The sequence below is a fragment of the Sandarakinorhabdus sp. genome, assembly GCF_040398665.1.
Lineage (GTDB): Bacteria > Pseudomonadota > Alphaproteobacteria > Sphingomonadales > Sphingomonadaceae > Sandarakinorhabdus.
The window spans coordinates 1-93616 of the sequence record NZ_JBBATQ010000006.1; the positions used below are offsets into that span (position 1 = coordinate 1).

General features: G+C 66.4%; 68 protein-coding genes and 1 tRNA gene. 42 read left to right on the forward strand and 27 right to left on the reverse strand.

What is annotated here, in order from left to right; all coding sequences use genetic code 11:
• Positions 1-60: 60 nt before the first annotated feature.
• The 5 genes from egtD to gluQRS are packed head-to-tail and all read right to left on the reverse strand — an operon-like array spanning position 61 to position 3996.
• The gene (egtD, locus tag ABWP22_RS09355; protein ID WP_353199704.1) at positions 61-1041 is read right to left on the reverse strand and encodes an L-histidine N(alpha)-methyltransferase; all 981 of its coding nucleotides are present in this window, start codon (positions 1039-1041) and stop codon (positions 61-63) included.
• 1 nt (position 1042) lies between these two features.
• Complete coding sequence (egtB, locus tag ABWP22_RS09360) at positions 1043-2272, reverse strand: ergothioneine biosynthesis protein EgtB (protein ID WP_353199705.1); 1230 nt, start codon at positions 2270-2272, stop codon at positions 1043-1045.
• Positions 2273-2294: 22 nt separating this feature from the next.
• Complete coding sequence (locus ABWP22_RS09365; RefSeq protein ID WP_353199706.1) at positions 2295-2840, reverse strand: cob(I)yrinic acid a,c-diamide adenosyltransferase; 546 nt, start codon at positions 2838-2840, stop codon at positions 2295-2297.
• Positions 2841-2851: 11 nt separating this feature from the next.
• On the reverse strand, positions 2852-3052 hold the full coding sequence (locus ABWP22_RS09370) for a twin transmembrane helix small protein (protein ID WP_353199707.1): 201 nt from the start codon (positions 3050-3052) through the stop codon (positions 2852-2854).
• Positions 3053-3105: 53 nt separating this feature from the next.
• Positions 3106-3996, reverse strand: coding sequence for a tRNA glutamyl-Q(34) synthetase GluQRS (gluQRS, locus tag ABWP22_RS09375; RefSeq protein ID WP_353199708.1), 891 nt, complete (start codon positions 3994-3996; stop codon positions 3106-3108).
• Positions 3997-4131: 135 nt separating this feature from the next.
• On the opposite strand from gluQRS, the gene ABWP22_RS09380 reads away from it, so the two are divergent.
• Positions 4132-4731 (forward strand): HNH endonuclease, encoded by a 600-nt coding sequence (locus ABWP22_RS09380; RefSeq protein WP_353199709.1) that lies wholly within the window; start codon positions 4132-4134, stop codon positions 4729-4731.
• A 12-nt stretch (positions 4732-4743) separates the two neighbouring features.
• Here ABWP22_RS09380 and ABWP22_RS09385 read toward each other — a convergent pair whose 3' ends face one another.
• On the reverse strand, positions 4744-5748 hold the full coding sequence (locus ABWP22_RS09385; RefSeq protein ID WP_353199710.1) for a fumarylacetoacetate hydrolase family protein: 1005 nt from the start codon (positions 5746-5748) through the stop codon (positions 4744-4746).
• 91 nt (positions 5749-5839) lie between these two features.
• Between ABWP22_RS09385 and ABWP22_RS09390 the strand changes: the two genes are divergently transcribed.
• Both ABWP22_RS09390 and ABWP22_RS09395 read left to right on the forward strand, forming a co-directional pair.
• Positions 5840-7054, forward strand: a complete 1215-nt coding sequence (locus ABWP22_RS09390) for an acyl-CoA dehydrogenase (RefSeq protein WP_353199844.1) — start codon at positions 5840-5842, stop codon at positions 7052-7054.
• A gap of 57 nt (positions 7055-7111) precedes the next feature.
• Complete coding sequence (locus ABWP22_RS09395; protein WP_353199711.1) at positions 7112-9049, forward strand: hypothetical protein; 1938 nt, start codon at positions 7112-7114, stop codon at positions 9047-9049.
• 455 nt (positions 9050-9504) lie between these two features.
• On the opposite strand, the gene ABWP22_RS09400 is transcribed toward ABWP22_RS09395, so the two are convergent.
• From ABWP22_RS09400 to ABWP22_RS09410, 3 genes are read right to left on the reverse strand one after another with little or no spacing between them, the layout of a single operon-like run.
• On the reverse strand, positions 9505-10638 hold the full coding sequence (locus tag ABWP22_RS09400) for a serine hydrolase domain-containing protein (RefSeq protein WP_353199712.1): 1134 nt from the start codon (positions 10636-10638) through the stop codon (positions 9505-9507).
• The gene (locus ABWP22_RS09405) at positions 10635-11801 is read right to left on the reverse strand and encodes a deoxyguanosinetriphosphate triphosphohydrolase (protein WP_353199713.1); all 1167 of its coding nucleotides are present in this window, start codon (positions 11799-11801) and stop codon (positions 10635-10637) included. The genes ABWP22_RS09400 and ABWP22_RS09405 overlap by 4 nt, the downstream gene beginning before the upstream one ends.
• Positions 11798-12922 carry a CaiB/BaiF CoA transferase family protein gene (locus tag ABWP22_RS09410; protein WP_353199714.1) on the reverse strand — a complete coding sequence of 375 codons (1125 nt, stop codon included), beginning with the start codon at positions 12920-12922 and terminating at the stop codon, positions 11798-11800. Before ABWP22_RS09410 ends, ABWP22_RS09405 begins: the two co-directional genes overlap by 4 nt.
• A 142-nt stretch (positions 12923-13064) precedes the next feature.
• On the opposite strand from ABWP22_RS09410, the gene cobT reads away from it, so the two are divergent.
• The 6 genes from cobT to ABWP22_RS09440 all read left to right on the forward strand — a co-directional run bounded on the left by cobT (position 13065) and on the right by ABWP22_RS09440 (position 40864).
• Positions 13065-14918 (forward strand): cobaltochelatase subunit CobT, encoded by a 1854-nt coding sequence (gene cobT, locus ABWP22_RS09415; protein ID WP_353199715.1) that lies wholly within the window; start codon positions 13065-13067, stop codon positions 14916-14918.
• Positions 14919-15230: 312 nt separating this feature from the next.
• Positions 15231-17012 (forward strand): ShlB/FhaC/HecB family hemolysin secretion/activation protein, encoded by a 1782-nt coding sequence (locus tag ABWP22_RS09420; RefSeq protein WP_353199716.1) that lies wholly within the window; start codon positions 15231-15233, stop codon positions 17010-17012.
• A complete protein-coding gene (locus tag ABWP22_RS09425) occupies positions 17012-34993 on the forward strand; it encodes a hypothetical protein (RefSeq protein WP_353199717.1) in 17982 nt (5993 codons plus the stop codon). The genes ABWP22_RS09420 and ABWP22_RS09425 overlap by 1 nt, the downstream gene beginning before the upstream one ends.
• On the forward strand, positions 34990-38193 hold the full coding sequence (locus ABWP22_RS09430; protein ID WP_353199718.1) for a CHAT domain-containing protein: 3204 nt from the start codon (positions 34990-34992) through the stop codon (positions 38191-38193). Before ABWP22_RS09425 ends, ABWP22_RS09430 begins: the two co-directional genes overlap by 4 nt.
• A gap of 9 nt (positions 38194-38202) precedes the next feature.
• Positions 38203-40179 (forward strand): CHASE2 domain-containing protein, encoded by a 1977-nt coding sequence (locus tag ABWP22_RS09435; protein WP_353199719.1) that lies wholly within the window; start codon positions 38203-38205, stop codon positions 40177-40179.
• Entirely contained in the window at positions 40166-40864 is a 699-nt protein-coding gene (locus tag ABWP22_RS09440; RefSeq protein WP_353199720.1) for a hypothetical protein, read from the forward strand. The genes ABWP22_RS09435 and ABWP22_RS09440 overlap by 14 nt, the downstream gene beginning before the upstream one ends.
• 64 nt (positions 40865-40928) lie before the next feature.
• Here ABWP22_RS09440 and ABWP22_RS09445 read toward each other — a convergent pair whose 3' ends face one another.
• The gene (locus tag ABWP22_RS09445) at positions 40929-41879 is read right to left on the reverse strand and encodes an aspartyl protease family protein (RefSeq protein WP_353199721.1); all 951 of its coding nucleotides are present in this window, start codon (positions 41877-41879) and stop codon (positions 40929-40931) included.
• A 62-nt stretch (positions 41880-41941) separates the two neighbouring features.
• Between ABWP22_RS09445 and ABWP22_RS09450 the strand changes: the two genes are divergently transcribed.
• Positions 41942-42526 (forward strand): TMEM165/GDT1 family protein, encoded by a 585-nt coding sequence (locus tag ABWP22_RS09450; RefSeq protein ID WP_353199722.1) that lies wholly within the window; start codon positions 41942-41944, stop codon positions 42524-42526.
• On the opposite strand, the gene ABWP22_RS09455 is transcribed toward ABWP22_RS09450, so the two are convergent.
• From ABWP22_RS09455 to ubiG, 3 genes are all read right to left on the reverse strand, one after another.
• Complete coding sequence (locus tag ABWP22_RS09455; RefSeq protein ID WP_353199723.1) at positions 42513-42818, reverse strand: hypothetical protein; 306 nt, start codon at positions 42816-42818, stop codon at positions 42513-42515. The genes ABWP22_RS09450 and ABWP22_RS09455 overlap by 14 nt on opposite strands.
• 121 nt (positions 42819-42939) lie before the next feature.
• Positions 42940-43146 (reverse strand): hypothetical protein, encoded by a 207-nt coding sequence (locus ABWP22_RS09460; protein WP_353199724.1) that lies wholly within the window; start codon positions 43144-43146, stop codon positions 42940-42942.
• Between the two features lie 288 nt (positions 43147-43434).
• Positions 43435-44169, reverse strand: coding sequence for a bifunctional 2-polyprenyl-6-hydroxyphenol methylase/3-demethylubiquinol 3-O-methyltransferase UbiG (gene ubiG, locus ABWP22_RS09465; protein ID WP_353199725.1), 735 nt, complete (start codon positions 44167-44169; stop codon positions 43435-43437).
• 104 nt (positions 44170-44273) lie between these two features.
• On the opposite strand from ubiG, the gene ABWP22_RS09470 reads away from it, so the two are divergent.
• The 3 genes from ABWP22_RS09470 to ptsP are packed head-to-tail and all read left to right on the forward strand — an operon-like array spanning position 44274 to position 48813.
• On the forward strand, positions 44274-45518 hold the full coding sequence (locus ABWP22_RS09470; protein WP_353199726.1) for an aspartate kinase: 1245 nt from the start codon (positions 44274-44276) through the stop codon (positions 45516-45518).
• Positions 45515-46552, forward strand: a complete 1038-nt coding sequence (locus tag ABWP22_RS09475; RefSeq protein WP_353199727.1) for an NAD(P)H-dependent flavin oxidoreductase — start codon at positions 45515-45517, stop codon at positions 46550-46552. Before ABWP22_RS09470 ends, ABWP22_RS09475 begins: the two co-directional genes overlap by 4 nt.
• Positions 46552-48813 carry a phosphoenolpyruvate--protein phosphotransferase gene (gene ptsP, locus ABWP22_RS09480; protein ID WP_353199728.1) on the forward strand — a complete coding sequence of 754 codons (2262 nt, stop codon included), beginning with the start codon at positions 46552-46554 and terminating at the stop codon, positions 48811-48813. The genes ABWP22_RS09475 and ptsP overlap by 1 nt, the downstream gene beginning before the upstream one ends.
• 167 nt (positions 48814-48980) lie before the next feature.
• Here the strand turns inward: ptsP and ABWP22_RS09485 are convergent, their stop codons facing one another.
• On the reverse strand, positions 48981-49265 hold the full coding sequence (locus ABWP22_RS09485; RefSeq protein ID WP_353199729.1) for a YciI family protein: 285 nt from the start codon (positions 49263-49265) through the stop codon (positions 48981-48983).
• A gap of 172 nt (positions 49266-49437) precedes the next feature.
• On the opposite strand from ABWP22_RS09485, the gene rpmB reads away from it, so the two are divergent.
• A complete protein-coding gene (rpmB, locus tag ABWP22_RS09490) occupies positions 49438-49731 on the forward strand; it encodes a 50S ribosomal protein L28 (RefSeq protein WP_353199730.1) in 294 nt (97 codons plus the stop codon).
• Positions 49732-49753: 22 nt separating this feature from the next.
• Entirely contained in the window at positions 49754-50383 is a 630-nt protein-coding gene (locus tag ABWP22_RS09495; RefSeq protein WP_353199731.1) for a GNAT family N-acetyltransferase, read from the forward strand.
• A gap of 24 nt (positions 50384-50407) precedes the next feature.
• Here ABWP22_RS09495 and ABWP22_RS09500 read toward each other — a convergent pair whose 3' ends face one another.
• Positions 50408-51418 (reverse strand): esterase-like activity of phytase family protein, encoded by a 1011-nt coding sequence (locus ABWP22_RS09500; RefSeq protein ID WP_353199732.1) that lies wholly within the window; start codon positions 51416-51418, stop codon positions 50408-50410.
• A gap of 46 nt (positions 51419-51464) precedes the next feature.
• Between ABWP22_RS09500 and recQ the strand changes: the two genes are divergently transcribed.
• Complete coding sequence (gene recQ, locus ABWP22_RS09505) at positions 51465-53258, forward strand: DNA helicase RecQ (RefSeq protein ID WP_353199733.1); 1794 nt, start codon at positions 51465-51467, stop codon at positions 53256-53258.
• A gap of 400 nt (positions 53259-53658) precedes the next feature.
• Entirely contained in the window at positions 53659-54009 is a 351-nt protein-coding gene (locus ABWP22_RS09510; protein ID WP_353199734.1) for a hypothetical protein, read from the forward strand.
• Positions 54010-54011: 2 nt separating this feature from the next.
• On the opposite strand, the gene ABWP22_RS09515 is transcribed toward ABWP22_RS09510, so the two are convergent.
• Positions 54012-55442 carry an ABC transporter substrate-binding protein gene (locus tag ABWP22_RS09515; protein WP_353199735.1) on the reverse strand — a complete coding sequence of 477 codons (1431 nt, stop codon included), beginning with the start codon at positions 55440-55442 and terminating at the stop codon, positions 54012-54014.
• 121 nt (positions 55443-55563) lie between these two features.
• Between ABWP22_RS09515 and ABWP22_RS09520 the strand changes: the two genes are divergently transcribed.
• The 18 genes from ABWP22_RS09520 to ftsZ all read left to right on the forward strand — a co-directional run bounded on the left by ABWP22_RS09520 (position 55564) and on the right by ftsZ (position 75731).
• A complete protein-coding gene (locus ABWP22_RS09520; RefSeq protein ID WP_353199736.1) occupies positions 55564-56550 on the forward strand; it encodes a cysteine synthase A in 987 nt (328 codons plus the stop codon).
• A 30-nt stretch (positions 56551-56580) separates the two neighbouring features.
• Positions 56581-56868 carry a hypothetical protein gene (locus ABWP22_RS09525; RefSeq protein WP_353199737.1) on the forward strand — a complete coding sequence of 96 codons (288 nt, stop codon included), beginning with the start codon at positions 56581-56583 and terminating at the stop codon, positions 56866-56868.
• A 361-nt stretch (positions 56869-57229) separates the two neighbouring features.
• Positions 57230-57733 (forward strand): division/cell wall cluster transcriptional repressor MraZ, encoded by a 504-nt coding sequence (locus ABWP22_RS09530; RefSeq protein WP_353199738.1) that lies wholly within the window; start codon positions 57230-57232, stop codon positions 57731-57733.
• Positions 57730-58689: a 16S rRNA (cytosine(1402)-N(4))-methyltransferase RsmH gene (rsmH, locus tag ABWP22_RS09535; RefSeq protein ID WP_353199739.1), complete on the forward strand. Its 960-nt coding sequence runs from the start codon at positions 57730-57732 to the stop codon at positions 58687-58689. The genes ABWP22_RS09530 and rsmH overlap by 4 nt, the downstream gene beginning before the upstream one ends.
• A complete protein-coding gene (locus ABWP22_RS09540; RefSeq protein WP_353199740.1) occupies positions 58686-59192 on the forward strand; it encodes a hypothetical protein in 507 nt (168 codons plus the stop codon). Before rsmH ends, ABWP22_RS09540 begins: the two co-directional genes overlap by 4 nt.
• On the forward strand, positions 59192-60937 hold the full coding sequence (locus ABWP22_RS09545) for a peptidoglycan D,D-transpeptidase FtsI family protein (RefSeq protein WP_353199741.1): 1746 nt from the start codon (positions 59192-59194) through the stop codon (positions 60935-60937). Before ABWP22_RS09540 ends, ABWP22_RS09545 begins: the two co-directional genes overlap by 1 nt.
• Before the next feature lie 12 nt (positions 60938-60949).
• A complete protein-coding gene (locus ABWP22_RS09550) occupies positions 60950-62383 on the forward strand; it encodes a UDP-N-acetylmuramoyl-L-alanyl-D-glutamate--2,6-diaminopimelate ligase (protein ID WP_502951111.1) in 1434 nt (477 codons plus the stop codon).
• Positions 62380-63762, forward strand: coding sequence for a UDP-N-acetylmuramoyl-tripeptide--D-alanyl-D-alanine ligase (locus ABWP22_RS09555; protein WP_353199743.1), 1383 nt, complete (start codon positions 62380-62382; stop codon positions 63760-63762). The genes ABWP22_RS09550 and ABWP22_RS09555 overlap by 4 nt, the downstream gene beginning before the upstream one ends.
• Entirely contained in the window at positions 63759-64832 is a 1074-nt protein-coding gene (gene mraY / locus ABWP22_RS09560) for a phospho-N-acetylmuramoyl-pentapeptide-transferase (RefSeq protein ID WP_353199744.1), read from the forward strand. The genes ABWP22_RS09555 and mraY overlap by 4 nt, the downstream gene beginning before the upstream one ends.
• Positions 64829-66103 (forward strand): UDP-N-acetylmuramoyl-L-alanine--D-glutamate ligase, encoded by a 1275-nt coding sequence (gene murD, locus ABWP22_RS09565; RefSeq protein WP_353199745.1) that lies wholly within the window; start codon positions 64829-64831, stop codon positions 66101-66103. Before mraY ends, murD begins: the two co-directional genes overlap by 4 nt.
• An 11-nt stretch (positions 66104-66114) precedes the next feature.
• Positions 66115-67335: an FtsW/RodA/SpoVE family cell cycle protein gene (locus ABWP22_RS09570; protein WP_353199746.1), complete on the forward strand. Its 1221-nt coding sequence runs from the start codon at positions 66115-66117 to the stop codon at positions 67333-67335.
• Positions 67332-68483 (forward strand): undecaprenyldiphospho-muramoylpentapeptide beta-N-acetylglucosaminyltransferase, encoded by a 1152-nt coding sequence (gene murG, locus ABWP22_RS09575; protein WP_353199747.1) that lies wholly within the window; start codon positions 67332-67334, stop codon positions 68481-68483. The genes ABWP22_RS09570 and murG overlap by 4 nt, the downstream gene beginning before the upstream one ends.
• The gene (gene murC, locus ABWP22_RS09580) at positions 68480-69940 is read left to right on the forward strand and encodes a UDP-N-acetylmuramate--L-alanine ligase (protein ID WP_353199748.1); all 1461 of its coding nucleotides are present in this window, start codon (positions 68480-68482) and stop codon (positions 69938-69940) included. Before murG ends, murC begins: the two co-directional genes overlap by 4 nt.
• Before the next feature lie 160 nt (positions 69941-70100).
• A complete protein-coding gene (gene murB / locus ABWP22_RS09585; RefSeq protein ID WP_353199749.1) occupies positions 70101-71057 on the forward strand; it encodes a UDP-N-acetylmuramate dehydrogenase in 957 nt (318 codons plus the stop codon).
• Positions 71054-71983 (forward strand): D-alanine--D-alanine ligase, encoded by a 930-nt coding sequence (locus ABWP22_RS09590; RefSeq protein ID WP_353199750.1) that lies wholly within the window; start codon positions 71054-71056, stop codon positions 71981-71983. The genes murB and ABWP22_RS09590 overlap by 4 nt, the downstream gene beginning before the upstream one ends.
• Positions 71980-72858: a cell division protein FtsQ/DivIB gene (locus ABWP22_RS09595; protein WP_353199751.1), complete on the forward strand. Its 879-nt coding sequence runs from the start codon at positions 71980-71982 to the stop codon at positions 72856-72858. Before ABWP22_RS09590 ends, ABWP22_RS09595 begins: the two co-directional genes overlap by 4 nt.
• Positions 72859-72870: 12 nt before the next feature.
• Positions 72871-74172 carry a cell division protein FtsA gene (gene ftsA / locus ABWP22_RS09600; RefSeq protein WP_353199752.1) on the forward strand — a complete coding sequence of 434 codons (1302 nt, stop codon included), beginning with the start codon at positions 72871-72873 and terminating at the stop codon, positions 74170-74172.
• Positions 74173-74231: 59 nt separating this feature from the next.
• Complete coding sequence (gene ftsZ, locus ABWP22_RS09605; protein ID WP_353199753.1) at positions 74232-75731, forward strand: cell division protein FtsZ; 1500 nt, start codon at positions 74232-74234, stop codon at positions 75729-75731.
• Between the two features lie 56 nt (positions 75732-75787).
• On the opposite strand, the gene ABWP22_RS09610 is transcribed toward ftsZ, so the two are convergent.
• Entirely contained in the window at positions 75788-76390 is a 603-nt protein-coding gene (locus tag ABWP22_RS09610) for a TIGR02466 family protein (protein WP_353199754.1), read from the reverse strand.
• Positions 76391-76540: 150 nt separating this feature from the next.
• Between ABWP22_RS09610 and ABWP22_RS09615 the strand changes: the two genes are divergently transcribed.
• A complete protein-coding gene (locus ABWP22_RS09615; protein WP_353199755.1) occupies positions 76541-77872 on the forward strand; it encodes a right-handed parallel beta-helix repeat-containing protein in 1332 nt (443 codons plus the stop codon).
• Here ABWP22_RS09615 and ABWP22_RS09620 read toward each other — a convergent pair whose 3' ends face one another.
• From ABWP22_RS09620 to ABWP22_RS09635, 4 genes are all read right to left on the reverse strand, one after another.
• Positions 77873-78367 carry a GNAT family N-acetyltransferase gene (locus ABWP22_RS09620; RefSeq protein WP_353199756.1) on the reverse strand — a complete coding sequence of 165 codons (495 nt, stop codon included), beginning with the start codon at positions 78365-78367 and terminating at the stop codon, positions 77873-77875.
• 146 nt (positions 78368-78513) lie between these two features.
• On the reverse strand, positions 78514-78762 hold the full coding sequence (locus ABWP22_RS09625) for a DUF3291 domain-containing protein (protein WP_353199757.1): 249 nt from the start codon (positions 78760-78762) through the stop codon (positions 78514-78516).
• A 67-nt stretch (positions 78763-78829) separates the two neighbouring features.
• Positions 78830-79792, reverse strand: a complete 963-nt coding sequence (gene cobS / locus ABWP22_RS09630; RefSeq protein WP_353199845.1) for a cobaltochelatase subunit CobS — start codon at positions 79790-79792, stop codon at positions 78830-78832.
• A 29-nt stretch (positions 79793-79821) separates the two neighbouring features.
• Positions 79822-80334, reverse strand: coding sequence for a J domain-containing protein (locus ABWP22_RS09635; protein ID WP_353199758.1), 513 nt, complete (start codon positions 80332-80334; stop codon positions 79822-79824).
• A gap of 148 nt (positions 80335-80482) precedes the next feature.
• Between ABWP22_RS09635 and ABWP22_RS09640 the strand changes: the two genes are divergently transcribed.
• The 6 genes from ABWP22_RS09640 (at position 80483) to ABWP22_RS09665 (ending at position 86397) form a co-directional block, all read left to right on the forward strand.
• Complete coding sequence (locus ABWP22_RS09640) at positions 80483-80761, forward strand: BolA family protein (protein ID WP_353199759.1); 279 nt, start codon at positions 80483-80485, stop codon at positions 80759-80761.
• On the forward strand, positions 80761-81831 hold the full coding sequence (locus tag ABWP22_RS09645; RefSeq protein WP_353199760.1) for a succinylglutamate desuccinylase/aspartoacylase family protein: 1071 nt from the start codon (positions 80761-80763) through the stop codon (positions 81829-81831). The genes ABWP22_RS09640 and ABWP22_RS09645 overlap by 1 nt, the downstream gene beginning before the upstream one ends.
• Before the next feature lie 43 nt (positions 81832-81874).
• A tRNA-Thr gene (locus ABWP22_RS09650) sits at positions 81875-81949 on the forward strand.
• Between the two features lie 614 nt (positions 81950-82563).
• Positions 82564-83832 (forward strand): hypothetical protein, encoded by a 1269-nt coding sequence (locus ABWP22_RS09655; protein ID WP_353199761.1) that lies wholly within the window; start codon positions 82564-82566, stop codon positions 83830-83832.
• A 468-nt stretch (positions 83833-84300) separates the two neighbouring features.
• Entirely contained in the window at positions 84301-85560 is a 1260-nt protein-coding gene (locus tag ABWP22_RS09660) for a hypothetical protein (RefSeq protein WP_353199762.1), read from the forward strand.
• A 522-nt stretch (positions 85561-86082) separates the two neighbouring features.
• Entirely contained in the window at positions 86083-86397 is a 315-nt protein-coding gene (locus ABWP22_RS09665) for a hypothetical protein (RefSeq protein ID WP_353199763.1), read from the forward strand.
• A gap of 273 nt (positions 86398-86670) precedes the next feature.
• On the opposite strand, the gene ABWP22_RS09670 is transcribed toward ABWP22_RS09665, so the two are convergent.
• From ABWP22_RS09670 to ABWP22_RS09695, 6 genes are all read right to left on the reverse strand, one after another.
• Positions 86671-87825 carry a mechanosensitive ion channel family protein gene (locus ABWP22_RS09670; RefSeq protein ID WP_353199764.1) on the reverse strand — a complete coding sequence of 385 codons (1155 nt, stop codon included), beginning with the start codon at positions 87823-87825 and terminating at the stop codon, positions 86671-86673.
• 517 nt (positions 87826-88342) lie between these two features.
• Positions 88343-90418, reverse strand: a complete 2076-nt coding sequence (locus ABWP22_RS09675; protein ID WP_353199765.1) for a secretin GspD/PilQ domain-containing protein — start codon at positions 90416-90418, stop codon at positions 88343-88345.
• Positions 90419-90641: 223 nt separating this feature from the next.
• Complete coding sequence (locus tag ABWP22_RS09680; protein ID WP_353199766.1) at positions 90642-90914, reverse strand: hypothetical protein; 273 nt, start codon at positions 90912-90914, stop codon at positions 90642-90644.
• A gap of 24 nt (positions 90915-90938) precedes the next feature.
• Positions 90939-91772 carry a response regulator transcription factor gene (locus tag ABWP22_RS09685; RefSeq protein ID WP_353199767.1) on the reverse strand — a complete coding sequence of 278 codons (834 nt, stop codon included), beginning with the start codon at positions 91770-91772 and terminating at the stop codon, positions 90939-90941.
• 330 nt (positions 91773-92102) lie between these two features.
• Positions 92103-92570, reverse strand: a complete 468-nt coding sequence (locus ABWP22_RS09690; RefSeq protein WP_353199768.1) for a hypothetical protein — start codon at positions 92568-92570, stop codon at positions 92103-92105.
• A gap of 142 nt (positions 92571-92712) precedes the next feature.
• Positions 92713-93616: hypothetical protein (locus ABWP22_RS09695; protein ID WP_353199769.1), on the reverse strand; the 904-nt coding region annotated here is incomplete at its 5' end.

Here is a 93616-nt window from a genome sequence, read left to right on the forward strand (position 1 = left end):
AGGCGCGCGCCAGTCAACCTGCCGGCTTGTTTGGACTGCCAAAGGCCGCAGTTTATTGGCTCAGGGCTGCATCGCCCCCGCATCATGCTGCCACAGATGCACGGCAAAGCGCTGATCGGAATCGGTCCATGCGGTGGTGGGCACCCAGCCACTGGCGCGGGCCATCAGCCGGCTTTCGGGCAGAGTCCATTTGTAGCTGTTTTCGGTGTGGATGGTTTCGCCGGCCACCAGGCTGAACGTCTCGCCAGCGGCGGTGAACGCGGTGTCCTGCACCGCCACCAGATGCATTTCGATGCGGCCCAGCGCGGCGTTCCACACGGCGCGGTGGGCGAAATCCGCGATGCGCACCGTGCCACCCAGCTCGCGGTTGATGCGGGTGAGCTGATTGAGATTGAAGGCCGCTGTCACGCCGGCCGCGTCATCATAGGCAGCCTCCAGCGTGGCCACCGATTTCCCGGAACCCGGCGCCAGATCGAGGCCGATCACCAGCCAGCTGCCCGGCCCCAGCAGCGCCGCAAAGCCGCGCAGCAGATCGATGGCCGCCATCGGCGCCAGATTGCCGAGCGTCGAGCCGGGGAAAAAGCCCAGGCGCGGCAACCCGGCCACGCCGGCAGGCAAGCGGAAGCGCTGCGTGAAATCGGCAACCACCGGCAGGATCGGCAGGGCGGGGAACAATGCGCCCAGCGCGGCGGCCGACTGGCCGAGAAATTCGCCGGAGATGTCGACCGGCACATAGGCCGCCGCCTGCAAGGGCGTCAGCAGCAGCGGCGTCTTGGCCGATGATCCCGAACCATATTCGATCACCGCCCGCCCCGGCCCCACCAGGGCGGCGATGGCGCCGGCGTGTTCGGTCAGGATCGCGGTTTCGGTGCGCGTGGGATAATATTCGGGCAACCTTGTGATGGATTCGAACAATATCGATCCGGCCTCGTCATAGAAATAGCGCGCCGGGATGATCTTTTGCGGTTGGGACAGGCCAGCGCGCACGGCGTCAGCGAAATCGGAGGAGACATCCTCGCACGCGCCGGCGGCTTCGTACATGTCAGTTATCCCCAAAGCCGTCGCGGGCCAGACGCAGCCCGCTGAACTGCCAACGCTGTTGTGGCTGAAAGAAATTGCGCACACTGGCCCGCGCGCTGCCGCGCGGCGTGGCGCAACTGGCACCTTTCAGCACCATCTGCCCGTTCATGAACTTGCCATTATACTCGCCGACCGCGCCAGGCGCCGGGCGAAACCCCGGATAGGGCAGGAAGGCCGAGGCCGTCCATTGCCAGCAATCGCCGAACAGGCCGGGGCTGCCGCCGTTGGGCTGCACCGGGGCAGCCCCATCGAGTTGCGTGCCGGCGCATGGGTCTTCGCGGCGCGCGGCCTGTTCCCATTCGGCTTCGGTGGGCAGGCGCGCACCGGCCCAGGCCGCAAAGGCATCGGCTTCATAGAAGCTGATATGGGTGACGGGCGCGTGCGGGGCGCGGGGTTGCCGGCCGGCGAGCGTCATGCAACTGCCGTCCGCCTGCCAGCGCAGCGGCGCATTGATGCCCTCGCGCTGAAGCCAGGCCCAACCGTCCGACAGCCACAGCCGCGAATCGGCATAGCCGCCATCCGCCATGAATGCCTGAAATTCCGCATTGGTCACCAGCGTGCTCGCCAGTTGAAAGGGCCGCAGCAGCACATCATGCGCCGGCCCTTCGCAATCGAAGGCAAAGCCGGCACCGGCATGGCCGATGCGCACGATACCGCCATCATGGCCGATCCACGTCCGCGCGCGGGCCGGCGGCGCGATCGCAGCAGCCGGCAGATAGGCGGGTTCCAACGGATTGGCAGCAAACAGGTCGAGAATGTCGGTGAGCAGCAATTCCTGATGCTGTTGTTCGTGATTGATGCCCAGTTCGACCAGCGCCAGCGCTGCTGCATCCAGCCCCGGCAGTGCCGCAGTCAGCGCGGCATCGACATGAGCCCGCCAATCAAGCACCTGCGCCAGCGACGGCCGCGTCAGCAGGCCGCGCCGTGCCCGCGGATGGCGCGGGCCGGCCGCTTCGTAATAGCTGTTGAACAGAAAGGCGAAGCGCGGATCAAAGGCGCGATAGGCGGGCAAATCCGCCAGCACAAAGGCTTCGAAAAACCAGGCGGTGTGCGCCAGATGCCATTTCGCCGGCGAGGCATCGGGCATGGATTGCGCGCTCGCATCGGCATCCGACAGGGGCGCCGCCAGCGCCGCTGTCAACGCGCGGGTGCGGTGAAACGCGGCCAGCAAATCCGTGACGTCGGTGGCCATGGCGCAGGCCTCCTGCAAAAGATCAACGATTGGCGCCGGGCACCCAGAGCACATCGCCGGTTATGGCATTTTCGACCCGCGACAGCACAAACAGCAAATCCGACAAGCGGTTCAGATAATGCCGCGCATCGGGCGAAATTTCCTCGCCAGCGGCCACGGCATCGCGCTCCGCGCGGCGGACGATGGTACGCGCCAGGTGCAGATGCGTCGCGGCCGGGGTGCCGGCGGGCAGGATGAAGCTGGTCAGCGGCGCCAGCGATCCGTTGGCGGCGTCGATCTGACCCTCCAGCCAATCGACCTGCGCCGCGACGATGCGCAGCGCGCCGTCGATGCCGGGCGGGGTGGCAACATCGGCACCCAGATCGAACAGATCATTCTGGATGCGCGACAGGATCGCATCGGTGGCCGGCGTGGCCGACAGGCGGGCCAGACCGATGGCGGCATTGGCTTCATCCACACTGCCCATCACCACCGGGCGGTGGCTGGCCTTCGAGACGCGGCTGCCATCGACCAGGCCGGTCGAGCCGTCGTCGCCGGTGCGGGTGTAGATCCGGTTGAGCTTGACCATGGCGGCCGGGATTAGCCGGGCCGGTTGATCAGGAACAGGATGACAATGAACAGGATCGCCAGCGCCTGCAGCGCCACACGCAGGCTCATCATCCGATTCGATCGCTCACCGGTGATATCCTTGCCGCGCGCCATGATGACGATGCCGCGCGCCAACACCCCCAGCGTGGCGACAGCAGAGAGGATCATGAAGATGACGAGCGTGGTTTGCATGCCCAAGGTCTATCACCCTTTGACGGCCTGCACAGGGGGTGCGACGTTGGCCCTCAGTCAGGCGGCCACAAGGCATCATTGGCCAGCAAATTCAGGCTGGCAATCAGGTCTGCCGGGCTTTGCCCTGCGACACGCCAGGCCGACAGCGTTTCCTGGGGCAGGCGCTTGGCCAGGCGCTTGCCGTCGCTGCCCCGAATCAGCCGATGATGGTGATAGCGCGGGGTCGGCAGGCCAAGCAGCGCCTGCAACAGGCGTTGCGCGTGGGTGGCGTCGAACAGATCCTCCCCGCGCACGACATCGGTGATGCCCTGCGCCGCATCATCGACCACCACGGCGAGCGCGTAGGCGGTGCCGACATCACGGCGGGCAATGACGATATCGCCCAACCGCTGCGGATCGGCGGGCTGCCAGCCTTGCGCGCGATCCTGCCAGCGCAAGGGCCCGGTGCGGGCCAGCGCCGCGCCGACATCCAGCCGCCACGCCGGCGCTTCGCGCGCCAGCCGCGCGGCGCGGGTCGCCGCATCCAGATTGCGGCAGGTGCCGGGGTAGAGCGGGCCGTCCGGGCCATGCGGGGCGCTCGCCGCCGCCGCGATGTCGGCGCGCGTGCAGAAACAGGGGTAAGCCACCCCCATGACGATCAACCGCTCCAGGGCTTGCGCATAGGCGGTGCTGCGCTCGCTTTGCCGCCACACCGGGCCATCCCAATCCAGCCCCAGCCAGGCCAGATCGTCGAAAATTGCCGCTTCATGTTCCGGCCGGCAGCGCGCCGTGTCGATATCCTCGATCCGCAGCACAAAGCGGCCGCCACTGGCGCGCGCCAACCGCCACCCCATCATCGCCGAAAAGGCGTGGCCCCGGTGCAGCAGCCCGGTCGGCGACGGCGCAAAGCGCGTGGTGACAGGTGGGTTATCCACATTATCCACAACGAAATCCGGGCCTGTCATTGGCCTGACACACTATTCGTTGTAAAGCCCATCCCATCACGGCGCGGCCGCTGCGTGCGCGGCCCTGGGGGTTCCCGCCCCGGTGCGACTGGGCCCGTGAACATTTGGCCGCTCCCATGCGTGGGAGGACGATGCATGTTGACGAGCGACCTCATCGAGGAAAAATTCGCCTCGATCCCGCATCTTGTGTCACCAGAGGCCTGCCCGGCGCTGGTGCTCAACGCCGATTACACGCCGCTGTCTTATTATCCGCTGTCGCTGTGGCCGTGGCAGACCGCGATCAAGGCGGCGTTTCTGGAGCGCGTCGACATCATCGCCGAATATGATCGCGAGATCCGGTCGCCATCGTTGCGCATGAAATTGCCCAGCGTGATCGCGCTCCGGCAATATGTGCGTCCGGCCTGCACCCCCGCGTTCACGCGCTTCAACCTGTTTTTGCGCGATCGCTTCACCTGCCAATATTGCACGATGCCCGGCGGCGAACTGACCTTCGATCACGTGATCCCGCGCGCCTATGGCGGGCGCACGACGTGGGAGAATGTCACCACCGCCTGCGCGCCGTGCAATCTGAAAAAGGGCGGCCGCACCCCGGCGGAAGCGCATATGCAGTTGCTCACAAGGCCGCAGCAACCGTCCACCCACGAACTGCAAGCCAACGGCCGCGCCTTCCCGCCGCATTACTGCCATTCAAGCTGGCGCGATTATCTTTACTGGGATGTCGAACTGCTGGCGTGAGGCGCGATCGCGTCAAGCGGTGACCGTCTGCTCGATCGTGCCGAAGATGCTGTGATGGCGATCATCGTGCAAATCGATGCGCACCACATCACCGGGGCTGAGCCAGGGCGTGGCCGGCGCGCCCGACAGGATGGTTTCCACCATGCGCTGTTCGGCGATGCAGGCATAGCCGCGGCCGCCTTGCGCGCACGGCCGCCCGGGGCCGCCATCCGCGTCGCGGTTGGAAACCGTGCCCGATCCGATGATGCTGCCGGCCCCGATGCTGCGCGTCTTGGCGAGATGCGCGATCAACGTGCCGAAATCGAAGGTCATGTCGGTATGGGTCTCGACCCGGCCGAACGCCTGGCCATTGATGTCGATCTGCAGCGTGCCGATCAGCTTGCCCTCCACCCAGCGGTCGCCCAGCGCCGCCGGCGTCACCAGCACGGGCGACAGCGCCGAGGCCGGCTTGGACTGCACGAAGCCAAAGCCCTTGGCGAGTTCATCGGGGATCAGGCCGCGCAGCGACACATCATTCACCAGGCCAACGAGGCGGATGGCGGCCAGCGCTTCCGCGCGGCTGGCCCCCTGGCGCACATCGCCGGTCACCACCACCACTTCGGCCTCCAGATCGAGGCCCCAGGCCGGATCGGGGCAGGCGATTGGCGCGCGCGGGGGCAGGAAATGATCGCTGCCGCCCTGATAAATCAGCGGATCGTGCCAGAAACTGGCCGGCAGTTCGGCACCGCGGGCACGGCGCACCAGATCGACATGGTTCACATAGGCGCTGCCATCGGCCCATTGATAGGCGCGCGGCAAGGGCGCGGCCGCATCGCGTTCATGGAAGCGGGCGTGGGGCACGCTGTCGTGCGCCAGCGACAGCGCGACGCCTTCCAGCACCAGCGCCGCATGATCCCAATCATCGAGCACGGATTGCAGCGAGGGATACATAGGCGGTGGCGCGGCGCACCACGCCAGATCATCGGAGACCACAACCAACCGGCCATCTCGACCGGACTTCAGCGACGCGAGTTTCATGGCGCACAGGCTGGACCGGTTTTTTGCGCGGCGCAAGCCTTGGCGCGGGCGACTGACCCGCCTAAAAGCCATAGGGAGCAGGAGCACGATGATGGCCACAGCCGCGATTTCCGACGTCCAGCATTTCGCGCCCAAATGGCCGCGCTTCGACTGGGAAGACCCGTTGCTGCTGGCGAGCCAGCTCAGCGAGGAAGAGACGATGATCCGCGATGCGTCGCGGGCCTTTTGCGATGCGGAACTGGCGCCGGGCGTGAAGCTGGCCAATCGCCACGAGACGTTCGATCCCGATCTGATGAAGAAATTCGGTGCCGCCGGCCTGCTGGGGCCGACCATCAAGGGCTATGGCTGCGCCGGGGCCTCCTATGTCGCCTATGGCCTGATCGCCCGCGAAGTGGAGCGGGTGGATTCGGCCTATCGCTCGGCGATGAGCGTGCAGTCGTCACTGGTGATGCACCCGATCCATGCCTATGGCTCCGAAGCGCAGCGGGAACGCTATCTGCCCGGCCTGGCCAGCGGCGAGCTGATCGGCTGCTTTGGCCTGACCGAGCCCGACGCCGGATCGGACCCGTCGTCCATGAAGACCCGCGCCAAGGCGGTGCAGGGCGGCTGGCTGCTCAATGGCGCCAAGATGTGGATCACCAATTCGCCGCTGGCCGATGTCGCGGTGGTGTGGGCCAAATGCGATGACGAAAAGATCCGCGGTTTCGTGGTGGAGCGCGGCGATGCCGGCTTTGCCACCCCCAAGATCGAAGGCAAATTCAGTTTGCGTGCCGGCATCACCGGCGAGATCGTGCTGGCCGATGTGCATCTGCCCGAAGATCGCCTGCTGAAGGGTGTCGAGGGCCTCGCCGGGCCGTTCGGCTGCCTGAACAATGCGCGATACGGCATTGCCTGGGGCGCGATGGGCGCGGCGGAATTTTGCTGGCATGCGGCGCGGCAATATACGCTGGATCGCCAGCAATTCGGCCGGCCGCTGGCCGCCACCCAGTTGATCCAGAAGAAGCTGGCCGACATGCAGACCGAGATCACCCTGGGCCTGTGCGCGGCGCTGGCCGGTGGTCGCCTGCTGGATGCCAAGCGCCTGGCCCCCGAAGCCATTTCCCTGCTGAAGCGCAACAACTGCGGCAAGGCGCTGGCGATTGCGCGGGAAGCCCGCGACATGCACGGCGGCAACGGCATTTCCGACGAATATGGCGTCATCCGCCACGTGATGAACCTGGAAGCGGTCAACACCTACGAAGGCACCCACGATGTCCACGCGCTGATCCTGGGCCGGGCGCAGACGGGATTGCAGGCGTTCTTCTGAGGCGACCCGCGCGAATTGCCCGTGTTTTTGGCCGCAAAGCCCTGAAGGTTGGTGACGATGGCCGGTTCTGCCCCTGGTGCGCTGGCACCGCCGCTTCCGGTCCCGATCCTGTCGCTGGCCATCACCGGCCACCGCGCCAGCAACGGCGATTATGCCGCCAACCACCAACGCATCGCCGCGGTGATCGCGCAGATTTTCGATGCCATCGCCGCCACGTCGGCCGGCGCGCCGGTGCGGCTGCACAGCCTGCTCGCTGATGGTGCCGATCATCTTGCGGCGAATGCGGCGCTGGCGCGGGGCTGGGCCATCGCCGCGCCGCTGCCGTTCGGGCGCGCGCTCAACCGCGCCATCAATGCCCATCCGGGCACCGCCGACGATGCCCGCCGCCTGCTGGCCGGCGAGGTCGCGCACGATGCCGGCACGGCCGCCCGCGCCGATGCGATCACGGCGCTGCTCTCCCAAGCCCATGTGTTCGAACTGGCCGACGCGGATGAGGACGTGGCGCAGAGCTTGCTGGCCACGCTGGCGGCGCCCGGCGATGTGGCCGCGGCGCAACTCCATGCCGCGCTGGTATCCCGCCGGGCGGCGCTGGCCGGGCGCGTGATGATCGAGCAGGCCGATCTGCTGCTGGCGGTGTGGGACGGCGCCGCGCGCGATGCACCCGGCGGCACCGGCCATACGCTGGCCAATGCACTGGCTGCCGGCGTGCCGGTCGTGCTGATCGACGCGCGCCAGCCCGAAACCTGGCACATGCTGGACGCCGTGGAGGCGCTGGACCAGCCGGGCGACACGGCCAGTCGGGAGGCCAGGCTGGCCGCGCTGGTGCACGCCGCGCTGCATGCCACCGGCCATGCCGCCGAAGCGCTGGCCAGCAGCGCCTGGCGGCCGCGCAGCAGCATTTTCTTTCACGGATATCGCCGCATCGAGGCCTTGTTCAGCGGCGATGGCCGGCCATGGCGGCCGTTGACCCTGGTGCACGAAGTGCCGGGCGCGATTGCGACCGGCAGCGGCGCGCCCCTGCTGGCGGCGATCGCCGCGCTGCCCGGCGCTGATCCGGCCTGGCCGGGGCGAATCGGCACGGCGGTGCTGGCGCGCTTTGCCTGGGCCGATGGCATCGCGGCGCGTTATTCCGATCAGTATCGCGGCGGCATGGTGACCAATTTCCTGGCGTCCTTGGCGGCGATCACGGCCGGCGTCGCCTATCTGCCGCTGTCGCTGCCCGATGCAAAATGGGTGTTCGCGTTGGCGGAGTTCCTGGCGCTTGGCTTCATCGTGCTGCTCACCGCACAGGCGCATCGCGGCCATTGGCACGATCGCTGGTTCGAAACCCGCCGCGCCGCCGAATATCTGCGCCACGCGCCGCTGTCGCTGGCGCTGGGCGTCGGCCGCGCACGCTGGCCGCGCGGATCAGGCGCGGACTGGCCCGAACATCACGCCCGCCATGCCCTGCGCGAAATCGGCCTGCCACCCGGCGCGCTGACCCGGCCGTGGCTGCATGCCGTGCTGTCGGGCTTGCTGTTGCCGCACCTGGCCGGCCAGCGCGATTATCACCGGATCAAGGCGCGGCGGCTGGCGCATGTCCACCACCGGCTCGATGCCGTATCGGAAACCGCCTTCAAGCTGGCGCTGGTTTCGGTGACGGTCTGGCTGCTGATATGGGCCGGCGGTGAGGCCGGCGTCTCGCCGCCGGCGCTGTCGGAAAAGCTCGGCAAGCTCTTCACCTTCCTCGGCATCCTGTTCCCATCCTTGGGCGGCGCCGTGGCCGGCATCCGCTATTTCGGCGATTTCGATCGCTTTGCCGCCATCTCGCGCGTGTCGGCCGAAAAGCTCGACACGCTGCACCGCCGCGCCAGCCTGCTCGTCGCTGCGCCCGAATCCGCACTGGATTATGGCAGCGTCGCCGATCTGGCCCATGCCGCCGACGATGTGGTGATTTCCGAAATCGAAGGCTGGCAGGCGGTGTTTGCCGGCAAGCATTTCGCCGTTCCGGTCTGATCGGCGCCCCTATTTCCCCATCGCCGCCATCACATCGGCGGCAAAGCGCGGCATGTCGAAACCCGCGCCGCCATGATCGAAGCCGCCCAACAGAGAAGCACAATATGGGGCATAGTGTCCCCCGAATTCCGTGCCCTCAAGCTCCCGACAGGCCCACCATCTTGCGCGGTTGGCGCAGGCCGCACAACCGCCCATTCCTACCCGTCACCCTGCACGCGATTCAGGGCTTGGCTTCTGACACCGCGCAAGAAAAGCGGCGTCACCGCACACATCCGGGAACTGTCATGAACGAGGCCCTCTGGGTGGGCCTAATGCGTATTAGTTGTGGCCATGGGGAAGCCTCCGGCGGGCAGGGACTCGTCCCTGCACCCGATTGTTTTCGGGCGGCCCCTTCCCCCAATCGTCTCCCCGGACTTCGAATTCCAGGCGAATTGCAGGGACACTATATCCAACCCTCACCCCAGCAACGCCCCCCACACCCCGGCCATCAGCATCCCCGCGCGCATGTCGCCCACCGTGGTGCCGGCCATCTTGTTCATCACGTAACTCATGCACAGCCGGGCATCCATGTCGCACACCACCAGGCTGCCGCCGTAACCGCCCCAGAACACGCTGTTCGGATTGGGGAAGGGCCGCGCCGGGCCGGGGAGGCCGTAGCCCAGGCCGTAGGTGACGGGCATGTTCAGGATCAGATCATGGCCTTCGATCTGCAGCTCCTGCGCGCGGCGGACGCCGGCTTCAGAGAGGAGGCGCTTGCCGCCCGATACGCCGCCATTGGCCATCAGCGTCTGCACGGCCACCACGGAGCGCGCATTGCCCTGGCCGCCCGCGGCGGGGATTTCGGCGCCGCGCCAGGCGCGGGTGCGGGTGTCGAGCGGGTCGATGCGCGGATTGGACTGCATGTTCTTCGTCAGTTCGGACGGCTCGCCGGGGCTGATCGCGGCGCCGCCGGGCGGGGGCACCAGATCGGCGACACGGGCATCTTCGCTGGCCGGCAGGCCGATGTGGAAATCGGCGCCCAGCGGCTGCGCGAGATTTTCGGCAAACACCGTGCCCAGCGATTTGCCGGTGATGCGGCGCACGACTTCGCCGACCAGATAGCCTTGCGTGACCGCGTGGTAACCGGGCGCAGTGCCCGGTGCCCAATAGGGCGCCTGTGCCGCCAGCCGGGTGCACACCAGATCCCAATCATAAAGATCTTCGGGCTGCATCGGTTCGGCAAAGCCCGACAGGCCGGCGCTGTGGCTCATCAGCATCGCCACGGTCACGTCCTGTTTGCCGGCGGCGGCGAATTCCGGCCAGTAATGCGCGACGCGTTCTTCGAATTTCAGCTCACCCTGGTCGGCCAGCCACAATGCGGTCAGCGCGGTCATCGTCTTGGTGGTGCTGTAGACATTGACGATGGTGTCGCGTTCCCATGGCCGGGTTTGCGCTTCGTCGGCCCAGCCGCCCCACAGATCGATCACCGGCTCGCCATCGATGGTGGCGGCGAAACTGGCGCCGATATCCTGGCCGCTGGCCAGCATGGCCGCCAATGTCGTGCGCACGCCTTCGAAGCGCGGATCAACGAAACCATTCATGTCGCTCATGTCACCATCTCCTGCGGCAGGGGCGAAGGCCCCACCAGTTGCTCATAGAGTTTCAGCGCATAACGGTCTGTCATGCCAGCCACGAAATCACCGACATGGCGCGCGCGGCCCGGTTCATCGGCCGGGCACAGCGCGCTCCAGTCGCCGGGCAGGCGGGCGGGATCGGCGTGCAGCGTGGCAAACAGGGCGGCAACCACGGCTTCGGAGGGATCGCGCAGCCGGGCAACGGCGGGCGCGCGATACATATGGTCGCGCAGGAAATTCTTCAGCACGCGCACATCGGCAGACAAGGGCGCGGAGAGGCCGGCGATCATGTGGCCGGCCTGGCGGATATCGGTCACGTTGCCGGCGTTGATGGCGCTCAACCGGCTGCGCGTCGTTGCCAGCACATCCGCCACCATGCGGCCGATCATTTCGCGCACCAGTTCGGGCACCAGCCGCCGCCGGGCGGTGACAGTCGGCCAGCGTTTGGTAACCGTCTGCCAGCAATCGGCGACGAACGGCACCGCTTCGGCCACCTGCTCCACCGCAAACAGGCCAGCGCGGATGCCATCGTCCAGATCATGATTGTCGTAGGCGATATCGTCGGCGATCGCCGCGAGCTGCGCCTCCAGGCCGGCATGGCTGGCCAGATCGAGCGGCCAGGCGGCATCGACGCCGGCCAGCGCCCAGCCGGGTTCGAACACCGGGCCGTTGTGCTTGGCGAGGCCCTCCAGCGTTTCCCACGTGAGGTTCAGGCCATCGAAACCGGGGTAGCGGCTTTCCAATTGGGTCACGATCCGCAGCGCATGGCCGTTGTGATCAAAGCCGCCCCACGGCGCCATGGCGCGTTCCAGCGCATCCTCGCCCGAATGACCGAACGGCGGGTGGCCCAGATCATGCGCCAGCGCCAGCGCCTCGGTCAGGTCTTCGTCCACGCCGAGCGCGCGGGCGAGGCTGCGGGCGATTTGTGCCACCTCCAGGCTGTGGGTCAGCCGCACGCGGAAATGATCGCCGTCGGGCGCAACAAATACTTGTGTTTTATAGCGCAATCGGCGGAAGGCCCCGCTGTGGATGATGCGATCCCGATCCCGCGCAAACGGGCTGCGGGTGGCCGACGTCGCCTCCGGGTGGAGGCGATCGCGCGACGCCTGCCAGTGGGTGGCGAAGGGCGAAAGGCTCAACGGACCGTCCCGGCCGCCTTCAAACTGTCAATCCGTGCCGCATCATAGCCCAAATCGGCCAATATGGCATCGGTATCGGCCGCCTTCGTCATGCGCGGCGCATCGGACATGGTCGCGGAATAGCGCGGCGCCGGGGCAGGCTGCATGACGCCATCGGCCTCCACGAACGTCTGGCGCGCGACATTGTGCGGGTGGTGCGGGGCTTCGGCCATGGACAGCACCGGCGCAAAGCAGATGTCGGTCATTTCCATGATCTCGCACCATTCGTCGCGCGACTTGGTGGCGAACAGCGAAGTCAGCCGATCCTTCAGCTGCGGCCAGCGGCCCGAATCCATCTGGGCGGCGAAATCCGGATCATCGACCAAGCCGGTCTTGTGCAGCAGCAGCGCATAGAATTGCGGCTCCAGGCTGCCGATGCTGATATATTTGCCATCGGCGCAGGCATAAGTGTCATACATGTGCGCGCCGGTATCGAGCAGGTTGACGCCACGCTCGTCCTTCCAGATGCCGTTGGCGCGGAAACCCCAGATCATCGCCATCAGCGCGGCGGCCCCATCGGTCATGGCGCAATCGATCACCTGGCCTTGCCCGGTGGTCTTGGCGTGCAGCAGCGCCGATACCATGCCGAACGCCAGCATCATGCCGCCGCCGCCGAAATCGCCGACCATGTTGATCGGCGGGGTCGGCTTGTCGCCGGCGCGGCCATAGCCATGCAGCGCGCCGGCGAGGGCGATATAGTTGATGTCGTGACCCGCGGCCTGGGCATAGGGCCCGAACTGGCCCCAACCGGTCATGCGGCCATAGACCAAAGCCGGGTTGACCGCATGGCACTGCGCCGGCCCCAGCCCCAGCCGCTCGGTCACACCGGGGCGAAAGCCTTCGAACAGCGCATCGGCGCCCTTCACCAGATCGAGCACGAGCGCCTGACCCTGCGGCGATTTCAGATCCACGCCGATCACCCGGCGGCCGCGCAACAGCGGGTCGCGGGCGTCGATGCGCGCGCCGGGCCGATCAACCCGGATCACTTCGGCGCCATGATCGGACAGCATCATGCCGGCGAATGGCCCCGGCCCGATGCCGGCCAACTCGATCACCCTGATGCCCTGCAGTGGCCCTGCCATGTGCTTCGCTCCCCGTTTGTGTGTCCCCTCCCCTGCCATGCGGGCCTGAAAGGTCAAGCTGTTGCCGGTGTGAGGTGCAGCGGCAGCGAACCCGGACATTTTGGGCATTTGACAGGCAACCACGGCCGGCACAAATGGGTTCATGGCCGACAATAGCCCGATCGAAGATTTCCGCCAGGCGGTGGCCGCCAGCATGCGGGCGCTTGGCCATGCGCCGGGCATGGACCTGGCCTATACGGCTGACAAACCGGCCTGTTTCGGTGAGCAGGCCCGCGTGCCGCAACCGGCCCGCGCGTTGCCGGCCGAACAGGTGGCGGAAGTGCGCGGCTGGGCCGACAGTTTCGCGCTGAAGCGCCGCCACCATGATGCCAAGCTGCATGGGCAGGATCTGCCCGATGCCGGCCCGGCCCGCGAGATCTGGAACGCGCTGGAACAGACACGCTGTGAAGCGCTCGGCGCGCTCGATATGGCCGGGGTGGCGCGCAATCTGGATCGCATGGTGGAGGCGCGGGTGCGCACCGATCCGATCGTGCGGGCCCGCACGCCGGAAGAAGTGCCGCTGGCCAGTGCGCTGGCGCTGATCGTGCGCGAGCGCCTGACCGGCGCTGCCGTGCCGCGCGCCGCCGAAGCGGCGGTGGACATGGTGCGCGCCGATATCGAGGCACGTGCCGCCGGGCATCTTGATGATCTGGCGAACACGCTGGAGGATCAGGCCGGCTTTGCGCAGGCGCTGCGCCGGGTGCTCAACGATCTCGGGCTGGGTGCCGATCCGGACGAAGCCGCCGAAGAAGCCGAGGAGAGCGACGGGCAGGACGAAGAGGAACAGCCCGGCGAGGACAGCGACGATTCTGAGCAGGACGACGGCGGCGGCCAGGAGCAATCCACCGAAACCCGCGCCGAGGAATCGGCCGATGCGCCCGAGGAATCGGACAGCCGCGAAGTCGAGATGGACACCGACATGGTGTCCGACGCGGAGATGGGCGAGGACGGCGACGAGGGCAAGATGCCGTGGCGGCCCAACCAGCCGCTGTCTGACCTGCCGCCGGATTTCGAATATCGCGCCCACACCACGAAGTTCGACGAAGTCGTCGGCGCGGCTGACCTGTGCGACGATGAGGAACTGACCAGGCTGCGGGCCTATCTCGATCAGCAATTGATCCCGTTGCAATCGGCCGTGACCAAATTGGCGAACCGGTTGCAACGCCGGCTGATGGCGCAGCAGAACCGCAGTTGGGATTTCGATCAGGATGAAGGCCTGCTCGATGCCGGGCGGCTGGTGCGGATCGTCACCAACCCCACCCATGCCCTGTCGTACAAGGTGGAGCGTGACACCGAATTCCGCGATACGGTGGTGACCCTGCTGATCGACAATTCGGGGTCGATGCGCGGCCGGCCGATCTCCATCGCGGCGATCTGTGCCGACATCTTGGCGCGCACGCTGGAACGCTGCGCGGTGAAAACCGAAATCCTCGGCTTCACCACGCGCGCCTGGAAGGGCGGGCAAAGCCGTGAGGCCTGGTTGGCCGCCGGCCGGCCGGCCAAGCCCGGCCGCCTCAACGATCTGCGCCACATCATCTACAAGCAGGCCGATGCGCCGTGGCGGCGGGCGCGCAAGAATCTGGGCCTGATGATGCGCGAAGGCCTGTTGAAGGAAAATATCGACGGCGAAGCTTTGCTGTGGGCGCATGATCGCCTGCTGGCCCGGCGCGAAGACCGGCGTATCCTGATGGTGATTTCCGATGGCGCGCCGGTGGACGATTCCACCCTGAGCGTGAACAGCGGCAATTATCTGGAGCGCCACCTGCGCGCCGCCATCCGTCAGATCGAAACCAGAAGCCCGGTGGAGCTGATCGCCATCGGGATCGGCCATGATGTGACGCGTTATTACGCCCGTGCCGTCACCATCATGGATGCCGAACAATTGGGCGGCACCATCATCGACAGTCTGGCAGACCTGTTTGAACACGGCGGCGACCAGCGCAAGCGTCGGCGCTGAACCCGGACGGCCGGACGGCCGAACGCTTGGCATCCGGACCAGGCGTCACCTTTCTTCCCCCCACTGCATGATTCCCGGCATCGCTGCGCCTGCGCAGCCTGCATCGCTGCGCCTGCGCAGCCTGCATCGCGGCGCCAACGCAGCCTGCATCGCCATGCCCGCGCAGAACGTAATTGATCTACAGAACGTAACCAATTTACAATATGCTGGTGCTAGATCCCGAATTTGGGCTAGGATGCGACAAATCAGGGGTCGCAACGCAAAGTTGCGGGGGGATGTGGGATGGACGACGGGGGCTGTTGGGCTGGGCGCATGCCGCGGCGGCCCGATCTTGCCCGGCGCAGATCCGCCTTTCTGATCGGCACGGCGCTGCTTGGCGCGATTGCGCATCCGGCGGCGGCGCAGGTGGGCGTGACCGGCGCGCCGACACGCGAAGAAATCGACCCCAGCCGGCGCCCGACCATCACGGCACCCACGCGGCTGATCGTTGACGGCGATATCGAACGCAGCCCGTGCGCGTTGTCCGATCCGGCCTATGCCGCCATCAAATTGACGCTGACGCGGGCTGAATTCAACAATCTCGCGCCGGTTGCGGCTGGCGATCTGGAAGCCTTGTGGCGTCCGCTGGCGGGGCGCGAATTGCCGGTGTCGGTGCTTTGTGAAATTCGCGATGCCGTGGCCACCAAATTGCGCCGCATGGGATATCTGGCGGCGGTGCAGGTGCCGGCGCAGCGCATCGAATCCGGCGTTGTCCGGTTCGAAGTGCTCTATGCCCGATTGACGGCGATCCGCGTGCGCGGCGATGCTGGCCGCAACGAAGCGCAGGTGGCGCGTTATCTGAACAAATTGGCCACCGGCCAGGTGTTCAACCGCATCGCCGCCGAACGTTATCTCTTGCTGGCGCGGGACATCCCGGGGATGGACGTGCGGCTGACCCTGAAGCCCGCCGGCACGACCGTTGGCGACATGGTGGGCGAAGTCAGCGTGCAGCGTCGCCCGATCGCTGCGGATGCTGTGGTGACCAATCTGGGCCCCAGCCAAACCGGGCCGTGGGGCGGGCAGTTGCGGCTGCAGGCCCATGGCCTGACCGGCCTGGGCGATCACAGCTTCGTTTCCTATTATGCCACCAGCCAACTGCGCGAGCAGCAGGTGTTGCAGGCCGGGCATGATTTCGCCATCGGCGGTGAAGGCCTGCGGCTGGGTGGTCGTGTCACCCAGGCCTGGACCCGGCCGGCGCTGGGCGCCGCAGTGCCGCCGGTGCGCGCCCGCACGTTTTTTGCCAATATCGAAGCCGCCTACCCGTTCCGGCGCAGCCAGGCGGCCAGCATTGAGGGCAAGGCCGGGCTTGATCTGCTCAATCAGCAGGTGGAGTTCAACGCAGCGCCGCTGTCGCGTGATCGGCTTCGCGTGGCCTATGCCCGGATCGACGGGGATTGGCTGGATTTGCGCGGTCGCGGCCCCGGTGGCACCTCGGCCTGGCGCTTCGCGCTCGGCGTGGAAGTGCGGCAGGGGCTTTCGATCCTTGGCGCCAGCCCGGACTGTCTCGAATCGCCGGCCGTATGCACCGCGGCCGGGGCCGTGCCGCCGGGCCTGGTCAACGGCAGCCCGACCGCAACGGTGGCGCGCTTCACCGGCCTTGGCGAAGCCCGGCTGTCGCGCCGGCTCAGCCTGGTGGTGCAGCCGCGTGCCCAATATGCCAGCGGCAATCTGTTCGGCTTCGAACGTTTTGCCCTGGGCAATTTCACCGTGGGCCGCGGCTATGAGCCCGGCGCGCTGACCGGTGACGACGGGTTGGCCGTGACTGCGGAGCTGCGCCATGATGCGATCATCCTGAATTCGGCCCTCAAGCTGGCGGCACAGCCCTATGTGTTCGTCGATGCCGGCTGGGCCTGGACGCGCAATCTGGGCGCGGCGGCGAACAACCCGGCCAGTCTGGTTTCGGCCGGCGGCGGCGCGCGGCTGGTGCTGTCGGATCGGGCACGCGTTGATGTTGGCGGCGCCGTGGCGCTGAAAGGTGTCGGGCCGGTGAATGCCGGCGACGTTCGACTGCTGGTCACGCTCACCACCCGCCTGCTGCCGTGGAGGACCAACTGATGCGCCTGTTCGACGAGCAAGCGCCGGCGCGCAGCACGCCCGATCAGGGTTTCAACCCGCGCACAAGGCTGGCGCTGGCCGCCTCGCCAGCGGTTCTGGCCAGCATGCTGGCGCTGCAACCGCAGATCGTGCGCGCGCAGGCCTTCCAGGGCACCGCCACCCCGGTGCTGGGCAATTTCCAACGCTTCGGGCAAGGCCCGTCCGAAACGATCCTGATCAACAGCGATCAGGTGACGATCAACTGGACGCCCACCGACACCGCAACCAGCGCCAACGCGATCAATTTCCTGCCGGCCGGCAATATCGTCAATTTCACGGGCGGCTCCGGTCTCCAGAGCGGGACCTACACGGTGCTCAACCGTGTCATCGCGGCCGATCCCACGCGCACCATCGTGTTCAACGGCACGGTGAACAGCGATTCCGGTGGCCGCATCTGGTTCTACGCGCCCGGCGGATTGCTGCTGTCGAACACGGCGCGCTTCAACGTGGGCAGCCTGCTGCTCACCGCCAATGATCCGGTGGGCGCGGCGGCGGGCCAGCGGTTCCTGTCGAACACCAACCAGTTCCGCCTGGCGGCCGCCGCCGGCAGCACCGCCCGGGTCGACATCGTCCCCGGTGGCGCGGTTGTTGCCAACAATGGCAGCCGGGATGCCTATGTCATCGCCGTCGCGCCGCGCATCTCGATGAGCGGCGCGATCACCGTCGACGGTTCGGCGGCGCTGGTGGCGGCCCAGGATGCCAGTTTCACCCTGAACGGCGGCCTGTTCGACATCACCACCAACGTCGCCACCGATGCGACTGGCTTCGCAATCCAGGTCGCCGGCAACATCACCGGTGCGGCCGGGGACAGCACCGAGGGCATTTATCATCGCATCTACATGGTGGCGATGCCGAAGAACGATTCGATCAGCTTGCTGATCACCGGCGGCAGCGGCAATTTGGGTTTCGACGTGGCCGGCGCGGCTGATGTGGATGGCAATGCCATCGTGTTGTCCGCCGGTTACAACATCACCGGCACCACCAGCGGCCGCGGGCTGCAGCAGGTTGCCACGCCTTCGACGGGCACCGGCTCCGGCGTTGCGCTGGTCCGGGTGGACAGCAAGAACATCACGTCGGAACTGACGATCCGGTCAACCGGCAATATCGAAGCCGTGGCCCAATCCGGCAATCTCAGCCTGGCCGGCGGCATTTCGGCCTATGGCGACCGGGTTGCGACGGTCAACGCCAGCAGCAACCGCTTGCTGACCGTGGGCGGCGATGTGCTGGTCGATGCCTCGGCCTATAATCCGGTGCGGGCTGGCGCGGCCGGGGTCGCCACGCTCACGTCGGGCAATGCCAGCTTCCGGATCAACGGTTCCGCCACCGTCTTGGCCAATGGCTTCGGCCTGCCCGGCACCGGCGCGGCACCGGGCGGCACCGGCTCCGGCGGCCAGGCGCTGATCCATGTCTTTGCCGGCGGAACGCTGGAAGCATCCTCGCTGATGGCAGAGGCCAATGGCACCGGCGGCGCGGCCTTGGGCGGCCGCGGTGGCGCAGGCTTGGGCGGCTTTGCCAACGTGCAATTGGCGACTGGCGGCAGCATCGGCATCGACGACGACGGCACCGGCGACGTGACGTTGCGCGCCCAGGGCATCGGCGACACGGGCGAGAACGGCCAGCAATCCGGCAATGCCACCGGCGGCACCGCCCGGCTCACCCTGAATGCCGACACCATGTTGTCGGCAAACGGGCTGATTGTCGACGCCGGCGCCCTGTCCGGTTCCCAGGCTGGCGGTCGCAGTGTGGGGCAAGGGCCAACCCCCACACCCAACAGCGGCGGCGGCGTGATCCAGGCCGGCAGCGCACAGGTGATCGTGCAGGGCGGCGGCAACCTTGCGACAGGCGAATTGTTCATCACGGCCGATGCCACCGGGCTTGCCGGCACCGGCGGCAATGATTTCCGCGGCGGCTCGGCGCTGCTGGAGGTCAACGACGGCACCGGACTGACCCGGGTCGAATCCTTTGGTGAAACGTTCATCAGTGCCAGTGCCCAAGGCCCGGCCGGTGTCGCGAATATCAACAGCCGGGGCGGCAGTGCCACCGGCGGCACGATGCAGATCCTGGCCAGCGGCCGGCCCACCCTGGCCCTGGGCGGGCAGATCGTGTTTCTGGCGGCCGATGCCATTGCCGGCAATGGCGTGGCCGGCGGCAATGGCGGCGTGGCCGTTGGCGGCCGCGCCGAAGTGAATTTCAACAATGGCGGCTCCCTGCTGCTGTCCGGCCAGCTCAGCGTTTCGGCCAATGCCTTGGGCGGCAACGGCGTGGTGGGCGGCAATGCGACGGCGCGCGACAATGGCGACAATGAACTGCCGGCCGTGCTTCTGCGCTATGGAACGGGCGGCACCGCGGCTGATACCGGCATCGACGCACCGGGCGGTATCAGCCTGTCGGCCACGGCATCGGGCGGCAACGGCACCGGCGGCACCGGCGGCGCTGCCCGGGGCGGCTTCACGCGGGCCCAGCTTGGATCGAAAGCAACCACGGCGGCCTCGTTCACGCTGGACGGGTCGGCCCTTGGCGGGGCTGGCAGTGTCGGCGGGAACGCACAGAGCGGCCGCGCCCAGGTCAACGTCAACGAAGCGACGTTGAATGTCGGCAGCTTCCTGCTGGAAGCCGACGCCACGGGCGGCAACGCCCTGGCCGGCAGCGGCGGTGCCGGCGGCAATGCCATCGTGGGCGGAGCCTTCGCGTTCATACAGGGGGCCGAGAACGGCAGCGGTGCGCGAATCGTCGCCGACAGTTTGAGCATCCTGGCCCGTGCGCGCGGCGGAGCCGGCGGCTCTTCCAGTTCAGGCACCGGCGGCCAGGGCGGCAATGCGTCGGGTTCGACCGCGGGCGGGGTCAGTCTGTTTCTGCTCGCGACCGGCGGCTTTTCCGAGCTGCTGGGCGGATCGACCAATGTTGACAACAGCAGCATCGGCGGCAGGGGCGGCGAGAGCGACACTGGCGCCGGCGGCGCGGGCGGCAACGCCCTGGGCGGCGGCATCACCAATGTCGGGGTGAGCAGCGGGCCGATCACGCCGGTCATCAACCGATCACGCGCCGATCTGGGCAGCACGGTCAACCTGAATGCCAGCGCCGTCGGCGGCCAAGGCGGCGCGATCAAGGTTTCAGGCACAGCCGGACGCGGCGGCAATGCCACCGCCGGCAACCAGTATCTCCTTGCGCGCGGTGCGCAGGTGCGGGCCGGCACCATGATCGTGACGGTAACGGCAACGGGCGGCAACGGCGGCACCGGTGCGCAGACCGATGCCGGCGGCGGCAATGCGCTTGGCGGCATGGGCGGCATATTGGCCTCCTCGCATGCCACCGGCGGCAATCCCGTCGACTTGGTTTTGTCGGGCGGTTTTTCCGTCGATGCCTTCGCGATCGGCGGCAGCAGTGCAACAGCGCCGGGCAGCGGCCGCGGCGGCACCGCCGAAGTGAAGCTGGAACAGGGCAGCTCAAACGCTGCCAATGTCGGCAGCCTGACCCTGCAAAGCGGCGGTTTGAATGCGGATGGCTTCGGCGGCGCCGCACTTGCCATTGGCGTGGCAGGCGGCAACGGGTTTGGCGGCACAACGCGCATTCTTGCCAATCAGGGAACACTGACGGCGAAGGATATAGGCCTGTTGGCCAGCGGCGTGGGCGGTTCCCCCAGCCCGATGGGCCAACAGGCGGGCAACGGCAGCGGTGGCCTTGCCGAGCTGCTGGTAAACGGCGGCAGTGCCAGCTTCGCAGGCGTGATTGCCACCGCCAGCGGGCTGCTTGGCACTGCGACAGGCGGCACCGTTCGTGTGGCCGTCCAGTCGCTGGGCGGTTCCCTGGCGATTTCGGGTTCTCCCGCGCTGCTGGCCGAAGGGCTGAGCGGCCAAGGATATGGCCATTCCGGCCGTGGCACGGCCACCGGCGGCACCATCGATATCAGCACGGCGGCCACCGGCACGCTGACCGTCGCGAATGATCCGCAAGGCGGGCTGACCATCAGCGCCAACGCCAACGTGGTCAGCGGCCTGCAGGACAATGGCAGCAACGCCCAGGGCGGCCAGATCCTGATCAGCAATGCCGGCACCACCAGCATCAGCAACAACAGCGGGCAGTTGACCCTGGAAGTCGGGGCATCGGCCGGCAATGGCGGCAGCACATTGGCCGGCGGCACCGCCACCGGCGGCACGCTGGAGATCATCAACACGGCCGGCACGCTGAACCTGTCGTCATCAACCAATGGGTTGCGCATCGGCACCAATGCCATCGGCGGCGCGTCTGGGTTGGCGCCGGGCAATGCCATCGGCGGCACCAGCACGATCACTGCCAGTGGCGGCACCATCAACTTCAATGGCTCTACCGCGTTCATCGATTTCCTGCGCGGCGGCGTCGGCACATCGCTGCCGAACGGCAATGCCACCGGCGGCGCCATCAACCTGAATTATTCCGGTTTCGGCCGGCTGCAGTTCAACGGTGGCGTCGATGTGTTCCATTCCGTCGATGGGCGCATTGCCCAGAGCGGCAGCACCAACATCATCGGCACCGGCACCGGCGCCTTGCAGGTGGACGGCACGCTCACCCTGTTCAACGATGTGTCGATCACGAGCGGTTTCAATAGCGCGCAAGCCGTTGGTGGCACCGTCACGATCAGCAGCAGCAGCGGCACCAGCACGACAGTCGGGGGCAGCCTGGACGTCTATGCCAACGCGAATGTCATCGGCGGCGGCGGCGCCGACACAGCCACCGGCGGGGTCATCAACTGGAGCAGCGGCGGCAACACAACGATTGGCGGCCGTGCGAACACGGGCGTTTCAGCCAACTTCTCGAGCGGTACCGGCGGCACATCGGCGGCCGGATCGATATCCATCAGCGCTGCCAGTGGCACGCTGGCGATCGGCGGAGGCTTGTTCGCGACCGCCAATGCCAGCAACAACAGCGTGCCGTTCGGCACCGCACCGGCAACAACCGCCGGGCAGATCCTGTTGTCCACGCCGGCAGCCGGCGCGCAGTTCAACGTGTCCGGTACAATTGCACTGAACGCCAACGCCAATGGCAGTGACAATCTGGGCGGCGCTGGCGGTGCGGCAACGGGCGGCAATATCCGCATCAGCAACTTCGGCGCCATGCGCTTGAACCTGGCGAGCCAGCCGATCAGCATCCGCGCCACCGGCACCGGCGGCACCGGCAGCAACAGCGCCGGCGGCACAGGTTCCGGCGGCGTCATCCTGATCGACAGCAGCGCGACCAGCAGCCTCAGCAGCCTGTCCACAACCGGCCAGAGCCTGGAACTTGACACGGTTGGCGTCGGCGGCGTCGGCGCGGGCAGTCTTGGCACGGGCGGCAATGGCGTCGGCGGCACGGTGACCATTGCCAATGCCGGCAATTTCACGCTGCCGGGCGGCCTGAACATCCTGGTGAACGCCACCAGCGGCGACGGCCCGGCGACCGGCAATGCCACCGGCGGCACCGCCACGCTGTCGACCAGCGGCGGCACCACGACCATCAATGGCAATGCGACGCTGAACGCCAATGCCAGCGTGTTGCCATTGGCGAACCGCGGCAACGGCACCGGCGGCACCCTGACCGTGCGGGCCGATGCCGGCACACTGGATGTGAATGGCAATCTGTCGCTCACCGCCAACGGCAGCGGCCTGGCGGCCACCGGCGGCATGCTGACGCTTGGCAGCAGCGGCACGCTGGCAGTGGATGGCCTTGTGTCCGGCACGGCATCGGTGAGCAGCAACACGCTGGCGGCAAACGCATCGGCCCAGGCTGGCCAGATCATGGTGACGGTGGGCACGGGCGGGACACTGCGCGCCGATGCCGGCCTGAGCCTGTTTGCCAATGCCGCCGGCGCACAGCCCGCCACGAGCCTGGACTTGCGCGGCGGCAGCATCAGCATCGGCAGCGGCGGCGCCACGACGATCGGTGGGTCCGGTGTCTATCTTGATACCAGTGCCGTCTATTCGTCGGCCAATGGCGTTGGCGGCGCGGCGCGGGCCGGCAACATCGGCCTGAATGTGACCGGCGGCAGCCTTGCATCGCCGGGCGTGATCCTGATCGCCGATGGCCTGGGCGGCAACAATCCGGGCGGCACCGGCAGTGCCGGAACCGGCGCGTCCGCCAGCGTCATGGTATCCGCCGGCGCGACCGCACATGTCACTGGCCCCTGGCAGATTTCCGCCCAGGGCTTTGGCGGCAATGGCGCCGCCGGCGGAGCCGGCGTTGGCGGCACGGCGCGACTGGAATCGGCCGGCACGGCGACCATCAATTCGGCTTCCAGCAATTTCACCATGCGCAGCAGCGGGACGGGCGGCACCGGTGCGGCGGGCGCGGGCGGCGCCGGCACCGGCGGCACCACCACGCTGGCAACGACCGGCACCGGCAGCCTCATCCTGTCGGGCGGCAGCGCCTTTGACGTCATATTGTCGGCCTTCGGGCTCGGCGGCACCGGCAGCACGGCGGGCGGCGTGGGCACCGGCGGCACGGCCCGTGCGCTGAACAGCGGCACCCTGACGGTTCCGGGCACCCTGCGGGCCACCGCCACCGGCACGGGCGGCGGATCGAGCACCAACGGCGGCAATGGCATTGGCGGCACTGCCCTGCTGGCCAGCAGTGGCACTTTGACGGTGCCGGGATCGGCCGAATTGCTGGTGAACGCGGTCGCCGGCGGCGGCGCACAGACCGGCAATGCCACCGCCGGCACCGCAACGGTGACCATCGGCGGCGGCGTGGCCGATATCAACGGCAGCCTGCTGCTGAACGGCAATGGCGGTGTCACCCCCGGCACGTTGCGCGGCAACGGCACCGGCGGCACGCTGAGCGTGGACGTCAATGCCGGCACGCTGGATGTGGCCGGCAATCTGACCTTCACCGCCGAAGGCGGCGGCACCATCGGGCGCGGCGGCGCGCTGGCGCTGGATGTGGATGGCAGCGTGCTGATCGGCGGCAGCCTCAGCATGGCCGCCAATGTCTTCACCGAAACCACGGTGGCGACCACCCAGTCCCAGGCTGGCGACATCGATGTGACGGTGGGCAGCGCGGGCGTGCTGAATGCGGCCGGCGGCTTCTCGGCCAATCTGGTGTCGCTGGTTGGCCAACCCGTCTTCACCATGACAGCGCGCAGTGGCAATTTCGATCTGCTGTCGGCCGGCACTGTCACCATCGGCGGCACCGGCCTGTTTGTGGACGCGCGCGCCCAATATATCGGCTCAGGCTTCCAGGGCGGCGCTGCGGCAACAGGCGCGCTCGTGCTCAACCTCACTGGCGGCAGCTTCACCTCTGCCGGCGTCAGAATGACGGCCAGTGCGGGCGGCGGCGGCAACAGCAATGGCATCGGCGGCAATGCCACGGCGGGCTCGGCGCGCATGCTGGTGGCCGCAGGGGCAAATGCCACCATCAATGGCTCGTTCCAGTTGGACGGCCGTGCCGGCGGCGGCAATGGCATTGCCGGTGGCACCGCCACTGCCGGCACCGTCCAGCTTTCGGTCGCCGGCACGGCGGCGATCAATCTCGGCACGTCGATGCTGAATGTCAGTGCGATCGCTGTTGGCGGCAACGGCACCTCTGGCAGCGGCGGCAGCGCAACCGGCGGCACGGCCATCCTCGAAAGCCTGGGGGCAAGCGGCAGCATCATCTTCACCGGGGCAGGCGCCAGCAGCCTTGCCTTGAGCACGAACGGCACCGGCGGCAATGGCACCACGCTGGGCGGCGCCGGCACCGGCGGCACCAGCCGGGTGGTCAACGATCATGTCCTGACCCTGCCCGGCGCGCTGGCCGTGCGGGCCAGCGGCTTTGGCGGCTTCGCTGGCACCACCGCCGGCCGCGGCACCGGCAACGGCGGCACCGCCACAGTGGCGTTCAACGGCGGCACACTGGATGTGGACAATGGCCGGCTGTTGCTGGCAGCCGACGGTGAAGGCAATCAGGCCTTCGGCGGCACCGCCCGCATTTCGTCGACCGGCGGCACGCTGGATGTGAACGGCATCATCGAAGTGCGCGCCGAGGCCGAGGGCCAGGCGCTGGGCAGCAACATCATTCGCGGTGGAACCGCCGAAATCCTGCTGGCTGCCAGTTCGAATGTGCGCAGCAGCGACACGGTGATCGTGAACGCCAGCGCCATTGCCAGCAACGGCGACACCAACCCCGGCGGCACCGTCACCGGCGGCACGGCCCGGTTCGCCGCGCGCGGCATTGTGGCGGCGACCAATCTGGTGGAGCTGGACGCAACCGCCTATTTCGATGGCGTCGGCGGCGGCAGCATGGGCGGCAGCGCCGAATTGACCATCACCGGGGGCAGCTTCCAGACGGCCGACGTGAATGTGCTGGCGCAGGGCTTTGGCGGCGACAGCGCCACGGGCACGGGCGGCCTGGGCCGGGGCGGCACGGCGACCCTCAGCATGGCGGGCGGTGCCCAGGTCGCGGTCAGCGACCGCTTGTTCCTTTATGGCAGCGGCAGCGGCGGCATGGGCGGCGTGCGCGGTGTGGGGACCGGCGGCACGGCGCGCGTGACATCCACCGGACAGGGCAGCTTGCTGACAGTCAATCGGCTGGACATGGAAGCCGAAGCCTATGGCAATGCCGCGACCGGCGGATTGGCCGAAATCCGCTTCACGCCCGATGCGGGCAACTTTGGCGGCAGCATCACATCGGTGCAGGATGTGCAGTTGTTTGCCCGGGGCGGGCTGAGCACCAATGGCGGCAACGCCACCGGCGGGACGGCGCAGATCGAAAACAGCCGCGGCGTGTTGACGGTGGGCGGCAATCTGAGGCTGCGGGCCAGCGCCACTGCCCAGCAGGCCGACTCCGGCGGCACAGCCACCGGCGGCACAGCCCGCGCGCTGATCGCTGCCGGCCGGATGACGGTGACCGGCGAAGCCCTGTTCGATGCGGCAGCCACGGGTGGCAACGGCCTTGCCGGCACAGGTGGCAGCGCCGCCGGCGGCAACGCCAAGCTGGAAGCCACCGGCGGGACCATTGTCGCCATCAGCGGCGTGACGCGCCTGATCGCCGATGCCGTGGGCGGCAGTGGCGACACGCTGGGGGGTTCGGCAACCGCTGGCAGGATCCTGGTTTCGGCCAACGACGCGCAGGTGAATGCGAACGGCATTGCCACGCTGTCCGCCAACGGCACGGCCGGCAGCAGCAGCAGTGTGGCGGGTGCCGGCACCGGCGGCGAGATCGAACTGATGTTCGACAATGGCGGACGCCTGGCCTTTGGCAGCACGCTCGATCTTGCCGTGCAGGCCAGCGGCACACTGGCCCGCGCCGGCCATGCCGATCTCAGCAGCACCGGCGGCACGTTGAGCACCATCGGCGACATGCAGATCCTGGCCAACATCACCAGTTCCGGCACGTCGCCCGGATCGTCGGCGTTTGGCGGGGATGTTGCGATCACCACGGCGCCGACCAGCACGGTCAGCATCGGCGGATCGCTGTCGATCCGGGCCGACGTCGCGCGGTTCTTCACCAGGCCCGGCGCCGGCATCACCGGCGGCAGCGTGCTCTGGCTGGCCGGCGGCACGACCAGCATCGGCAAGGACAGTCCGGGCAAGGGCCTGTCGATCAACACCGGCGTGACCGCCAACAGCAGCAATGCCGGCGTCGCGATTGCGGGCGATATCCGGCTTGAATCGCTGGGCAATTTTACTGCCCGCAGCCTGACGGCCGATGCCAGCGCCGATGCCGGCTATGCCACCAATGCCAATGGAGCCAATGGTTCGGCCGGCGATATCACCCTGCTGACCAACATCGGCGCCAGCCTGACCATCAATGGCGGGGTCAACCTGCTGGCCGACGGGCGCGGCGCCACCGGCGATGGCAATGACGGCCTGGGCAGCGGCGGCATCGGCGGCACCGGCCGCGGCGGCAGCATCACGCTTGCCAGCCTGGGCAGCACCAGCCTTGCCATTGGCGACCAGTCCTTCACCATCAGCGCCACCGGCAGCGGCGGCACCGGCGCCAACGCCGCCACCGCGGCGGGCGGCACCGGCATCGGCGGCACCATCAGCGTTGATGTTGCGAGCAACAGCAGCCTGATCGTCACCAGCAATAGTTCGAACAATCTGGTGCTCGATGTCCAGGGCCGGGGCGGCAATTCGTCCAACGGTGTCAGCGTCGGCAACGGCACCGGCGGCAACATCACCGTCAACAGCGCCGGCACGTTCACGCTGCCGAGCGGCCTTGAGCTGCAGGCCGGCGCCAGCAGCGGCAATGGCCAGGCCGCAGGCGTGGCCAGCGGCGGCAACGCCAGCCTGACCGTGAGCGGCGGCGAAACCAGCGTCGGCGGCCATCTGATCATCAACACCAATGCCAGCATGCCAACCAACAACGGCGAAGGCACGGCTGCGGGCGGCAATGGCACCGTTGCCGCCGTGGCTGGTACGCTCGACATCGCCGGCGATCTGCGCTGGGATGGCTCCGCCCTGTCCAGCAATCCCAACGGCGGCCAGTTCACTCTTTCGGCCACAGCCGGCGCCATCGACGCCGGCGGCAAGATCCTGCTGGAGGCCGGTGCCGCCTCGTCATCGCAGGAAAGCAGCGGAACCATCCAGGCCGGCGGCATCGCCATCACGACGGCCACAGGCGGCAGCATTGTCGCCGCCGGTGGCCTCGAAGCGGCAGCAAATGCGATCATCAACACCAATGTCGTCAACCAGATCGTCCGCGCCGGCAGCATTGCCGTGCAATCGGCCGGCACGCTTTCATTTGCCGGCACCGGCCTCAATCTGGAGGCCCGGGCGGGCTATCAAGCCATTCAATCGCTGCAGACCCTACCCGGCGCGGCGCTTGGCGGCACAGCGACCGTCACCCTCACGGGTGGCAGCCTGGTCACCACGGCCCTCAACATCGACAGCACCGCGCTTGGCGCCGAACGTCTTTCCGGCCAGGCCGGCAACGCCACGGGCGGCACGGCGGCCGTGCTGGTGGGTGCCGGCGCAAGCGCGACCGTGAATGGGCAATTCCGCCTGAGCGCGGCGGCAACCGGCGGCAAGGGCGGCAGCGGCGGCGCGGCTGTGGGCGGCACCAGCCGGTTTGAAACGGCCGGCACCGCGCGGATCAATCTGGATCTGGCCAGTATCACACTGGCGGCGGCTGCCCAGGGCGGTGAAGGCATCGACGGGGCCGGCGGCACTGCCACGGGGGGCATGGTCAACCTGGCCAGCCTGGGCCGAACCGGCGACCTCGTCATCACCAGCGCCAGCACCGGCGAGATCATCCTTGATGCCACGGCCACCGGCGGCACCGGCCTGGGCCTTGGCGGGCAAGGCACGGGCGGCGCGGCCAGCATCGGCAATGGCAATATCTTGCAGCTTCCGGGGGCGCTGACAGCGACAGCCACGGGCACCGGCGGCCTGGGCGCGACGCGCGGCGATGGCATGGGCGGCTCGGCCCTATTGGCCTTTGCAGGCGGCACGCTCAATGCAAGCCTTGGCGGCCTGTCCCTGATCGCCGACGGCATCGGCAACGCGGCGCAAGGCGGCACGGCGCGCATCACCTCCACCGGCGGCACGCTGATGGTCGGTGGCATTGCCCAGGTGCGGGCCGAAGCCGACGGCACAGCGCGCGCCAACAACGTCGTGCGCGGCGGTCTGGCGCAGGTGCTGCTGGCCGACACGTCCACCCTGCAGATCAACAATCTTCTGTCGGTCGATGCCAGTGCGGTGGCCGGCAATGGCGATGGCAGTCCCGGCGGCACCGCCACCGGCGGCACGGCGCGCTTCACGGCCCGCGGCATCGTGCAGGTGGCAAACGAGGTGGCGGTAGACGCTTCTGGCGTCATGAACGGTTTGAGCGGCGGTGTTGCGACGGGTGGCAGCGCCATCCTGACGGTGGCCAGCGGCACCTTCCAGACCAACTTTGCCTATGTCATCGCCGAGGCGCTGGGCGGCGGCAACAGCAATGGCACTGGCAGCAACGGCATCGGCGGCACGGCCCAGATGGATGTGACGGGCGGCGCCAACGTGACCATGAACAACACGTTGTTCATGACGGCCAAGGCCTGGGGCGGAAATGGCACGACGCGCGGCGACGGCGTGGGTGGCACCGCGCAGTTGACGACAAGCGGGCAAGGCAGCGCGCTGACCGCAAACCATATCGATATGCAGGCGGATGGGTCGGGCCGGAACGGCACCGGGGGCCGTGCCGAAATCCGCCTGACGCCGGATGCCAATGGCAATGCCGGCCGCATCACCACTGCTGGCAGCCTTGGCGACATCCAGTTGTTTGCCCGCGGCATCGCGCAAAATGGCGTTGGCGGCACGGCCACCGGCGGCACGGCGCTGGTTGCCAACAGCGGCGGCGTTCTGAACGTGGGCGACGATCTTGCGCTGTCGGCCGGCGCAACCGGCCTGACCGGCACACAGGGCGATAGCGCCACCGCCGGCACCGCCGCGGTGAACATGTCGTCGGGACAGATTGTCGTCGTCGGCGAGTTGGGGCTGAATGTCGACGCACTTGCCGGCAGTGGCAACAGTGGCCGGGGTGGCAACGCCACCGCCGGCACCATCAATGTCACCGTCGCCGACAATGGCAGCTTGTCCGCCAACGGCGGCCTGACGCTGGCAAGCCGGGGCAACGGCGGGCGCGGCAGCAACGGCATCGGCGGCGCAGCGGCCGGCGGCCAGATCTTCGCCACGGTGAATGGCACGATGAACATCGGCAGCGGCGGCCTGGTGATCAGTGCCCAAAGCACCGGCGGTGCTGGCAACACCGGCGGCAATGCCACCGGGTCCCAGATCGGATTCGACATCGGCGCCGGCACCTTGGATGTCGCCGGCAGCATCAGCATCGCTGCCACCGCGACCGGCGGCACTGGCCAGACCGCGGCGGGCGGCAATGCCAGCGGCGGCGAGGTGCGTTTCCTTGCTGCCGGCGGCGCCGCGCCCAACAATTTGCGGTTGTCCCCATCGGGGGCCATCGCCATCGAAACGGATGCGCGCGGCGGGGCGGGCGGCAGCGGCGGTGTGACCGGCGGCAACGGCGGCACGGCCGCAGGCGGCGCCATCCTGCTGGGCGCCACGGGCAACAGCGGCACATTGGCGATTGGCGCGGTTACCGCCACAGCCAATGGCATTGGCGGCGATGGCGGCAGCGCCAGTGCTGCGGGCGCGGGCGGCAATGCCCGCGGCGGTACCATCCAGATCGGCATGGGCAATGGCACAGCCACCGGTGCGATCGGTACACTCGGTCTGGCGTCGGCAACCTTGACCGCCAGCGGCAGCGGCGGGTCGGCCGGCGCCGGCACGCCGGCCGGGCACGGCAACGGGCGCGGCGGCAGCGTCGAGATGCTGTTCACCAATGCCACTGCCAACGTGAATCTGGGGCTGAACCTGACCGCCAATGGCAACGCCGGCGGTGTCGGCAGCTTGCCCGGCCTTTCGGCCGGCGGCATTGGCGGCAGCATCACGATCGGCAGCACTGGCCAGGCCGGCCAGCCCGCCGTGCGGCTGTCGAGCGGCGGATCGGTGCAGGCGACAGCCAATGGCACCGGTTCGGGCGCCGCTGGCAGCAATGGCGAGCCCGGCGTGATCCGGCTGTTCAGCGCCGGTGGCGCCGAAATCCTGCTGCCAAGCTTCCGGGCCTCTGCCAATGGCACCGTCGATCCCACATCGACCCTGCGCGGCGGGCTGGTGGCCGAAGCCGGATCGACCATCACCGTATCGGGCGACATCCAGTTCGCCTCGCGCGGCAGCCTGGCCCTGAACAACGGCGGTACGATCACCGCCGGCGGCCGGCTGGAGATCAGCGCCGAGGGATCGGTCGTTTCCGGGTTTGCCGCCCCGGCCAGCGGGCCGCGCGGCGTGATCACCGCGCCCGTCGTCATCCTGCGTGGCGGCACCGGCATCAATCTGTTGACCCAGACCACCGGCAGCCAGGATGTGCAGATCCTGGGCGGGCCGACAGCAACGGTGACGTTGCAGGATGTGGTGAGCACCGGCGATATCATCATCACCGGCAGCAACATCGATTTCACCAGCCTGCGTGCCGATCGCAATGGCGTGATCGACGCGGCCACGGCCATCACCGGCACCGGGATCAGCGTCGGTGGCCGGATCAGCCTGTTGTCCAATGGCACCATCAACGTCGGACCGATCGATGCCGGCATGGTCCGGCCCGTGGCTGCTGGCCCCACCGATGTCCATGTGCGCGGCGCTGGCGTCACCGTGGCCAGCGTGACGGCGGCCGGCGATATCGGCCTGCTTTCGTCCGGCCCGCTCGCCAGCGGCGCGCTCTCCAGCGGGCGTGATCTGGTGCTGCTGTCGGGCGGCAACACCACCACGGGCGCCATCGCGACGCCGGCATCCGGCCGGGTCCGCTTTGGTGGCATCGATTCTGCCAACCTGATCAGCGTGGCGGCCGGTGTGCCCAATTACAGCCCGCTGTTCGCGGCCGGCAACACACCGACAGTCGGCGACATTGCGGTGGGCGGCACGCTTGCCACCGGCTTGCTGGAGGCGGCCACGACCGGCACGTTCCAGGCCCGTGGTGGCGTGACCGTCTCGACAGGAGCCCGCGTCAGTGCGCGCAGCATCGATCTGGTCAATGCAGCCAGCGCCGGCTTCATCAACCTCACCGCTGCCACCGATGTGGTGCTCGGCAGTATCACGGCCAATGCCGGGCTGACGCTGGCCACCACCGGCAACATCACCACGGGCAATCTGGCCGTTGGCGGGACGCTGTCGCTCACGGCGTCGCGGCTTGGCGGCGTGGGCGGCGCGCTGGTGACCGGCGCGATCCGGGCCGGCGACGATATCCGGCTGAACGCGGCGACCACATTGGCCACGGGCAGCCTGTCTGCGGCGGATTCCGTCTTCCTCTCCGCTGGCGGCGCGATCACCACCGGCACGATCGATGCCGGCACGGTGAATCCAGCCCCTGCGGCCAGTGGTGTGCTGTTCGTGACGTCGCCGGGCACCATCTCCACCGGCGCGATCAACATATCGGGCAGCGCCACGCTTTCGGGTGTGCAGGGGGTGACGACCGGCAATATCGCTGGGCCGGGCGGCATCGTGCTGCTCGACACCGGCGGCATCGCCACCGGCGCCCTCAGCACATCGGCCACCGGCTTCGTCTATCTCGCCAGCCACCAACTGCTGCCGCAGATCAGCTTCGATGCGGCCGGCAACCCGCAGTTTGCCGCCCTGCTGGCCAGCACACCGCAGCGCCTGGTTGGGGACATCACCATCAATGGCGCGGTCAACACGGGGCGCCTTGTCGCGGCCGCCACCGGCAATTTCAGTGCGCAGGCGATCACCGCGCCGACAGCCATGTCGATCGATGTTGGCGGCGGGGTGCGCATTGCTGGCCTGATCAATGCCGGGCTGACCAGCATCAACAGCGGCGGCAATGTCGCGTTGGACAGCCGCTTTGTCGGGACCGACGACTTGATCGTGGTTGCCGGCGGTGCCGGCAGCTTTGGCTCGATCACCGCTGCCGGTGAAGTCGGCATCACCACCGCGCAGGGCCTGCAACTGACGGCGGTTGCCGCCGGCGATCGCGCCAGTCTGATCGCTGGCGGCGCGCTGGCGGCCACCGGCGCCCTGGCTGCGGCGCAGGCATCACCGCAGGCCGGCGCGCGCGGCGATATCTTCGTGCGCGGCGGCGGCGTCAGCTTGACCAGCGTGACGGCAGCCGGCGATATCGGCCTGCTTTCGTCCGGCTCGCTGGCCAGCGGCGCGCTCTCCAGCGGGCGCGATCTCGTGCTGCTGTCGGGCGGCACCATCACCACCGCAGCCGTCGCGACGCCGACATCGGGCCGGACACGCTTCGGCGGCTTTGAACAGGCCGGCCTGATCAGCTTCGCAGCCGGCGTGCCCAGTTACAGCCCGCTGTTCGCCGCCGCCGTGGCAGCGGTAACGGCCGACATCAGCGTCAATGGCACGCTCGTCACCGGTCTGCTCGAAGCGGCCACGACCGGCACATTCCGGGCCCGCGCCGGCGTGACCGTCTCGAACGGGGCCAGCGTCAGCGCGCGCACCGTTGATCTTGTCGATGCCGCCAGCACCGGCTTCATCAATCTCAACGCCACCAGCGATCTGCTGCTGGGCAATCTTACGGCCACCGGTGCACTCACGCTGGGCACCACCGGCAACCTCACCACCGGCAACCTGAGCGTGGGCGGCACCCTGAGCTTGACGGCCCGGCAGGCCGCCGGCGTGGGCGGCGCGCTGGTGACCGGCACGATCCGCGCCAGCGACGATATCAGGCTGACCGCGGCCACCACATTGACCACGGGCAGCCTGTCTGCGGCGGATTCCATCTTCCTCACCGCTGGCGGCGCGATCACCACCGGCAACATCGATGCCGGCACGGTGAATCCAGCCCCTGCGGCCAGCGGCGTGCTGTTCGTGACGTCGCCGGGCACCATCTCCACCGGCGCGATCAACATATCGGGCAGCGCCACGCTTTCGGGTGTGCAGGGGGTGACGACCGGCAACATCGCTGCGCCAGGCGGCATCGTGCTGCTCGACACCGGCGGCATCAACACCGGTGCGCTCACCACATCGGGCAGCGGCTTCATCTATATCGCCAGCCACGAAATGCTGCCGCGGATCAGTTTCGATACCGCCGGCAACCCGCAGTTTGCCGCCCTGCTGGCCAGCACACCGGTGCGCCTGATCGGCGATGTCACCATCACCGGCGCGGCCAACACCGGCCGCTTCATCGCCGCGGCAACCGGCAATTTCAGTGCCCAGGCCATCACCGCGCCGACGGCCACGCTGATCGATGTGGGCGGCGCTGCCACATTGGCCGGCAATGTCAGCGCCAGCCGGGTGACCATCACGTCGGATGACATCATCATCACCCCCGGCCGCACCATCGGCGGCAATGGCGCCACCGACATCAGCCTGACCGCCAATGGCCGAGTCGGCGATGCCCTGACCAACAACGCGGTCAACACCGCCAGCATCGGCGGCGGCGATGTCACCGGCACCTACAGCCTGTCGAACGCCGAGTTCGCGACCTTGCGTGCCAGCAACATCAGCGTGCGCCTGCCGACCGGCACGATGACGGTGGGTCAGCTCGATCTGCCGGCCAGCGTGCCCGGCCAGAATCAGGGCCAGAATCAGGGCCAGACCCTGCCAACAAGCATCACCCTGTCGAGCGGTGGCCTGCTCAGGATCACCGGCGCCGTCACCATGGCACAGGCGACAGCGGCCAACACGCTGGCCTTGTCGTCCGGCAGCCGCATCGAAGTGGCGACCGGCAATGGCCGCATCCAGTTGGGCAGCAATGCCGACGCGCCGCTGGGCACCTTGTCGTTGACCGCGGGCAGTGTGCGGGTTGGCAGCGACACGCTGCTCGGCCAGATCAGCGGCGGCACCTTGTCCGGCACGGCGCGCGACGATGCGATCAATGCTGCCGCAGCCAACCCGGCGCCCGCCGGACCGTTGAGCGCCGGCGCCATCCGCATCAGCGCGGCACAGGATGTGCTGATCCAGAACAGCGGCGATGCTGCCACCCGCGCCGGGTTCACCGCCGGCAGCGGCGCACTGATCGTGACGGCGACCGGCAGCCAGACGGCGTTGCTCGATCTGGTGATCAATGGCCGCGTGCTCGGGTCTGGCGGCACGTTCCTGACCAACAATGCCACCCGCACGGCCGTGACGGTCCAGCCCGACGTCTCCCGTTTGGCCGCGGCGGCACAGATCAATGGCTGCGCGGTGGTCGCCGGGTGCGCCGTCGCGCCGCCCCCCGGCCCACCGGCCGCAGCCGAACAAAAGATCGAAGCGATCGTGAACAATATCCCCGGTCTGGCAGGCGAGGCGGAAGCAACCGCGCAGCAGGCCGATGAAGCCGAGGAAGCCGAAACCTTGGCGGAAAAACTGCCGATCGTCACCCTGCAGCGCCTGATCGATTTCAGCCAGATGTCGGCCGATCTGGAGACCAATGATCCGGCGACCAGCGGCGGCAATCCGGCGCTGTGGCTGGATCCGATCCCCAGCGGTGTGCGCCGGCCGGGAGGCTTGAAATGAACCGTGTCGGGCTCATGCTGATGGCAGCCGCGCTGCTGCCGATTCCGGCCGTGCCGGCGCAGGCGCAAAGCCTGACGCTGGCCGACAGCTTCCGCATCGGCAACGCTGGCGTGTTGTGCACGGCGCAGGCCCAGGTCGCCGATCCTTTGCTGAAAGGCATGTTCGATCGCGGCTATCGCATTGTGTGCCGGGATGCGGCCGCGCCGGTCGGCAGCCTTTATGCCTTGCGAACCGGCGCACCGCCGCTGATGCCGGGCTGCCCGACGCCCGTGGCGGCATCGCTGCCCGGCCTGCCCGGCGCGATGGCCAGCCGCTGCGCCGTCGATGGCCTCAATCGCCTGCGCCTGTCCGTGCAGCGCGGCCGCACGCTTTATGTTGCCGATGGCTTTGGCGGCTATGGTTCGGCGCTGGAACTGGGCTTGCGCACGCTGGTGGCCGATGCACCGATGGCCGGCACTGTGGAGGTGGCGGCAACCGAGGCGGGCGATCCGGCGGCCTTCGCGCGCATCCAGGCCGGCAGTCTGGAACCAGGGCAGGCGCTTGTCGAAGCCTATGGACGCAACAATGCCTCCAGCTTTGCCGAAGCGGCGGAGTTTTTCGACCTGCTGGTGGAGCGCAATCGGCTGGGCGCCCCCGGCTTCACCCGCAGCGCCGAATATCTTGCCAATCAGGGCCTCCAGCAATCGAATCTCGGCAATTTTGCGGACGCCGAGCGCCTGTTCGGACGGGCGGCCTTGTTGATCGACGTCAATGATCCGGTCGCCAGCCGCCTGCAGCGCAATGCGCTGGCCCAGCATCAGTTGAACCGCCGCCAGAACAGCGCTGCGCTGGAAACACTGGCACGCCGGGTAAGCGGCAATATCGGCACCACCGATACCAGCCGCCTGGCAGCCGGATATATCGACACCGCATTGTCGCAGCGCCTGAACATCGATGGTGCCGCCATTGGTGGCGGCGACGCGGCACTGACGCTGGCAGAACGGGTGCAGATTCTGGACGCGCAGGCGCTGTATCTGCGCGGTGCGGCGCTGGGCGGTTTGGGCGATCTGCCCGCTGCGGCGATCGCGCTGGCACAGGCCCAAGAACAGTTGGCGCAGGTGCGCGGCGGCCGCGTGCTGTCGATCCGCTGGCTGCGGGCAGCGGTCGCCACCGAGCGTGGCCGCGTGACCGAGCAGTTGGGCAATGGCGCAGAGGCCATCGATGCCCTGGCCGAAGCGGTCAACTTGACGGCAGCGCAATATCCGCAATCCGCGGCCCTGCTGGCGGCGCAAGCGCGGCAGGCGGCACTGTTGCAACGACAGGGACGCACGGCAGAGGCCGCGCCGCTGTTCCGCAGCATCGTCAAGGCAGCGCCCGACGTTCCGGGCGCCGGCCAATTGTTGCGGCCGTTGCTGGTACCGTGGTTTGCCGGGCTGGCCGCCCAGGGCGACGCCGCCGCCGCAACCGATCTGTTCGATGCCAGCCAGATCCTGCTGCGACCCGGCGTGGCACAGACCCAGGCCGTGCTGGCGCGTGAATTGTCGGGCGGCAGCGATGCGGCGTCGGCCCTGTTCCGCCAATCGGTCACCCTGTCGCGCGATCTGGTGCGCACCCAGGCCGAAATCAGCCGGATCGACCAGATGGAGGCGCCCACCGTGCTGGACCGCGAGCGCGTCGCCGCCCTGCGGGAGCGCCTGGCGGTGCTGGGCCGTGACCAGACGTCGGTGCTGGCGCGGCTGGCGGACTTCCCGCGCTATCGCAGCATCAGCAACACCACGGTGACCGTTGCGGGCCTGCAGGCCGTGCTGGGCCCGGACGAAGCCTATTACAAGCTGATCCTGCTGGGCGAACAGGCCTATGCACTGGTGCTCGGCCGACAGGCCGCCGCGGTGCACAGCATTGCCGCCACCAGCACGGAACTCGGCGCGCTGGTGAAGGCCATACGTGACACGGTGGTGATCTTCGAAAACGGCAGACCGACCACCTATCCGTTCGATGCCGCTGCGGCACGCCGCCTGTACATGTTGCTGGCCGGGCCGGCCGATGGCGTCGGCGCCAAGCTGATGCTGGCCAGCAAGCATCTGATTGCCGAGCCGGATGGCGCCCTGCTGCAATTGCCGTTCAACCTGCTGATCACGGCCGATGACAATCTGGCCGCCTATCAGGCGCGGCAGACCGACGACAATGCCGATCCGTTCGACGCGCGCGGCCTGGCCTGGTTGGGCCGTGATCGCATGGTGTCCACCGCCACTTCGCCACGGGCCTTCATGGATGTGCGCAGCATCGCCGGCAGCCGGGCCGCCAATGCCTATCTGGGGCTGGGCCAGAACAGCGTGCCGCCCGGTGCGCGCCCGCCGGAATTGCCGGTGGTGGCGGCAGCACCGCCAGCCGAGGCGGCCAGCCGCACCGGCAGCACGCGCGGTGCGGCTGCCCTGGCAGCGGCCCTGCCGGCGGCGGCCACCGCCATTCCGGTGAGCGCGCCGGCAAACGCCAGCCCGGTGCCGCCGCGCAATGACTGTGATTGGCCGCTGCTGGAATGGTCGCGGCCGATTTCCGCCACCGAACTGCGGCTGGCGGCCGATCTGCTGCGCACCAGCGGTTCCACCGTCTCCACCGAAGGCGATTTCACCGACACCGCCATGATGGCGCGCAGCGATCTGAAGAATTATCGCATCATCCATTTCGCCACCCACGGCCTTGTCACCGCGCCGCGCCCGGAATGCCCGGCGCGCCCGGCCCTGCTCACCAGCTTTGGCGGCGCCGGCTCCGATGGCCTGCTCAGCTTCCGCGACATCTTTGATCTGTCGCTGGATGCCGACACCATCATCCTTTCGGCGTGTGACACCGCCGGTGCCGCCACGGCTTCGGCCACGCGCGAAGCCGGCATCACCACCGGCGGCAATTTTGCCCTGGATGGTCTGGTGCGCGCCTTCGTCGGGGCCGGTGCCCGCGCCGTGATCGCCAGCCACTGGCCGGTGCCGGACAGTTTCGATGCCACGCGCACGCTGATCCTCGGCCTGTTCGCCAATGCCGGCAAACAAGCCGTCGGCGAAGCGCTGCGCCAATCGCAGCGGCAGATGATGGATGTGCTGGAAACGTCGCACCCTTACTACTGGTCGGGCTTTGCCATCATCGGCGATGCAGCCAAGCCGCTGATGGGCCGAGGTGCCGCCGCAACAGCCGCTGCCCCATCTGCTGCAACGGCCGGCTCCGGCCACTGAGCGCCCATCGTGTCGAACCGCCTGGCCAATCTGAAACTTGCCATCACCCAGGCCGGGCCGCTGCGTCTGGGCGTGACCTTGCTGGTGCTGATCGGGGCCCTGCTGATCGCGCGTTACAGCTGGAATCTGCCACTTGCCCTGTCCGCCGAGCGCGGCCTTTATGATGTGCGGGTCGATCTGACCGCCGCACGGGTCGATCAGGATGATCGGGTGGTGCTGGTGGTGTTCACCGAGGAAACGCTCACCGCCACCGGCAAGCGCTCGCCGCTCGATCGCACCATGCTGGCCCGCGCCCTCACCAACATCGATGCGCTCGGCCCGCGCGCCATCGGGGTCGACATCCTGATCGACCAGCCGCAGCCCGAAGACCCGGTGCTCAAATCCGCGCTGTTGGCGATGAAGACGCCGACCTTCTTCGGCTTTTCTCCCAATGCCGAAAACGGCGAGTTCGTGATGCCGTGGCAGGAAGCGCATATGCGCGCATTCTTCGGCAGCGTCGCGTCGGCACCGGTGCGCATGGCCAACATCCGGCTGGATGTGGACAGCGACAATGCCTGGCGACAATGGCCCAACCCCACCAGGCAACCGCCGGGGCTGCTGGTCAATCGCATCACCGGTTTGGGCAGCTACACCGATTATCTGGGCTCGGCGATCTTTCGCAAACCGCAGTTTGCCGATCGACCGGTGTTTGCTTCGTTGCCGGTCGATCTGTTCGGCAATGCCGAAACCGCCGCTGCCCTGAAGGATGCGATTGCCGGCAAGATCGTGCTGATCGGCGCCGATCTACCCGAAGCGGACCGTTTCATCACGCCGTTCAGCCGGCTGTCAGGCGCCACCACGCCGGGGGTGGAACTGCACGCGATTCTGATCGCGCAAGCGCTGGACGGCACTCGCCAGACGCCGATACCGGCCGCGGTGCTGTGGGGCCTGGCGCTGCTGGCCGTGTTGCTGGGGGCCGTCACCGGTGGCTTCGATCTGGGCGTGCGGCTGCTGGGCCCGTTGGTGATCGCCGAAGTCGCGCTGCTCGGCGGGCTGCCCTATGCCCTGCAGAACGGCGGCTATGATACGTATGGCCTGCCCTGCGCCGGTCTCGGGGTCGGCTGGCTGCTGGCCCTGATGGCGGCCTCCACCACGGCGCGGCTGGTTGGCGCCGATCAGCGCAAGTTCGCGCAAGGCGCGCTGGGCAAATATCTGCCGCGCGATGTCGCCCAACAGATTTTGCGCAACCCGGAAATGCTGTCGCTGAACGGTGAGCGCCGGCCGGTCTTCGCGCTGTTCAGCGATATCGAGGGCTTCACCTCGATGTGCCAGAGCCAGCCGCCGGAAATCGTCGCGGCCACGCTGAACGAATATCTCGACACGATGAGCGAGGTGGTGCTGAAACATGGCGGCACCCTCGACAAGTTCGTCGCCGATGCCGTCATCGCCTTCTGGGGCGCGCCGATCGCGCGGCCCGACGATGCCGCCCGCGCGCTGGCCTGCGCCGTGGAAATGTCCCAGGCAGGCGAGCGCTTCTGCCATGCCGAAGGCGAACGGCCAAAGATGGGGCGCACCCGCGTGGGCCTGCACTGGGGCGATGTGGTCGTCGGCAATTTCGGCGGCGAAGGCCGCATCCAGTATACGGCGCTGGGCGATTCGATGAATGTTGCCGCCCGGCTGGAAGGCGCCAACAAGTCGTTGAAAACCGCAGCCCTGATCAGCCTGGAAGCCGCGGAGCAAATGGGGCTGGACCGGTTCCGTGCCATGGGCCGGGTGCGGGTGCGCGGCCGGGACAAGCCGATCGAAGTGTTCGAGCCATTGGGTGCCGGCGGTGCCGTGGCTGATCCGGTGTCGGCCGGGCTTTATGCCGCGTTTGATCGCGGCGAGACCGGGGCGCTCGACGGGTTGAAAGCCCGCGCAGCCGCTGCACCGGGAGACAAGGCGCTCGCGTATCTGGTGACGCGATTGGAACAGGTTGGACCCGGAGGCATTTATGATCTCGATTAAAACACTTGGCGTGCTGACAACGCTGCTGGCTGCCACAACGGCCATGGCCGGACCGCTGGTGGTGCGCGCCGCCGGCCCGTCGGCAGCCAGTTACAAGCCGGGGCAGCGCCTGCCCGACGGACCGATCACCCTGAAGGCCGGCGATTCGATCGTCGTGCTCGATGCCAAGGGCACCCGCAGCTTTTCCGGCCCCGGCAGCTTCAGCCTGGCTGCGCCCAGCGCCGTCGCCCAGGACGTGGCGTTCAGTGACCTGCTGGTGCAGAAGCCCGCCCGCCGCGCGCGTATCGGGGCCGTGCGCTCCGCCGGTCAGGATCAGGGCCCGCCGACGCCGCCCGGCGTGTGGGCGCTCGACACACGGACGAGCGACACGGTGTGCGCCATCGATCCGGCCAACATCGCGCTGTGGCGTGCCGAAACCACCGCCGCCCAAAGCTTCACCGTCAGCCGTGAAGACGGCAGCAGTGCGCCGGTCGTGTTCGGCCCCGGCCAGGCGCTGGCCAATCTGCCCGCCACCATCGCCGGCAAGCCGGGTGTGCTGACCATCGACGCCGGCAAGGCGCCGGTGAAATTGACGGTGAAGCAGGTGAGCGCGCCGACCAATGTCGAAGCCCTGGGTGCCACGCTGGCCGATGCCGGCTGCACCAGCCAGTTCCTGCGCCTGGCCGCCAACACGCTGCAGAATTGAGGCACTCGACGCCCTCCCCGCAAGCGGGAGGGCGTTCAACTGCTTTGGCACACCGCAATCCACCCTATCGCAGGGTGAAGCGCACCTTGCGGTTGCGGAAATCCAGGCTGACACGGCGGAAGCTGGCGAGAAGATCGGAGCCAAGGAAGATCGCCGGGCGTTCGGACAGGCCGAACAGCCGGAACGGCGGCGCATCGGCAAAGGCCACCATGACATTGTTGAGAAACAGCCCGCCGATCCGCACATTGTTCAAGGTGATGGCTTCGGCACGCAGCACCTGGCCGGTCACCGACAGCAGTTCGATGTCGCGCATGCCGGCCGGCCGGCGGTTGCCGAACAGGCGTTGACGCAGCGCCGGATTGCCCAGCGTGATCTCGCTGCCGGTGTCGATCACCGCCGACACACCGCGGTTTTCCACGGAGGCCTGGGTGATGATCAACTGACCCTTGCGGCGGCGCGCAGTGACCACGATTTCGCCGCTGCTGCCCTCCGTATAAGGCCGGCGCGAATCCTGGACCGTGATGGTGCGCTTGTCGAAATCGAGCATCAGCCGTTGATCGGCCAGCGCATCGATGCCGATCAGGCCTTCGGCACCCAGATGCCGGGCTGCCAGCGCCGGCGCGGTGATCGGGCCGATGTCTGATTGGCCAAGGCTGAGCGCTGTCACTTCCACGGTCGCCACTTCGCGCACGCCGGCCATGCCCTGCACGCGGACCGGGGCACCGGCCGGCAGGCGCAATTGCAAGGCCAGCCCGTCGCTGACCACGGAACGATCCGCGCCCGAATCCACCAGAAACCGATAGGGGCCGCTGTTGTTCACCTTCACATCGATGAACATTCGCTTTTTCAACTGTTCGGCTTCGAGCGCTTCGCCTTCGATTTCCAGCGAATTGTCGATGGTGGCCGGCGCGATACGGGTTTGGCTGGAAAAGGACTGGTCGGAGGGAGGCGGGATGGTCGCCGCCGCCTGCAGGCCGGCAGTCGTGGCGGCAAGCCACAGGATAAACATACTCATGGGGTAATTGTCCGCCCATTGCTCCGGCAACGCAAGAGGCGGTAGGGGCGGGGATGGAAACCATGCTGCCCATCATTGCAACCTCTGCCGGCGTCGTGGCGCTGGCCGAGATCGGCGACAAGACCATGTTGCTGGCGCTGGTGCTGGCGGCGCGTTATCGCCAGCCTTTCGCGGTATTGGGCGGTATCCTGCTGGCAACATTGGCCAATCACGGCCTCGCCGCCTGGGCCGGGGTGGCATTGGCGGGCCTGCTGGCCGGGCCCTTGTTCCAGATGGCGGTGGCCATCGGCTTCCTGGCGATGGCGGCATGGACCCTGGTGCCCGACAAGCTGGACGACACGCCTGCGGCCACCGGCACCGGCCATGCCCTGATCGGCACGATGGTGGCGTTTTTCGTGGTGGAGATCGGCGACAAGACGCAAGTGGCCACCGTGGCGCTGGCGGCGCGGTTTCAGGATGTGATTGCGGTGACCATCGGCACCACGTTGGGCATGATGCTGGCCAATGCGCCGGCGGTGCTGCTGGGGGAGGCCATCGTGGCGCGCGTGTCGCTGCGCCTTGTGCGCAGGCTCGCGGCGCTGCTGTTTGCCGGGCTGGGCATCGCGATGCTGGCCCGGCTGTGGGTTCCGGACCTTATTCCGGGGTGAGGCCGATGCGGTTGCCATCGGGCAAGCGGCGGAACACATAAGTCTTGCCGTCCGCCAGCGCGAAGCGTTGCGGCAAGACCGGGCCACCGCAGCGGATGTCGATATAATTGTTCATCACCGTCACCAGCTCCATGGGTTCGAGCTGGATGGTCATCGCCGTGTTGTTCGTTTCGGTGGACAGGCGGCAGCGCAGGCCGGCCATGGTCTCGTTGCGGAAGGCATGGCCGGCATCGGCCGCTGCCGGAACCGTCGCCAGCAGGGCCGTCGCCAGCAGGATCAGCTTGGTGCGCATTGGTCCTCTCCCCGGTCTCGTTGATCAGATGATGCCACGCTGGCGCAAATCGGCAAACGCCGACGCGTCCAGCCCCCCAGTGATGCACCATAGACGTAATCCTCTGTCTTGCCCAATCGTTTCAGGGGCATGACGGTGCGTGGAGCCTGACATGCGGCATGGTCACCGTGCCCCGATGCGGGTGCGGCACCGCGGTGATGGCCGTGCGGGCTTGGTCGATCTTGCATGGCGCGACGCCGGGCAGGATCGCGCCGGCGCGATGCCGCACAAGGCCGGACGCGGCATGATTCGGCACCGGGCTTTCCACGACCGGCAACACCAGCCCCATTGTGCAAGCCGTCCCTGGCCGGAGCCGCCACAAGCGCAACGGGGCCCCCTGTGTCCGAGCGGGGGATCGGCGAATCCAAGCAAATATGGCCGTGGTTGAAGCGGTTGTGGGAGGTGCGCGCTTTTGGCCCGGCCCATGCACAGCTTTTGGTGTAGAAACAGACATTAAATTCTGGTAAGCTTTCTTCTTGGTCGCCTCCCCCCCGAGGTGACCATCCTGGCGGCGCAAGCCGCCCGGCCCGTCGCTCCACCCCCACCCAGGAGCGGCGGGCCGCTAGGGGCCGGCGGGTCAGGCCTTGGCCGCGCCAAGGAAATAATTCACCGCGACATCGCTGCCGATGTGAAAGCCCTTGCCCGGCCGCCACGACAGGCCGGTGGGCTGTGCCGGGGTCAGGCCGGCATTCTGCAAGGCTTCGGCGAGTTCATCCGGCGTGAAGAAGCGGTTCCAATCATGGGCGCCGCGCGGGATGCTGCGGGTGATATATTCCGCGCCGGCAATCACCACCGCCCAGCTTGCGGCCGTGCGATTGGGGGTGGAGAAGATCGCCAGCCCGCCGGGTTTCAGCAGCCGGGCCAGGCCGGCGAAAAACGCATCGCGCCCCGCGACATGCTCGACGACTTCCAGGCAGGTGATCAGATCAAATTGTTCGCCGCTGTCGGCCAGATCCTCCACGGCGATGCTGTGGTAGGCGATGGTCAGCCCACCGGCCTTCGCGTGTGCCTGAGCCGCCGCGATATTCTCCGGCGCGGCATCGATGCCCGTCACGTGGGCCCCCATGCGCGCCAGCGGTTCGGCCATCAGGCCGGCACCGCAGCCGACATCGAGTGCCGACAGGCCCGCCAGCGGCCGGCGGCTTCTGGCGTTGAGGCCGAAATGCGCCACCGCCTCGGCCCGTATATGCGCCGTGCGCACCGGCGTGATGCGGTGCAGCATGGCCGACGTGCCGCGCGGGTTCCACCAATCGCCGGCCAGCGCGCCGAAGAACGCCGCTTCGTCCGGGTTGATGCTGGCAGCGCTGGTCATCTTTGCTTCGCCCTTTGAAAGCTGCACCTTGCTTGCCAATGCCCCCCTTGGTTCCTATCAGGCAAGAGCAATCGTGGCGCACGTGACAAGGGAAGCAGCCGGCCATGGCCCGGATCGTGATGAAATTTGGCGGAACATCGATGGCGGGGACAGAGCGGATACGCAATGTCGCCGCCCGGGTGAAACGCGAGGTCGATGCCGGCAACCAGGTCGCCGTGGTGGTTTCCGCCATGGCGGGCGAGACCGATCGGCTGGTCGGCTATTGCCGCGAAGCCTCGCCGCTGGCCGATCCGGCCGAATATGATGTGGTGGTGGCCGCCGGCGAGCAGATCACCGCCGGGCTGCTGGCGATCACGCTGCAATCGGCGGGCGTGAAGGCACGCAGCTGGCTGGGTTGGCAAGTGCCGTTCCGCACCACCGCCGCGCACAGCGTGGCCCGCATCGAGGATGTCGGCACCGACGCCATTTTGGCGGGTATGGCCAGGGGTGAAGTGGCGGTGGTGCCCGGATTCCAGGGGCTGACCGACGACAACCGGGTGACGACTTTGGGCCGCGGCGGATCGGACACATCGGCGGTGGCGCTGGCCGCCGCGCTGAAGGCCGACCGCTGCGACATCTACACCGATGTCGACGGCGTCTATACCACCGATCCGCGCATCGTGCCGCGCGCCCGCAAGCTCAGCCGCATCACCTATGAAGAAATGCTGGAACTGGCCAGCGTGGGCGCCAAGGTGTTGCAGACGCGGTCGGTGGAACTGGCCATGAAGGAAAAAATGGTGGTGCAGGTGCTGTCGAGCTTTTCCGACGCGCCCGGCACGCTGGTGGTGGACGAGGATGATGAAATGGAACGCATGATTGTTGTGGGCGTGGTCGCCGATCGCGGCGAAGCCAAGGTGACGTTGGTGGGCGTGCCCGATGTGCCCGGCGTGGTCGCCGGCATCTTCGGGCCACTGGCGGACGCCAACATCAATGTCGACATGATCGTGCAGAATATCGCCAAGGGCGAAGGCACCACCGACGTGACCTTCACGGTGCCGCGTGCGCAATTGCCGGCCTCGCTGGCGGTGCTGGAAACGGCGCAGGCGGGGATCGGTTTCAAGCAACTGATCTCCGACGATGATGTCGCGAAGATTTCGGTGGTGGGTGTCGGCATGAAGAGCCATGCCGGGGTGGCCGCCACCATGTTCCGCGCGCTGGCCAGCCGCGGCATCAACATCCAGGCGATCACCACTTCGGAGATCAAGGTGAGCGTGCTGATCCCGCAGGATTATGTCGAGCTTGCGGTGCGCGTGCTGCACACCGCCTATGGCCTGGACGGGCCGGCGGCCGATGCGGAGACAGAAGCATGATGACCCCCCATCTCGACGCCGCATCGGCGCGCGGCCGCGCGTTTCTGGGCACGCGCCATGCCATCATGGCCGGCGCGATGACCTGGGTTTCGGAACGCCATCTGGTCTCGGCGATTTCCAATGCCGGCGGGTTCGGCGTGATTGCCTGCGGATCGATGCCGCCGGCCATATTGGAAGCCGAAATCGTCGCGACCCGCGCGCTCACCGACAAGCCGTTCGGGGTCAACCTGATCACCCTGCACCCGATGCTGGATGAATTGATCCAGGTGTGCGCGCGCCAGAATGTCAGCCATGTCGTGCTGGCCGGCGGCCTGCCATCGGGCACGGCGATCGCCGCGATCAAGGCCTTTGGCGCCAAGTTGATGTGCTTTGCCCCCACCGCGGCGCTGGCGAAGAAGCTGGTGCGGTCGGGCGTCGATGCCATCGTCATCGAAGGGTCGGAAGCCGGCGGCCATATCGGCCCGGTCAGCCTCACCGTGCTGGCGCAGGAGATCCTGCCGGTCATCACCGATGTGCCGGTGTTCGTTGCCGGCGGCATCGGGCGCGGCAACGCCATTGCCGCCTATCTGGAAATGGGCGCGTCGGGCGTGCAGTTGGGCACGCGCTTTGCCGCGTCGGCCGAAAGCGTCGCCCATGAAAAGTTCAAGACCGCGTTCGTGCGGGCCAGCGCCCGCGATGCGCTGTCGAGCGTGCAGATCGATCCGCGCCTGCCGGTGATCCCGGTGCGCGCCCTGAAAAATGCCGGCAGCGAGGCCTTCAACGAGCGTCAGCGCGAAGTTGCGGCTGCGGTGGATCGCGGCGAGATGGATCTGGCCGCCGGTCAACTGGCCATCGAACATTATTGGGCCGGTGCGCTGCGCCGGGCGGTGGTGGAAGGCGACATCGAGAATGGCAGCCTGATGGCCGGGCAATCGGTGGGCATGGTCACCAAGGTGCAGCCGGTGGCCGAAATCATCGCGGAATTGACGTCTGATGCCGAAGCCGCGCTCAGCCGGCGCCATGCCCTGCCCGAACCTCGGGAGGCGGCCGCCTGATGCCCCCCGCCAGCGCCGCCCGCATCATCCTGCGCCGTCTGCACGACGTGATGGCCGGGAAAGCTGCGGCGCAGGCCAAATTGAACCAGGTGGTGAAGATCGTTGCCGACGAACTGGGCAGCGAAGTCGCCTCCATCTATCTGCTGCGCGACGGCGTGCTCGAACTTTATGCCACCTTCGGGTTGGCGCAGACCGCCGTGCATGTGACCAGGTTGTCGATGGGTCAGGGCCTGGTTGGCACCATCGCGGCGCGGCGCGAACCGCTGAGCCTGGCCGAAGCCAAGGCGCACCCGGATTTCGCCTATCGGCCGGAAACCGGCGAAGATGATTTCCACAGTTTCTGCGGCGTGCCGATCGTGCGGCGCGAAGCCGCCATCGGCGTGCTCGCCGTGCAGCACCGCGAACCGCGCGATTATGCCGAAATCGAGATCGAAGGCCTGCAAACCGTGGCCATGGTGCTGTCGGAACTGATCCACGGCGCCGGCCTGGTCGATGATGCGCAGGCGATGCGGATGCGCGCCGCGAACAGTGGCCCGGTGCGGATGAACGGGCTGAAGCTGGTCGATGGCCTGGCGCGCGGGCTGGCGGTGTTTCACCAGCCGCGCGTGGTGGTGGAACACACGGTGTCGGACGATGTCGAACTGGAGCGCACGCGGCTGGTCGATGCCTTCCGCCGCATGCGTGATCAGATCGAAAACATGATGGGCCAATCGGAATTCGTCGCCGGCACCGATCACCACGAGATCCTCGAAACCTACAAGATGTTCGCCTATGATGAAGGCTGGGCCCGGCGCATCAACGATGCCATCGAGACGGGCCTGACCGCCGAAGCGGCGGTGGAGCGCGTGCAATCGCGCAACCGCCTGCGCATGCGCAGCATCGATGATCCCTATTTGCGCGAACGGCTGACCGATCTCGATGATCTGTCCAACCGGCTGCTGCGCATTCTTTCGGGGCAATTGGGCACCGCGGCGCAACTGGGCCTGCAGGGCGATGCGATCCTGATCGCGCGCAATCTGGGGCCGGCCGAACTGCTGGAATATGACAAGCGCCACCTGAAGGGCGTGGTGCTGGAAGAAGGCAGCCTGACCGCGCATGTCATCATCGTGGCGCGGGCCATGGGCGTGCCGGTGCTCGGCCGCGTCGAACATCTGTTTGCGCAGGTGAATGATGGCGATGAACTGATCGTCGATGCCGGCAATGGTGCGTTGCTGGTGCGGCCCACGGCGGCGACGATCAAATCATACCAGGCGATGCGGGTGCTGAAGGCCCGCCAGGCCGAACAATGGGCCAAGGTGCGCGATCTGCCGGCGATTTCCAAGGATGGTCGCCATATCGCGCTGTATATGAATGCCGGGATGGTCGATGATGCCGCCGCGATTCCGCTGGCCGGCGCCGATGGCATCGGGCTGTTCCGCACCGAATTCCAGTTTCTGGTTTCCGCCACGCTGCCGCGCCGCGAACGCCAGCAGGCGCTGTACAAGGGCGTGCTCGATGCCGCTGGCGACAAGCCGGTGGTGTTCCGCACCGTCGATATCGGTGGCGACAAATCGGTGCCCTATCTGGCCGGCGACGAGGAGGACGAGAATCCGGCGATGGGCTGGCGGGCATTGCGCCTGGCGCTGGGGCGGACCGGGCTGATGAAGGTGCAGGCCCGCGCGCTGCTGGAGGCCGCTGCCGGGCGCACGTTGAGCGTGATGTTCCCGATGGTATCGGAACCCTGGGAATTCGCCGAAGCCCGCGCGCTTGTGGAGGCGCAGCGCGAACGGTTGCAGGCATCGGGGCGGCCGGTGCCGACCGCGATCGAATATGGCGCGATGATCGAGGTGCCGGCGCTGATCGAGCAACTGGATGTGCTGCTGCCGATGGTCGATTTCGTGTCGATCGGCACCAATGATCTGACGCAATTCCTGTTTGCCGCCGACCGCGCCAATCCGCGGCTGGCGGATCGTTATGACTGGCTGTCACCGGCCATCCTGCGGGTGATCCGTCGCGTGGTGTGCGCTGCCGCCGAACATGATGTGCCGGTCACCGTCTGTGGCGAAATGGGCGGCCGGCCGCTGGAGGCGCTGGCGCTGATGGCGCTGGGAGTGGAACAATTGTCGATCACCCCGGCCGGCATCGGCCCGATCAAGGCGATGGTGCGCGCCGCCACGCTGGAACCGCTGAGCGATGCGATGCTGGGCTGGCTGGCCGCGCCGGGGGTGAACATCAGGGCGGAATTGTTGAGTGCTGCCAAGCGGCAGGGGTTGGTTTTTTGATCGTCCCCTGCAAGGAACATCTGCTCCTCCCCTTTTAGGGGAGGTGGCGCCGAAGGCGACGGAGGGGTGGCGCATGTGGCCGCAGCAGCGCAACTGTTTCGTCGTCCAACACCCCTCCGCCTCGCTGCGCTCGGCACCTCCCCCGGAAGGGGAGGATCAGGCTTTGCTCACCCTGCGGGCAGCACCTTGTGCCAGTTCGTCACCGACCGGCTCTCGAACAGCCCGGCCTGATGATAGGGATCGGCATTGGCAAAGGCGATGGCCGTGTCGCGATCATCGAATTCCATGATCAGCAGCGATCCCATGGTGCGACCATCAGGGCGCAGCAAGGGCCCGGCAACCAGCACCTTGTCCTTGAACAGGTCGATATGGGCCAGATGTGCCGGGCGATTGGCGGCGCGCAGATCGGCCGAATCCGGCTTGTCGATGCAATGAATGGCGAAATAAGGCATGGAACCGTTCTGCACCGGCTGGTGCGGGGCGTCCAGTACCTTGGCAGTCAGTCCCCCAAGGTTGACGCCATGGCATGGCTGGGTTATGCGCCGCCCCCTGTTGTGGCTGTGCCGATTCCGGCAGGGTTGCCTTTACAGATTCGATTTTGTTTTTGATCAAGGACGTTCCGCCATGTCGCGCGTTTGCGAATTGACCGCCAAGGGCCGCCAGGTCGGCAACAACGTGTCCCACGCCAACAACAAGACCAAGCGCACATTTCTGCCCAACCTGCAGAATGTGACGCTGATCTCTGACGCGCTGGGCCGCAGCGTGCGCCTGCGCGTGTCGATGAACGGCCTGCGTTCGGTGGAACATGTCGGCGGGCTGGACAATTGGCTGCTGAAGACCAGCGACGATCTGTTGTCGCCGCGCGCCGCCAAGCTGAAGAAAGAAATCAAGAAGCAGGCAACCGCCGCCGCTGCTTGAATGATGGTTGCAGCCGCTGGCCGTGATCACCTTCCGACGGCATCTGCCCACTGACGTGCGCGCCGCCACGCTGGCGGATCGCCCGGCGCTGATCGCGGCGCTGGCCAGCGCTTTCATCGACGATCCGGCCATGGCGTGGATCTATCCCGATCGCGCCCGCCGCCCGGCGCAGTTGCTGCGGTTCTTCGATCTGATCACTGGCGCCGATGCGCGGCTGGACCTGGCGCATGTCGCTGTTGCCTCCAATGGCGACATCGTCGGCGCGACGCTGTGGCGGCCACCGGGTCATGCGCAAATGCCGACCAGCGCCCTCATCGCCGCCCTGCCCCGCATGGTCACCACCTTCGGCTTTGCCCTGCCTCGCAGCCTGGGCCTGATGGGTGCCATGGATCGGGAGCACGACCAGCGGCCGCATTGGTATCTGCAATTCATCGGCGTGATCCCGCAGGCGCAGGGCCTGGGCCTGGGGGGCGCGCTGCTGAAGGCCGGCATCGACCGCGCCGATCTGGACGGCACCAGCGCCTGCTATCTGGAAACCGCCACACCGGCCAATGTCGGCCTCTATCAATCGCGGGGCTTTGCCGTGCGCAATCAATGGCAGCATGGCGACGGCCCGGCGTTCTGGTCGATGTGGAAGGCGGCAAGCGACTGAGGAAAGCCTGCGGCCTGACACCGATCAGGACAACCGTGCGGCCGCCGCCAAAGCCGTGATATCCAGCCGCAGCAGCAGATTGCGCTGCGCTGCGGAAAAATTGTTGTCCGACACCAGATAGAGCATCGTCTGGCCGGACTCGCGCCTGATGGCCGCGCCTTCCATATTGTCGATCGGCCAGGCCGAATCGCGGTCCCAGCGCAGCAATGGCCGGGCGGTGATGCGGCCGCCGCCGGAGCCGCCGATATCGATCAGGCTGAGCGCCGCCGCCGTCTCCACTCCAGAGAAGCGGCGATGCAGCAGCAGCACACGGGTCGCGTCCAGCGCCACCGCATCGGTGATGGCAAAGCCCGGCAGCCCGACCACGTTGAAGCGCCGGCTGTGACCCGCTGCGTCGATGAAGAGGCCGCGATGCAAACCGGCTTGCGCAATTTCGGGGAGCCACAGCATCGCGCCGCCGGGCAGCAGCGCCAGCGCCTCACCGCCGCCGTTGGGTAGCCAGCGCATCGCATCCGTGTGCCAGCGCGTCGCCACTGGCCGGCGCGGCGGCACGTCATCATAGACCATGATCCGGTGCTGCTGTTCGAAGCTGACCGCCAGGCGGCCATCGGGCGCCACCTGCACGGCTTCGGAATCCATGTCGTACTTCTCTCCGCCCGGCGGGGATGGCAGCCCGCCCATCTCAACATCTGCCACGCCGACCAGCGCGTTTCCGCGCACGATCGGGCGCAACCGCAGCCACATGCCGGCATCGCTGACCGCCAGCAGCCCACCATCGGGCAGCGCCGCCAGCCCCGAAAGCCCGCCGAAACCGGGATCATCGCTGCGAAACGCCAGCGCGCCGGCCAGACGCACGCCCGAAATGCTGACACCACTGCCCGCCAGCGATTCTGCGCTGATGGCGATCCGGTGCGGCGCCACCGGTGGCCCACTGCCGCGGGGCGGCCGCAGTTCGATCCACAGCACCCAGGCGGCGGCCAGCAGCAGCACCGCCAGCAACACATGTTCCCAAATCGCAGTTTGTCGCCGGCGCATCGACAAGCCCATAGCAACGCAGCAACGCCCCGGCTATCGACACGCCATGACCCCACATGACGTGCTTACCCGCGTGTTCGGCCACGCCGAATTTCGCGGGCCGCAGTTGGCCATCATCGCCGACATAATGGCCGGGCGCGACGTGGTGGCGATCATGCCCACCGGCGCCGGCAAATCCTTGTGCTATCAGATTCCGGCGCTGATCCGGCCAGGCACCGCGCTGGTGATCTCGCCGCTGATCGCCTTGATGGAAGATCAGGTGCGCGCGCTGAAAGCGGTTGGCGTGCGCGCCGCCACGCTGAACAGCCAGGCCAGCGACGGCGAAGAAGTGTGGCGGGCGATGCACGACGGCGAACTCGATCTTCTCTATGTCTCCCCGGAACGGGCCTTGAGTGAAGGCTTTGGCCTGCTGGCGCAACGTGTCGAAATCGCGCTGATCGCCATCGATGAAGCGCATTGCGTGTCGCAATGGGGACATGATTTCCGCCCCGAATATCGCCGGCTGCGCCCGTTCTGCGATGCGCTGCCCGGTGTGCCGCGCATCGCGCTGACCGCCACCGCCGATCGCGAGACGCGCGTCGATATCGCGCGGCAACTGGGCATCGGCGATGATCGGGTGGTCTTGTCGGGTTTTGATCGGCCGAACATCCGTTACGATGTGGCCGGGCGCGACAATCTCAAGCAGCAGATATTGGAATTCCTCGCCCGGCACCGCGACCAGGCCGGCATCATCTATGCCCCCACCCGCGCCGCCACCGAGAAAATCTGCGAATGGCTGACGGACGCCGGCATCAACGCCCGGCCCTATCACGCCGGGCTGGAGCCGGGCACGCGCAGCCGCCATCAGGCCGATTTCGTCAAATCCGAATCGATGGTGATGGTGGCAACCATCGCGTTCGGCATGGGCATCGACAAACCCGATGTGCGATTCGTGCTGCATGCCGGCATGCCCAAATCGATCGAGGCCTATTATCAGGAAACCGGCCGCGCCGGGCGCGATGGCGATCCGGCGGTGGCGCAACTGATCTGGGGCGGGGAGGATGTGGCGCGGCTGCGCGGCTTCATCGCGGCCGGCGATGGCGACGAAGCGCGCAAGGCCGACGAAACGCGACGGATGAACGCGCTGATCGCGTTCCTCGAAACCAGCGGCTGCCGGCGGCGCGAATTGCTGCGCTATTTCGGCGATGTGCCGCCGGATGCCTGCGGGAACTGCGACAACTGCCTGAATCCGCCGCAATTGCTGGATGCCACAGAGGCGGCGCGCAAGCTGCTGTCGGCCGTGTATCGCACCGGGCAGCGGTTCGGCATCGGCCACCTGACCGAGGTGCTGATGGGCAAGACATCGGAAAAAGTGCTGAAATTCCGGCACGAGCAGGCCAGCGTGTTCGGCATCGGCAAGGATGTGTCTGTCGATCAGTGGCGCAGCCTGACGCGCCAGCTGGAGGCGACCGGCGCCCTGATGCGCGACCCCGAACATGGCGGCCTGGCGCTGGGGCCGGCATCACGGCCGATCCTGAAGGGCGAGGTGGCGGTGCAGTTGAAACAGGTGCCGCCACCGCAACGCCGGGAGGGCCGTTCAGGCGGTGCTCGCCGCGACGCTGGTTCGGCCGACGTCGCCCCCGGTGATCAGGCGCTGTTCGATGCGCTGCGCCAGCGCCGGCGCGAACTGGCGGCGGCCGCCGAAGTGCCGCCCTATGTGGTGTTCCACGATGCGACGCTGCGCGAAATGGCGCGCCTGCGCCCGCGCACGTCCGTTGATCTGGCGCGGGTACCCGGCGTGGGGGCGAGCAAGCTGGAGCGCTGGGGCGCGGATTTTCTGGCCGTGATTGCGCGCGGCTGAACGATCAGCCGTTGCATCGGCGAACCCCGCCGGGGAATAGGCCTCTTCGGGGTTGGCCCGCCGCTGATTTGCGCGACAGGTCTCCACCGGCAAACAGGCTGGGAGCGCATGGTTCGGCGAATGGCCGGGCGCCAGCGGCGCTGATGGCGGGACCTGCACCTGGGTTGGCGCGGCGAACGGGCTGGCCGGCACATCGTGCGCGCGCAGCAGAACCGGCGCGCCATTTCGGATAACCGGCACAAAATCGGGGGCGGAGACCAGCAGCGCTGGCAAGAGCATCCGCTTCATCATGCGTACAGGAAGCGGATGCCAGATTGACCGCCGGCTTAACCCTGCCGACATGCGCGTGTTGCCGATGGGCAAACCGCGCTTGGTGCGGCGAGCAGCCAAGGAGACCAGGATGCCAGCTTCTCGCATTTCCCTTCGCAACCCGATGTTGATCATGGCCGTCATCGGCCTGTCTGGCCCGGCGATGAGCCCCGCGCTGGCCCAGCAGAACGGCAGTCAGGCGCAAAGCCAGCCGCAGAGCCTGCCGACCCTGTATGAATATGATGGCAAATCCTACCAGACGCTGGAGCAATGCCTGCGCGCCAAGAAACGGGCCAAGGCGCGCGGCGCCATCGCCGGTGCGGTGATTGCCGGCGCCGGCGCGGCCCTGCTTGGCGGCAATGTCGGCGAAAGCGCCCTGGTGGCCGGTGCCGGTGCACTGGCCGGCCGCGAGATCGGCCGCGCGACCGCGAAGCGCTGCTGAGTTCAGTCCGAAGCCGCCGCGCGCGCACCGGGCGGCAGCATCCGCCCCAGCGGGTGGCGACCGAACGGGTTGGCGCGAAACCCGCTGACGCCGTTTGCCACCAGCGCCCAGCGCACCGGGCGCAGCAGCGGGATGAAGGCCGGATCGGCCATCAGCGCGGCCTCGGCCGCCGCAATTGCGGCAGCGCGGGTGGCCAGATCATTGCCGGCGTCGCGCGCATCACGCAGCAGCCTATCGGCCGCGGGGTTGCACGGGACAGCGCGGCCGCAGCGCCAGCGGGCGAGGTGCGCCGCCGCATCGGGCACCAGCGCGACAATTTCCTGCAGCGCCAGATCGTGGCGTGGCGCCGGGCTGCCGGCGCGGCGCTGTCTGACCATTTCAAGCGAGATGCCGAGCGGGACCCAACTGGCGGCCAATTCGCGGGCGATCAGCGCGGCTTCGGCGCCCGCTGGCACCAGCACGGTCAACGCCAGCGGCTGGGCCGGGCCATGGCCGGTGGCAGCCAGCAGCGTGCTGGCCTTGGCCAGGCGCTCGCCGGGCGGCAGGCGACGATCGTCCAGTGGGGCCGGCAGGCCATCCCACAGCCGGGCCTGCGCCTGCAACGCCGACAGCGCAAAGCGATTGGCCAGCAATTCGCCATCAGCGGCGAGCAGCAGCGCGCGGCGCAGACGCGGATCGGCCAGCCGGCCGCCGCTGACCGCCGCCGATGGCGCGATGGCCAGGCCGATGACCCCGTGCACCGGTTCGACAATCAGCGCCCGGCCCGTCGCGCCGGCACGCACCGTGCCCAGCCCGGCCAGGCCTTCGCCAAGCACGACATGCACATCGCGCGCCACAAACTGGCGCACGGCCGCGGCAACATCGGGGGTATCGATGATGATGCTGGCGGCCTGCGCATCGGCCGTCGCGGCATTGCTGCGCCGGCTGAGCCGGATCGATGTGCCGTCGCGGCGCTGCGTATAGGCACCGGGATACGCCACACCACGTCGATTGCGCAGTGCCAGCGCCGGTTCGGCCAGAAATTCGAGCAGAAATGGTGTGGGCGGTCGCGGCAACAACTCGACCACGCGGTTGATCGGTGCGCGCACATTGCCCTTCGCCGTCAGCCCGGCATCGGCCAGCATGGCGCGCGCCGCCGCGCCGCGCGGCCGCCGCAGGCTGGCGACGACATCGCCAGCGACCAGTTCGGCCCCCGGCCTGCCATCGCGGCCCGGCCAGCGCAGTGGCGCCAGGCGCAGGATCAGCGCATCGCCTTCATCCAGAAATCGCCAGCTTGTCGCCAGGCCGGTGGCCAGCTCGCCATTGGCACCGCGTTTGACCAGGGTGGCGCTGGTGGCTTCGGCGGCGAGCGCTTCGGCCATCGGGCCATCGCCGATCACCGCCACGTTCAGTTCACCGCCGGACTGGTCGCCGCACGCCGCCAGCAGCAGCATGTTTGCAAGAAGCGGGGGCACAAGAAAAGCGAGGTTTCGCATGGCATCAGTGTAGCCATGCTTGCCCGCACCGCAACACAGCTTCCTTGCTGCCAGCCGGAGCGGCAGGTAGAAGTTGGGCATGACCCCTACCCCTGACATCGCTGCGGATATCACCCGCCTGATCGGCAACACGCCGCTGATCGCGCTGGCCGGCCCCAGCCGCGACACCGGCTGCACGATCCTGGGCAAGGCTGAATTCCTGAACCCCGGTGGCAGCGTGAAGGATCGCGCGGCGCTGGGCATCATCGATGATGCCGAAGCGCGCGGGGGCTTGCGCCCGGGCGGCATCATCGTTGAAGGCACCGCCGGCAATACCGGTATCGGCCTGACGCTGGTCGGCCGGGCGCGCGGCTATCGCACCATCATCGTGATGCCCGAAACCCAGAGCCGGGAGAAGATGGACACGCTGCGCGCGCTGGGCGCCGAACTGGTGCTGGTGCCGGCCGCGCCCTATGCCAATCCCGGCCATTATGTGCACAGCTCGCGCCGCATCGCCGAGGAAACGCCGGGCGCGATCTGGGCCAACCAGTTCGACAATGTCGCCAATCGCCTGGCGCATATCCGCACCACTGCCGCCGAGCTGTGGCAACAGACGGGTGGCCGGATCGATGGCTTCACCTGCGCAGTGGGCACCGGCGGCACGCTGGCCGGCGTCGCGCTGGGCCTGCGGGCCGAAAAGCCGGAGATCGTCATCGCCCTGACCGATCCCGAAGGCGCCGCGCTGTACAACTGGTTTGCCCACGGCGAACTGAAGGCCGAAGGATCGAGCGTGTCGGAAGGCATCGGCCAATCGCGCATCACCGGCAATCTGGATGGCCTGCATGTCGATGCGCAATTCCGCATACCCGATGCCGAAGGGTTGCACTGGGTGCGCCGGTTGAACGACGAGGAAGGCATTTGCCTGGGCCTGTCTTCGGGCATCAATGTGGCAGGCGCCGTGCGGCTGGCGCGGCACATGGGGCCGGGACATATCATCGCGACCATCCTTTGCGACAGTGGATTGCGTTATTTGTCAACGATTTACAATGATGAATGGCTTGCTGCCAAAGGCCTTGCCGCCGGGTGAGTATTGACCGTAGACTCGGCCACAATGGACATGCAGTTTTCAGATCCCGGCGCCGGCCCGGCCAGCAATGGATCGGGCGCCGCCAAGACGAGCGGTCCCGGCCGGGCGCCTGGTGCGCTGGCCCGGCTGCGGCGGCCGGAGCGCAGCGGCGATCGGCTGCGCTGGGGCCTGACCGGGCTGGCGGCGATTTTCCTGATCGTCATGCTCGCGGCAGCGCGGTTGGGCCCGGCGCGGGTGAACGACCAGCCAGGCGCCGGTGAACCGCTGGCGGTGCTGGGCGTGGCGCCCGGCCCTGCGACACGGCCACAAGAGAAATGATCCGGCCGCCAGCCGCCGTCGTGCTGGCTGGCAGCGAATCGGCTGGCCCTGCGCTGCGGCAACCGTAGCGCCGTCACGCCATGCTGGCGCATTTGCGCAGTCAAAATACCCACAATTTTATCCACAGGCGGGCTTCGAAGTGAACGCAAATGGAACATTTTGCAAAAAAATGCAGTCTACCCATGAATATCCCCAACTGAGACCATATCAGCCCATCAGACTCCATTGAGACCCATTCAATCCCATGATAGACCGCTTATCCACAGTGGAATGGGGCGGTTTGTGGCCGATATTCGCCGGATGAACGCCACAGTGGCGGCGGCAGTGGCGGCAGGCATCCCCATCCCGACAGGGGATCTGGGTGAGCAACACGTCCTACACGGGCTATTTTGTGAATGCGGTGGACGTGAAAAGCCGCCTTTCGATCCCGGCTGTCTTTCGTGATGTCATCACCGCGCGCACGGCCACCCGTCAGGTCGTGCTGGGGCCGGGCCATGCCGGGCGCCGCTGCCTGGTGGCCTATGACGAAACCCATTCCGCCAAGCTGAAGAGCGATTTCGACGCCCGTCACGGCGCCTCGATCAGCGCAGAGGCGCATGCCGAGCGCGCATTCCTGTTCGGCTCCACCCAGACGCTGGGCATCGACGACGCCGGCCGCGTCGTGCTGCCGGCCGGGTTGAAGCGTGCCGGCGGCATCGGCAGCCACGTGTTGTTCGTTGGCGGCTACGAATATTTCGAATTGTGGGATCCGTGGACGTTCATGGCCCACCCGCTGCTGGTCGATGGCCAGCGTTTCATGGTGGAAGGTGAACTGGAGGCCCGCGGGCTGCCGCTGGAACGGCCGCCAGAACGGCAATCGCCATGAGCGCTCAGGATTCCCCGCATGTGCCGGTCCTGCTGGCCGAAGTGCTGGCCGCGCTCGATCTGCAGGCCGGCGATCTCTATGTCGATGCCACGCTGGGGGCCGGCGGCTATCTGCGTGCCGCGCGGGCCTGTGGCGTGGCCCATGCCTATGGCTTTGATCGCGATCCTGATGCCATTGCGCTGAATGCCGATCTGGCCGCGGCCAGCGATGTGACGTTGATCCAGCGGCCATTTGCCGAACTGGTGGCGGGGCTGGCCGAACTGGGTGTGACGGCGGTGGACGCCATCGCCTTCGATATCGGCGTGTCGTCGATGCAGATCGATCAAGCCGAGCGTGGCTTTTCCTTTCAATCCGATGGCCCGCTCGACATGCGGATGAGCCAGGCCGGCATCAGCGCCGCCGACGTCATCAACAGCGCCGACGAAGCCGAAATTGCCGACATCCTGTTCCATTTGGGCGATGAACGCGCCTCGCGCCGCATCGCGCGGGCGATTGTGGCCGATCGGCCGTTCACGCGCACCAGCGAGCTGGCCGGTCTGATCCGTCGGGTCATCGGGCGGGGCGAGCCGGGCAAGGACCCGGCCACCCGCAGTTTCCAGGCGCTGCGCATCCATGTGAACGACGAACTCGGCCAACTCGATGCCGGGCTGGTGGCCGCCGAGCGGCTGCTGCGGCCCGGTGGGCGGCTGGCGGTGGTCTCGTTCCACAGCGCCGAGGACCGGCGGGTCAAGAATTTCCTGCGCGATCGTTCCGGCGGTGCGCCGGCCGGTTCGCGGCACCAACCGCTGGCCCAGCCGGGTGCACCGCCCAGCTTTGCGCGGCCGGCCAAGGCCGTGCGCGCATCCGCTGCCGAAATCGCCCGCAACCCGCGCGCGCGCAGCGCCACCTTGCGCAGCGCCGTGCGCAGCGATGCCCCGGCGTGGACCACGGCGATGACGGCAGGAGCCATGGCATGAGGCAGTATCTTTCCGCCCTCGCCTGGATCGCGGCGACGACCGCGGTGGTTGCCGGTGCCCAGATCATCACCACCAAGGCCGCCGCCGAGCGCCGCGCCGTCACCCGATTGAACATCGAACTGGTCGAAAACACCGTGCGCATCCGCGAGCTGGAGGCCGAATTGCGCACCCGCACCGGCATGCCGGAATTGCAGCGCTGGAACGACACGGTGTTTCAATTGTCGGCGCCGCAAGGCGCGCAGATCCTGCGGTCACCGGTGCAGCTCGCCAGCTTTGCGGCTGGGCCCGAAGATGCGGCCCCGGCCGATGGCACAGCGCAGGGCCCGTCGCTGCAATATGCCATCACCCCGCCAACCGGCCTGCCCGGCGCTGCACCGCAGCCGCAGCCGCCGGCGGGCGCCCGCGTGATCAAAGCCGGCTTCCCGGCGGTCGCGCCTTCGCAACCTGCCGCCGAAGCGGCGCGGGTCACCACAGCGCCAACACCGCAAGGCGGCAGGCGCTGATGGCCAGCATCCCCGGCCTCGATCCGAATCTGGCCGCCACTGCCCCCGCGGCCGTGGCGGGCGAGCGCGTGACGGCGCGGGCGCAGGCGCGGCAGCGGCTGGCGTTCCTGATCATGTTGTTCCCGGTGCTGGCGCTGTTCGTGCTGGGCCGGCTGATCGATCTGGCGGTGCTGCAGGGCCAGACGGCGGGCGAGATCGTGGCAGTGACGGCCGCGCCGCCGCGCGGCGATATCGTCGATCGCAACGGCATCGAACTGGCGCGCACCTTCGAAGCCTATGCCATCACCGTGATGCCGGCGCGACTGACCTCCGATCCGGAATTGCTGGCCAGCAAACTGGCGGAGATCCTGCCCGAACAGAGCCGTGACGAGATTCTCGAGGTGCTGACCAGCCGGCAGAAGCTGCGCTATCTGGCGCACCGCGTGCTGCCCAGCCAGGCGCAGCGCATCAACAATCTGGGCGATCCCGCCATCGAAGTGGCGCGCGAGGCGCAGCGCCTCTATCCCAATTACAATCTGGCCGCGCAGATGCTGGGCTATACCAACGAGCAGGGCCATGGCCTGATCGGCGTGGAGCGCGCCTTCGATGCGCGGCTCGCCGATCCGGTGGCGCGCGCCGCGCCGCTGGCGCTGTCGCTGGATGTGCGCGTGCAGCAGGCGATGCAGAATGAACTGGCCGCGCTGGTCACCGATCAGAATGCCAAGGGCGCCGCCGGTGTGGTGCTGGATGTGACGACCGGCGAAGTGCTGGCGATGGTGTCGCTCCCCGATTTCAATCCGAATGTGCCGGGCCAGCGCGCTGACGGCACCGCCTATTCCAAGGAGAATGACGACGGCTCGCGCTTCAACCGGGTGACGCTGGGCGGCTATGAACTGGGATCGACGTTCAAGGCCTTCACCATTGCCTCGGCGCTGGAGAGCGGCAGCCTGACCAACTTGCAGAAACGCTATGACGCCACCCAGCCGCTGCATGTGGCGGGGTTTCGCATCAAGGATGATCACCCCAAGAATCGTTGGCTGACCGTGCCGGAAATCTTCATCCACAGCAGCAATATCGGCACGGCGCGCATCGCCATCGAAATGGGCCGCACCCGCCAGCGCGAATTCCTCGACAAATTGGGGTTCCTGAAACCCGTCGAGATCGAAGTGAAGGAAAAGGCCCGCCCGCAGTTTCCGCCACTGTCCAATTGGGGGCAGAGCGCCACCATGACGATCAGCTATGGCCATGGCCTGTCCGTGACGCCGCTGCACCTCGCCGCCGGCTATGCCACGCTGGTCAACGGCGGCATCTATCGCCCGCCCACCTTGCTGCGCCGCGATGCCGTCACGGCCGCCCCTGGCCGCAGGGTGTTTTCGGAAAAGACCAGCGCCGACATCCGCCGGCTGCTGCGGCTGGTGGTGACCAGCGGCACCGGCCGCCAGGCCGACGCGCCCGGCTATCGCGTCGGCGGGAAAACCGGCACTGCCGAGAAGATCGAGCATGGCCGTTACGTGCACGGCCAGAATGTGGTGAACTTTGCCGCCGCCTTCCCGATGGATGCGCCGCGTTACGTGTTGGTGGCGATGATCGATGATCCGCGTGGCAGCAAGGCCAGCGCCGGCTTCCGCACCGCCGGCATGGTGGTGGCGCCCGCCGTGCGCCGCATCATCGAGCGCATTGCCCCGGCGCTGAATGTGGTGCCCGATGGCAGCCGCGATCTCGATCTGACCGGGCTGTTGCCGGCCAAGGACGAGGTGAAGGAATAGATGGCGCACCCCATCCGCCTTGGCGATCTGGTGCCCGGTGGCGGCGATGCGCCCGTCACCGGCTTTGCGCTGGATCATCGCAAGGTGGCGCCGGGGACGATCTTCGGCGCCTTTGCCGGCGCGCGGGTGAATGGCGAGGATTATGTGGCCGCTGCCATCGCAGCCGGGGCGATAGCCGTCGTGGCCCGGCCGCAAGCAGCCGTCGCGGGCGCGCTGCACATTGCCGACACCAATCCGCGCGCGGCCTTTGCCCGGCTGGCGGCAAGATTCTTCGCGCCGTTTCCGGCGACGACGGTGGCGATCACCGGCACCAACGGCAAGACCAGCACGGCGGAATTGACCCGGCAATTGTGGCATGTCGCCGGCCAGCGCGCCGCCAGCATCGGCACCTTGGGCGTCACCACCGGCCAGGATCATGTCGCCCCGCGCGACAGCACCGGCGGGCTGACGACGCCGGATGTGGTGACGTTCCTGGCCACCATGGCGGGCCTGGCGCGCGAAGGCATCGGCCACGCCGCCTTCGAAGCATCCAGCCACGGCCTTGACCAGCATCGCATCGAAGGGCTGCCGGTGGCGGCCGCCGCCTTCACCAATCTGAGCCGCGATCATCTGGATTATCACGGCACGATGGACGCCTATTTCGCAGCCAAGGCGCGGCTGTTCAGCGATGTGGTCGATGCCGGCGGCAGCGCGGTGATCTGGGCCGATGATGGTGACTGGTCGGCGCAGATGATCGCCGTGGCCCGCGCGCGCGGCCTGCGGCTGTTCACGGTGGGGGCGGCGGGCACCGATCTGACGCTGGTGCAGCGCACGCCGACCAGCCTGGGCCAGGATCTGGTGGTGAAGGGCGCGGCTGGCACCCACCGCATCGCGCTGCCGTTGATCGGCGCCTATCAGGCGGCCAATGCGCTGGTCGCCGCCGGGCTGGTGATCGCGTGCGGCGGCGACGAACGCAGCACCCTGGGCAATCTGGCGCGGCTGAGCGGCGTGCGCGGCCGGCTGGAGCGGGCAGTGATCACGCGCAGCGGGGCGGCGGTCTATGTCGATTATGCCCACACGCCCGATGCCATTATCGCCGCGTGCGCGGCGCTGCGGCCGCATGTGGCGGGACGATTGATCATCGTCGTCGGCGCCGGCGGCGATCGCGATGCCGGCAAACGGCCCTTGATGGGCGCAGCGGCCGCCGCGCACGCCGATATGGTCATCATCACCGACGACAATCCGCGCAGCGAAGACCCTGCGGCAATCCGTGCGGCGGTGCTGGCCGGTGCGCCGGCTGCACGCGAAGTGCCGGGTCGGCGCGAAGCAATTGCCGCGGCCATGGCCGAAGCGGCAGTCGGCGATGTCGTGCTGATCGCCGGCAAGGGCCATGAACAGGGCCAGATCGTGGGCAGCCAGGTGCTGCCGTTCGACGATGTGGCCGTGGCGCGGGAGTGTGCGGCATGAGCCTGTGGACGGCCCATGCGATCGCCGCCGCGGTCGGCGGCGCGGCGCATGGCGAATTTGCCGTGGACGGCGTCACGTTCGACAGCCGGGAGGTGACGGCCGGCGACCTGTTCATCGCCTTGCAGGGCGAGGCCACCGATGGCCATCGCTTCATCGACGGCGCCTTGGCGCGCGGCGCGGCAGGCTTGCTGGTGAGCGAGCCGGCAAGCGCCCCGCATGTGCTGGTGGCGGACACGATGGCCGCCCTGAATGCGCTGGGCGGCGCGGCGCGGGACCGCAGCGGCGCGGTGCGCATCGGCGTGACCGGCAGTGTCGGCAAGACCGGCGTGAAGGAGGCCCTGAAGGCCGCGCTCGGCCGCTTTGCGCCGGGTGCCGTGCATGCCAGCGTCAAAAGCTACAACAACCACACCGGCGTGCCGCTCAGCCTGGCGCGGATGCCGGCCGCCAGCCGCTTTGGCGTGTTCGAAATGGGCATGAACCACGCTGGCGAACTGACGGCGCTTACGGCCCTAGTGCAGCCGCATATCGCGGTCGTCACCTGGGTGGCCAGCGCCCACCGCGAATTTTTTGCGACTGAAGCCGATATCGCGCGGGCCAAGGCGGAGATTTTCAGCGGCTTGCCGGCCGGCGGCACCGCCATCATCCCGCACGACAATATCCACGCCGACGTGCTTGCGGCCGGCGCGCGCGCTGCGGGCGCCAACATCGTCCGCTTTGGCCAGAACGACGGCGCCGACGTGTGGGCGGAGCAGGTGAAGCTGCACCCCGATTGCAGCTGCGTGACGGCGCGGATCGGCAAGGATCGGCTGACCTTCCGCATCGGCATGGCCGGCAAGCATTGGGTGAACAATGCGCTTGCCGTGCTGGCCGCGGTGCAGGCGGCCGGCGGCGATCTGGCGCTGGCCGGGCTGGCGCTGGCCGAATTCAATGATCTGGCCGGGCGCGGCCGGCGGCTGCGCGTGCCCGCGGGTGGCGGCCAGGCGGTGGTGATCGATGAAGCCTATAACGCCAATCCCGCCAGCATGGCCGCCAGCCTGGCGGTGCTCGGCGCCATCGTGCCGGCACGGCACGGCCGGCGGCTGGCCTTGCTGGGCGCGATGAAGGAACTGGGTGAATTGTCGGCGGAGTTCCACGCCGGCATCGCCCCGCACCTGATCGAGGCCGGCGTGGCGATTGCCGTGCTGGTCGGCCCCGAAATGCAGCCGCTGGCCAAGGCGCTTGGCCGGCAGCTCGATGTGCGCCATGTCAGCTCGGCCGAGGCCGCACAGGCGGAGTTGCAAGGCGTATTGGCCGCAGACGATGTGCTGCTGGTCAAGGGATCGAACAGTGTCGGGCTGGGCCGGATCGTTACCGCGCTGGCCGAGGAGAGCCCCGCATGATCAAGCTGATCGCCGATCTCGCCGGTTATGACGGCATCTTCAACCTGTTCCGTTACATCACCTTCCGCACGATCGCGGCGCTGGTGACCGCGCTGGCGATTGCCCTGGTTCTGGGCCCGCGCTTCATCGACATGCTCCGCGCCCGGCAGGGCAAGGGCCAGCCGATTCGCGAGGACGGGCCGGAATGGCATCTGCTCACCAAGCGCGGCACCCCGACCATGGGCGGCCTGCTCATCCTGATCGCGCTGAGCATTTCGTCGCTGCTGTGGATGGACATGCGCAATGGCTTTGTGTGGACGGCACTGCTGGTCACGCTGGGCTTTGGCGCGATCGGTTTCATGGACGATTATGACAAGGTGACCAAGCAGAGCCACAAGGGCGTATCGGGCAAGGTGCGGCTGGGGCTCGAATTCCTGATTGCCGGGCTTGCGGTGTCCTACATCGCCAGCCGCACCGGCTTCACCCTCTATCTGCCGTTTTTCAAGGACTTCGGCCTCTATCTCGGGCTGTTCTACATCGCCTTTGCCGCCTTCATCATCACCGGTTTCGGCAATGCGGTGAACCTCACCGACGGGCTGGATGGGCTGGCGACGATGCCGGTGGTGATCGCGGCGGCGGCCTTTGCCATCATTGCCTATCTGGTCGGCAATATCCGCTTTTCCGATTATCTCGGTATCCATCATGTGCCGGGTTCGGGCGAGCTTGCGGTGTTCTGTGCGGCGTTGATCGGCGCCTGCCTGGGGTTCCTGTGGTTCAACGCGCCGCCGGCCATGGTGTTCATGGGCGACACCGGCAGCCTGGCGCTGGGCGGCGCGCTCGGCACCATCGCAGTGGTGACCAATCATGAACTGGTGCTGCTGGTGATCGGCGGGCTGTTCGTGCTGGAAACCTTGTCGGTGATCATCCAGGTCGTCAGCTTCAAGACCACCGGCAAGCGCGTGTTCCGCATGGCGCCGCTGCATCACCATTATGAGAAAAAGGGCTGGAAAGAAGCCACGGTGGTCATCCGCTTCTGGATCGTTGCCATTCTGCTGGCGCTGATCGGCCTTGCCACGTTGAAGCTGCGGTGATCACCTCGCCTGCCTTTGCCGATAAACGCTGGGGCGTGCTGGGATTGGCGCGTTCCGGCCGCGCGACCGTGGCGGCGCTGGCGGCATCGGGTGGGCAGGTGACGGCCTGGGATGACAATGCGGCGGCGCGGCAGGATGTGGCGGCCGAAATCGCCGATCTGAACCACATCGACCTGACGGGCTTTGCCGGGATCGTCGTGTCGCCGGGCGTGCCGCACAGCGCGCCGATCTTTGCCGCCGCTGCGCGCCACGGCGTGCCGGTGCTGGGCGATATCGAACTGTTCGCACGCGCGCTGCCAAGCCTGCCGCCCACAAGGATCGTCGGCATCACCGGCACCAACGGCAAATCGACGACGACCGCCCTGCTCCACCATCTGTGCACCACCGCTGGCCTGCCCGCAGCGATGGGCGGCAACATCGGGTTGCCGATTCTGGCGCAGGAACCGCTGCCAGCCGGCGGCGTGTGGGTGCTGGAACTATCCTCTTACCAACTGGACATCACCCACAGCCTGGCCTGCGATGTGGCGATCTGCACCAATCTGACGCCCGACCATCTCGAACGCCATGGCAGCATGGCCGTCTATGCCGCGGCCAAGGCCCGACTGTTCGGCATGCAGGCCCAGCATGCCACCGCAATCGTCGGCCGCGACGCGCAGACACAGTGGCAGATGAGCGCCGCTGCGCCGATCCTGATCGAGGATGTCCCCCTGCCCGGCGACACCGCCCGTTGGCCCGGCCTGCAAGGCCCGCACAACCGGTTGAATGCACAGGCGGCCGTGGCGGCGGCACGCGCGCTGGGCATCGCCGATCCGGTCATCGCCGCCGGCCTGGCCAGCTATGCCGCGCTTGCCCACCGCATGGAGCCGGTTGGCGAAAAGCGCGGCCTGCTGTGGGTGAACGACAGCAAGGCGACCAATCCGGACAGCACCGCGCCGGCGCTGACCGCATATCCCCGCATCCACTGGATCGCTGGCGGCCGGCCCAAGCTCGATGCCGGCGGCCATGCCGATCTGTCGGCCATCCTGCCCCATCTGCACAATGTCGCCCACGCCTGGTTGATCGGGGAAGCCGCGCCGCTGTTTGCGCCGCAGATCGGCGCAAAAGTGCCCACCACGATTGCCGGCACGCTGGCGGCCGCCGTTGCCGCCGTGCTGGAAACCGCCCGGCCCGGCGATGTCGTGCTGTTCAGCCCGGCCGCTGCCAGTTTCGATCAGTATCGCGATTTCGAACAGCGGGGCGATGCGTTCCGGGCATTGGTCAGCCGGCTGTGAGGCGCCCCGCCATGGCCAGCCGCCCCCAGAACCGGCCAATGTCCGCAACGGCCCGCCCGCGCACCGCCTCTGCGCTCTCGCGCGGCGACCGGTCCAGCTTTGGCCGCTGGTTCTGGACGATCGACAAGACGCTGCTGATCCTGATCTTCGCGCTGATGGCCATCGGCATCGTCGCGGTGGCGGCGGCCTCCCCGGCGGCGGCGCGCAAATTGTCGGGCAAGAATTATCGCCTCGATGATCTGTATTTCCTGTATCGGCAATTGGGCTGGGTGGCGCTTGGCCTGCCGGTGATGGTGGCGACATCGATGCTGGATATGCGGCTGCTCAAACGCATCGCGGTGTTCGGCACGGGCGCGATGCTGCTGGGCCTGCTGCTGTTGCCGTTCATCGGCAGCGGCACCAATGGCGCGGCGCGCTGGATCCAGTTGCCGTTCTTCCAGTTCCAGCCATCGGAATTCTTCAAGCCCTGCTTCGTGGTCGCCACCGCCTGGCTGCTCAGTCTGCGGGTCGCCGATCGCAGCCTGCCCACCTTGCAGATCAGCGCCGGCATATTGGGCGTGGCGCTGGTGTGCCTGATCGCGCAGCCGGACGTTGGCCAATCGGCGCTGATTTGCGCGGTATGGCTGGTGCAGGCGATGCTCGCCGGGCTGTCGCTGCAACTGGTCGGCATGGGCATCGGGTTGGGCGCGGCCGGGTTGGTCAGCGCCTATTTCACCCTCGATCACTTTGCCGCGCGCATCGACAAATGGATTTTCGGCGTGGGTGATACGTTCCAGATCGACAAGGCGCTGGATTGTTTCCGCGCCGGTGGCTGGCTGGGCACCGGGCCGGGCGAAGGCCGCATGAAATTCCGCCTGCCCGAAGCGCAGACCGATTATATCTTCAGCGTCATCGGCGAGGAATTCGGCCTGATCGCCTGTTTCATGCTGGCCGGGCTGTTCATGGGGCTGGTGGTGCGCGCGCTGCTGGTGGCGATGGACGAGGATGATCCGTTCGTCTTCCTGGCCACAGCCGGTCTCGCCACCCAGTTCGGTTTCCAGGCGGCGATCAACATGATGGTCAATCTGGCGCTGCTGCCATCCAAGGGCATGACGCTGCCGTTCATCAGCCATGGCGGATCATCCTATCTGGCGACGTGTGTCGGCGCCGGGCTGCTGCTGGCGCTCACCCGCAACAATCCCTTCCTGAAAGGCCGGCCGTGGGCGCAAGCCGGCGGCATGCGGATGGCATGACCCCGGAAACTCCCCTTGATCGCTATGACAGCCGGCCGCGTCAGCAGGCGCCGGGGCCCGGCGGCACCTATGTGCTGTGCGCTGGCGGCACCGGCGGCCATATGGTGCCGGCGCATTGCCTGGCGCTGGAATTGATGGCGCGCGGCCATCATGTGCATCTGGTGACCGACGAACGCGGCCTGCGCTTTCCCGGCCTGTTTCCGGGCGTCGAGATCACCAGGGTGGATGCCGCATCGACGGGCCGCAGCGGCTGGAAATCGCTGCCGTCCGTGGCGCTGAGCATCTGGAAGGGTCGCAGCACCGCCCGCGCGCTGTTCAAGCAGCTGCGCCCGCGCGCTGTGGTGGGTTTCGGCGGCTATCCCGCCCTGCCCGGCTTGCTGGCCGGCTTGTCCCTCTATCTGCCCTGCCTGATCCACGAACAAAATGCCGTGCTGGGCCGCACCAACCGCTATCTGGCGCCGCGGGTGCGGGCCATCGCCACCAGTTTCCCGCGCATCCGTCGCATGGAAGGCGCCTGGGCCAGGCGCGCGCATTTCACCGGCAATCCGGTGCGCCCCGAAGTGTTGGCCGCCCGCGAAATGCCGTTCGACGCCCATGCCCCCCGGCTGAAATTGCTGGTGACCGGCGGCAGCCAGGGCGCGGCGATTTTGAACCGCATCGTGCCCGCCGCACTGGCGCTGCTCCCCGAACCACTGCGCCTACATCTGGACGTCACCCATCAGGGCCGCGATGAAGACCGCGACGCGATGCTCGCCGCCTATGCCGCCGCCGGCATCGCCCCGCGCATCGCGGCCTATTTCCCTGATCTGCCCACCGAAATGGCTGCCAGCCATATCGTCATCGCGCGCAGCGGTGCCTCCACCGTGGCGGAGCTCGCGGTGATGGGCCGGCCGTCGATCCTGGTGCCGTTGCCCATCGCCACCGACGATCACCAGGCCGACAATGCCGCCGCGCTGGTCGCGGCCGGCGCGGCGCAGATGATCCGGCAAAGCGAGTTCACCGCAGAACGCCTGGGCGAGGCCTTGACGCTGTGGCTTGCGGACCGGCAGGGGCTGGAAACCGCCGCCGCCGCCGCGCGCGCCGCCGGGCATCCGGAGGCCGCGAAACGGCTGGCCAACCTTGTCATTGCCACCGGATTGATCGCATGAGCCCAATTGTTTCCCCTGATACCGGCGCGCTGCGCCTGCGCCCTGGTTTCCGCACCGATATCGGTGTCATCCACTTTGTCGGCATCGGCGGTATCGGCATGTCGGGCATTGCCGAAGTCATGGCGAACCTGGGCTTTGCCGTGCAGGGCTCGGACTCGGCGGAATCCTATGTCGTCGATGGCCTGCGCAAGAAGGGCATCACCGTGTTCATCGGCCAATCGGCGGAAAATGTGGCGAACGCGGCCGTGCTGGTGATTTCCACGGCCATCAAGCCCGACAATGTCGAAGTGGTGGCCGCGCGCAGCCGGCGGATTCCGGTGGTGCGCCGCGCCGAAATGCTCGCCGAACTGATGCGCCTGAAAAGCTGCGTCGCGGTGGCCGGCACCCACGGCAAGACCACCACCACCTCGATGGTCGCCACCCTGCTTGATGCCGGTGGGCTTGACCCCACGGTGATCAACGGCGGCATCATCAACACCATCGGATCCAACGCCCGCCTGGGCACATCAGACTGGATGGTGGTGGAAGCCGACGAGAGCGACGGCAGCTTCCTGCGGCTGACCGGCACGTTCGGCATCGTCACCAACATCGATCCGGAACATCTCGACCATTGGGGCGATTTCGAAAAGGTGCGCGAAGGCTTCCGCCAGTTCGTCAACGCCGTGCCCTTCTATGGCGCCGGCATCTTGTGCATCGATCACCCGGAGGTGCAGGCGCTGATCCCGCGCGTGTCGGATCGGCGCATCATCACCTATGGTTTCGCCGCCACCGCCGATGTGCGCGGGCTGGATGTGACGCCGGTGCCGGGCGGCAACCGCTTTGCCGTGCTGGTGCGCACCCGCGCTGGCGCTGCCGACAGCCAGCGCCGGATCGATGATCTGCTGCTGCCGATGCCGGGCCGCCACAATGTGCAGAATGCGCTGGCGGCGATTGCCGTGGCGCTGGAACTGGGCGTGGATGATGATGGCCTGCGCGCCGGCCTGGCGCGCTTTGGCGGCGTCAAGCGGCGCTTCACCAAGGTGGGTGAAGTGAACGGCGCGGCGATCATCGATGATTATGGCCACCACCCGGTGGAGATCCGCGCCGTGCTGGCCGCGGCGCGCGAAAGCGCCGGCAGCCGGGTGATCGCGGTGGTGCAGCCGCACCGCTTCACGCGCCTGCGCGATCTGATGGCGGATTTCTGCGCCGCGTTCAACGATGCCGACATGGTGTTGGTGGCGCCGGTCTATGCCGCCGGCGAAGCGCCGATTCCGGGCGTGGATGCGGCGGCGCTGGCGGCCGGGCTGGTGGCGGCGGGGCACCCATCGGCGGCAACGGTGTCGGGCGCGGCGGAACTGGCGACGGTGTTGGCAGGCGTGGTTCAGGCCGGCGATCAGGTGATCTGCCTGGGCGCTGGCGATATCACCAAATGGGCGGCCGGGTTGGCGGATGCGGTGGCGAAGGTGCGGGGCGGGTGAAGGGCGCAGTGCCTTTGTGGCGGAGGGTGTCGCCCCTCTCCCGGGCCAGCGCTGCGCGCTGTCTCTCGACCTCTCCCCAGGGGGGAGAGGTGAGCAAATCACCTCTCCCCCCTGGGGAGAGGTCGACTCGCGCGAAGCGCGGCGGGAGAGGGGTCGCGCCATGAACGCTCCCCGCGGCAAACTCACGACCAACGCCCCCCTCGCCCCGCTGCTTTGGTTCAAGGCCGGCGGGCCGGCGGACTGGCTGTTCGAGCCGGCCGACGCCGACGATTTGAGCGAATTCCTGAAGCACCTGCCCGCCGAAACGCCCGTCCTCGCGCTCGGGCTGGGCAGCAATCTGATCGTGCGCGATGGCGGCGTGGCGGGCGTCGTCGTGCGGCTGGGCAAGACATTCGGCAAGGTGAGCGCAGATGGCGAGACGCTGATGTGCGGCGGCGGCGCCAGCGGCATCGCGGTGAGCAGCGCGGCGCGCGATGCCGGGCTGGCCGGCCTGGAGTTTCTGCGCGGCATTCCCGGCACGGTGGGCGGCTTCGTGCGGATGAACGGCGGGGCTTATGGGCGCGAGGTCGCCGATGTGCTGGTGGAGGCGACGGTGGTGACGCGGGCTGGCAGCGTGGAAACGCGGTCAGTCAGCGATCTGGCCTACAGCTATCGCCATTCCAATCTGGCCGATGGCGAGATCGTGATTTCGGCGCGGCTGCGCGGGGCGCCGGGCGAGCGCACCGCCATCCAGGCCGAAATGGACCGCATCGCCGCCGCCCGTGAAGCCAGCCAGCCGCTGCGCACCCGCACCGGCGGATCGACCTTCAAGAATCCGCCCGGCCACAAGGCCTGGGAACTGGTGCACAACGCGGGTTGCCGTGGCCTGCGCGTCGGCGGGGCGGAGGTCAGCGAGAAGCACAACAATTTCCTGATCAACAGCCACCGCGCCACCGCCGCCGATATCGAGGCACTGGGCGAACTGGTCCGCGCGCATGTGTTGCGGGAGAGCGGCGTGGCGCTTGAGTGGGAAATTCAACGGGTGGGGCGGGTTGCGGAGGTTTCGTCATTTCCCACCCCCAACCCCTCCCCTTCAGGGGTGGGGCTGGGAAACGTCCCGCAAGGAGCCACGCCATGAAAGTCGCCGTGCTCATGGGCGGCTGGTCCGCCGAGCGCGAGGTGTCGCTCACCTCTGGGCGGGGAATCGCGCAAGCCTGTCGCAATCTGGGCCATGATGTGGTCGAGATCGACATGGGCCGCGATGTCGCCCAGCGCCTGACCGAGGCCGCCCCCGATGTCGTGTTCAACGCGCTGCACGGCACGCCGGGTGAAGACGGCACGGTGCAGGGCCTGCTCGATCTGCTCGGCCTGCCCTACACACATTCGGGCGTCACCACCTCGGCCATCGCGATCGACAAGGAATTGACCAAGCTGGTGCTGGTGCCGGCCGGCATCCCGATGCCGAAGGGCGTGATTGTCAGCAGCGAAGGCCTGTTCGACGCCGATCCGCTGCCGCGCCCCTATGTGCTGAAACCGGTGAACGAGGGATCGTCGGTCGGCGTCGCCATCGTCACCGACAGCAGCAACCACGGCAACCCCATCCGCCGCGATGTGCCGGGGCCGTGGGCGGAGTTCCCCACGCTGCTTGCCGAGCCGTTCATTGCCGGCAAGGAATTGACCGTGGCGGTGATCGGGGACCGCGCCCTGGCGGTGACGGAACTGAAGCCGGTTTCCGGATTCTATGATTATGATGCCAAATATACCGACGGCCTGACCGTGCATGAGTGCCCCGCCAACTTGCCGGCGGGCATTACCGAAGCCTGCCTGGCGCATGCGTTGGCCGCGCACAGGATACTGGGCTGCAAGGGCACCAGTCGCAGCGATTTCCGTTGGGACCCCGATCAGGGCCTCGCCGGCCTCTATCTGTTGGAGGTCAACACCCAGCCGGGCATGACGCCGCTCAGCCTGGTGCCGGAACAGGCGCGGTTCATCGGCATGTCTTACGAACAACTGGTGGAGACGCTGATCGATCTGGCACTTGCTGAGACGGGAGACCGGCCATGACGGCGGCCACCCTGAAGCGCGGCGCGCGCGTGCCCAAATCCGCGCAGGCACGGCCCACCCGCGCCGTCACCGCAGCGCCGGCCTTCGGCAAGCGCCAGGCCGGCATCGCGCTGGGCGTGGTGCTGGCGGTTGCGCTCGCCACCATGATCGCGGTCGGCGTGCCACAGCGTCTGTGGGCCGGCTTTGTGCAATGGACCGCCGCACGCGGCTGGGAAGTGCGGCATGTCGAATTGACCGGCGCGCGCGAGCAGGATCGGCTGGCCATCTATGCCGCCGTGCTGAACGGCCCGACCAACGCCATGCTGGCCACCGATCTGGATGCGGTGCGCACAAGGCTGAAGAAACTGCCGTGGGTGGCCGATGCCAGCGTGCAGCGCCGCCTGCCCGACACGCTGGTGATCGAAGTGACGGAGCGCAAGCCGGTGGCGCTGTGGCAGTTCAACCGGAAACTGGCTGCCATCGATCTTGCAGGCCATGTGCTGACCCGGCAGCGGCTGGAACGCTGGAACGATCTGCCGATCCTGATCGGGCCGAACGCCAATGGCCGGGTGCGCGAGGCGCTGGAACTGCTGGCAGCCACGCCGCTGGGCCGCGATGTGACGGCCGTCACGCTGGTCGGCGGCCGGCGCTGGGATTTGCACTTCAAGAGCGGCGAGGTGATGGCGCTGCCGGATCGGCCGGCGCTGGCCAAGGGGGCGCTCACCGCCTTTGCCCGGCTGGACGGCAAGGGCCCGGTACGGCTGATCGGCGGCGGCTTCACCCGGTTCGATCTGCGGCTGCCGGGCCGCATGATCGTGGCTGGCCCGGCGGTGGCGCAGACGCTGGCCGATGCGGAAAAGGCGCGCCGCGCCGCCGCGCAAGCCCGCGAAATCTGACGAAGGACGATCATGGCTCCCAAAACCCCTTCGCGCATCCCGCCCCGCCTGCCCTTGGCCCCGCTGAGCCGCAGCCAGCCTGAACGGCCGGTGGCGGTGCTCGATGTCGGCACGTCGAAGGTTTCGGCGCTGATCGCGCTGATCGGCGGTGACAGCGAACCCCGGGTCATCGGCAGCGGCCAGAAGCCGTGCAGCGGGCTGAAACGCGGCGCAGTAACCGATTATGAAAAGGCGGAAATGGCAATCCGCGGCGCCATGGACCAGGCGGAACGCGCCGCCGGCATCCAGATGAACAGCGTGGTCGGCGGCTTTGCGGCCGGCAGCATGGCCAGCATGATGGCCAGCGCCGAAATCGACATTGCCGGCGCCAACATCACGCCGACCGACATGGTGACATTGCGTCAGGCCGGACGGGCCGCCATCGATCCGCGCGGCCGCACCGTGGTGCATGCGCTGCCAGCGCTCTACACGATGGATGGGCTGGTCGGGGTGGAAAGCCCGCTCGGCCTGCACGCCGATCGGCTGGGCATGGATATCCATGTGGTGACCGCCGAGACCCCGGCGATCCTGAACTATGGCCGCGCCGTCGGCCAGGCGCATCTTGGGGTCTCGGCACTGGTCGCCAGCCCGCTGGCCGCCAGCCTGGCCGTGCTCGATGCCGAGGAACGTGACATCGGTGTGGCGCTGATCGAGATCGGCGCCGGCATCACCAGCATCGCCGTGCACAAGTTCGGCATCGCCGTGGGCGTGGCGACGATCCCGATGGGCAGCGTGGACATCACCGAGGATATCGCCGCAGCCTTCGCCACCCGCCGCAGCGGCGCCGAGCGCCTGAAGACCTTCGACGGTGCCGCCGTCGCCACCACCCGCGATCAGATCGAACCGGTGATCATCCCGCCGGCACTGGAAGATGGTCTCAGCGAACCGGTGAAGGTGCCGCGGGCTGCCCTGGTCGCAGTGATCCGCACCCGGCTCGGCATGCTGTTCGGCGAGATTGCCCGGGCGCTGGCGACCCTGGGCTTTGTCGGCCCGCAGGCGCGGCGCATCGTGCTGACCGGCGGCGGCGCCGATCTGCGGTCGATCGCCGATTATGCCGGCACCTATCTGGGCTGCAATGTCCGCATCGGCCGGCCGCGTGGGCTGATCGGCCTGCCGCAAGCGCAGGAAGGCCCGGCGTTCGCGACCCTTGCCGGCCTGGTCCTGTTTGCAGCCAGCGACAGCGGCGACATCTGGCATCAGCAGCTTGCCGGCCAGTCGAACGAGCCACGCCGGGGGTTGTCAGGGGTTATTGAAAAACTGTGGGGAAGTCTTTGAAGCGGCTTCCCCCCGATTCGTACATCATCTAGTATGTAAAAGCGTATGGGAGACACGAGATGCTGGAATTTGCACGAGTGGAACTGACAGAACTCAAACCGCGCATCGCCGTTGTCGGTGTGGGCGGGGCTGGCTGCAATGCCGTGGCCAACATGATCGCAGCCGATCTGACTGGCGTTGAGTTCATCGTTGCCAACACCGATGCCCAGCAACTGGCGCTGAGCCCGGCCGCGACCCGAATCCAGCTTGGCATGAAGATCACGCAGGGCCTGGGCGCCGGTGCGCGGCCCGAAATCGGCCGGGCCTCCGCCGAGGAAACACTCGATCAACTGGAAAGCGCGCTGGACGGCGCGCATATGTGCTTCATCGCCGCCGGCATGGGCGGCGGCACCGGCACCGGGGCAGCGCCGGTGGTGGCGCGCGCCGCACGCGAAAAGGGGATCCTCACCGTCGGCGTCGTCACCAAGCCGTTCAGCTTCGAAGGCAGCCGCCGCATGCGCGCCGCCGAAGAAGGCATCATCGAGCTGCAGAAGCATGTCGACACGCTGATCATCATTCCCAATCAGAATCTGTTCCTGATCGCCAATGCCAATACCGGGTTCAAGGAAGCCTTTGTGATGGCCGATCAGGTGCTGCACCAGGGCGTGCGCGGCATCACCGATCTGATGATGATGCCCGGCCTGATCAACCTGGATTTCGCCGACATCCGCACCGTCATGTCCGAAATGGGCAAGGCAATGATGGGAACTGGCGAAGCCAGCGGCGAAGGCCGCGCCATCGAGGCGGCGCAAAAGGCCATCGCCAACCCGCTTCTCGATGAAGTCTCCATGCGCGGCGCCAAGGGCGTGATCATCAACATCACCGGCGGCGACGATCTGAAGCTGATGGAGGTGGACGAAGCCGCCAGCTATATCCGCGACATGGTCGACGGCGATGCCAACATCATGGTGGGCAGCGCCTTCAATCCCGATCTGGAAGGCATGATGCGCGTTTCGGTGGTTGCCACCGGCATCGATGCCGCTGCCAAGCCGATGCCGATGACTGTGCCGGCCAAGAAGGCCGCCGCCAGCGCCTTCCTGTCGCAGCCAAGCATCTTCTCCACGCCGGCCCCGATCACGGAGCCGGCGCCGGTTGCCGAACCGGTGCCTGGACCGGCGATGGACCTGACGCCGCAGAGCGCGGTGGGCGCAGACGAGACGGTGGAAGCTCAGCCGGCGCTGGACCTTGCCGAACATGCCGAAGCCATCGACGAGGCGGATGATGCCATTGACCTGGCCGATGCCGAGCGCGCCGAGGCCGCGGCTCCGGCCAGCTTCCGCTTCACCCCGCAGGTGCCGATGGCTGGCCCCGGCGGCCCGGCGGCAGCGCCGGCGCCAACGCCCGAGCCGGCACCGGAGCCGATCGCCGAAGAACGTCCGCTCACCCTGTTCGAACGCATGATGGGCGTGTCGCGCCGCCGTGCCCCGGAAACGCCCGCCACACTGGCGCCGGCGCCCGAACCGGCGGCTGGCACCGACGATGACGTGCCGGGCTTTCTGAAGCGGCAGGGCAACCGATAAGGGCACAAAGGCCCGGCCTCCCCACGGAGGCCGGGCCCTTTGCGGCTGCGACACTTTCAGGAAAAGTTGAAGCTCACCGACAAGCGGTCGGCCTTGGCGGCGCTGGGCAGCACTTCGTGGCGCAGCCAGCTTTCCCACAACAGCAACATGCCCGGCACAGGGGCAACCGCCACGAACGTCGTCGCTTCGCGCGGCGCGTCGCTGCGGCGCGGCGGCGCGTGCATCAGCATCGGCAGCCGCGGATCTTCGAAGCGGATGGCGCCCGCGCCGTCGGGCACCTCCAGATAAAGCGTCCCGGAAATGATGCTGTGCGGATGGATATGGCCGCTGTGGCCGCCGCCGGGTTTCAGGACATTGACCCACAGACTGTCCAGCCGCGGGCGTTTGCCGGCCAGATCGAGATGCGCCGCCGCGGCAAAGTCCGTCGCCTGGCGCACCAGCAGCCGCGCCAACGCCCCGAAGGCCGGATCGCGCACCGGCAGATCATTCAACGAGGCATAGCTGGTATAGCCGCGATAGCGGTGATCCCGGCACCAGCGCCGTCCGGCCGCATCGTCTTGCGCCAGCACGCGCACACTGTTGGCCAGATCGGCGAGCAGCGCCGCATCATCAAGCAGGCCCTGCCACAAGGGCGTCGCGAACAGATGCTGAATGGTCATGCCACCGCCTGTTGCGCGGCGGCGCGCTTTAGGCAAGCCGCGCGTCGGCGCGCTTTAGAAAAGCCGCGCGTCGGCGCGCTTTAGACAAGCCGCGCGTCGGCGCGCTTTAGAAAAGCCGCGCGTCGGCGCGCGAGATACACAAGCCATGCCATGGCGGGACATGCGAAAGCCCGGCGATTGCCTCCATTATGGAGAGAGTCCTGTCCATGGCTGCGCAGGCCCATTTCGGACCTGTCGTTACCCACCCTGGATGCGTCGGCGACTCCGCCGGCCCGCCAGGGAGAAATCGCCATGTCCTTTTCCGGCCACCTTTGCGGGCGTCTTGCCGTGCGTTTGCTGGCCATCTGCGCACTGTGGGCCGCCGTCCCGGCCATGGCCGGCAAGATCGTGGTGATGACCCCGACCACGATCAACAGCGCGCTGGCTGCGCTGGCACCCGGCGACACGCTGCAGATGGAAGGCCATTTTCCCAATCGCGTATCCTTCACCAATCGCGATTTTGCCGGTGTGCGTGTCGATGCCAGCCGGGCGACCCTGCCGGAAGGCATGCGGCTCCAGAACGTTCAGAATATCGCCTTTCATGGCGGCACCTGGGGCCGGACCGACGCTGAAACCATCGACTGGCTTGCCGTCAGGGTCACAAACAGCAGCCATGTCAGCTTTGAGCAGGTGACTGTCGTGGGAACACCGAACAATCGTGGTGGTGGTATCCTGACGACGCAATCGCAATTTGTCACGATCCGTGACAGTCTCTTCATGGGTCATACCACCGGCGTGGCCATGCACGGTAGCAGCGACATACTGATTACTGGCAACGATTTTCGCGGAAATTCATCTGACGGCATCCAGATGGTAAACAGTCGCCGTGCAATCCTGTCAGAAAATCACTGCACCGATGTGATCATGTTTCCTGGTGCCCATGCTGATTGTATCCAGTTGTGGTCAACAGCTGGCAATCCACTTCAGTCGGATATCTACTTGCTGAACAACAGCGCCATCGGCGACATGCAAGGCTTTGCATCCTTTGATCCAAAGAATGGCAGCGGCACGCGCATCACCTTTGCCGGCAATCTGGCGGCCGTCACGCATGTGCATGCCCTCGCGTGCTATGGCTGCAGCGACAGCCTGTTTGTCGACAACGTGCTGTCCAGCCTGCCTTCGTCCACATGGGGTGTCGCCCTGAGCACACCTGACGGCATCAACAATGTGTTTTCGAACAACCAGCTCTTTGATTTGCGTGGGCGGCCCGAAGCGCCGCTGCCCAATCAGATCTGGTCGTTCCTGGAGCCCAGCATCGCTGGTCTGGTCGGCAGCATCCACAGCAGCCGATCGTACAACAGCCGGTTGGTCGCTGCCAATTTCAGCATGTCTGGCGATGAACCGGTGCCGGAACCGGCAACCTGGCTGTTGCTGATGCTTGGCTTTGCGCTGGTCGGCCGGCAGTTGCGCCAGCAGGGCCGCCCGACGCATGTGCTGGCCTGATCAGACCAGGCTGCGCTGCATCATCACGATATCGAGCGGCCGGCCGAACTTCTCGCCGACGTCTTTCAACAAGCCCACGCGTTCAAAACCGCAGGCAGTGTGCAGGCCGATGGAGTTGCCGTTGCCGGAATCGCCGATCACCGCCACCAACTGCCGGAAACCGGCAGTGCGCGCCACCGACACCACCGCCATCAGCAGCGCCTGGCCGATGCCGGTGCGCTGCGCTTCGGGCGCAACATAGACGCTGCATTCGCCGCAATGGCGATAGGCGGCGCGGTCGCGGAACTGGCTGGCATAGGCATAGCCATCGACCTGCCCCATGGTGACATGCACCAGCCACGGCCAGCCGTGCGATTTCACCTGCATCAGCCGCGTCGCCATGTCGGCGGCAGACGGCGCTTCGACCTCGAAGCTGGCGGTGCCATGCAGCACCGCCGGGGCATAGATGGCGGCCAGCGCCGCGGCATCTTCCATGCGAGCGGGGCGAATGCTCATGGGCGAGCATCCGTGGCGCTGAATTTGGTTGCCATGGTATCGAAGCTGTTCATTCCAAATGCCATTTTTCCAGGACGCAGGCGCCAGTAGCGAATGTAAAGTTGTTGCATGGCTGTGGCCATCAAGTCCAGCCGATATGCAGGCGTTCAGCCGTGCGGCGGAAATTGCGCCCTGAAACCCAAGGCTGATGCGCTGGGGCCATGATGATCGAGCAGCCACAACCGGCCCAAGCCGTCGGCCACCGCGGGGCGCTGCCCGGCCGGCGCCCACCAGAGCGCCTGGAAGGCACCATCGAAACGATTGAACCCGTCGCGGCGCTGGCCGATCAGCCCGGCATGCGCGCGGTCGATCAATCGCGAGAAATGCGTCTTGGCGTCGGGGACGTTGATGGACAAGGCGAAGGCCTTCGCGGACCCCTGCTGAGTCCATTCAATCCATCAGCAGCGATTTCGCAATCGGCCCTTACCGCCGCGATTTCACTGCCACGCTCTCGGGGAGATCCTCACCGAACACCCGCTGATAATATTCCGCCACGATGCTGCGTTCGGCTTCGTCGCATTTGTTGAGGAACGACAGGCGGAACGCAAAGCCCACCGCGCCGAAGATCTGGGCGTTCTGCGCCCAGGTGATCACCGTGCGCGGGCTCATCACCGTGGAGATGTCGCCCGCCATGAAGCCGGCGCGCGTCATGTCTGCAACGCGCACCATGTTGGCCACCGTCTTGCGGCCGGCATCATTGTCGAAGGTTGGCACCTTGGCGACGACGATGGCGCTTTCGGTGTGGTGCGGCAGGTAGTTCAGCGTGGTGACGATGCTCCAGCGGTCCATCTGGCCCTGGTTGATCTGTTGCGTGCCATGATACAGGCCGGTGGTGTCGCCCAGGCCCACGGTGTTGGCGGTGGCGAACAGCCGGAACCATGGGGACGGGCGGATCACCCGGTTCTGATCGAGCAAGGTCAGCTTGCCTTCCACTTCCAGCACGCGCTGGATGACGAACATCACATCCGGGCGGCCGGCATCATATTCGTCGAACACCAGTGCGGTGGGCGTCTGCAGTGCCCAGGGCAGCAGGCCTTCACGGAATTCCGTCACCTGGGCACCGTTGCGCAGGACGATGGCATCCTTGCCGATCAGATCGATGCGGCTGATGTGGCTATCGAGGTTGATGCGGATGCACGGCCAGTTCAACCGCGCCGCCACCTGTTCGATGTGGCTGGATTTGCCGGTGCCGTGAAAGCCCTGGATCATCACGCGCCGATTGAAGGCAAAGCCCGCCAGGATCGCCAGCGTGGTATCTGGATCGAACACATAGGCCGGATCGAGATCGGGCACGCGTTCATCGGCGATGCTGAACGCCGGCACCTTCATGTCGACATCGACACCGAAGATTTCACGCGCATCCACCGTGATGTCGGGGGCGTCCATCGCCACCGGGGGCGTTTCGCTATGTTCGCTCACGTCTTGTTCGACTCCATCTGGTAATCACGCGCTGCCTTCAGGTGCGTAAAGGCGCCCACCACTGCTTGCAACTTCCCTTCGTGGCTGCGATCCCCCCCATTGCTGTCAGGGTGATAGCGCCGCACCAGGGCACGATAGGCCCGCCGGATGTCCACTGCTGTGGCGGTGCGGTCAAGCCCCAGCAGCCCAAGCGCCTGCGCATCGCCCCTTGCTGCCCAGCGTTGCGGCGCTTGTGACGCAGGGCCCCCGCCTCCCATGCCGCCTCCCATGCCGCCGGTTTTGAACAATTCATGCGGATCGCCGAAGGTGAACGCCATGCGGCCGCCGCGCACCATTTCCTGTTCCCACCCGGCCAGCGGCGATTGCGCGGCGTGGATTTCATCCGGCGAAAGCCCATCGAAATAATTATAGCCGGCATTGAAGGCACGGACATGATCGAGGCACAGAAATTGCCAGCCGCCGACATCACCGGGCACACGATTGGATCGTGGCGCACGAAATTCGCCCACGGCGCTGCAGCCCGGCCAGGCGCATGTCTCCGGCTCGGCGCGATCGACACGGCCGTGCCAACGGCTGGGTCGGGGATTGTTCGGGCTGGAAATTGCAACTCGTCCTATCTGCCTTGCCGTGTCTATAACGGCTTGGACAGGAGGGCATATGGGAAGACTTGCCGCAGAAATCGAATCCCGGTTGATGGCCGCGCTGACCCCCGCCGCGCTGGAGGTGATCGACGACAGCCACGAACATCGCGGCCATGCCGGGCACCGCGGTGACGATGCCGAATCGCACTTCACCGTGAAGATCCGCGCATCGGCCTTTGCCGGGCTGAACCGCGTCGCCCGCCAGCGCGCCGTCTATGCCGCACTGGGCGAGCTGGTGGCGCCCGATCGCATCCATGCGCTGCGCATCATCGCCGATGTGCCAGAGGCCCTGTGATGCGCACGCTGCTGATGGGGATTGCATTGCTGCTGGCCGCCCCGGCAGGCGCCGCCACGCAGGGTGTCGGTAGCCTCGACGGCGTGCCGATCATCGATGCGCTGGATGTGGGCGATGTGGCCACCGGCGTGCAACGCTTCTGGTTTCGCGCCGGCCCGACGCCGATCGGGCAGCCGTGGCTGGTGCCGGTGGTGGTGATCCGCGGCGCGCAGCCCGGCCCGCGCCTGATGCTGACGGCCGGCATCCACGGTGATGAGCTGAACGGCATAGCCGTGCTGCACCGGCTGGCCACCACCATCGATCCGGCCACGCTGGCCGGCACGGTCACGCTGGTGCCGGGGCTGAACCCGCCCGGCCTGCTGCAATCGACGCGGCAATGGGCAGTGGATTGGTCGCGCAGCGCACCCAACCTCAACCGCGAGATGCCGGGCAAGATCGGCGGCAGCGCCATCGCCGATTTCGCCGGGCGCCTGTGGAACCGGCTGATCCGCCCCAATGCCGACACGGCAGTTGATCTGCACACCCAGTCGCGCGGCACGGCCTATATGATGTACGCCTTTGCCTCCACGCCGCGCACCCGCCGCATGGCCGAACTGGTGGCACCCGACATCATCAAGATGGACAAGGGCGACAAGGGCACGGTGGAAAACACCGCCACCGACGATGGCGTGCCGGCGATCACCCTGGAACTTGGCCGGCCGGAGCAGTTCGATGATGTGATGATCGCCCGCGCCGAATCCGGCTTGCGCAATCTGATGCGCGATCTGAAGATGCTGCCCGGCGCCGTCACGCCGCCGCCGGCCAGCCTGTTCGTCGCCAACGACATCATCGCCGCGCGCGCCAGCAGAGCCGGCTGGGCGCGGCTGCTGCTGCCGTTGGGTGCGCTGGTGAAAAAGGGCCAGCCGATCGCCGAGGTGCGCGATGCGTTCGGCACGCTGCTGGAAACGGTGGCAGCGCCCGTCGACGGCCGCATCAACATGATCACCACCGATCCGCGCGCCGATCAGGGTGGCACCATCGCGCGCATCCTATGGTGGTCGGCCGATCCGGCCTGCGCCAACGGCTGTTGAGTATGTCGCGCGAGCCGGCTATGCGCAGCATCGCAATGTTTGGGCCGGATTAGCTCAGCGGTAGAGCAGCGGTTTTGTAAACCGAAGGTCGGGGGTTCAATCCCCTCATCCGGCACCATTATTTTCTTTCAAACATCTGAAATTGCAGGTGATCATTATCCCTTGCACGCCTATATCCCCAAATATCCACCTGTGGCCGCGCGATGGTGGTCGGTCATTCGCTATATATTGGCACCGGGGGGCTGGGTGATTGTTCACAGCGCCAGGCACGGGAAACCGTCCGGTTCCCGCTGCGCGCCCGTCCACAGTTGAGGCTTTACGGCTTGCGCGCCTGGCGTCCGAATGGCTGGCGTGTCGCGTTCCGATGACCGTCGCGGCAATGCGGGCGAAATTTGGCTGGACCGTCGGTGCCGCCCTTGGCCGGCGACACGTCGTGATCAACTTCCAACGCCACGGCCACGCTGGCGGGCTTCACGCAAGATCAGCAGGGCGAAGGCGGCTCTCGCCGGGATGTGCAAGTCCGCACGGCAACCCGTTCGGCCGCGCCATAGTGGGAGGCGCTTCGCCCGCTCGCCAATTCTCTGTCATGGGCCTTCGTGGAAAGCAGGCTTCCGCGCGCATAGCCGAAACGACTATAGACAGGAAATTTCCAACATGAGACCGTCAACAGACGACATCACTCTGTTTAAACAAGTTTACTTATTCTTTCTATAAGTAAACGCAAGGCGGGGATTGAACAAGATGACATATAATTTGAAATTCGGTTTGCTTTTTGCGTCCGCCATCGCAGTGGCCCTCACGGCTGCCCCGGCTTCGGCAGGTGTTGGCAAGCATTTGAACAAGGGCGTAAAAACTGCAACTAATACTGTTAAAGATGTTGCAAACGATGTGTCCAACTCCCAGACTGATAAGGTCGCCAAGGCCGTTGGTTATGCGAACTTCGCGGCGGCGAAGGCCAAGGGCTATGCCGATACTGAAATTCTGGAATTGTCCTATGCCGAGGCCTTGGCCAATGACTGGTCGAGCCTCGTTGCCGCCGATACGGCTTCGGTTGCCATGGGATTCAAAAACTACGCTGATCGCATGGAAGAAGATAGTGAGAATATCGGTTTCAGTATGAAGGGGTCTGAATATGGACAGCTTCGAAGCCAAGTTGTAAAAAATTACGGCCCCGAATTACAAACAGCGGCGAATAAATACGAGGTGGCTCGGAAGAATTTGGTTCCCGTGATCTCGAAGGCAAACAGCTTGGCGAATTACGTTGCGAACACATGCAAGACCAGCGCAACCGGCAACTGGAGCAAAATCACGCCGTTCGTCAACAAAGCCACGAAGTTCGATGCCGAAACGAAGGAAGCCGTTTTCCGCGTGTTGCGCACGCTTGCGCGCGGCAGCAACCCGGACCAGCAGACCGCGACGGATATGTTGGCGTTGGGCAAAGCGCTCGGTATGGTTTCCGCCAATGGCCTTGCGCTGGTTGGCAATGAGACAAAGTCGAACTTCAGCCTTTCTCTCGGAAGTTCCGCCGGCTGGATTGGCGGCGTCAATGCTTCGGTGAGCTTCGCAATGGACACGTTCCCCACCAACGGAAAATACGGCATGGCCGTCACCGTCAGCACTGGGATTCAGGTCGCTGCTGGCACCGCTGATCTACAGCCCGGTGCCACGTTCGGCTTTGGCCTTGGTTGGGGCCCCGGCAGCGCCGCTGGTGCAGAAGGCCAAACCTTGACCGCTGGCGGTCAAGCTGGCGGGGTTGAGGTGGCCGCACAATGGGCCTTGCCGCCCTCACTGGTGCAATTGCTGGCGACCGATGCCGCCAGGAACGACTTGAGCGCGGACAGTTTGAAGGAAGCGCTGACCACGACGGTCACCGACAGCATCAAGACGGTGTGCCAGGTGCCAGGTATTTCCGCAGGCGTCGGCATCGCGTCTGCGGCGAACATGGGCAATGTCACATTCAGCCCAGGTTACACCACCGTGGTCTGGAAGGGCGCGTTCTGATTTGACCGCTGGGTGTGACCTGGTCTGTGTGACCTTGCTGGCAGCGTTCATTGCTGCGGCGGGTCGCATGGATGCAGACCCGGCACCCACTTTTGGTTGATCATTCCCCGGGATTTTGAACACGTCCGGGAAACAGATGCACCGCGGGGCCGATGGCCTCGCGGTGTTTCTCGTTTCGTGGCGGTCTGTTCTGCTTTGCGCCTGCGCACACGCACCGCCTTGTTCAACCGACAATCGCGAAGCGTGGTGTGCGCTGCGGCCCGTTCGGCCGCGCTACACTGGGGGGCGCTTCGCCCGCTCGCCAATTCTCTATCATGAGCCTTCGTGGAAAGAAGGCTTCCGCGTGCATAGCCGAAACGGCTATAGACAGGAAATTTATAACATGAGACTTCCAGCCACGGTAAGAGTGCTATTTAAACAAGTTTACTTATAATTTAATATAAGTAAACCCATAAGGAGTTGGACAAGATGAAGAATAATTTTAAATCCGGCTTGCTTTTTGTGTCCGCGATCGCGGTGGCCCTCACGGCTTCCTCTGCTGCAGTCGCAGCGCCGCGTTGGGCGAAAAAGGCCGTGAAGACTGTAAGCAAGACTGCAACCAGCACGACCAATACTGTTGCAAACAATGTGTCCAACGCCACGACTGATGCGGCCTCCAAGGGCGCTGGGTACGCGAACTTCGCGGCGGCACAGGCCAAGGGCTATGCGGATACGGAAATTCTGGAGGCGGCAAATCTGGAGGCCAAGGCCAACAAATGGTCGAGCCTGGTTGCCGCCGATACGGCTTCGGCGGCCATGGGCTTCAAAAACTACGCTGAGCGTATGGCTGCCGACAGCATGCCTGTCGGTCGTGCCGAATATGCGCAGATCCGGACGAGCGCGCTCAAGAATTACAGCACCGCATTTTCCGAGGCCTCGGCCAAATACGAGGTGGCTCGGAAGAATTTGGTTCCCGTGATGATGCAGGGCTACAGCATAGCAAATCACATTGCGAACACGTGCAATAACAGCGCAACGGGCAACTGGGGCAAGATCACGCCGTTCGTCAACAAAGTAACGAAGTTCAATCCCGAAACGCAGGATGCCGTTTACCGCCTGTTGCGCACGCTTGCGCGCGGCAGCAGGCCGGACCAGCAGACTGCGACGGATATGCTGGAGGTGGGCCAAGCGCTCGGTATGGTCACCGCCAATGGCTTTGCGCTGGTCGGCAATGCGTATCAGTCGAACTTCAGCCTTTCTGTCGGAGGTTCCGGCGGCTGGATTGCCGGCGTCAATTCGTCGGTCAGCTTCGCAATGGACACGTTCCCCACCAACGGAAAATACGGCATGGCCGTCACCGTGAATGCTGGGGTTCAGGTTGCTGCAGGGACGGCCGATCTCGCACCCGGTGCCACGATTGGCTTTGGCCTTGGATGGGGCCCCGGCGGCGCTGCTGAAGGAGAGGGCCAAACATTGACCGCTGGCGGTGAAGCTGGCGGGATTGATGTGGCCGCAGAGTGGACCCTGCCGGCCTCGCTGGTGCAGATACTCGCGACCGATGTCGCCAAGAACGAGTTCAGCGTGAACAGCTTGAAGAATGCGCTGACCACGACGGTCACCGACAGCATCACGACGATGTGCCAGGCGCCCGCCATTTCCGCAGGCGTCAGCATCCCGACGACGGCGAACCTGGGCAACGTCACATTCAGCCCTGGCTACACCCGCGTGGTCTGGAAGGGCTCGTTCTGATTTGACCACTGGGTGTGACCTGGTCTGTGTGACCTTGCTGGCGGCGTTCGTTGCTGCGGCGGGTCACATGGACACGGGCCGACCAGCCACTTTCGGTTGATCATTCCCCGGAGGTTATGAATCCGGCCGGGAAACGGTTGCACCGCGGGGTCGATGGCCCCGCGGTGTTTCTCGTTTCTTGGCGGTCCGTTTCGGCTTGTGCAGGCGCGCACGCATTGCATCATTCCGCTGACAATCGTGACCTGTTTGTGCACCAACAGGCAACTCGCGGGCGCAGGCGGCTGTCGCCGGGATCTGCAACCCCGCACAGTGGCCAGTTCGACCGCGCCATCCCTGGTGGCCGTCGCCGTCATGCCAATTCTCTGTCATGGGCGTCCATGGAAAGAGGGTCATCTCCCGCATAGCCGAAACTACTACAGACACAGAATTCGGCATGTATTAAAGAAGAATCGTGGACTTTTTAGGTAGTTACTTCCGTAAGAAGTTCACATCAACTCTGTCCCTATAGTGAGTTTAGATTCCATGAAGAACTTTTTTTACTTTGCTGCAGTCTCCGTTGCTGTTATCGCTCAGGCTGCGTCCGCGCAGACCACCCAGATCGCCAATCAGACCGTAACCCTCAAGGCCGTCACGCCGCGCACGCCGACGAAAGCGGCCACAGTGACGGTTGCAAACGGCACGGTATGGTCATTTGGTGGTAACGGCGATATCGCTGCTGCTGGTGCCACGAAGGCCGGCGCTCCGGTTGCCCCAGGCACCCTGACCGCGGGTATGACCTGCGTTCTGACCGGCACCCGTTCGGCTTCGGGCAATACGATCATCAAACTGGCTTGCTAATCACTCAGCTTGAGTGTTGCTACCGGTGCACGGCGGGGCCATAAGCCCCGCCGTGTTTCTTGTTGTTTTGCGGTCTGTTGTGCTTTGTGCCTGCGCACACGCATTGCATCATTCTACGGAAAATCGTGGCGTTTTCCGTGCGCGGCGGTGCACAACCAGGCCACTCGCCGCGCGGCGGGGATATCGGCTGGCAGGGGGTGGATCGGCCGGCAAGGCGGGAACCCACAGGTGGCCAGCACGGCAATGCCACCGCCAGCATGTTGCTGATTCACCTCAGGGGCGTGCCAGCCGCTGCGCCTCGTCGTTGCGGCCGAAGAAGCGCAACATGCTGTTGAGGATCTTGCCCGCCAGCGAGGCCCGCTCGGCAGCAACGACTTCAGGCTTTCGGGAGCCCTGCGCGCTTGCGAGCCGCCGGTCTGCGACCGCGTTGGCAAGCAGCGCCGCCGCTTCGGGATTGGCATCGAGCAGCGGGATCAGATCGTCCTTGTAGATTTCGAACGCCACGGTCTCGCTGAGCGCCATGATCGTCGCGCTGCGCGGATCCCCGGTGAGGAGCGACATCTCGCCGAAGAAGTCGCCGGGGCGAAGGGTCGCGACATCGACTTCGCCAGCTTCGCCCTTGACCAGCACCGAGGTCAGCCCCTCACTGAGCAGGAACATCGACTGGCCGGGGTCGCCGGCGGTGATGATCTGGGCGCCCGGCGCGAACTGCCGCAGCGTCATGCGCTCGGCGAGCCCGGCCAGCTCGCCCGCGGCGAACGACTTGAACAACTGGATATTCTTGAGCAGCCAGATGCGATTCTTGATGTCGCCGAGATTGTGGTTCAGATCTTGTGTCTCGCGGCTCCAATTGTCGATCTTGGTGTGGGCGAGCGTCAGGCCGGTCAGCTTCATCTGGCGCTCAATGTGGCCAAGGATGATATGCTTCGCCTGTGCCGGGGCCAGCTTGAATGGGTCGAGCATATACATCATCTTGTAGGTGATGCCGGTCGCGTTCAGTTCGCTGATCCGCGCCTTGCAGTCCCAGATTTCCTTGTGCGCACGCGCGGCGGCCAGGCCCGCGGCGTTGAGGACACGAACCGCCCGATCGCCCGGCACGTCGAAATCGAGTGTCACGGCAAGCTCGAACTCGGTGGCAGGCTCGGGCTTGGAGAAGTTCATCACGACCGATTCGCTGACGACGGAGTTGGGGATGATCAGCATCGAATTCTCGGGATTCTTCAGATAGGTGCTGCGCCAGTTGATCTGGGTGACGCGGCCCGAAATGGTGGTGGTGCCCGGCTTGCCGACCAGCATGATGAAATCGCCGATCGCGAAGCCCTGATCGAGATTGAGGGCGATGCCGGAAAAGGTGTCGGAGATCAGGCTTTTGAGCGCGAAGCCGGCAACGAGGCCGATGACGCTGGAGGTGGCGATCGCGCCGGTCATCGGGATATCGAACAGTGTTCCCGCCATGCCGGCCGCGGCAGAGACATAGATCAGCAAATTGGTGATCTGGACCAGCAGGGCTGGGGCATGCTTGCCGGTCTTGCGCCCGACCTGGTTCCAGCCCAACAACTGGACAAGCCGCGCCGCGAGCACCGCTCCAGCCGCCCAGGCCAGGATGTTGAGCGCGAGCCAGGCATGATGCGGGTTCATACCCGTTGCGCTGGCAATCTGGGTTTGGAAACCGAGCTGAACCGCCAGCAACGGGATAATTAGAGCCGTCGCCAGAATGGCGATCGTGCCATTCGATACGCGATTCATTCAGATAACTCCTTCCGGGCGTATGCGCTGCAAGGCGCCTCCGCTGTGTGGAGCGCGTGACCGATCGGCTTCGTCGCCAGCATCAACCCACGCGACGTCTCGGAATGGGATCGCAATGGCGGAAGGGATTGTGCATGCCCACCAACAATACCGCGGCTGACCGGGGCACGAATTGATCTGACAGAAATCCATACTCGCATCAGTGAATGATGAAGTCTTTGAAATCTCTCACCAGGATCTTTATCCGGCTCTGAGCTGCCCAATCCGTATCGTTCAGATCGCGACTTTTAAAGGTTTGGTAGAGCTTATTGTTGAAAAGAGCGTCAACTGCCGCGTCCATATTCGGCGCCGAGCGCGATAGAACATTGGCATACTCGTCAACGCGCCAGTAAAATCCATATTTCTTGATTTGCGGGACGCCGGTGGTTTTCCGGGCAAGCTGCTCGGCCTCGACGCCGGCGACGTCTTCAGCGGACACCACGGGCTTGCGCATGGTCAGCATCACCATGACCGTGCGGAAATAATCCTCTTTCCGATCATTGGTGAAAAGCAGCTGTATGCCGGGTATGTCGCGCAATACCGGGACGCCCGACGTACCACGCACCCGCTCACGCTCCGCCAGTCCGCTCAAGATCACGGTCTGGCCGGGGCTGACCAGAAGATTTGCTGATGTCGTCAGACGGGATTGCGACAGCGCGACGCCGGCTGTGCCAACGGCCGGCGCCGTCACGAACGAGCGCGCAGCCCTGACCGTCAACAGCACATGATCATCGTCAATGAACGTTGGCGTGACGGAGAAGCTTACGCCGACCTGTTTATCGACCAGGGACGCCACCGACCCGGGCGATCCGCCGACCAGAATCGAGATGTTTGCACCGGAGAAAAACGTCGAAGGCAGTCGGTCGATGGCGAGCAGGGTTGGCCGGGCAAGCACCTCGTTGCGGTTCTGCGTCGCGTTGGCGATGTTGAGCGAATAGGCGAGCGCCGTCCCTGCCCCCAATGACCCGCCAAGCGACAGGTTTGTGCTTGTAGGGCCAGAACCAACGAAGCTTGTTTGAGATGATGTCGACCCGCTCAGGGTTGCCGACATGCCGAAATAGCCCGTCAGATTCTGCAGCAAGTTCGATCCGAACGACCGCGAAACCGTATCTTCGGTTCGCAACATCACGACATCGATGATCGCCATCTTGGGTGTTCCGCTCGTGGGGCAAGGCGCGGGGATGGCGGGCAATTGCACCGTTTCATCGCCGCTGCCGGAAGCCGCTGCGGCCTGCATCATGGCTTGCACGTCGCCTTGCTTGCCGTCTGGACAAACCCACCATGGCTCAACCGGCAGACGCGTCAGTGCTGCACCGGGCGCCGCGGCGGCTGGTGTGACACCCGGGTCATTTGCAACCGAACCTGGCCGCATTGGGGCTGCGGAACTGGTTTCGCCGGCAGATGGCTGGCTCGGACCCGCGGCGGGATTTTTCAGCCAGTCCTCCTTGTCAACCAGACCCTTGATCTCCGACAGGCGCGCGTCGAATGATCCGATATCAGACTGGCCAACGGTTGAGGTGGCATAGGCGGCACGATATTGCGCGGCTTTGTCGTTTTCCCCGATTGCTGTGTAAAACACGGTCCGCATCCGCGCGATCGCTGCTGGATCATAGTTCTGCAATTCCAGTTCGCGCACCGCCCAAAGCGCAACTTTGATGTCACCCAGCAGATAGCTGGCCGTCGCCATGCCATGGAGCGCGTCGCTGTTCGCGGGATTGGCGTCAAGCATGGTGGCAAAGGCATCGCGCGCATCCCGGTAACGCTTTGAATCGAGATAAAGCCGCCCGATCTGGACAGCCGCGCGGGCATCGCCAGGATTGAACTTTGCGGCGAGTTTATACCCGATCTCGGCGTTGTCGCGCATTTCCGGCGTGGACGTTTTGCGATATTCCAGATGGTATGCGATCCCCGCGAGCAAATGATATGTACCATTTTCGCCATCAAACTTGATGGCCGCATTGAACAGACGCAACGCTTTTTCTGTATCGCCGTCGCGAAGATACTTGATTCCTTCTTCAGCAACACGCTTGGAATCAACAGCGCGCGCCGGGTTGACCAAATTCGGTTCGCTGCCGGAAACGCCCGCGGCGCGATCGGCAGCCTTGTCAACCTGACCCACCGTAACGGGCGCTTGCGAAGCGACGCAGCCTGCCAAGGCGGCGGCCAACGCCAGCCCTGAAACCGCACGCAGACGGCCAAGATCGCCCTTGTTCTGAAGATATGCGCCGCTACCCATTTTCCATCTCACATTTGTCATCGCAGAATTACTTCAGCCACACCCATTTGGATCGAATGCGTCCCGGCGCTCATCTCCACCGGGTGAAGTCAGGGTGTCAGGATATGGTCCACAGACTGCCAAGCTTAAGCCTTTGATTGATTGCAAATTTCCGGATCAGTGTCTGTAGTCCTTTTGGCTACATCCACGGGCGGGCCCCTGCTTCACCGGCACTGCAGCCGGGTCACTTGCTGCCCGTCTTCTGGACCGTCTTGCGCCGGAAAATTCCCGTTCGGGATTGGTGCGCCCGTGAACGGATGAAGCGATGAAAACGTGAACGTTCAGCGATACGCCAATCACGTACGGGCGCGAGGCGGTTGAGGACGGCACGATCATCGGCGAGCTGCGTCGGAAGACCGGGATGCGTCGGCCATGCTGCCACGTCATGCGCATCTTCAACTGGTTGCAAATTCGCGGAAATAAGCTTTTGGATAAATATTTTACGTAACGCCACCATATATAATCGGATTGTCAATATTACTCAGAGGGATTTATTACAATGATTGAAAATATTTGATATGCTTGCTGCGGAGTTTACCTTCAATTTCGTGAATACGCGACTTCGGTGAATCTTTATGGTATTTTCGCTGCGACCCAAATCTGATGCAATATTCTTTGTTGAATAGCCATGCGAAATCAGTTCCGCCACCTGTCGCTCGGTCGGTGTGAGGGTTTCGAGCAGTGAATTGACCAGGTTGCGACTTTCATTGAGGCAGTTGCGCTTTCGCGAAAGGCCAATTGCGGTATTCACCGCCCTTTGGAACAATATCTTGCTGAAGGGCTTCTGAAGAAAGTCGATGGCGCCTTCCTTCATGCACCGCACCACTGTCGACGTATCCTGGATTTCTGAAACGAAGATGACAGGCAGCGTCACGCCGGTGATGTTCATCCATTCGAGGACGGCAAGGCCATCGATCCCCGGCAGGAACGGATCGATCAAGACGCAGCCGGACTTGCACAATTGCACCTTCGCCTGGAATTCCGCGGCGTTTGCGCAGCCGGTGACCGGATAGCCAAAAGATTCCACCAGATCGATGGCAGCGTTTCGGGACTGATGGTCACCATCGACAACGAAGACCATCTCGCCGGCCGCTTCGCACACCGAAGACATCGGAAAGACAGCATCCGACATCGATCCGCAACCCTGAAACAAGCAAGGGCGAAGATAGGCCTGCACGCCGCAGCGCATGATGCCTTCATAGGACCAGCGCGTGCTTTTCAGAAGCGAAGATTCGTTTTCGGGTTCCGCATCGCCGTTGGCGATGCGATTGTTTGTTTGAACGCCAAAGATGTTTTGCTTTTGATGTACGTTCACTTGATTGATCCACTGGAAATATCAACTCACGTGAGCTTGAGAATTTTCACGCAGATCGTGGGGCGTTTCAGGACCCGAGGTGCACGAAGTGTCGGCACATGACATGCGGTATCTGGGCTTTGCCCCACAACGTCAGATATGTTCACAAGTGAATGCGAATGCGCCCGTGCACGGCCCTATCGTTCGCAAGGCCAGAGGATGGAATTTGGAAGCAGCTTTGGGTGACGGCCGACGATCATGTGCGCGCCAACCGCGCGATACGTGCGCGTAACCCCGGTTCATCACCCGAAGTGAGCCGCGCGATCGCCGCTCACCACCAAGGGCAGGCGGCTATTGCGGGCCCAGCCCGAATTCCTGGCGCGATCGGTTGATATAATCCCGGCAGATCGACGTGATGCGGAGCACATAGACCGCTGAAGGCGGCAGGAGCTGGCTCTGTTCGGCCTGATAGGCGGCATTGATGAGATCAACCAACCTGGACGCCGTCAGGTTTCGGTCGATCAGGCACTGCGTGCGCCCGCGTTTGGCGAGCGCATTGATCAGCGTATCATCAACGAACGAATAGTTCAGGCTGTCGTTCAGCGCCTGGACATAGCCGATGCGCGCTTCGGCCGTCAGATTGTCCCATTGGGTGCGGTTGTTGACGAAACCGACGGCGCCGGCGCCACTGGCGCCCAGCGCCAATCCGGTGGCCAGGCAGCAGGACATGATCCGGACCGCCCTGCGGCTTGCAAACATCCTCGGCACGATCTGGTCCCCGTCGTTGTTCTGGAAAGCATCTTTCAGGTCGTCAGTCATTTCAAGCTGCCAATTTGCAAATAAAATTTACATAACATTGCACTCTAACGGACTGGATCACCGCCATAAACAACGGGGGAGAAGCGTTTCCGCTTCCCCCCCGCCATCTGTCCGTTCAGGACGACGTCTCGGTTTGACCCGATCAGAAGCCGAAGACGACCCCGACGCGGCCGCCGAGGCTGCCGTACTTGTTGAGGCCACCACCGACGGAGCCGGTGATGTAGGTCTTCGGAGCCACACGGCCGGCCGCGTTCAGCGCGATGGCCTGTGCACCCTGATAGAAGCCAACGTTGCCGGAAACGGTGAAGTTGGCATCCGGCAGGATGGCAGCACCGCCCATGGCGATTGCCGTCGCGGTCGAGCTGGCAATCCGATCGCGGAGCTGGAGATCGCCCGCGATGCGTGCGTTGGTCTCGTCGGTGATGCGGGCACCCAGGGCCGCATCGGCCGCCTGACGGGCAGTCTGCTCAGCGAACATCTGCGCACCGTTCATCACCTCGTTGGAGGTCGCGGTCACAGCGCCAGCGGTCACACCAGCGATCTTGCCGCTGTTGCCACCGTTGATCGTCACCGCGCCGGCCGTCACCTGGCCAGCAGCAGTACCGATGTTGCCGGTCACCGTGGCATTGCCACCAACGGTCAGGTTGGTGCCGACGCTGGCGGTGGTGGCAACGGCGAAGGTGCCGCCGATGGTGGCATTGCCCGAGGTTGCGATCGTGGTGGTCGTCACGCCGCCGTTCGCCGTCACGGCACCGGTCACGGTCAGCGCACCGCCAACCGAAGCCGCGCCGCCGATCGAGGCTGCACCGGAAGTGTTCAGCGTGCCGGTCGCAATGTTGCCGGTATTGCTGATGCCGTTGGTGGTGGTCGCACCGGCCACGGCCAGCGCGCCGCCAACCGAGGCTGCACCGGTGGTGCCCAGCGTACCGGTGGCAATGTTGCCGGTGTTGGTGACGCCGTTGGTGGTGGTCGCACCGGCCACGTTCAGCGTGCCGCCAACCGAGGCTGCACCGGTGGTGCCCAGCGTACCGGTGGCAATGTTGCCG

Excerpts from the sequence above, each read along its gene's own strand:
- ABWP22_RS09410 (WP_353199714.1), bottom strand. The coding sequence starts at position 12,922 with ATGGCAGGGCCACTGCAGGGCATCAGGGTGATCGAGTTGGCCGGCATC.
- ABWP22_RS09555 (WP_353199743.1), top strand. The coding sequence starts at position 62,380 with ATGAGCCTGTGGACGGCCCATGCGATCGCCGCCGCGGTCGGCGGCGCG.
- ABWP22_RS09515 (WP_353199735.1), bottom strand. The coding sequence starts at position 55,442 with ATGCTGCTGCTGGCGGCGTGCGGCGACCAGTCCGGCGGTGAACTGAAC.
- cobS (WP_353199845.1), bottom strand. The coding sequence starts at position 79,792 with ATGGACGCCCCCGACATCACGGTGGATGCGCGTGAAATCTTCGGTGTC.
- mraY (WP_353199744.1), top strand. The coding sequence starts at position 63,759 with ATGATCAAGCTGATCGCCGATCTCGCCGGTTATGACGGCATCTTCAAC.
- ABWP22_RS09540 (WP_353199740.1), top strand. The coding sequence starts at position 58,686 with ATGAGGCAGTATCTTTCCGCCCTCGCCTGGATCGCGGCGACGACCGCG.
- ABWP22_RS09365 (WP_353199706.1), bottom strand. The coding sequence starts at position 2,840 with ATGGTCAAGCTCAACCGGATCTACACCCGCACCGGCGACGACGGCTCG.
- ABWP22_RS09385 (WP_353199710.1), bottom strand. The coding sequence starts at position 5,748 with ATGAAACTCGCGTCGCTGAAGTCCGGTCGAGATGGCCGGTTGGTTGTG.
- ABWP22_RS09470 (WP_353199726.1), top strand. The coding sequence starts at position 44,274 with ATGGCCCGGATCGTGATGAAATTTGGCGGAACATCGATGGCGGGGACA.
- ABWP22_RS09440 (WP_353199720.1), top strand. The coding sequence starts at position 40,166 with ATGATCTCGATTAAAACACTTGGCGTGCTGACAACGCTGCTGGCTGCC.
- ABWP22_RS09500 (WP_353199732.1), bottom strand. The coding sequence starts at position 51,418 with ATGCGCCGGCGACAAACTGCGATTTGGGAACATGTGTTGCTGGCGGTG.
- murC (WP_353199748.1), top strand. The coding sequence starts at position 68,480 with ATGAGCCCAATTGTTTCCCCTGATACCGGCGCGCTGCGCCTGCGCCCT.
- ABWP22_RS09660 (WP_353199762.1), top strand. The coding sequence starts at position 84,301 with ATGAAGAATAATTTTAAATCCGGCTTGCTTTTTGTGTCCGCGATCGCG.
- ABWP22_RS09475 (WP_353199727.1), top strand. The coding sequence starts at position 45,515 with ATGATGACCCCCCATCTCGACGCCGCATCGGCGCGCGGCCGCGCGTTT.
- cobT (WP_353199715.1), top strand. The coding sequence starts at position 13,065 with ATGGCCGACAATAGCCCGATCGAAGATTTCCGCCAGGCGGTGGCCGCC.
- ABWP22_RS09675 (WP_353199765.1), bottom strand. The coding sequence starts at position 90,418 with ATGGGTAGCGGCGCATATCTTCAGAACAAGGGCGATCTTGGCCGTCTG.
- ABWP22_RS09510 (WP_353199734.1), top strand. The coding sequence starts at position 53,659 with ATGCCAGCTTCTCGCATTTCCCTTCGCAACCCGATGTTGATCATGGCC.
- ABWP22_RS09450 (WP_353199722.1), top strand. The coding sequence starts at position 41,942 with ATGCTGCCCATCATTGCAACCTCTGCCGGCGTCGTGGCGCTGGCCGAG.
- murB (WP_353199749.1), top strand. The coding sequence starts at position 70,101 with ATGAACGCTCCCCGCGGCAAACTCACGACCAACGCCCCCCTCGCCCCG.
- ABWP22_RS09690 (WP_353199768.1), bottom strand. The coding sequence starts at position 92,570 with ATGACTGACGACCTGAAAGATGCTTTCCAGAACAACGACGGGGACCAG.
- ubiG (WP_353199725.1), bottom strand. The coding sequence starts at position 44,169 with ATGACCAGCGCTGCCAGCATCAACCCGGACGAAGCGGCGTTCTTCGGC.
- ABWP22_RS09545 (WP_353199741.1), top strand. The coding sequence starts at position 59,192 with ATGGCCAGCATCCCCGGCCTCGATCCGAATCTGGCCGCCACTGCCCCC.
- ABWP22_RS09615 (WP_353199755.1), top strand. The coding sequence starts at position 76,541 with ATGGCGGGACATGCGAAAGCCCGGCGATTGCCTCCATTATGGAGAGAG.
- ABWP22_RS09390 (WP_353199844.1), top strand. The coding sequence starts at position 5,840 with ATGGCCACAGCCGCGATTTCCGACGTCCAGCATTTCGCGCCCAAATGG.
- ABWP22_RS09420 (WP_353199716.1), top strand. The coding sequence starts at position 15,231 with ATGCCGCGGCGGCCCGATCTTGCCCGGCGCAGATCCGCCTTTCTGATC.
- ABWP22_RS09595 (WP_353199751.1), top strand. The coding sequence starts at position 71,980 with ATGACGGCGGCCACCCTGAAGCGCGGCGCGCGCGTGCCCAAATCCGCG.
- rpmB (WP_353199730.1), top strand. The coding sequence starts at position 49,438 with ATGTCGCGCGTTTGCGAATTGACCGCCAAGGGCCGCCAGGTCGGCAAC.
- ABWP22_RS09425 (WP_353199717.1), top strand. The coding sequence starts at position 17,012 with ATGCGCCTGTTCGACGAGCAAGCGCCGGCGCGCAGCACGCCCGATCAG.
- egtD (WP_353199704.1), bottom strand. The coding sequence starts at position 1,041 with ATGTACGAAGCCGCCGGCGCGTGCGAGGATGTCTCCTCCGATTTCGCT.
- ftsZ (WP_353199753.1), top strand. The coding sequence starts at position 74,232 with ATGCTGGAATTTGCACGAGTGGAACTGACAGAACTCAAACCGCGCATC.
- ABWP22_RS09670 (WP_353199764.1), bottom strand. The coding sequence starts at position 87,825 with ATGACCGGCGCGATCGCCACCTCCAGCGTCATCGGCCTCGTTGCCGGC.
- ABWP22_RS09485 (WP_353199729.1), bottom strand. The coding sequence starts at position 49,265 with ATGCCTTATTTCGCCATTCATTGCATCGACAAGCCGGATTCGGCCGAT.
- egtB (WP_353199705.1), bottom strand. The coding sequence starts at position 2,272 with ATGGCCACCGACGTCACGGATTTGCTGGCCGCGTTTCACCGCACCCGC.
- recQ (WP_353199733.1), top strand. The coding sequence starts at position 51,465 with ATGACCCCACATGACGTGCTTACCCGCGTGTTCGGCCACGCCGAATTT.
- ABWP22_RS09430 (WP_353199718.1), top strand. The coding sequence starts at position 34,990 with ATGAACCGTGTCGGGCTCATGCTGATGGCAGCCGCGCTGCTGCCGATT.
- ftsA (WP_353199752.1), top strand. The coding sequence starts at position 72,871 with ATGGCTCCCAAAACCCCTTCGCGCATCCCGCCCCGCCTGCCCTTGGCC.
- ABWP22_RS09680 (WP_353199766.1), bottom strand. The coding sequence starts at position 90,914 with ATGGTGGCGTTACGTAAAATATTTATCCAAAAGCTTATTTCCGCGAAT.
- ptsP (WP_353199728.1), top strand. The coding sequence starts at position 46,552 with ATGCCCCCCGCCAGCGCCGCCCGCATCATCCTGCGCCGTCTGCACGAC.
- ABWP22_RS09610 (WP_353199754.1), bottom strand. The coding sequence starts at position 76,390 with ATGACCATTCAGCATCTGTTCGCGACGCCCTTGTGGCAGGGCCTGCTT.
- ABWP22_RS09640 (WP_353199759.1), top strand. The coding sequence starts at position 80,483 with ATGGGAAGACTTGCCGCAGAAATCGAATCCCGGTTGATGGCCGCGCTG.
- ABWP22_RS09570 (WP_353199746.1), top strand. The coding sequence starts at position 66,115 with ATGGCCAGCCGCCCCCAGAACCGGCCAATGTCCGCAACGGCCCGCCCG.
- ABWP22_RS09525 (WP_353199737.1), top strand. The coding sequence starts at position 56,581 with ATGCAGTTTTCAGATCCCGGCGCCGGCCCGGCCAGCAATGGATCGGGC.
- ABWP22_RS09460 (WP_353199724.1), bottom strand. The coding sequence starts at position 43,146 with ATGGGGCTGGTGTTGCCGGTCGTGGAAAGCCCGGTGCCGAATCATGCC.
- ABWP22_RS09395 (WP_353199711.1), top strand. The coding sequence starts at position 7,112 with ATGGCCGGTTCTGCCCCTGGTGCGCTGGCACCGCCGCTTCCGGTCCCG.
- ABWP22_RS09455 (WP_353199723.1), bottom strand. The coding sequence starts at position 42,818 with ATGCGCACCAAGCTGATCCTGCTGGCGACGGCCCTGCTGGCGACGGTT.
- ABWP22_RS09590 (WP_353199750.1), top strand. The coding sequence starts at position 71,054 with ATGAAAGTCGCCGTGCTCATGGGCGGCTGGTCCGCCGAGCGCGAGGTG.
- rsmH (WP_353199739.1), top strand. The coding sequence starts at position 57,730 with ATGAGCGCTCAGGATTCCCCGCATGTGCCGGTCCTGCTGGCCGAAGTG.
- ABWP22_RS09445 (WP_353199721.1), bottom strand. The coding sequence starts at position 41,879 with ATGAGTATGTTTATCCTGTGGCTTGCCGCCACGACTGCCGGCCTGCAG.
- ABWP22_RS09620 (WP_353199756.1), bottom strand. The coding sequence starts at position 78,367 with ATGAGCATTCGCCCCGCTCGCATGGAAGATGCCGCGGCGCTGGCCGCC.
- ABWP22_RS09645 (WP_353199760.1), top strand. The coding sequence starts at position 80,761 with ATGCGCACGCTGCTGATGGGGATTGCATTGCTGCTGGCCGCCCCGGCA.
- ABWP22_RS09520 (WP_353199736.1), top strand. The coding sequence starts at position 55,564 with ATGACCCCTACCCCTGACATCGCTGCGGATATCACCCGCCTGATCGGC.
- ABWP22_RS09370 (WP_353199707.1), bottom strand. The coding sequence starts at position 3,052 with ATGCAAACCACGCTCGTCATCTTCATGATCCTCTCTGCTGTCGCCACG.
- ABWP22_RS09380 (WP_353199709.1), top strand. The coding sequence starts at position 4,132 with ATGTTGACGAGCGACCTCATCGAGGAAAAATTCGCCTCGATCCCGCAT.
- murG (WP_353199747.1), top strand. The coding sequence starts at position 67,332 with ATGACCCCGGAAACTCCCCTTGATCGCTATGACAGCCGGCCGCGTCAG.
- ABWP22_RS09665 (WP_353199763.1), top strand. The coding sequence starts at position 86,083 with ATGAAGAACTTTTTTTACTTTGCTGCAGTCTCCGTTGCTGTTATCGCT.
- gluQRS (WP_353199708.1), bottom strand. The coding sequence starts at position 3,996 with ATGACAGGCCCGGATTTCGTTGTGGATAATGTGGATAACCCACCTGTC.
- ABWP22_RS09400 (WP_353199712.1), bottom strand. The coding sequence starts at position 10,638 with ATGAGCGACATGAATGGTTTCGTTGATCCGCGCTTCGAAGGCGTGCGC.